General features: G+C 67.4%; 102 protein-coding genes and 3 tRNA genes (1 of these 105 running past the window's edge). 65 read left to right on the forward strand and 40 right to left on the reverse strand.

Annotated elements, in window-relative coordinates:
* Positions 1-123: 123 nt before the first annotated feature.
* A tRNA-Arg gene (locus MHY23_RS01990) sits at positions 124-197 on the reverse strand.
* Positions 198-252: 55 nt separating this feature from the next.
* On the opposite strand from MHY23_RS01990, the gene MHY23_RS01995 reads away from it, so the two are divergent.
* The 5 genes from MHY23_RS01995 (at position 253) to MHY23_RS02015 (ending at position 5,872) form a co-directional block, all read left to right on the forward strand.
* A complete protein-coding gene (locus MHY23_RS01995) occupies positions 253-2,235 on the forward strand; it encodes a cytochrome c oxidase assembly protein (RefSeq protein ID WP_239306198.1) in 1,983 nt (660 codons plus the stop codon).
* A 168-nt stretch (positions 2,236-2,403) separates the two neighbouring features.
* Positions 2,404-3,045 (forward strand): single-stranded DNA-binding protein, encoded by a 642-nt coding sequence (locus MHY23_RS02000; RefSeq protein ID WP_239306199.1) that lies wholly within the window; start codon positions 2,404-2,406, stop codon positions 3,043-3,045.
* A 115-nt stretch (positions 3,046-3,160) separates the two neighbouring features.
* Positions 3,161-4,831, forward strand: a complete 1,671-nt coding sequence (gene ettA, locus MHY23_RS02005) for an energy-dependent translational throttle protein EttA (RefSeq protein ID WP_070844710.1) — start codon at positions 3,161-3,163, stop codon at positions 4,829-4,831.
* A gap of 9 nt (positions 4,832-4,840) precedes the next feature.
* Complete coding sequence (locus tag MHY23_RS02010; protein ID WP_239306200.1) at positions 4,841-5,245, forward strand: acyl-CoA thioesterase; 405 nt, start codon at positions 4,841-4,843, stop codon at positions 5,243-5,245.
* On the forward strand, positions 5,246-5,872 hold the full coding sequence (locus MHY23_RS02015; RefSeq protein WP_239306201.1) for a hypothetical protein: 627 nt from the start codon (positions 5,246-5,248) through the stop codon (positions 5,870-5,872).
* Here MHY23_RS02015 and MHY23_RS02020 read toward each other — a convergent pair.
* Both MHY23_RS02020 and MHY23_RS02025 read right to left on the reverse strand, forming a co-directional pair.
* The gene (locus tag MHY23_RS02020) at positions 5,869-6,282 is read right to left on the reverse strand and encodes a globin (protein ID WP_239306202.1); all 414 of its coding nucleotides are present in this window, start codon (positions 6,280-6,282) and stop codon (positions 5,869-5,871) included. The genes MHY23_RS02015 and MHY23_RS02020 overlap by 4 nt on opposite strands.
* Positions 6,266-7,222, reverse strand: coding sequence for a mechanosensitive ion channel family protein (locus MHY23_RS02025; RefSeq protein WP_181888960.1), 957 nt, complete (start codon positions 7,220-7,222; stop codon positions 6,266-6,268). Before MHY23_RS02025 ends, MHY23_RS02020 begins: the two co-directional genes overlap by 17 nt.
* Before the next feature lie 64 nt (positions 7,223-7,286).
* Here MHY23_RS02025 and MHY23_RS02030 point away from each other — a divergent pair, with 64 nt between their 5' ends.
* Positions 7,287-8,429, forward strand: a complete 1,143-nt coding sequence (locus MHY23_RS02030) for a cystathionine gamma-synthase (RefSeq protein ID WP_239306203.1) — start codon at positions 7,287-7,289, stop codon at positions 8,427-8,429.
* Here MHY23_RS02030 and pepN read toward each other — a convergent pair.
* Positions 8,416-10,809: an aminopeptidase N gene (pepN, locus tag MHY23_RS02035; RefSeq protein ID WP_239306204.1), complete on the reverse strand. Its 2,394-nt coding sequence runs from the start codon at positions 10,807-10,809 to the stop codon at positions 8,416-8,418. The two genes, MHY23_RS02030 and pepN, sit on opposite strands and share 14 nt — an antisense overlap.
* A gap of 33 nt (positions 10,810-10,842) precedes the next feature.
* Here pepN and MHY23_RS02040 point away from each other — a divergent pair, with 33 nt between their 5' ends.
* Both MHY23_RS02040 and MHY23_RS02045 read left to right on the forward strand, forming a co-directional pair.
* Complete coding sequence (locus tag MHY23_RS02040; protein ID WP_239306205.1) at positions 10,843-11,460, forward strand: DsbA family protein; 618 nt, start codon at positions 10,843-10,845, stop codon at positions 11,458-11,460.
* Positions 11,461-11,465: 5 nt separating this feature from the next.
* A complete protein-coding gene (locus tag MHY23_RS02045; RefSeq protein ID WP_239306206.1) occupies positions 11,466-11,933 on the forward strand; it encodes a ribose-5-phosphate isomerase in 468 nt (155 codons plus the stop codon).
* Between the two features lie 6 nt (positions 11,934-11,939).
* Here MHY23_RS02045 and MHY23_RS02050 read toward each other — a convergent pair whose 3' ends face one another.
* From MHY23_RS02050 to MHY23_RS02060, 3 genes are read right to left on the reverse strand one after another with little or no spacing between them, the layout of a single operon-like run.
* Complete coding sequence (locus tag MHY23_RS02050) at positions 11,940-13,025, reverse strand: glycosyltransferase (RefSeq protein WP_239306207.1); 1,086 nt, start codon at positions 13,023-13,025, stop codon at positions 11,940-11,942.
* Positions 13,022-13,885 carry a glycosyltransferase family 1 protein gene (locus tag MHY23_RS02055; RefSeq protein WP_239306208.1) on the reverse strand — a complete coding sequence of 288 codons (864 nt, stop codon included), beginning with the start codon at positions 13,883-13,885 and terminating at the stop codon, positions 13,022-13,024. Before MHY23_RS02055 ends, MHY23_RS02050 begins: the two co-directional genes overlap by 4 nt.
* The gene (locus MHY23_RS02060) at positions 13,882-14,706 is read right to left on the reverse strand and encodes a WcbI family polysaccharide biosynthesis putative acetyltransferase (RefSeq protein WP_239306209.1); all 825 of its coding nucleotides are present in this window, start codon (positions 14,704-14,706) and stop codon (positions 13,882-13,884) included. Before MHY23_RS02060 ends, MHY23_RS02055 begins: the two co-directional genes overlap by 4 nt.
* A gap of 36 nt (positions 14,707-14,742) precedes the next feature.
* On the opposite strand from MHY23_RS02060, the gene MHY23_RS02065 reads away from it, so the two are divergent.
* From MHY23_RS02065 to MHY23_RS02080, 4 genes are read left to right on the forward strand one after another with little or no spacing between them, the layout of a single operon-like run.
* On the forward strand, positions 14,743-15,663 hold the full coding sequence (locus MHY23_RS02065; protein WP_239306210.1) for a glycosyltransferase family 4 protein: 921 nt from the start codon (positions 14,743-14,745) through the stop codon (positions 15,661-15,663).
* On the forward strand, positions 15,660-16,775 hold the full coding sequence (locus MHY23_RS02070; RefSeq protein ID WP_239306211.1) for a glycosyltransferase: 1,116 nt from the start codon (positions 15,660-15,662) through the stop codon (positions 16,773-16,775). Before MHY23_RS02065 ends, MHY23_RS02070 begins: the two co-directional genes overlap by 4 nt.
* The gene (locus MHY23_RS02075) at positions 16,772-18,547 is read left to right on the forward strand and encodes a glycosyltransferase (protein ID WP_239306212.1); all 1,776 of its coding nucleotides are present in this window, start codon (positions 16,772-16,774) and stop codon (positions 18,545-18,547) included. Before MHY23_RS02070 ends, MHY23_RS02075 begins: the two co-directional genes overlap by 4 nt.
* Complete coding sequence (locus tag MHY23_RS02080) at positions 18,516-19,310, forward strand: N-formylglutamate amidohydrolase (RefSeq protein WP_239306213.1); 795 nt, start codon at positions 18,516-18,518, stop codon at positions 19,308-19,310. The genes MHY23_RS02075 and MHY23_RS02080 overlap by 32 nt, the downstream gene beginning before the upstream one ends.
* Positions 19,311-19,316: 6 nt before the next feature.
* On the opposite strand, the gene MHY23_RS02085 is transcribed toward MHY23_RS02080, so the two are convergent.
* From MHY23_RS02085 to MHY23_RS02115, 7 genes are all read right to left on the reverse strand, one after another.
* On the reverse strand, positions 19,317-20,585 hold the full coding sequence (locus tag MHY23_RS02085; RefSeq protein ID WP_239306214.1) for a Dyp-type peroxidase: 1,269 nt from the start codon (positions 20,583-20,585) through the stop codon (positions 19,317-19,319).
* Entirely contained in the window at positions 20,585-21,835 is a 1,251-nt protein-coding gene (gene efeO / locus MHY23_RS02090; protein WP_239306215.1) for an iron uptake system protein EfeO, read from the reverse strand. Before efeO ends, MHY23_RS02085 begins: the two co-directional genes overlap by 1 nt.
* Positions 21,835-22,782 carry an FTR1 family protein gene (locus MHY23_RS02095; protein ID WP_239306216.1) on the reverse strand — a complete coding sequence of 316 codons (948 nt, stop codon included), beginning with the start codon at positions 22,780-22,782 and terminating at the stop codon, positions 21,835-21,837. Before MHY23_RS02095 ends, efeO begins: the two co-directional genes overlap by 1 nt.
* A gap of 85 nt (positions 22,783-22,867) precedes the next feature.
* The gene (locus tag MHY23_RS02100; protein WP_239306217.1) at positions 22,868-24,280 is read right to left on the reverse strand and encodes a cytochrome b/b6 domain-containing protein; all 1,413 of its coding nucleotides are present in this window, start codon (positions 24,278-24,280) and stop codon (positions 22,868-22,870) included.
* The gene (locus MHY23_RS02105) at positions 24,280-25,209 is read right to left on the reverse strand and encodes an electron transfer flavoprotein subunit alpha/FixB family protein (RefSeq protein ID WP_239306218.1); all 930 of its coding nucleotides are present in this window, start codon (positions 25,207-25,209) and stop codon (positions 24,280-24,282) included. The genes MHY23_RS02100 and MHY23_RS02105 overlap by 1 nt, the downstream gene beginning before the upstream one ends.
* A 9-nt stretch (positions 25,210-25,218) precedes the next feature.
* Positions 25,219-25,992, reverse strand: coding sequence for an electron transfer flavoprotein subunit beta/FixA family protein (locus MHY23_RS02110; RefSeq protein WP_239306219.1), 774 nt, complete (start codon positions 25,990-25,992; stop codon positions 25,219-25,221).
* A gap of 60 nt (positions 25,993-26,052) precedes the next feature.
* Positions 26,053-26,865, reverse strand: coding sequence for a DUF1542 domain-containing protein (locus MHY23_RS02115; protein ID WP_239306220.1), 813 nt, complete (start codon positions 26,863-26,865; stop codon positions 26,053-26,055).
* A gap of 85 nt (positions 26,866-26,950) precedes the next feature.
* Here MHY23_RS02115 and MHY23_RS02120 point away from each other — a divergent pair.
* The 5 genes from MHY23_RS02120 to MHY23_RS02140 all read left to right on the forward strand — a co-directional run bounded on the left by MHY23_RS02120 (position 26,951) and on the right by MHY23_RS02140 (position 30,417).
* A tRNA-Gly gene (locus MHY23_RS02120) sits at positions 26,951-27,025 on the forward strand.
* A 138-nt stretch (positions 27,026-27,163) separates the two neighbouring features.
* Positions 27,164-27,240: transfer RNA gene (locus tag MHY23_RS02125), tRNA-Pro, on the forward strand.
* Positions 27,241-27,318: 78 nt separating this feature from the next.
* Positions 27,319-28,695: a trigger factor gene (gene tig / locus MHY23_RS02130; RefSeq protein ID WP_239306221.1), complete on the forward strand. Its 1,377-nt coding sequence runs from the start codon at positions 27,319-27,321 to the stop codon at positions 28,693-28,695.
* 474 nt (positions 28,696-29,169) lie between these two features.
* On the forward strand, positions 29,170-29,766 hold the full coding sequence (locus tag MHY23_RS02135) for an ATP-dependent Clp protease proteolytic subunit (protein ID WP_181888944.1): 597 nt from the start codon (positions 29,170-29,172) through the stop codon (positions 29,764-29,766).
* Between the two features lie 30 nt (positions 29,767-29,796).
* The gene (locus MHY23_RS02140; RefSeq protein ID WP_034998194.1) at positions 29,797-30,417 is read left to right on the forward strand and encodes an ATP-dependent Clp protease proteolytic subunit; all 621 of its coding nucleotides are present in this window, start codon (positions 29,797-29,799) and stop codon (positions 30,415-30,417) included.
* A 64-nt stretch (positions 30,418-30,481) separates the two neighbouring features.
* Here the strand turns inward: MHY23_RS02140 and MHY23_RS02145 are convergent, their stop codons facing one another.
* Positions 30,482-31,117 carry a hypothetical protein gene (locus MHY23_RS02145; RefSeq protein ID WP_239306222.1) on the reverse strand — a complete coding sequence of 212 codons (636 nt, stop codon included), beginning with the start codon at positions 31,115-31,117 and terminating at the stop codon, positions 30,482-30,484.
* Positions 31,118-31,167: 50 nt separating this feature from the next.
* On the reverse strand, positions 31,168-31,929 hold the full coding sequence (locus tag MHY23_RS02150) for an alpha/beta fold hydrolase (RefSeq protein WP_239306223.1): 762 nt from the start codon (positions 31,927-31,929) through the stop codon (positions 31,168-31,170).
* 110 nt (positions 31,930-32,039) lie between these two features.
* Between MHY23_RS02150 and clpX the strand changes: the two genes are divergently transcribed.
* Complete coding sequence (gene clpX, locus MHY23_RS02155; RefSeq protein WP_239306224.1) at positions 32,040-33,320, forward strand: ATP-dependent Clp protease ATP-binding subunit ClpX; 1,281 nt, start codon at positions 32,040-32,042, stop codon at positions 33,318-33,320.
* 10 nt (positions 33,321-33,330) lie between these two features.
* Here clpX and MHY23_RS02160 read toward each other — a convergent pair whose 3' ends face one another.
* Positions 33,331-34,071 carry a TetR/AcrR family transcriptional regulator gene (locus tag MHY23_RS02160; protein WP_239306225.1) on the reverse strand — a complete coding sequence of 247 codons (741 nt, stop codon included), beginning with the start codon at positions 34,069-34,071 and terminating at the stop codon, positions 33,331-33,333.
* 143 nt (positions 34,072-34,214) lie between these two features.
* On the opposite strand from MHY23_RS02160, the gene MHY23_RS02165 reads away from it, so the two are divergent.
* Genes MHY23_RS02165 through MHY23_RS02180 form a run of 4 tightly spaced genes read left to right on the forward strand, consistent with a single transcriptional unit; the run spans position 34,215 to position 39,809 of the window.
* Positions 34,215-35,168 (forward strand): malate dehydrogenase, encoded by a 954-nt coding sequence (locus MHY23_RS02165; protein ID WP_239306226.1) that lies wholly within the window; start codon positions 34,215-34,217, stop codon positions 35,166-35,168.
* A 22-nt stretch (positions 35,169-35,190) separates the two neighbouring features.
* On the forward strand, positions 35,191-37,893 hold the full coding sequence (locus tag MHY23_RS02170) for a valine--tRNA ligase (RefSeq protein ID WP_239306227.1): 2,703 nt from the start codon (positions 35,191-35,193) through the stop codon (positions 37,891-37,893).
* Entirely contained in the window at positions 37,894-39,387 is a 1,494-nt protein-coding gene (locus MHY23_RS02175; RefSeq protein ID WP_370645796.1) for a folylpolyglutamate synthase/dihydrofolate synthase family protein, read from the forward strand.
* A complete protein-coding gene (locus MHY23_RS02180) occupies positions 39,384-39,809 on the forward strand; it encodes a DUF4233 domain-containing protein (RefSeq protein ID WP_239306228.1) in 426 nt (141 codons plus the stop codon). The genes MHY23_RS02175 and MHY23_RS02180 overlap by 4 nt, the downstream gene beginning before the upstream one ends.
* Here the strand turns inward: MHY23_RS02180 and MHY23_RS02185 are convergent.
* Positions 39,806-41,215, reverse strand: coding sequence for an AMP-binding protein (locus tag MHY23_RS02185; RefSeq protein ID WP_239306229.1), 1,410 nt, complete (start codon positions 41,213-41,215; stop codon positions 39,806-39,808). The genes MHY23_RS02180 and MHY23_RS02185 overlap by 4 nt on opposite strands.
* Positions 41,216-41,240: 25 nt before the next feature.
* Here MHY23_RS02185 and MHY23_RS02190 point away from each other — a divergent pair, with 25 nt between their 5' ends.
* The 18 genes from MHY23_RS02190 (at position 41,241) to MHY23_RS02275 (ending at position 57,729) form a co-directional block, all read left to right on the forward strand.
* Positions 41,241-41,546 carry a hypothetical protein gene (locus MHY23_RS02190; RefSeq protein WP_239306230.1) on the forward strand — a complete coding sequence of 102 codons (306 nt, stop codon included), beginning with the start codon at positions 41,241-41,243 and terminating at the stop codon, positions 41,544-41,546.
* 28 nt (positions 41,547-41,574) lie between these two features.
* Positions 41,575-41,985 carry a nucleoside-diphosphate kinase gene (ndk, locus tag MHY23_RS02195; RefSeq protein WP_034998207.1) on the forward strand — a complete coding sequence of 137 codons (411 nt, stop codon included), beginning with the start codon at positions 41,575-41,577 and terminating at the stop codon, positions 41,983-41,985.
* A 137-nt stretch (positions 41,986-42,122) separates the two neighbouring features.
* Positions 42,123-42,680: a TetR family transcriptional regulator gene (locus MHY23_RS02200; protein ID WP_181888934.1), complete on the forward strand. Its 558-nt coding sequence runs from the start codon at positions 42,123-42,125 to the stop codon at positions 42,678-42,680.
* A 172-nt stretch (positions 42,681-42,852) separates the two neighbouring features.
* The gene (locus MHY23_RS02205; RefSeq protein WP_239306231.1) at positions 42,853-45,606 is read left to right on the forward strand and encodes a translation initiation factor IF-2 N-terminal domain-containing protein; all 2,754 of its coding nucleotides are present in this window, start codon (positions 42,853-42,855) and stop codon (positions 45,604-45,606) included.
* A 185-nt stretch (positions 45,607-45,791) separates the two neighbouring features.
* Positions 45,792-46,097 (forward strand): 50S ribosomal protein L21, encoded by a 306-nt coding sequence (rplU, locus tag MHY23_RS02210; protein WP_181888932.1) that lies wholly within the window; start codon positions 45,792-45,794, stop codon positions 46,095-46,097.
* A gap of 21 nt (positions 46,098-46,118) precedes the next feature.
* Positions 46,119-46,463, forward strand: a complete 345-nt coding sequence (gene rpmA, locus MHY23_RS02215; RefSeq protein WP_181888931.1) for a 50S ribosomal protein L27 — start codon at positions 46,119-46,121, stop codon at positions 46,461-46,463.
* Between the two features lie 92 nt (positions 46,464-46,555).
* Positions 46,556-48,061 (forward strand): GTPase ObgE, encoded by a 1,506-nt coding sequence (gene obgE, locus MHY23_RS02220; RefSeq protein WP_239306232.1) that lies wholly within the window; start codon positions 46,556-46,558, stop codon positions 48,059-48,061.
* Between the two features lie 40 nt (positions 48,062-48,101).
* The gene (proB, locus tag MHY23_RS02225; protein WP_239306233.1) at positions 48,102-49,217 is read left to right on the forward strand and encodes a glutamate 5-kinase; all 1,116 of its coding nucleotides are present in this window, start codon (positions 48,102-48,104) and stop codon (positions 49,215-49,217) included.
* An 18-nt stretch (positions 49,218-49,235) separates the two neighbouring features.
* Positions 49,236-50,144 carry a D-isomer specific 2-hydroxyacid dehydrogenase family protein gene (locus MHY23_RS02230; protein ID WP_239306234.1) on the forward strand — a complete coding sequence of 303 codons (909 nt, stop codon included), beginning with the start codon at positions 49,236-49,238 and terminating at the stop codon, positions 50,142-50,144.
* Between the two features lie 15 nt (positions 50,145-50,159).
* Positions 50,160-51,446, forward strand: coding sequence for a glutamate-5-semialdehyde dehydrogenase (locus MHY23_RS02235; protein ID WP_239306235.1), 1,287 nt, complete (start codon positions 50,160-50,162; stop codon positions 51,444-51,446).
* A 9-nt stretch (positions 51,447-51,455) separates the two neighbouring features.
* Complete coding sequence (locus tag MHY23_RS02240) at positions 51,456-52,394, forward strand: cutinase family protein (RefSeq protein ID WP_239306236.1); 939 nt, start codon at positions 51,456-51,458, stop codon at positions 52,392-52,394.
* Entirely contained in the window at positions 52,394-52,789 is a 396-nt protein-coding gene (locus MHY23_RS02245) for a hypothetical protein (RefSeq protein ID WP_239306237.1), read from the forward strand. The genes MHY23_RS02240 and MHY23_RS02245 overlap by 1 nt, the downstream gene beginning before the upstream one ends.
* Before the next feature lie 6 nt (positions 52,790-52,795).
* Positions 52,796-53,416 carry a nicotinate-nucleotide adenylyltransferase gene (gene nadD, locus MHY23_RS02250; RefSeq protein WP_239306238.1) on the forward strand — a complete coding sequence of 207 codons (621 nt, stop codon included), beginning with the start codon at positions 52,796-52,798 and terminating at the stop codon, positions 53,414-53,416.
* A gap of 66 nt (positions 53,417-53,482) precedes the next feature.
* Entirely contained in the window at positions 53,483-53,956 is a 474-nt protein-coding gene (gene rsfS, locus MHY23_RS02255; protein WP_239306239.1) for a ribosome silencing factor, read from the forward strand.
* Positions 53,957-53,965: 9 nt separating this feature from the next.
* A complete protein-coding gene (locus MHY23_RS02260; RefSeq protein WP_181888917.1) occupies positions 53,966-54,598 on the forward strand; it encodes a histidine phosphatase family protein in 633 nt (210 codons plus the stop codon).
* Positions 54,599-55,399 (forward strand): DegV family protein, encoded by an 801-nt coding sequence (locus MHY23_RS02265; RefSeq protein WP_181888916.1) that lies wholly within the window; start codon positions 54,599-54,601, stop codon positions 55,397-55,399.
* Positions 55,400-55,501: 102 nt separating this feature from the next.
* A complete protein-coding gene (locus tag MHY23_RS02270; protein WP_239306240.1) occupies positions 55,502-56,146 on the forward strand; it encodes a ComEA family DNA-binding protein in 645 nt (214 codons plus the stop codon).
* 2 nt (positions 56,147-56,148) lie between these two features.
* A complete protein-coding gene (locus MHY23_RS02275) occupies positions 56,149-57,729 on the forward strand; it encodes a ComEC/Rec2 family competence protein (protein ID WP_239306241.1) in 1,581 nt (526 codons plus the stop codon).
* Positions 57,730-57,772: 43 nt separating this feature from the next.
* Here the strand turns inward: MHY23_RS02275 and MHY23_RS02280 are convergent, their stop codons facing one another.
* Complete coding sequence (locus MHY23_RS02280; protein ID WP_239306242.1) at positions 57,773-66,799, reverse strand: Rib/alpha-like domain-containing protein; 9,027 nt, start codon at positions 66,797-66,799, stop codon at positions 57,773-57,775.
* A 207-nt stretch (positions 66,800-67,006) separates the two neighbouring features.
* Between MHY23_RS02280 and holA the strand changes: the two genes are divergently transcribed.
* Positions 67,007-67,942 carry a DNA polymerase III subunit delta gene (gene holA / locus MHY23_RS02285; RefSeq protein WP_239306243.1) on the forward strand — a complete coding sequence of 312 codons (936 nt, stop codon included), beginning with the start codon at positions 67,007-67,009 and terminating at the stop codon, positions 67,940-67,942.
* Positions 67,939-68,586 carry a LysE family translocator gene (locus MHY23_RS02290; protein ID WP_239306244.1) on the forward strand — a complete coding sequence of 216 codons (648 nt, stop codon included), beginning with the start codon at positions 67,939-67,941 and terminating at the stop codon, positions 68,584-68,586. The genes holA and MHY23_RS02290 overlap by 4 nt, the downstream gene beginning before the upstream one ends.
* Here the strand turns inward: MHY23_RS02290 and MHY23_RS02295 are convergent.
* The 4 genes from MHY23_RS02295 to MHY23_RS02310 all read right to left on the reverse strand — a co-directional run bounded on the left by MHY23_RS02295 (position 68,583) and on the right by MHY23_RS02310 (position 71,520).
* Complete coding sequence (locus tag MHY23_RS02295) at positions 68,583-69,566, reverse strand: alpha/beta hydrolase-fold protein (RefSeq protein WP_239306245.1); 984 nt, start codon at positions 69,564-69,566, stop codon at positions 68,583-68,585. The genes MHY23_RS02290 and MHY23_RS02295 overlap by 4 nt on opposite strands.
* 90 nt (positions 69,567-69,656) lie before the next feature.
* Entirely contained in the window at positions 69,657-69,920 is a 264-nt protein-coding gene (rpsT, locus tag MHY23_RS02300; protein ID WP_038612735.1) for a 30S ribosomal protein S20, read from the reverse strand.
* A gap of 190 nt (positions 69,921-70,110) precedes the next feature.
* A complete protein-coding gene (locus tag MHY23_RS02305; RefSeq protein WP_239306246.1) occupies positions 70,111-70,617 on the reverse strand; it encodes a type II toxin-antitoxin system PemK/MazF family toxin in 507 nt (168 codons plus the stop codon).
* A 33-nt stretch (positions 70,618-70,650) separates the two neighbouring features.
* Positions 70,651-71,520: a CPBP family intramembrane glutamic endopeptidase gene (locus tag MHY23_RS02310; RefSeq protein ID WP_239306247.1), complete on the reverse strand. Its 870-nt coding sequence runs from the start codon at positions 71,518-71,520 to the stop codon at positions 70,651-70,653.
* 45 nt (positions 71,521-71,565) lie between these two features.
* On the opposite strand from MHY23_RS02310, the gene lepA reads away from it, so the two are divergent.
* Positions 71,566-73,440 carry a translation elongation factor 4 gene (gene lepA / locus MHY23_RS02315; protein ID WP_239306248.1) on the forward strand — a complete coding sequence of 625 codons (1,875 nt, stop codon included), beginning with the start codon at positions 71,566-71,568 and terminating at the stop codon, positions 73,438-73,440.
* A gap of 102 nt (positions 73,441-73,542) precedes the next feature.
* Here lepA and MHY23_RS02320 read toward each other — a convergent pair whose 3' ends face one another.
* Positions 73,543-74,502: a hypothetical protein gene (locus MHY23_RS02320; protein ID WP_181888907.1), complete on the reverse strand. Its 960-nt coding sequence runs from the start codon at positions 74,500-74,502 to the stop codon at positions 73,543-73,545.
* A gap of 58 nt (positions 74,503-74,560) precedes the next feature.
* On the opposite strand from MHY23_RS02320, the gene MHY23_RS02325 reads away from it, so the two are divergent.
* Entirely contained in the window at positions 74,561-75,739 is a 1,179-nt protein-coding gene (locus MHY23_RS02325) for an alpha/beta fold hydrolase (protein WP_239306249.1), read from the forward strand.
* Positions 75,740-75,745: 6 nt separating this feature from the next.
* Here the strand turns inward: MHY23_RS02325 and MHY23_RS02330 are convergent, their stop codons facing one another.
* The 11 genes from MHY23_RS02330 to MHY23_RS02380 all read right to left on the reverse strand — a co-directional run bounded on the left by MHY23_RS02330 (position 75,746) and on the right by MHY23_RS02380 (position 89,991).
* Positions 75,746-76,642, reverse strand: coding sequence for a ribokinase (locus MHY23_RS02330; protein ID WP_239306250.1), 897 nt, complete (start codon positions 76,640-76,642; stop codon positions 75,746-75,748).
* A 23-nt stretch (positions 76,643-76,665) separates the two neighbouring features.
* Positions 76,666-77,997 (reverse strand): ABC transporter ATP-binding protein, encoded by a 1,332-nt coding sequence (locus tag MHY23_RS02335; protein ID WP_239306251.1) that lies wholly within the window; start codon positions 77,995-77,997, stop codon positions 76,666-76,668.
* A complete protein-coding gene (locus MHY23_RS02340; protein WP_239306252.1) occupies positions 77,984-78,763 on the reverse strand; it encodes an ABC transporter permease in 780 nt (259 codons plus the stop codon). Before MHY23_RS02340 ends, MHY23_RS02335 begins: the two co-directional genes overlap by 14 nt.
* Positions 78,760-79,683: an ABC transporter permease gene (locus tag MHY23_RS02345; RefSeq protein WP_239306253.1), complete on the reverse strand. Its 924-nt coding sequence runs from the start codon at positions 79,681-79,683 to the stop codon at positions 78,760-78,762. Before MHY23_RS02345 ends, MHY23_RS02340 begins: the two co-directional genes overlap by 4 nt.
* Entirely contained in the window at positions 79,680-81,107 is a 1,428-nt protein-coding gene (locus MHY23_RS02350; protein ID WP_239306254.1) for an ABC transporter substrate-binding protein, read from the reverse strand. Before MHY23_RS02350 ends, MHY23_RS02345 begins: the two co-directional genes overlap by 4 nt.
* Before the next feature lie 10 nt (positions 81,108-81,117).
* Positions 81,118-81,897, reverse strand: a complete 780-nt coding sequence (locus MHY23_RS02355; RefSeq protein WP_239306255.1) for a GntR family transcriptional regulator — start codon at positions 81,895-81,897, stop codon at positions 81,118-81,120.
* 98 nt (positions 81,898-81,995) lie between these two features.
* On the reverse strand, positions 81,996-82,979 hold the full coding sequence (locus MHY23_RS02360) for an LLM class flavin-dependent oxidoreductase (RefSeq protein ID WP_239306256.1): 984 nt from the start codon (positions 82,977-82,979) through the stop codon (positions 81,996-81,998).
* 13 nt (positions 82,980-82,992) lie between these two features.
* Positions 82,993-84,423, reverse strand: a complete 1,431-nt coding sequence (brnQ, locus tag MHY23_RS02365; protein ID WP_239306257.1) for a branched-chain amino acid transport system II carrier protein — start codon at positions 84,421-84,423, stop codon at positions 82,993-82,995.
* An 87-nt stretch (positions 84,424-84,510) separates the two neighbouring features.
* On the reverse strand, positions 84,511-85,632 hold the full coding sequence (locus MHY23_RS02370; protein WP_239306258.1) for a MalY/PatB family protein: 1,122 nt from the start codon (positions 85,630-85,632) through the stop codon (positions 84,511-84,513).
* Positions 85,565-88,081: a glycosyltransferase 87 family protein gene (locus MHY23_RS02375; protein ID WP_239306259.1), complete on the reverse strand. Its 2,517-nt coding sequence runs from the start codon at positions 88,079-88,081 to the stop codon at positions 85,565-85,567. The genes MHY23_RS02370 and MHY23_RS02375 overlap by 68 nt, the downstream gene beginning before the upstream one ends.
* Before the next feature lie 11 nt (positions 88,082-88,092).
* Positions 88,093-89,991, reverse strand: a complete 1,899-nt coding sequence (locus MHY23_RS02380; protein ID WP_239306260.1) for an ABC transporter ATP-binding protein — start codon at positions 89,989-89,991, stop codon at positions 88,093-88,095.
* A gap of 74 nt (positions 89,992-90,065) precedes the next feature.
* Between MHY23_RS02380 and MHY23_RS02385 the strand changes: the two genes are divergently transcribed.
* Positions 90,066-90,662: a hypothetical protein gene (locus MHY23_RS02385; protein WP_239306261.1), complete on the forward strand. Its 597-nt coding sequence runs from the start codon at positions 90,066-90,068 to the stop codon at positions 90,660-90,662.
* Here MHY23_RS02385 and MHY23_RS02390 read toward each other — a convergent pair.
* Positions 90,659-91,432, reverse strand: coding sequence for a carboxylesterase family protein (locus MHY23_RS02390; RefSeq protein ID WP_239306262.1), 774 nt, complete (start codon positions 91,430-91,432; stop codon positions 90,659-90,661). The two genes, MHY23_RS02385 and MHY23_RS02390, sit on opposite strands and share 4 nt — an antisense overlap.
* 32 nt (positions 91,433-91,464) lie before the next feature.
* On the opposite strand from MHY23_RS02390, the gene MHY23_RS02395 reads away from it, so the two are divergent.
* From MHY23_RS02395 to MHY23_RS02410, 4 genes are all read left to right on the forward strand, one after another.
* Complete coding sequence (locus MHY23_RS02395; RefSeq protein ID WP_239306263.1) at positions 91,465-93,420, forward strand: M3 family metallopeptidase; 1,956 nt, start codon at positions 91,465-91,467, stop codon at positions 93,418-93,420.
* 64 nt (positions 93,421-93,484) lie between these two features.
* The gene (locus MHY23_RS02400; RefSeq protein WP_239306264.1) at positions 93,485-94,711 is read left to right on the forward strand and encodes a hypothetical protein; all 1,227 of its coding nucleotides are present in this window, start codon (positions 93,485-93,487) and stop codon (positions 94,709-94,711) included.
* Entirely contained in the window at positions 94,711-94,875 is a 165-nt protein-coding gene (locus MHY23_RS02405) for a hypothetical protein (RefSeq protein ID WP_239306265.1), read from the forward strand. Before MHY23_RS02400 ends, MHY23_RS02405 begins: the two co-directional genes overlap by 1 nt.
* A 24-nt stretch (positions 94,876-94,899) precedes the next feature.
* A complete protein-coding gene (locus tag MHY23_RS02410) occupies positions 94,900-95,040 on the forward strand; it encodes a hypothetical protein (RefSeq protein ID WP_168684988.1) in 141 nt (46 codons plus the stop codon).
* Here MHY23_RS02410 and malQ read toward each other — a convergent pair.
* Complete coding sequence (malQ, locus tag MHY23_RS02415) at positions 95,037-97,181, reverse strand: 4-alpha-glucanotransferase (RefSeq protein WP_239306266.1); 2,145 nt, start codon at positions 97,179-97,181, stop codon at positions 95,037-95,039. The genes MHY23_RS02410 and malQ overlap by 4 nt on opposite strands.
* 53 nt (positions 97,182-97,234) lie before the next feature.
* Between malQ and MHY23_RS02420 the strand changes: the two genes are divergently transcribed.
* From MHY23_RS02420 to pdxY, 11 genes are all read left to right on the forward strand, one after another.
* Positions 97,235-99,073 carry a long-chain fatty acid--CoA ligase gene (locus tag MHY23_RS02420; RefSeq protein WP_239306267.1) on the forward strand — a complete coding sequence of 613 codons (1,839 nt, stop codon included), beginning with the start codon at positions 97,235-97,237 and terminating at the stop codon, positions 99,071-99,073.
* An 88-nt stretch (positions 99,074-99,161) separates the two neighbouring features.
* Positions 99,162-99,830, forward strand: a complete 669-nt coding sequence (locus tag MHY23_RS02425; RefSeq protein ID WP_239306268.1) for a hypothetical protein — start codon at positions 99,162-99,164, stop codon at positions 99,828-99,830.
* A gap of 10 nt (positions 99,831-99,840) precedes the next feature.
* Positions 99,841-100,959 carry a radical SAM family heme chaperone HemW gene (gene hemW / locus MHY23_RS02430; RefSeq protein WP_239306269.1) on the forward strand — a complete coding sequence of 373 codons (1,119 nt, stop codon included), beginning with the start codon at positions 99,841-99,843 and terminating at the stop codon, positions 100,957-100,959.
* Positions 100,960-100,968: 9 nt separating this feature from the next.
* Entirely contained in the window at positions 100,969-101,982 is a 1,014-nt protein-coding gene (hrcA, locus tag MHY23_RS02435) for a heat-inducible transcriptional repressor HrcA (protein ID WP_239306270.1), read from the forward strand.
* Positions 101,983-101,992: 10 nt separating this feature from the next.
* Positions 101,993-103,126, forward strand: a complete 1,134-nt coding sequence (dnaJ, locus tag MHY23_RS02440) for a molecular chaperone DnaJ (protein WP_239306271.1) — start codon at positions 101,993-101,995, stop codon at positions 103,124-103,126.
* On the forward strand, positions 103,123-103,821 hold the full coding sequence (locus MHY23_RS02445; RefSeq protein ID WP_239306272.1) for a 16S rRNA (uracil(1498)-N(3))-methyltransferase: 699 nt from the start codon (positions 103,123-103,125) through the stop codon (positions 103,819-103,821). The genes dnaJ and MHY23_RS02445 overlap by 4 nt, the downstream gene beginning before the upstream one ends.
* Positions 103,822-103,832: 11 nt before the next feature.
* Positions 103,833-104,855: a PhoH family protein gene (locus tag MHY23_RS02450; RefSeq protein WP_239306273.1), complete on the forward strand. Its 1,023-nt coding sequence runs from the start codon at positions 103,833-103,835 to the stop codon at positions 104,853-104,855.
* A complete protein-coding gene (gene ybeY / locus MHY23_RS02455; protein WP_126857873.1) occupies positions 104,852-105,430 on the forward strand; it encodes an rRNA maturation RNase YbeY in 579 nt (192 codons plus the stop codon). Before MHY23_RS02450 ends, ybeY begins: the two co-directional genes overlap by 4 nt.
* Positions 105,427-106,743, forward strand: coding sequence for a hemolysin family protein (locus MHY23_RS02460; protein WP_239306274.1), 1,317 nt, complete (start codon positions 105,427-105,429; stop codon positions 106,741-106,743). Before ybeY ends, MHY23_RS02460 begins: the two co-directional genes overlap by 4 nt.
* Positions 106,744-106,800: 57 nt before the next feature.
* Positions 106,801-107,865, forward strand: a complete 1,065-nt coding sequence (locus MHY23_RS02465; protein ID WP_181888879.1) for a 2,3-butanediol dehydrogenase — start codon at positions 106,801-106,803, stop codon at positions 107,863-107,865.
* 9 nt (positions 107,866-107,874) lie between these two features.
* Complete coding sequence (gene pdxY / locus MHY23_RS02470; RefSeq protein WP_239306275.1) at positions 107,875-108,726, forward strand: pyridoxal kinase PdxY; 852 nt, start codon at positions 107,875-107,877, stop codon at positions 108,724-108,726.
* A 56-nt stretch (positions 108,727-108,782) separates the two neighbouring features.
* Here pdxY and MHY23_RS02475 read toward each other — a convergent pair whose 3' ends face one another.
* Entirely contained in the window at positions 108,783-109,820 is a 1,038-nt protein-coding gene (locus MHY23_RS02475) for an HNH endonuclease signature motif containing protein (protein WP_239306276.1), read from the reverse strand.
* 139 nt (positions 109,821-109,959) lie between these two features.
* On the opposite strand from MHY23_RS02475, the gene era reads away from it, so the two are divergent.
* The 3 genes from era to MHY23_RS02490 are packed head-to-tail and all read left to right on the forward strand — an operon-like array spanning position 109,960 to position 112,393.
* Positions 109,960-110,943, forward strand: a complete 984-nt coding sequence (gene era / locus MHY23_RS02480) for a GTPase Era (protein WP_239306277.1) — start codon at positions 109,960-109,962, stop codon at positions 110,941-110,943.
* Positions 110,933-111,658, forward strand: coding sequence for a DNA repair protein RecO (gene recO / locus MHY23_RS02485; protein ID WP_239306278.1), 726 nt, complete (start codon positions 110,933-110,935; stop codon positions 111,656-111,658). Before era ends, recO begins: the two co-directional genes overlap by 11 nt.
* A 9-nt stretch (positions 111,659-111,667) precedes the next feature.
* A complete protein-coding gene (locus tag MHY23_RS02490) occupies positions 111,668-112,393 on the forward strand; it encodes an isoprenyl transferase (protein ID WP_239306279.1) in 726 nt (241 codons plus the stop codon).
* On the opposite strand, the gene MHY23_RS02495 is transcribed toward MHY23_RS02490, so the two are convergent.
* Both MHY23_RS02495 and MHY23_RS02500 read right to left on the reverse strand, forming a co-directional pair.
* Positions 112,390-112,827 (reverse strand): Fur family transcriptional regulator, encoded by a 438-nt coding sequence (locus MHY23_RS02495; protein WP_239306280.1) that lies wholly within the window; start codon positions 112,825-112,827, stop codon positions 112,390-112,392. The two genes, MHY23_RS02490 and MHY23_RS02495, sit on opposite strands and share 4 nt — an antisense overlap.
* Positions 112,828-112,842: 15 nt before the next feature.
* Complete coding sequence (locus MHY23_RS02500) at positions 112,843-113,322, reverse strand: metalloregulator ArsR/SmtB family transcription factor (RefSeq protein ID WP_239306281.1); 480 nt, start codon at positions 113,320-113,322, stop codon at positions 112,843-112,845.
* Between the two features lie 169 nt (positions 113,323-113,491).
* On the opposite strand from MHY23_RS02500, the gene MHY23_RS02505 reads away from it, so the two are divergent.
* Together MHY23_RS02505 and MHY23_RS02510 are read left to right on the forward strand one after the other, a co-directional pair.
* On the forward strand, positions 113,492-114,874 hold the full coding sequence (locus MHY23_RS02505; RefSeq protein WP_239306282.1) for a glycine--tRNA ligase: 1,383 nt from the start codon (positions 113,492-113,494) through the stop codon (positions 114,872-114,874).
* A gap of 10 nt (positions 114,875-114,884) precedes the next feature.
* Positions 114,885-114,959, forward strand: partial view of a hypothetical protein gene (locus MHY23_RS02510; RefSeq protein WP_239306283.1) — the start only. It continues 432 nt past the right edge of the window; 75 of the gene's 507 nt are visible here — the first part of the coding sequence; the start codon lies at positions 114,885-114,887; the stop codon falls past the right edge of the window.

Below are 114,959 nucleotides of genomic sequence, written 5' to 3' on the forward strand. Positions count from 1 at the left end.
CGGCGACCCACCACTTCACCCCAAATGAACAGAACCGGCACCCCAGAACAAAAACAACTGGGATGCCGGTCCGTCCAGCATGTCGCGACTCATGCGTCAAGCATGACGCGACTCATGACAAAGCGCCCCCAGCAGGATTCGAACCCGCGACCAGCCGGGTAGAAACCGGATGCTCTAATCCACTGAGCTATGGAGGCAATGCCCGCTCATTGTAGTTATGGCTCGGCCAAGCGCGAAAGTAGGGTAAGTGGCATGACTGCACCTGCCAGCAAACGCACCGTTTCCCCCGCGTGGCCGCTGTATCTGGCCGCGCTAGCCGTCGCGGCCCTGGTGGCTGGCGCGGTGGGGGAGGCGTTCTCGGGCGGCTCGCTCGCGGAACTGGGCATCCCGGATCCGGGCGCGGCCACCACGGTCGGGCTGCCGGCGCTGCGTGGCGTCGCGTGGCTGCTCATGGCGCTGGCCACGGGCTCGTTTTTGCTCTCTGCCTTCCTCATCCCGCCGAAGCAGACCCAAGAAGACCTCAACGGCGCCCGCCTGACCGTCGACGGCCACCTCGCCTCGCGCACCGGCGCCCACGCCAGCGCGGGCATCGCGCTGATCGGGCTCGCCATGATCCCGCTGGTGCTTTCGGACGTCTCCGGCCAGCCGCTCAAAACCGTCCTGTTCGAGGCAGCCGCATGGTCGCAGGCGCTGGACCAGGTGGCGGACGCGCGCGTGTGGCTCATCGTCGCCGTCTTCGCCGCCGTCGTCGCGGCGTTTGCCTACACCGCGACCAGCTGGTGGTCCCAGGTCTGGCTGTTCGTCGGCGCGATCGTGGTGGTCATGCCGATCGCGCTGACGGGCCACTCGGCCACCGGCGGCGCGCACGACTTCGGCACCAACTCGCTGATCTGGCACCTGGTAGCCATGCTGCTCTGGGTCGGCGGGCTGATGGCGCTTGTCGCACATGCTTTACGACGAGGCCCCGGCCTCACCGCCGCCACCCAGCGTTACTCCCGCATCGCGCTGTTTTCCATCCTGGCCATGGCTATCTCCGGTGTGGTCAACGCGCTGGTGCGGGTGCGCCTGGAGGACCTGACGCAGTACAGCTACGGCTGGGTGCTGATCATCAAGACTGTCGGCATTGTCGTCCTCGGCATGATCGGCTACGTGCACCGCGAGCGGACCATCCCACAGCTCGACACCCAGCCCAGGGCGTTCACCCGACTTGCCGCGGGCGAGGTGCTCATCATGGCGGCGATTGCCGGCCTGGCCGTCACGCTCGGGCGCACCCCGCCCCCGCCGCCGCTGGACCCGAATCTGACACGCATGCAGATCCAGATGGGCTACAACCTCACCGAGCCGTTGACCTGGACGAACTGGCTGACTACCTGGCGCCCGGAGCTGCTGTTCAGCGTCATTGCGATCCTGCTGGCGGCGTACTACCTCCACCTTGTCCGCCGGGTGGATGGCTGGCCGGTCGCGCGCACGCTGTGGTGGCTGGCCGGCTGCGCGATGGTCGTCGTCACGCTGAGCTCCGGCATGGGCATGCACATGCCCGCCTCCTACTCCGCGCACATGACGGTGCACATGATCCTGTCCATGGGCGTGCCGGTGTTCCTGGTGCTCGGCGCGCCGCTCACACTGGTGCGCGAGGCGTACCCGGCCGGCGAGTTCAATCCGCGCCTGTGGGCGGAAAGCTTCCAGCGCTCGAAGTTCCTGCGCGCGGTGACGTTCTCACCGGTGTCCACCATCCAGTTCTTGGTGGTCTTCTACGCCATGTACGTCATCCAGCCGTTCTACGAACTCATGATTTCCGAGCACGCCGGCCACGTGATCATGAACGCCGCGTTCCTTATCTCCGGCTACCTCTACTTCTGGGAGCTCATCGGCCCCGACGAAATCGAGGGCCGCCCCACCGCGAAGGTGCGCCTGTTGTGGCTGTGGGTGTCCATGCCGTTCCACCTGTTCATGGGCGTCTACCTCATGCAGCTCGGCTCCGTGATGGGCGAGGAGTTCTACCGCTCGCTGGAGCTGCCGTGGAACCCGGACCTTTTGGCCGTGCAGAAGGATGGCGGCGGCATCGCGTGGGCGTCCGGCTCCTTCCCGCTGGTGATCGTCTTCGGCGAGCTGTTTATGCGTTGGTGGCGCGAGGATAAGGCGGAAACGGCCGAGTCGGACCGTCGCGCGGAGGAGTCCGACGACGAGGAGTGGCGCCGCTACAACGAGATGCTTTCTCAAATTCATGGCCGCTAGCTGCGGATTGTGAATTTCTCAGGTTAAGTTATCCACAATTTCGCCGACCCCTTTTTCCGGCTTGCGTTTCGTGCGACTCTGCTCGCGCAGGGGGCAATTGCTTATCGACGGCAAGCTCCGCCCCCTCCAGCTCACACCATCCGCACGCAAGCAGAAAGGGGCCTTGAAATGGCCAACATTGACTACACGCTGCTCGGCAACCTGATCGCCGAGCCGTACTTCAAAACCTTCAACTCGGGCAACGCCGTGCTGCGCTTCCGCGTGGCCACCTCGGACGTGAAGAAAGAAAAGAACGACAACGGCGACGACGTCTGGCAGGACTACAACCAGTTCTACGTCGACGTCGAGTGCTGGGGCCAGCTCGCGGTCAACGCTGGCGCGTCGCTGCGCAAGGGCTTCCCGGTGATTGTCATCGGCAAGCTGGTCCACGAGTACTGGGAAGGCAAGGACGACAAGGGCGAGGTGGCCCTGCGCTCCAAGACCACGCTCAAGGCGCGCCACGTCGCGTTCGACCTCGCGCGCTACCAGGTCAACTCGGTGCGCACGTCCGCTTCCGGAAACACGCTCGAAGGCCACGACATGCCCAAGCCGATGGACGCCAAGGCCCTGAACCGGAAGCTCAACGGCGAGGAGGCAGACGACACCGAGCCCAAGGGCGGCTGGGGCAGCTTCTCGGACACACCGGAGGTGGAGGAGCGCCGCGTCAGCGCCGAAGACGTCGACGGGGTCACCCGCACCGACGCCGACACCGACACCGACACAGACAGAGCAGGGGAGGAGCTCGCCGCCACCGGCGGCGCGCCCTTCTAGTTTTCGCAGCCTTCGCCCCGCCGCTTCAGGTGCGCCTTGGAAGCGGTGGGGCACGCGTGTGCGTCATGTACCCTAAGTGCGGTATTTACCTCCGCACTAACAAAGGGGATTCGTAGTGGCTGAGTTCATCTACACGATGAAAAACGTCCGCCGAGCCATCGGCGAGAAGGTCATCCTGGACAACGTCACCATGGCGTTTTACCCGGGCGCCAAGATCGGCGTCGTGGGCCCGAACGGCGCCGGTAAGTCGTCGCTGCTGAAGATCATGGCCGGCATCGACCAGCCGAACAACGGCGAGGCGTTCCTCCAGCCGGGCGCGTCCGTGGGCATCCTGCTGCAGGAGCCGCCGCTGAACGAGGAAAAGACCGTGCGCGGCAACGTCGAGGAGGGCCTCGGCGAACTGTTTGAGAAGAAGCAGCGCTTCGAGGAGATCGCCGAGGAGATGGCGACGAACTACTCCGACGAGCTCATGGAAGAAATGGGCAAGCTGCAGGAAGAGCTCGACGCGGCCGACGCGTGGGAGATCGACTCCAAGATCGAGCAGGCCATGGAGGCCCTTCGCTGCCCGCCTTCCGACGCACCGGTGACCAACCTGTCCGGTGGCGAGCGCCGTCGAGTAGCACTTGCGAAACTGCTGCTGAGCGAGCCGGACCTTTTGCTCCTCGACGAGCCGACCAACCACCTCGACGCCGAATCCGTCCTGTGGCTGGAGAAGCACCTGCAGACCTACCCGGGTGCAGTGCTGGCGATTACCCACGACCGCTACTTCCTGGACAACGTCGCCGAGTGGATCTGCGAGGTCGACCGCGGCAAGCTCTACCCCTACGAGGGCAACTACTCCACCTACCTGGAGAAGAAGGCCGAGCGCCTCGAAGTCGCCGGCAAGAAGGACCAGAAGCTGCAGAAGCGCTTGAAGAAGGAGCTGGACTGGGTCCGCTCGTCGCCGAAGGCCCGCCAGGCCAAGAACAAGGCGCGACTCGAGCGCTACGAGGAGATGGCGGCAGAGGCCGAGCAGTACCGCAAACTCGACTTCGAAGAAATCCAGATCCCCACCCCGCCGCGCCTGGGCAACAAGGTCGTCGAGGTGGAGGACCTGAACAAGGGCTTCGACGGCCGCGTGCTGATCAAGGACCTGTCGTTCACCCTGCCGCGCAACGGCATCGTCGGCGTCATCGGCCCCAACGGTGTGGGTAAGTCCACGCTGTTCAAGACCATCGTTGGCCTGGAGGAGGCCGATTCCGGCTCCGTGGAGGTCGGCGACACCGTCAAGATCTCGTACGTGGACCAGAACCGCGAGAACATCGACCCCGAGCAGACCGTCTGGGAGGTCGTCTCCGACGGCCTGGACTACATCCACGTCGGCCAAAACGAGATGCCGTCGCGCGCCTACCTGTCCGCCTTCGGCTTCAAGGGCCCGGACCAGCAGAAGCCGTCCAAGGTGCTCTCCGGCGGCGAGCGTAACCGCCTGAACCTGGCGCTGACGCTGAAACAGGGCGGCAACTTGATCCTGCTGGACGAGCCGACCAACGACCTCGACGTCGAAACGCTCGGCTCGCTGGAAAACGCGCTGCAGGCCTTCCCGGGCTGCGCCGTGGTGATCTCGCACGACCGCTGGTTCCTGGACCGCACCTGCACCCACATCCTGGCCTGGGAGGGCAACGTGGAAGAGGGCAAGTGGTTCTGGTTCGAGGGCAACTTCGGCGACTACGAGGCCAACAAGGTCGAGCGCCTCGGCGAAGAGGCCGCGAAGCCGTCGCGCGTCACCCACCGCAAGCTCACCCGCTAGGAGCACACCATGGCTGAGATCCACGTCCACACAATCCCGGTGCGCTGGAGCGACTTCGACCGCTACGGGCACGTGACCAACTCCGCCTACATCGAGCTCGCCCAGGAGGCGCGCCTGGCGTTCGCGCAGGAGTTCTTCTACTCCCAGGGCCACGAGTTCGTGGTGTTCGTGCGCCGCCTCGAGGTGGATTACGTCCGTCCGATCCTGCCCAACACCACCGAGGTGACGGTGGAGACGCAGGTGTCCAACGTGGGCAACACGTCCTTCACCACCCGCCAGGAAATCAAGGATGCGCAGGGCAAGGTCTGCTGCGTGATCGACTGCGTGCAGGTCACGGTGGACACCACCACGACCTCGCCGCGCGAGATCACGCAGAAGGAGATCGGCATCCTGTCCAAGACGGCCGGAGCCTAAATGGTCGAGCTGCACATCGAGCGCGGCGCGCGTGGGCTCAGCGCGCTGCTTTCGCGTGCGCTCGCGCTGGACGCCCAGGCGTCCGCGCGCATTCAGGAGGTGGGCGAGGGCCAGCTCGACGTGTTTGTGACCACGCCGTTTGATGCCATTGCTTCTCGACGCACCTCCGGCACCACCACCGACCCCGGCGCCACCGTCAGCGCTCGCGATTTGCTCGACGCGCTGCAGTCCGGCGCGACCGAGGTAGGCCCCGCCCGCGACGCCGCCTGGCCCGGGGCCCTGCCGCCGGCGAGCGGCTTCATCGCCCGCGAGGAAGTGCCCATCGGCGTCGCCCGCCGCCTGGCGGACGAGGGCCGCAACCTGGCGCGCCAGTTCTCCGGCCCGGCCGGCCCGCCGCGCTCGCTTCTCGACGGGGTAGTGCTCACCGCCGACGCCGACAGCGACACCCCCGTGGAGATCCCCATGCGGATGATCTTCGCCTGCACCTCGCTCGGGCTGATCCCCGGCTTCGAGGCCCCCGCCGAAATCCCGCGCCACCTGCGCGTTGCCACCTCCGGCAGCTGGGTGCGCCTTGACGCGCCGTTCGGCTCCGTCTACCGCAGCACCCGGCCGAACCTGCTGTTTTAGTATGCGCGCGGGCCCTGGTTGATCATCATGTAGGCCACGCGCTGCATGTGGTTCCACATTTGGGCGCGGTAGGCGGGCGGCAGCTCGTCGTCAGTAAACTGCTCCATGGACTTGCCCATGAGCTCCAACCACCGGTCCGCCTCCGCCTCACCGATGGCGAAGGGCAAGTGGCGCTTGCGCAGCATCGGGTTGCCGCGCTTTTCCTGGAAGGTGCGCGGGCCGCCCCAGTACTGCACCAAAAACCAGCGCAGGCGGTCCTGTGCGCCGTCCCAATCCTGGTCCGGGTACATCGGGCCGATGAGGTCGTCCTCTTTGACCTGCGTGTAAAAGCCCTCGACGAGGCGGTGGAAGAACGCGTCGCCACCGACGGCGTCGTAAAGCGTCTGCTCCTGCTTAGGACCGATCTCCATTGCTCTCCTTCATCTCTACAAGCACAGAATCCATCGCCGTGAGCACCACGTCCTGCTCGTGCAGCGCCGCCAGGATGCGGTGGTTCAGGTGGCGGGCCACGCCCCACTGCTCGCCCGGCATCGTGGTCACGCTCAGGCGGAACGACACGTAGGTCGGGTTGAACTCGCTGGGACCCAGCATCGTCGGCGTGCCCATGACCAGATCGCGGATCTCCGGGTCCTCGCACGCCGCGACTGCGGTTTCCTCGATGACGCGCGAGACCTTGTCCGGGTTGGCCATGACCGACACCGGGATCTGCAGACGCGCCGTGGAGAAACGCGCAGAGTGGTTGCCCACCTGCTCGATATCGCCGTTGCGGATGTGCCACAGGGCGCCGTCGATGTCGCGCAGCGTAGTGATGCGCAGCGACATCTCCTCCACCTCGCCGACAATGTCGCCGACCTGGATGGTGTCGCCCACGCCGAACTGGTTCTCAATGAGGATGAACATGCCGGAGAAGAAATCCTTCACCAGCGACTGCGCGCCAAAACCGATGGCCACGCCGACCACGCCGGCGGACGCGATCAACGGCGCGACGTTCACGCCAAGCTGGTCCAGCACGGCGAGCGCCGCCCACGTCCAAATCACAATCGCGGCGACGGACCGGCCCACGTTGCCCAGCGTCTTCATGCGCTGCTGGCGGCGGGCCTCCTGCGCCCGGTACTGCGGGGTGTCCTCCACGGTGGGGGCGATGAACGGGGTGCGCTCGATGCCGTGGCGGGTGGCGCGGTTGATCACCTTGCGCGCCAGCCAGCTCAGCACCAGCGCGACCACGATGATCAGCAGGATCTTCACGGGGCGTTCCACCACGAGTTCGTGGGTGGCTGGGTCGTTCCACCAGTTGGTGACGCCGTCGACGGCCTCGTCGACCTTTTCTGCAGTATCTGTTTGCGCTTTCATCGGGAGCGAGTCTAGTGCATAAAAATGCCCGCGGAATGAACCGCTTGGTCTACTGTCTGTGGGCATGACTGGATTTGCTACCGACGCCATTCACGCCGGATACGAACCCGACAGCCTGTACGGGCCGATCAACACGCCGATCTACGCCTCCACCACGTTCGCCCAGGACGGGCTGGCGGAGCTGCGCGGCGGCTATGAGTACACCCGCGTGGGCAACCCCACCGTCACCGCGCTGGAGAAGGCCGTCGCCGCGCTGGAGGGCGCCGAGTACGCCGTGGCCTACTCCTCGGGCATGGCGGCCATCGACGTCATCCTGCGCATCCTGCTCAAACCCGGCGACCACATCGTCGTGTCCAACGACGCCTACGGCGGCACCTACCGCCTGATCCAGCAAGTGTTCACGCAGTGGGGCGTGGAAAACACCGTGGTGGACATGACCAACCCGGCAGAAGTCGCCGCGGCGGTTAAGGACAACACCAAGGCCATCTGGGTGGAAACGCCGACGAACCCGATGCTGGACATCGTGGACATCGAAGCCATCGCTGCCGTGAAAAAGCAGGCCGCGCTGGTGGTGGACAACACGTTCGCCTCGCCGTACCTGCAAAAACCGTTCGACCTCGGCGCGGACGTGGTGGTGCACTCCACCACGAAGTACATCGGCGGCCACTCTGACGTGGTCGGCGGCATCGTCTGCGGCGACGATTCCCGCGTCCCCGGCTTCCACGAGCAGCTGCGCTTCTTCTTCGGCTGGGTCGGCGCGAACCCGTCCCCGTTCGACACGTACCTCACCGGCCGCGGCCTGAAGACGCTTTCCGTGCGCATGGACAAGCACTGCGACAATGCGGAAGCCGTCGCAAAGTTCTTGGATGCCCAGCCCCAGGTCGCGCGCGTGTGCTACCCGGGCCTGGAGACCCACCCGGGCCACGAAACCGCGAAAAAGCAGATGAACCGCTTCGGCGGCATGGTCTCCGTGCTGTTCCAGACCACCGAGCAGGCGAAGACGTTCTGCAAGTCCACCAAGCTGTTCTGCCTGGCGGAGTCCCTCGGCGGCGTGGAGAGCCTGCTCGAGCACCCCGCCACCATGACGCACGTGTCCGTCGCCGGTTCCGCGCTGGAGGTGCCGGGCGAGCTCGTGCGCATCTCGGTGGGCATCGAGGAGGAGGCCGACCTCATCGCCGACCTCGAGCAGGCGCTTACGAAGCTGTAGCGTCGACCTCGCGGTTTCGCACCGCCCGTGCGATGCGGTCCTGGCCCTCGGCGATGACGCGCTTCAGCCCGGCCGGGGCGTCGCCGCCCAGCAGCGCGTTCGCCTTGTCCACGGCGCCGGCGGTGACGTCCCAGCGCGGGTACATGCCCTCGAGGGTGCGCTGCGCCATCTCGTTGGTCAGCCGCTCCCACAGCGCGGGCGCGGCGCGGAAGTACTCGTCGGTCAGCCCCTCGAGCCCGTCGTAGGTGAACGTCAGCCCGTCCATGAGGTAGCGGGCTTCGAGGTTGGTCAGGTCGTCTTCGACGAGTTTGTTCCAAGCCCATCGCTTATCGACGACAGCTCTCGCCCGCAGACGCGAAATCGCGCCCTCCGACGTGTTGTCCTGCTCCTGCTCCGCCGCCTCCAGCGGCAGGGCGCCTGCGGCGATGAGGTTGGTGATGGCCAGCCAGCGCACCTCCTGGTTGTCGGAGCGCTCCAGCAGCTGCTTGAAGTAGGAGACGGTCTCCTCGGTGGGGGTCAGGCGGGCCAGTGCGCGGTCGAAGATGGCGGCCGGCTCCGCGCCGCGGAAGGCGGCGTTGAGCAGGTCCATGCCCTCGCCCTCCCAGGCGGGGTCGACGTACTGGCGCACTGCCTGGGTCGCCTGGGCGAGCAGGCGCTCCTGCACGCTCGGGTGCGTCTCGGCGGCGGCGTGGGCGGCGACCAGCTTCACAAACTCGCGGGCGGCCAGCTCGCCGTCGCGCACCGACTCCCACAGCGACGACCAGATCAGGGTGCGCGCCAGCGAATCCTCGATCTCGCCGATGTGCTCGAGCGCGAACTTCTGGTGCTCCGGGGTCAGGCGCATCTTGGCGTAGGTCAGATCGTCGTCGTTGACAATCGCCAGGTCGTGCTCGATGCCGGCGAGCTCGGGGATTTCGGTGCGCTCGTCGTCGATGTCGGTTTCGATCTGCTTGACGCGGGTAACGGAGCCGTCGACAAGCTTGTAGAGCCCCACGCGCACACGGTGCGGGCGCGGATCCTCCTGCAGCACCGCGAAGCTCTCGCCGATCTCCGGGCGCAGCGTCGACGGGCCCGTGGTGCGCAGCCACTTTTCGGCCCAGCCCGAAAGGTCACGACCCGACGCCTCCTCGAGCGCGCCGAGCAGGTCGTCGAAGGTGGCGTTGGAGTAGGCGTGGTTGTCGAAGTGCTTGCGCACGCCCGCGAAGAACTCCTCGTAGCCCACGTAGGCCTGCAGCTGCTTCAACACGGACGCGCCCTTGGCGTAGGTGATGCCGTCGAAGTTCTGCTCCGCGGTCTCGATGTCCGGCGCGTCCGCGGCGATCGGGTGCGTCGACGGCAGCTGGTCCTGCTGGTAGGCCCACGCCTTCTCCACGGACGCGAACGTGGTCCACGCGTCCGCGTACTCGCCGATTGCCGTCTGCGCGGTGGCCGCGGACCAGGTGGCGAAGGACTCGTTGAGCCACAGGTCGTCCCACCACTGCATCGTGACCAAATCGCCGAACCACATGTGCGCCATCTCGTGCAGGATGGTGTCGTTGCGGCGCTCCAGGCGGTACGGGGTGGGCTCGGAGGTGAAGATGTACTCGTCGCGGTACGTCACACACCCGACGTGCTCCATCGCGCCCATGTTGTACTCCGGGCAGAACACCTGGTCGTATTTGTCGCCGAACGGGTAGGTGCGGCCGAAGTTGGCGTGGTAGAAGTCGAAGCCCTCCTTGGTCTGGCGGAAGATGCGCTCCGAATCCATGTGGGGGATCAGCGATGCGCGGGCGTACAGGCCGAGCTCGATGGTGCGGCCGTCGCCGGCGTCGTAGGTGTCGGTGACCTTTTCAAACTCGCCGGCGCAGATCGCGATGAGGTAGGTCGACAGCGGGTAGTCGATCTCGGTGGTCCACGTCGCGGTGCCGTCGCCGTTGTCCATGCGGGTGACCGCCTCGTTGAGGACCACGGTGTAGCGCTCCGGCGCTTTCACGCTGACGGTGTAGGTGGCCTTCAGGTCCGGCTGGTCGAAGCCGGCGAACACCTTCATCGCCATCGCCGGCTCGAACTGGGTGTACAGGTAGTCCTTGCCGTCCACAGGGTCGGTGAACTTGTGCAGGCCCTCGCCGGTGCGGTTGTAGGCGTCGTGGGAGGTGACGGTCAGCGTGTGGGCGCCGTCGCTAAGCGAAAGCTCCCGGCCCGTCTCATCGCCGTCGAGGGTGGCCTCGAAGCCTGCCGCCACCAGGTCGAAGTGGGTGGCGCCCGCCTTCGAATCGAAATGGACGGTGCTCACCGTGGTGAACTCGTCCGCGTCCGTGATGTCCACGGCGATGTCGTAGCGGACGTTGGAAATCAGTTCAGCGCGCTCCCGCGCGTCCTTGCGAGTCAAATTCGTCTTCATCTGCCGCAGCCTACACGCGCTATCGTGGGCGCCATGACGGAACAAGTGAAATTTTGGTTTGACGTATCCTGCCCGTTCGCATGGCAGACCTCCCGCTGGATCAAAGAGGTGGAGAAGGTCCGCGACATCGAGGTCGAGTGGGTGCCCATGTCGCTCGCAGTGCTTAACGACGGCCGCGACATCCCCGAAGACTACGCCGCCATGATGGAAGCGAACTGGGGTCCGGCGCGCGTGTTCGCGAAGGTCAAGGAGGAGCAGCCCGAGAAGGTCGACGAGCTGTACACCACGATGGGCACGATGATCCACGCCGGCGGCGAAGGCGGCAAGAAGGGCGACGGCGCCTACGACGAGATCATCGCGAAGGCGCTGGCGGAGGTGGGCCTGCCGGAAAATTTCGCTGAGGTGGCCAACACGTCCGACTGCGACGATTTGCTGCGCGGCTTCCACGCCACCGCCATGGACGCCGTCGGCGACGACGTGGGCACCCCAGTGGTCAAGCTCGGCGACAACGCGTTCTTCGGCCCCGTGATCACCCGCGTGCCGGAAGGTGAAGAGGCCGGCAAGCTGTTCGACCACGCGGTTGGGTTGGCCGAGTTCCCGTACTTCTTCGAACTCAAGCGCACCCGCACGGAGATGCCCCAGGTACGCTAAACGCCATGCGTATTTACCTTGGAGCAGACCACGCCGGATTCGAGCGCAAGAACCAGATCAAGGCCCACCTTGAGGCCCAGGGTCACGAGGTGACCGACTGCGGCGCCCACGAGTACGACGCTTTGGACGACTACCCGGCGTTCTGCATCGCCGCGGCTGAGGCCGTGGTGGCTGACCCGGGTTCGCTGGGCATCGTGCTCGGCGGCTCCGGCAACGGCGAGCAGATCGCCGCGAACAAGGTCAAGGGTGCGCGCTGCGCCCTGGCGTGGTCGGAAGAGACCGCGAAGCTCGCCCGCGAGCACAACAACGCGCAGCTCATCGGCATCGGCGGCCGCATGCACACCGAGGAAGAGGCGCTCGCAATTGTCGACGCCTTCGTGTCCCAGCCGTGGAGTGAAGAGGAACGCCACCAGCGCCGCATCGACATCCTCGCCGAGTACGAGCGCACCGGCGTCGCGCCCGAGCTTCCGTAAGCTGCGTCACCAGCCCGCGAAGTAGCGCTCCAGCTGCAGCGGGCCTGCCACCGGCGTGAGCCCGAAGTCTTCGGGGTGCGCGGTGGCCGGCTCCAGCTCCAGCGCGGCGGCGCGCTTCGTGCGCACCACCGTGCCGTCGGGGGAGAGCACGTAGTCCACCGCCAAAAGCGCGCCTAAGTCCTGCGGCGCCCAGCCCGCGCCGACGGCGATGCTCACCCGTGCGTCGACTTCCGCCGTGCCCACCCGCGGGTCGTGCGCGAACAGCGCCGGCACCTCCGCGACGCGCACGTACGCGCCGACTTTCAGCCACTCCGCAATGACGAAGTCGCGCACCCCCTCGCCGTCCAGCTCCGGGACCTCCACCTGCATGTCGAAGGTGTCAAAGATGACCCCGTCCGGCCGCGCCAGCGGGTGCGTGACGCGCCGGGCCAGGGCGAGCGACTCGGCGTTCTTGACGGCGGTGGCGGCGGCGGGGTCGTCGTAACGCTGCCCGAAGTCCTCCTCGGCGTGGTGCGCGACGGCCGCCGGCTCGTGCACGAAGCTGGCACCGGCGTTCCAGGCGCGGAAGCCGAACTCCCAGTCCTCGCCGCCGTAGCCGACGAGCGTGCCGTCGAAGCCGCCGACCTCGTCGAAGAACTCGCGCGAGCACGTCAGCACCGCCGAGATGATGTAGCGCCATGAGCTGTGGTCGGCGTTGCGGAGGTTGGCGGTGGCGGACCAGGCGTCGATAAGCCATTGCGGCTCTTTGTCCTCGGCGCCGGTGCGGCGCGCGCCGACGACTACCGCCCGCGCGTCCCCCACGACGTGCGGCACGACCGCGGAGAGGTAGCCGGGCTCGGGCACGGTGTCGGCGTCGAGAAACGCCAGCACCTCGCCGCGCGCCGCATCCGCGCCGAGGTTGCGCGCCGCGGCCGCGCGGAAGCCCTTGTCCTCCTGCCGCACCACGCGCACGCCGTCGACCGCGGGCGGTTCGGCGGAGCCGTCGTCGGCCACGACGATCTCCACTTCGCCCGCGTAGTCCTGCGCGCGCACCGCCGCGACGACCCGCTCGAGCGCTTCCGCGTCGTTGTAATGCGGGATGACAACGCTCACAAAAGGCCAGCTAAACGCCATGTTTCCTCCCACAATTGCGCGACCTCGGCCCACCCGTAGCGCGGCGGGTCGAGCTGCTCAGGCACATGCTTTGCGACGGCCTCCCGCCACCCGCCGTCAGCCACCAGCGTCACGCGCCCGGGCAGCCACGCGTCGATCTCGCGGGCGTAGGCGGAGTCGCGCACTAGCACGGTGCGGCCCGCGCCGAGCCACGCCATGAGCGAGCCGGAGGCGGAGAAGTGGCGGTGCGGGCACACCGGCACGGCGATGCGGCCCATTTCGTGGGCGAGTTGGGCGTCGGAAAGCCAGCCCGTGATTTCGGCGTCGAGGTTTTCGGCCCATTTTTCGTGGCCGTCCGATACCGCGCCGAGGAAGCGCAGGCGTCGGTCGGGGAGCGCTGCGATGAGGTCCTCGTGGCCCTTGCCTGGATAGAGGAACCCCAGCACGCCGACGCTGCCCGGCTCGGGGTCGAAGGGCGAGTCGATGACCGGGATGGGCAAGCGGATCACGGTTGTCGCGGCGTCGAAAAAGGAGGCCTCGTGGTTGGAGTTGACCACCGCGACGTCCGCCTTCTCGACGAGCTCGCGGTAGACCCCGGCGCGGCGGGCGTAGCGCTCGGCGCCCTCCTCGGGCTGGGGGATGTCGTGCAGGCTCACGGACAGCGGGCCGTCGATGCGCGCCAAAAGGCGCTCGGCCGTGTCGCCGAAAAGGTGGTCGGTGAACGTGACGTGGACGGGGCCGGCGAGCGGGGTATCGCCGAACGTCTCCTCCCGGACGACCTCGGCGCCGGTGGCGCGGGCGAGCCCGAGGGCGTACTCGGTCACCCCGTGGCCCGCGGGGCCGACGATGAGATGTTTCATTGCACCAACCCTAGATTCGCCAAGCGCTCCGCGTGGCGCTGCAACCCGTGGGCGACCAGCGCCGGGCGCTCACGGTAGAACTCCAGCTGCGCGGCGCGGATCTCGTCGGCGTCGATGTCCCCGGCGCCGCGCTCGCGCCACTCCTCGCGGCCTGCAATGGAAACGCCGAGGGCGTCGGCGGCCGAGGCGTCGATAGGCGCATCCAGCCCGCCGAGCATTTCGTAGTCGGGGGCGAGCGGCTCGTCGGAAAGCCCCAGCTCCTCCAGCACGCGCGACGCCATGAACGCCAGCGTCGCGTTGTCGGGGTGGTTGACGGTGTGCCACACCGGGGTGGTCTCCAGGTAGTCCGAGACGACAACCGCGCCGTGGGCGCGCTCGCGCACCCGCATCTGCTCGACGGACATCGCGGCTGCGCGGCGCAACGCATCCGGCGGAGGCGGCGCGGCCGGGGCATACCCCGCGGCCACGGCTAAGGTGCGCAGGTCGTGGTACGGCACCACCGGCGGGTTCAACGACGGGTCATCCGGGTCGCGGATGATGGCCTGGTGGGGCATGAGCCCGTCGAAACGCAGCACCGGCACGACCACGCGCCGCGCCGACGTACGAAGTTGCCGGGTGCCCACGGGCAGGCCGCGGTAGTTGTCGCGGATCGGCTGGGTCACCAGCACGTCGGCGCGGGCCACGAGGTCCAAAAACCACCCCATGTCCGCCGCTTCAAGCTCGTGGACAGGGGCGATGCGCTCGCCGGTGAAGTGCCCGGTGGACATCAAAAGCTTTCGGGTGGACTCCGCTTGGCAGTTACCGACGACAACAAGCAGCATGCCAACACAGTATGCGAAAACGTTTATATTAGTGGGGTGCGCGTTCTGTCTATCCCCTCCGGCCACCCGTACACGCAGGCTATCCGCCCTGCCGGCGTGGAGTTTTTGCCGGACCCGGACATCGGCGGCAACTGGTGGCCGCACCCCGCCTTCGAGGCGGAGTTTTGGCGCGACCCGCCCGCCGTGGACCTGGTGCACATCCACTTCGGCTTCGAGCACCGCACGCCCGCGCAGATCGCCGAGCTGTGCCGCGCGCTGCCGGTGCCGCTGGTGCTCACGGTCCACGACCTGGACAACCCGCACCTTGAGGACCAGACCGAGCATCACGAGCGATTGCAATTGCTTATCGACGAAGCATCCGCCCTGATCACCCTCACCGACCAAGCCGCCGAGATTCTCGCCCGCGACTTCGGCGCGGGCGACGTGCGGGTGGTGCCGCACCCGCGGATCGTTCAGGAGCCGGTGGCGGTGGAGCCGGGCGATCGCGCGGCGGTGTTTTTGAAGTCGGTGCGCTCTAACGTGGTTTCGGACGCGCAGTTCTACCGCGATATCGCGGCGCGGGTGCCGTTGGATGTGTATGTGCATGGGGGAGCGGAGCTTGCGTCGATAGGCACTGTGGTGCACGAGCCCATGACTGACGACGAGCTGCACGCAGCCGTCGGCCGTGCCGGGGTGTGCATTTTGCCGTACACGCGCGGGACGCACTCGGGGTGGCTGGAAATGTGCCGCGACCTGGGCGTGCCAGTGGCGGTGCCGGACTGCGGCTGCTATGCCGGGCAAGCAGACACCCCAGACGCGGTGGAGGTGTACCGCACCGGCGACGGGCGCGCGGCCGGTGAGGCGGCGGCGCGGCTGCTTGCGCGCGGACCGGTGCCGTATGCCGGCGACAGGGCGAAGCAGCTGGACGAGGTGCGCTGGGCGCACGAGGAGATCTACAGGAAAGTGGTGAGCGAGTGACCGTTGCCGCGAAACCCGCGCCGCGCGCCCCGCGCACCGGCAAGCTCCGCATCGCGCTGGTCGGGCCCGCGCGCTACCCGGTGCGTGAGCCGTACGCCGGCGGGCTGGAGGCGTTCTGCCACACCATGGTGGCCGCGCTGCGCGAGCTCGGTCACGACGTGGACTTCTTCGCCGCCGAAGGCTCCGACGGCAACGACAAAACACTCGAACTGCCCGGGGTGGACTGGGGCTCCCACGCCGCCGAGGCCACCGACACCACCTACCCGGAAGGCGGGCGCGAGCGGGAAAACGCCGCGTTTGTGCAGCTGCGCCGACTGCTGGTCGCCCGCGGCTACGACGTGGTGCACAACAACAGCCTCAACCCGTACATCTTCCCGTCGGCTGCGTCGCAGGAGCCACTGCCGATGCTGACCACGCTGCACACGCCGATGGTCGAGGAGATCCAGGCCGCCATCACCGCCGCCGGCCTGCGCGCCGGGCGTTTCGCCGCCGTCAGCCGCACCACCGCGCGCGACTGGCGCCTGCCCAGTGAGCCGGTGATCATCCCCAACGGCGTCAACGTGGACCTCTGGCGCCCGGGCAGCGGCGGCGGGACCGCGGTGTGGTTCGGCCGCCTCGTGCCGGAAAAGGGCGCGCATTTGGCTATCGACGCCTGCCGCACCGCCGGCATCCCCCTCGTCCTGGCAGGTCGCAACGGCGACCACCACTACTTCCGCGACGAAATCGAGCCGCGGCTCGGGCACGACGCGCAGTGGATCGGCGAGCTCTCCCACGCCGAGCTGCGGCGCCTGGTCGCCGGGTGCGGCGTCGCGGTGGTCAGCCCGCGGTGGGAGGAACCGTTCGGCCTCGTCGCGTTCGAGGCGATGGCGTGCGGAACCCCCGTTGCGGCGTTTCGCCGCGGCGGCATGGGCGAGCTGCTTCGCGACGCCCCCGCCGCCCTCGCCCCCGCCGACGACGTCGACGCGCTCGCCGCCGCGATCACCCAGGCGCGGGGGATTGAGAGGGACGTGGTGCGCCGTTGGGTCGTCGAGAGGCATTCGCTTTCCCAAACCGCGAAGCATTACACCGACATCTTCCGCCAGGTGGCGGCGTTTGGAAAGGTAGGACAATGATCGGGATCTACGCCCACCACCACGGCTCCGGGCACCTGCACCGCTGCCGCGCCATCCAGCGCGAACTGCGCGCGATGGGGCATGAGGCGCAGATTTTGTCCACGACGGGCGGGGACGTTGCGCTTCTCGACGACGCCAGCGCCGGCCCACGCGAACTGCGCAGCGGGCGTGCGATGACCGCCGGCGGCACGTTGCACTACGCGCCGTACGGGGCGCCGCAGATCGCATCAAGGTTCGCGCAGATCGCCGACTGGGTGGCCGAGAACCAGCCGGAGGCGTTTTACGTGGACGTGTCCAACGAGGTCGCCGCGTTCGTGCGGCTGATGGGTATCCCGGTGGTGGTGCACGCGATGCCCGGCTACCGCGGCGACGCCCCGCACCAGCTCGCCTATTCGCAGGCCGACGCGATCGTCGCGGCGTGGCCGGACTGGGTCGAGGTGCCCGATCACCTGCGCGCGCACGCCGACCGTCTGCACGCTGTCGGCGGGATCTCGCGGCTGACCCCGCGCGAGGGTGTCGAGCGCGACCCGAACCACGTGGTGGTGATGGCGGGCCTGGGCGGTTCGACGTGGTCGCCTGCCGACTGGGAAGCGGTGCAGGCCGCCTGCCCCGAGTACCGTTTCACGTTTTTGGGCGGCGACAACCACGTCGACGACCCGACGGAGCTGCTGCAGTCCGCGGGCATCGCCGTCACCGCCGGCGGGCAGAACTCCGTGGCGGACCTCGCCGCCACTTACACCCCGGCGGTGATCCTGCCGCAGCCGCGCCCCTTCACCGAGCAAAAGGCGGGCGCGAAAGCGCTCGAAAGCTTGGCGACGGTACGAAACGCCTTCCCCGCCCCCGAAGAATGGCCCGAACTGCTGCGCCGCCGCGACACCGACTGGGCCCGCTGGCAGACAGACGGCGCGGCGCGCCGGGCCGCCGAAGTCATCGCTGGTGTGGCGGAGAACCCCGGCCAGCCCGCGACCTGCGTGATCACGCTCGCCGACGTCAACCGGCGCGACCACCTGACTCACCAGGTCAACCTCATGCCGATGGGCGTCGACCACGTCACCGTCGCACTGAATGATGTGGACGAGTTGGCCAAAGCGGTGCCGAAAAGCTGCGTGGTTCCAGGACCGCGCAACCTCGCCGCCGCCCGCAACCTGGGCGCGAAGGTGGCCATCGAACGCGGCGCCGAGGTGCTCGTGTTCCTGGACGCGGACTGCCTCGCATCCGACGCGCTGGTCCCGCGCTACGTCGCGGCGTTGCGTGAGCGCCCCTTTGCTGTCGCCGCCGGCCCGGTGACCTACATGGACGAGGGCCAAATCCGCGTCACCGACCCCGACCCGCACCCCGCCCGCCCCAACCCGGCCGACGGCGAGCTCGTCGACGCCGACAACTACAACCTGTTCTGGTCCCTCTCCTTCGCCCTGACCGCGAAGACGTGGGCGCGCATCGAGCGCGACTTCGGCGGCTTCGACGCCGGCTACCAGGGTTACGGCGGGGAAGACACCGACTTCGCCCGCGAGCTCGAGCGCCACCGCATCCCGCTGATCTGGGTCGGCGGGGCGCACGCCTACCACCAGTGGCACGCCGTGTCCTCGCCGCCGTGGGAGCACATCGAGGACATCGTCGCCAACGCCAACCGGTTCCACGACAAATGGGGGACCTTCCCCATGGAAGGTTGGTTGGAGGCGTTCGAGGCCGAAGGTGCCGTCGAGAAGCAAGATGCCCCGAAGCGCTATATCCTGCGGAAGTATGAACTTCACCATCCACGAAGGAAGCACTGACTGCCCAGTGATCGTGCACGTGCCGCACGCGTCGCGCGAGATCCCGGCCGAGGTTGCTGCCGATTTCATCGCCACCGACGACCAGATTGCGCGCGAGCTCGACCGCGTCACCGACGACCACACCGACACCCTCGCCGCGGCCGCCGCCGAGCAATCCGGCTGCGCGCCGTGGATGATCGTGAACAACCTCTCCCGCCTAGTCGCCGACCCGGGGCGGTTTTCCAACGAACGCGAATCCATGGACTCGACCGGGCGCGGCGCCATCTTCCTCAAGCTTGGCGACGGCAACCCGCTGCGGCCGCTGAACATGGACGTCGCCGACCTGAAGGCCGAGTACTACTTCCCGTACGCCGACGCGGTGTCCAAGCTGGTCTCCGGCCGCATCCAGGACTGCGGCTGCGCCGTGATCGTGGACGTGCACTCCTACAACAACCAACCCGACGAGTACCGCATCCACCCCGGCAAACTCCTGCCGGATGTGTGCATCGGCACCCACTCCGTGCACACGCCAGCCGTGCTTGCCGACGAAGCCGACCGCACCTTCACCGCAGCTGGCTTCAACGTGGAGCGCAACACCCCCTTCGCCGGGGCGTACGTGCCGGTGGACTACGACAAGAACACCGCCGTGCTGGCCGTCATGTTCGAGGTGCGCAAGGACCTGCTCGAATCCGACGAGTCGCGGGTGCGCGTCGAGGCCGCGCTGGCCGAGGTGATCCGTAAAGCCGTGGAGATTTCGCGCACCGACATGGGCCGCCCGCTGTAGACGTCGTTAAGCAAACATGCCTTCGCCGATGTAGCCCTCGTCTCCCACGCCCGGCACGATGAGGTAGGTGCCGGTGTTGGTGGTTTTCAGGTACTCGGTGAACATCTCGTCGCGCGACATCGACTTGTGCACGCGCGCGAAACGCTCCGGCGTCTGCGTGAACGCGATGAAGAACAGACCCGCGTTCATGCGGCCCTGCTCGTTCGTGCCGTCGACGTAGTTGAAGGGGCGGCGCAGCATGCGGATGCCGTCGTTTTGCGCCGGGTGCACGTTGAACAGGTGGGACGCGCGGTCGATCTTCGGGTTGCCGCGCTCGTTGACCGCATCGAAATCGGGCTCGGTGAACTCGTCGCCGCCGGACAGCGGCGCGCCGACCGGCTTGTCGCGGCCGGTCACGCGCTCCTGCTCGCGCAGCTGCAGCGTGTCCCACACCTCGATGTTCATGGCGATGCGGCGCACCGTCATGTACGTCCCGCCCGCGGCCCACGGCTGCGAGCTGTCGGCGGGAATCCACACGTGCTTCGCCAACTCCGCGTCCTCGTCGGCGCGGATGTTGGCGGTGCCGTCCTTCTGGCCGAACAGGTTGCGCGGTGTCGGCTGCTCCGTCCCGGTTGCGCCCGCGCGCCCGAAGCCGAGCTGGGTCCAGCGCAGTGTCGCGGTGGGCACGGCGAGGCGGGTGAGGTTGCGAATCGCGTGGCTTGCCACCTGCGGGTCGTTCGCGCACGCCTGGATGCAGATGTCGCCCTCGGAGAACTCGGGGCGTAAAAAGTCGTTGGTCATCGTGGGCATCTCGGTGAACTCGGCGGGGAGTTTGCCGGCGGTGCCCAGCTGTTCGCGGAAGAAGGAGCGGCCGAAGCCGAAGGTCAGCGTGAGCCCGGAGGGGCCGTGGTCGACCGCCTCGCCCGAGTCGTCCGGCGGGAAGCTATCGCCGGTGCCGAACGCGCCCTTGGCCGAGACGTCGCCGCCGAGCGTGAGCCGGCGCGCCGCCGCGGTCCAGCGCTCGAGCAGGTCGATCACGTCCTCCCGATCCGCCTTCTCCGAAATGTCGAACGCCGCGAAGTGCAGGTTGTTCTGCATGGGCGTGATAATCCCGGCTTGGTGCTCGCCGGCAAAGTCCACGATGAGCTCTTCGCTTGACGACGAACCCCCGGCCCCACCCGCCGCATCATTGTTCTTCGCCCCGTCCTCGTTCGCGCACCCGGCGAGGGCGGCCGCGCTGGCCGCGCCCAGGGTGCCCAGGCCGCCGAGGGTGAGAAGCTGTCGCCGGCTGACCATTAGCCCAGCCCCAGTACGGTGCCGGTGAGCTGGGACAGCGGCTCGCGCAGCGCGTCGAGCGCCCGGGTCAGCTCCGCCTGCGCGGCCGCGTCGACGGTGTCGTAGGAGACGAACCCGGTCTCCAGCGAGCCGTACTCCTTGAGCATCTCCTCGACGTCGTCGTAGCGGTCGTTGATATCTTGGACCAGCTTGGCGCCGTTTTCCCCGCGGTCCGCGGCGATGGGGGCGACCAGGTCGAACGCGATGCGTGAGCCCTGGATGTTCGCCGCGAAGTCGTAGAGGTCGGTGTGGCTCCACCAGTCTTCCTCGCCGGTGACCTTGGTGGTGGCCACCTCCTCCAGAAGCGAGATCGCGCCGTTGGACACCGAGTCGATGGTCAGCTGTTGGTCCTCGGCGAAGTTTGGGTCGTTAACCGTGTCAAGCAGCTGGTTGACGTCGGCGACGAACAGCTCCGCGACCTGTGTGCGCTGGGCCGGGGTGGAGGGTTCCCAGTCCTGCCAGGCGTCGGCGCCGTCGGCATTCTTGGCGTCCTTTTCTGGCACCCACAGATCCTTTTCCATGCGGTGGAAGCCGCGCCACTGGTCGAAGGCGGGGTCTTCCGCCTTCAGCTCATCGGCTTCTGCGATGTAGTCCACCTCGCGGTAGTCAATCTTCGGGTCGAGGATGCCCAGCGCCTCCGCGATCGGCTCGATGCGCTCGTAGTGCACGCGCGTGGTGGGGTAGAGCTCGCGCGCCTTCTCGTCGTCGCCGGAGGCGTAGGCGGCGGCGAACTCCTCGGCGAGGGGGACGAACTCGGCCACTTCGTTCTTAGCAAAGTTGACGTAGGAGGCGACGGCGTCGTCGAAACGCTGCTGGTCCGACTCGTCGACGGCCACGGCCTCGCCGGTAACCGTGAACGCGCTTTGGCCGACGTTCGGCCCGCGCAGGCCCGGCTTGCAGGCGGTGAAGTAGTCGCCCGGCATGAGCGAGACCGTCAGGTCGGCCGTTTCGCCGGGGGCGATGTTCTCGCGCTCGGCGATGACGCGCAGGCCGTCGTTGGCGAGCAGGTAAAACTCCGTCACCTGGTTGCCGGTGTTGTTGATCTTGAACGTGCGCGCGCCGGATTCGGTGCTGTCGGTGCTCACGGCGCAGGTGTCGGCGTCGGAGGTGACCTCGATGCTGTCGGCGTTGGCGGCGTTTTCCACGCACGACGTGAGCGTCAGTGCCAGCGGCAGCGCGGCCACGGCGGCGAGGGTTCGGTGGTGTGACATTAGACTTCCTTTCCTACGAGAGCAGGGTGCGTATCGACGACCTCCGGCCGCCCCACCCCCTGATCCCGGCGAACGTGGTTGACAAAAATTGGGACAATGACCGCGATGTAGATGGCCCAGCCGATGACCTGCAGCCAACTCATCTTCGGCTCGAACCCGGTGAGCGCGTTGACCAAGGTGGCGATCGGCCCCGTGGGGTCGATGGCGTGCTCGAAATCGAATGCCCAACCGAAGGGGAACGACGCCATCCAGAACGGGTACGTCGCAAACCCCACGAGCACCTCCCCGGTGCGCGGGTGTGTCGGGGCGATCGGCGCGCCGGAGAACGGCCCCGGCAAGAACTGCGCCTCTTGAAGGTCGTGGATGGCGTAGGCGAGGATGCCCGCGGCCACGACGATGAGCAACGCCGAGGACACTTGCATGAACGTGCGCATGTTCATCTGCAGCGCACCCTTGTAGATGGCGTAGCCCATCACCAGCGCCACGCCGATACCGAGGAACGCCCCGATGACCGCCGCCGGCTGCACCACCCACCCCCACATGAGCAGCGTCAGCTCGAGACCCTCGCGCGCGACGGTGATGAACGCGAGCCAGAACATCGCCCTCGCGCCGGCTGCGACGGCGTCGCCCGTCTTGGCGTCGAGGACTTTGCGCACCATGCCGTCTTTGTTGGATATGGACAGCACCATGCCGGTGATCATGGCCACCGCAACCAGCGACAGTGTGCCGCCGATGGCCTCCTGGGCGCGGAAGCTTAAGCCGTAGCGGCCGAAGGTGAACAGGGCGCCGAGGACGACGCAGATGACCACCGCGAGCCCGACACCCCACCAGAGGCTGCGCCGGGCCCCGGCGGCATCGCGCCGGTCCAGGCCGGCGAGCAGGATGCCGACGATCAGCGAGGCCTCGAGGCCTTCACGCAGGCCGACCAGGAATGCGGCGAGGAACATAGACTTACGCTAAACCGCCGCGCGTGATTCAGGCAAGTCTTACCTAACTTAGGCTAGGCTGGCTACCCCGAAAAGGTGTGCCAGCCTAGCGGCGCGTCACCTTGCCCGTGGCCTGCGCCACCGGCGTGACCACAGAGGGTCGGGCCGCCCACCAGCCGGCGGCCGTCACCGCGACGGCGAGAAGGAAGAGGATGAGGCCGAGCCATCCGGAGGCGTCGTCACGCGCGGCAAACATGGCGTTGAGGTTGCCGCGCAACCCGGTTGCGGCGACCAAGAATACGTGCACGGCGACGAAGATGAGGAAGTAAACCATGGTGGGGAAGTGCACCGCCCGCGCCCACGACACCGGGACGGCCTTCCAGGAGGCGGGCCACATTCCGCTCATGCGGAAACCGGACGCGATGGCCAGCGGCGCCGCCACAAACACGGTGACAAAGTACGACAGCTCCTGCAGGGCGTTGTAGTACACCCACCCGTTCTCATCTGGCCAGTCCAGCGAGAGGTACTGCAACCCCGCGGACACCGCGTTGGGGAACACGTCCCAGCTGGTGGGCACGATGCGCATCCACTGCCCGGTGGCGAACAGCAGCACGAAGAACACGACGCCGAGCACGACCCAGGCGACGTCCAGCACCTGGTGCAGCCACAGTGTCACGGAGATCTTCTTGCCGCCCTTCTTGGGCTGCCAGTAGGCGTCGGGGCGTTTTTCGCGGCGAACGTCAAGGCCCGTTTTCACAATGAGGGCCATGAGGAACATGTTGAAGAAGTGGGCCCAGTTCAGCCACGCAGGGAAGCCCACGGGGGCATTATCCGGCAGCGGCTGGATGCCGTCGTAGCGCTCGATGAAACCGGCGCCGGTCTCGGTGCCGACAAACCAGCGAGCGCCGAAGACCGCCGCGGCGAGCAGCAGTAGCGCACCGATCGCCCATGGGAGCCATTGCCTTGCGACGCCCTCCGGTTTCCCCGCCGTCGCCGACGCGGGTGCCGGCTGCTGGGCCGGTTTCGGAACCGGTTTCGGGGCTGGCTCGGGGGCCGTCTTGGCGACAGCGTCGTCCACCACCGTCGCCGCCACAGGCGCAGCGGGTTCTGTTTCGGTTTCCGGATGCGGTTCGGGCTCAGCTTCCGGTGCCGGGGCGGCGACGCGCACGGTCCCGGCGGGCGGCCACGGGTCGCCGCCCTCGACGCGGGGCAGGCCGCGGCGCAGCGGCACCTCGACCGTGTGCGCCGACTCCGCGTCGTCAACGGCGGCGGGTTCTGCGGCGGCACCGGCGGGCACGGCAACCTTCACGGTGCCTGCGGGCGGCCAAGGCTCGCCGCCCGGCACGCGCGGCAGGCCGCGGCGCAGCGGCACCTCGACGGTGTCGTCGGAGACCGGCGCCGGCGCGGCCTCAACCTGCGCCGCCTCAACCGGCGCGTCGGCAACGTCGACGGTGCCGGCCGGCGGCCACGGCTCGCCGCCTGGAACGCGCGGCAGTCCTCGGCGGAGTTCTACCTGCATTACTTGCGCGCCTCAATCTCGGAGATGATGTCCGGCACCAGGTCGAACAGGTCGCCGATGATGCCGAAGTCGGCGATGTCGAAGATCGGGGCGTCCTCGTCGGAGTTGATCGCCACGATGGTGTCGGCGGTCTGCATACCCACCAGGTGCTGCACGGCGCCGGAGATGCCGACGCCGATGTAGAGCTTCGGACTGACCATCACGCCGGTCTGGCCGATCTGCGCCTCGTACGGCACCTGGCCTTCGTCGACGGCGGAGCGGGTGGCGCCGATGGCGGCACCCAACGCGTCGGCAAGTCCGCCGACGAGGTCTTCGAACATGTCCTCGTCGCCCAAGGACACGCCGCCTGCGACCACCTTGTCGGCGGTGAGCAGGTCGGGGCGGTCGGAGGTGCGCTCCACAGGAGTCACGGAGAGCACTTCTGCCTCTCGACGTCCCGACGGCGCCACCTCCAACTCGCGCACCTCAGGCGTGGCCGCCTCGGTACGCGTTTCCACCGCACCCTTGCGCAGAGTAATCACCGGCGCGGAGTGCGTCGCAGCGGCAGAAGCGGTGTAGACCCCGCCGAAGTTCTGGTGCTCGGTGACGATGCCCTGGTCGTCGCGGCTCACAGACACCGCGTCGGTGAGCAGCGCCTTGCCTGTGCGTGCGGCGAACCGGCCGGCGGCTTCGCGCCCGCGCACGGTGTGGGCGAACAGGACGGCGGCAGGGAAGAGGTCGTCGAACGCGGCGGCAGCTGCGTCGATAAGCGGGGCGTTGGACACCAGCACCACCGCGGCGCCGAGCGCACCCAGCTCCTCTGCGTGCGCGGTGTCCTGCGCCAGCACCACCGGGGTGCCGATGGCGGACGCGGCGCCGATGAGCTCGGCCGCAACGGGGCTGACCGAGCCGTCGAAGGAGCGGTCCGGGACAACAAGAATCTGGGTCATGGCTGCTCCTTAAATGAGGTTCTTGGATTCGAGGAAGTCCACCAGGCGGGCCGCGGCGGTGGAGCTCGCGTCGATGATCTCGCCGCGCTCGCGCTCCGGGCGGCGCTCGATGCTGGTCATGATGGCGCGCGGGTGCGTGAAGTCCGCCGGGTCCACGCCGAGCTCGGCGAGGGTGACGGTGCGCAGTTCCTTCTTCTTCGCGGCCATCAGACCCTTAAAGTTGGGGTAGCGCGGGTCCGCGAATTCGTCGGCGACGGACACCACGGCCGGCAGCTGCGCTTCGAGCTGGGCGGTGGCGGCGTCGGAGGCCTGGGTGGCGCGCACGGTCTCGCCCTCGAGCGTGAGCTCGGTGAGGTTGGTCAGCACCGGCCAGTCCAACAGCTCGGCCATGAAGGGGGCGATGACACCGGTGCCGCCGTCGGACGATTCGGCGCCCGCGATGACGAGGTCGTAGCCCTGCTTCTCGACGAGCTTCGCCAACACCTCACCAGTCAACGTCGCATCCGCGCCAGTGAGCGCGTCGTCCGAGACGATGTAGGCCTCGCTCGCGCCCATGGCGATGCCGCGGCGCACCGAATCAGCGGAGGATTCCGGGCCGGCGCTTAAGATCTCGACCTCGACGTTTTCGCCCGCCTCGGCGATGCGCAGCGCGGCCTCGACGGCGCGCTCGCTGACCTCGTCGGCGACGACGTCGCCGGAGCGGTCCGTCAAACCCGTCTCCAGGTTCATTTCGCGGTCACTGTACGTGTCCGGCACTTCTTTCAGCAGCACAGCAATGCGCACGGCCACTCCTTGCTCTTGAGCTTTCTGGGGTTCGCGATCGCTGTGCAGTGTAACGCACGGCTAAAAGTCGAATCCCCCGAAGTCGAAGCCGCCGCCGTCGCCGAACCCGCCGAAGCCCCCGAAGTCGCCGCCGGCATCGCCCATGTCACCCATGTCGCCGGCGCCGTCCATGCCTTCCATACCGGCGCCGTCCATGCCGTCGCCAAGCCCGCCGGCCTCAAACGCCTCCGCCGAGGCCACACCGGCCATCCCGGCGAACATGGTGGAGTAGAACATCATGGAGCTTGCGGCCCACACGCCGGTCATCATCGCCGGGCCCCACCACGCGGTGGAGTACCAGCCGGCCGGCACCGGGCGGCCCGCGACGGCGCCGCCGGGGTAGTAGTGCGGCGTCTGGGCGGTCGCGTGCGGCGACGCCATGACCTGCGTGCCGTCCTCCTGAGTGACGGTGCGCTGCTCGGTCACGCGCCCTGCCTGGCGCTGGCCCTCCAGCTCCGGCAGCTGCGGGCCGGCGGGCAGCCCCATGATCTCGCGGGCGGCGTTGACGTAGTGCAGGCCCTCCAGTGCGGATTCGCGGGCCAGCATCGCCTGCTTGACGGAACGTGCATCGCTAAGCCCTGCGGATGCCGCGTTGAAGCGCTCGGAGGCATCCGCCATCGCCTGCTGTGAAGCGGTGTCGTTGCCGGAGAGGTTCAGCACCTGCGAGCCCAAACGGTCGGTCCACCGTTTGGCGTCGGCGTACGCGTCGTCGAAAGACAGCTGCTGCTGCCTTGCCACCTGGCGCCGCGACTGGGGCATCTGCCGCTGCCCGCTCATGCTCGGCAACATCACCAACGCGCCGACCATCAAGAAAATGAGCAACAGGGTGAACATGACTCCTCCTAAAATTTCGTTCGTGTTTGGTTCAACGCATACGCCTGCGCTAAAGTTCCGCACAGCGCTGCAGATTTCGGCGCTTGGGAATGTCGTATAGTGGCTAATACCTCAGCCTTCCAAGCTGAAGACGCGGGTTCGATTCCCGTCATTCCCTCCACACATGACACCGGTTCCGGTTGCGGGGCCGGTGTTTTTGTGCCCTCAATGCGGACGGTGATTGAAGCACCGCTACAATGACTGTCCTGAACTACACACGTTCAACGAATGTGGTTCATACCGTGCGGTTTTACCGCAACGGGGCGTGGCGCAGCTTGGTAGCGCACCTGCTTTGGGAGCAGGGGGTCGCAGGTTCAAATCCTGTCGCCCCGACCAAGGCGGGCCCGTGTTTCGCGGGCCCGCCGCATATAAACATCTGACAAACGTTGTTTCGATCTAGTACAGGAGAAATCCGTGAAGACTTCCGTCGACAAGCTCAGCGACACCCGCGTGAAGCTCAACGTCAGCGTGCCGTTCGACGAGCTGGGCAAGGAAATTGACCAGGCCTACAAGGCCATCGCCCAGCAGGTCAACATCCCGGGCTTCCGTCGTGGCAAGGCTCCGCGCCAGCTCATCGACGCTCGCTTCGGCCGCGGCCCGATCCTGGAGCAGGTCGTCAACGACATGCTGCCGACCCGCTACGAGCAGGCACTTGCGGAAAACGAGATTAACCCGCTGGGCCAGCCGGAGATCGAGGTCACCAAGATCGAGGACAATGACGTCGTCGAGTTCACCGCCGAGGTCGACGTGCGCCCGGAGATCGAGGTGCCGGACTTCTCCAAGATTTCCGTGAAGGTCCCGGAGCTAAAGCTTGACGACGAAGCAGTCGACGCCGAGCTGGACACCCTCCGCGAGCGCTTTGGTGAGCTGAAGGACACCAAGCGCAAGCTGAAGACCGACGACTACGCCATCATCGACCTCGAGGCCACCGTCGACGGCGAAAAGATCGACGAAGCTTCCGCCGAGGGCCTGACCTACCGCGTCGGCGCCGACGACCTGATGAAGGGCCTGGACACCGCGCTGCGCGGTCTGAAAACCGGCGAGGACGCAGAGTTTGAGTCCGAGATCAAGTACGGCGAGCACAAGGGCGAGAAGGCGACCGTGAAGGTCCACGTCCAGCAGACCAAGGAGCGCAAGCTTCCGGAGCTTGACGACGACTTCGTGCAGATGGCGTCCGAGTTCGACACCGTCGAGGAGCTGCGCAACTCCACCCGCGAGCAGGTTGAGGAGAACGCCAAGGCCAAGCAGGCCGCGGACATCCGCGACGAGGTGCTCAAGGTCGCCCTGGCAGAGTCCACGTTTGCCCTGCCGGAGTCCGTGGTGGACGAGCAGGTGCACAACCAGCTCCACCAGCTGCTGGGCCAGATGGCGCACGACGAGAACGCGTTCGCCCAGCTGCTCGAGGCGCAGGGCACGACCCGCGAGGAGTTTGACAAGCAGTCCCGCGAGCAGGCCGAAGAGTCCGTGCGCACCCAGCTGTTCCTCGACGCTGTGGCAGAGCAGGAGCAGCCGGAGGTCTCCCAGCAGGAGCTGACCGACCACATCCTGTTCACCGCGCAGTCCTACGGCATGGACCCGAACCAGTTCGTGGCCCAGCTGCAGCAGTCCGGCCAGATTGCCAACCTGTTCTCCGACGTGCGCCGCGGCAAGGCCCTGGCCATCGCCATCTCCCGCACCCAGGTCGAGGACGAGGCCGGCAACAAGGTCGACCCGAACGAGTATTTCGGCGAGATCGAAGAGGACGAGGCTGAGACCACCGAGGCCGAGACCACCGAGGCCGAGGAGAACTAAAACTCCACTCATGAGCGGCCGGGGCGTGTTTGCCCCGGCCGCTTTTTCGTGCCCGTTGCAGGATCGTTCACTGCCTCGGAATCGCGCGATGAATTAGTTCCCACTTGGACGGATGGATAGTTCACTATCCCCAGGTCGCCGGACACTCCGATGCAGGATCGTTCATCGTCTAGTGAACTATCTTGCGGTCCACCCCAAACCGCCCCAACCCCACAACCCATCACGATCTAACACCCAAACCGTTCACAACCACTTGACACAAAGCGAATCTGTCAGGCGGGCCTCAAACGCCCAGGTCGGCGCAAACGGCTGCCGTGATTTGTCAGGAACCGGCCACCCCACGCCGGCCCCGAATCCACCTCGAACCCGCCCAAACCTCCGACCCGTACGCCGGTAGCGAACAGGCTCGGAGTTACAGAATCACCCGAGTAGGGTAGTGGCGTTACCGGATGAACTAGCAAAGGAGCGTCTGTTATGACTTCCCCGACCCAAGGCATGAACCTGGGAGACTCCGTTTATGAGCGTCTCCTCCGGGAGCGCATTATTTTCCTGGGCCAGCAGGTGGACGACGAGATCGCCAATAAGCTCTGCGCCCAGATTCTGCTGTTGTCGGCGGAGGATCCGACGCGCGACATCAACCTCTACATCAACTCGCCGGGCGGCTCCGTCACCGCCGGTATGGCGATTTACGACACGATGAAGTACTCCCCGTGCGACATCGCCACCTACGGCATGGGCCTGGCGGCGTCGATGGGCCAGTTCCTGCTCTCGGGCGGCACGAAGGGCAAGCGTTACGCCCTGCCGCACGCGCGCATTATGATGCACCAGCCGTCCGCAGGCGTCGGCGGCACGGCAGCCGACATCGCTATTCAGGCGGAGCAGTTCGCGGAGACGAAGCGCGAGATGGCGCAGCTCATCGCGGAGCACACCGGCCAGACCTTCGAGCAGATCACGAAGGATTCAGACCGCGACCGCTGGTTCAACGCTATGCAGGCGAAGGAGTACGGCATCGTGGACCACGTCATTGAGAATGCGGCCCAGGCCGGCGAGCACTCCATCGGCGAGAACTAAGGCACACGAGGAACTAAGGAGACACCCACTATGACTTTCCAGATGCCCAACTCCCGCTACGTGCTGCCGCAGTTCCTGGAGGAAACGAGCTTCGGCACGAAGCAGATCGACCCGTACGGCAAGCTGTTCGAGGAGCGCATTGTCTTCCTGGGCACCCAGGTGGATGACACGTCGGCGAACGACATCATGGCGCAGCTTCTAGTGCTGGAGTCCCAGGACCCGGACCGCGACATCACCATGTACATCAACTCCCCGGGCGGTTCCTTTACCGCGCTGATGGCTATCTACGACACGATGCAGTACGTCCGCCCGGACGTGCAGACTGTCTGCCTCGGTCAGGCTGCGTCGGCAGCCGCGGTGATCCTCGCCGCGGGTGCGCCGGGCAAGCGCGCCGCGCTGCCGAACTCGCGCGTGCTGATCCACCAGCCGGCGACCCAGGGCACCCAAGGTCAGGTGTCTGACCTGGAGATTCAGGCCGCGGAGATCGAGCGCATGCGCCGCCTCATGGAGGACACGCTCGCGCACCACACGGGCCGCACGTCGGAGCAGGTCCGCATTGACACGGACCGCGACAAGATCCTCACCGCCTCCGAGGCTGTGGATTACGGGATCATCGACCAGGTCTTCGATTACCGCAAGCTCAACGGCTAAGAGCCCACAAAAAATGCGCCCGGTTCACTTCCGGGCGCATTTTGCTTTGCGACGAAACCTCCGGCTACTCCTCAGCCTCCCCGGACGCCGGATCGCAGAATGCCACGGCGTTGCGGATGGCCTCCGGCGCGGTTTCGAAGTCCTCGCGAGCCCAGCAGATGCCGCCCTCGTCCGTGGTGACTGGGTCGACGGAGACCCAGCCCTGACCCTTGGCGGCCCAGTAGTAGTCCTGGCCGTCGGAGGTGACGGTGCGGGCCCATTCGCGGTCGCAGAAGGTGCTGTACTCCTGGTTGCCGGAAGACGCGCCCTGGGTCGGCCAGGCGCAGGTGGCGCCGGGGCGGTCGTCCACGATGGTCTCGCGCACCGGCTCCGGCTCGCGCGCTGCGTTGTCGGAGCCTGAGTTGCTGGAGCTGCGGGACTCCGAGCGCTTCGAGCTTGACTTTGTGGAAGTGCGCGTGGACGACTTGGACGACGAGCTCGACGAGGACTTCGTCGTGGTGGACGAGGAGGTGGTGGTCTCCTCTTCATCGTCGGCCTCAGTGGTCGTCGGGGTCGGGGTGGCGGTGGTGCTGGTCTGCGGGAAGTCCAGCATGGGTTCCGCCAGGGGCTCTACGTCCGCGCCGGAGTCCGAGCAACCGGCCAGCAGCGACGCGGCGAGGGCGGCTGCGGCGAAGGCAGAAAGTGTGCGGCTGCGATTCACGGATCGGTTCCTTTCGGGGCGCGGTGCTTTAACGTGTACAGGCTAGCGGATTAGTTTCCGAGGAACCGCGTTAGTGCGGAGTTGAATTCTTCCGGGTTCTCAATGGCTACTTGGTGGGCAGCCGGGTCCACCACCACTGACTGGGACGGGCCCGCCACACCCGCGGCGATCTCGGCCAGCTTTTCCGGCGGGCAGGTCGGGTCGGAGGCACCCGCGATGGTGAGCACCGGGCAGGTGATCTGGCCCAGCTCGTCGGCGAAATCCCAGGTGGCAAGCGCGGCGCCGTTGTGGGCGTAGCCCTCGTCGTCGACGGAGTCGATCATGTCTGCCACGCGCTGCACCACCTCCGGGTGCTCCGCGCGGAAAGATTCTGTGAACCAGTTGCCCATCAGTGTGGGGGTCAGGCCGGAGGTGCCGTCGTGAAGCGCGGTGTTTATCTTTTGCTCCCATGCCTCCTCACCGCCGAGGAAGGTGGCGGTGGCGGCGAAGACGGCCTTGTCCACGCGGCCGCTGTTCGCGGCGAGCCACTGCGCGATCGCGCCGCCGAGGGAGACGCCGACGACGCTGAAGCGATCCACGCCGAGCTCGTCGAGTGCGGCGAGGACGTCGCGGCCGAGCGTGCCCACCTCCGTTGGGCGCTCGGCGGGCACGCCAGAGCCGCCGTGGCCGCGGTGGTCGACGGTGATCACGCGGTAGCCGGACAGCGCCGGGATCACCTCGGACCACGCGTCAGAGGTGGTGGCGATGGAGCTGAGCAGCACCACCGCTTCGCCGTTGGGGGTGCCGAATTCTTGCGTGTGAAGAAACGTCATGGGCCCCATTTTCGCACGCGCGCGACAGTTGTGTCGGCGCGGCGGGTACGGTTTGACGCAAGCATTACACTCGGTGGGGATTGACCGAAGACGGGAGTAGATAGGCGCATATGGCAACTACGCACGACAGCGCGAACCTGCTCAAGTGCTCTTTCTGTGGGAAGAGCCAGCAGCAGGTGCGCAAGCTCATCGCCGGCGGCGGCGTCTACATCTGCGACGAGTGCATCGAGCTGTGCAACGAGATCATCGAGGAAGAGCTCGCCGGTGCGCAGAACACGAAGGACGCGGACGACCCGGACCGCCTGCCGCGCCCGAGCGAGATCACGGCGTTTTTGGACGAGTACGTCATCGGACAGGACACCGCGAAGAAGACCCTGGCTGTGGCGGTGTACAACCACTACAAGCGCATCAAGGCCGAGACGTCCAACGTGTCCAGCCGCAAGCGCGACGAGGACGTGGAGATCGCCAAGTCCAACATCCTCCTGCTCGGCCCCACCGGCTCCGGCAAGACCTACCTGGCGCAGACGCTGGCGCGCATGCTGAACGTGCCGTTCGCCATCGCGGACGCCACCAGCCTCACCGAGGCCGGCTACGTGGGCGAGGACGTGGAGAACATCCTGCTGAAGCTGCTTCAGGCGGCGGATTTCGACGTCAACCGCGCGCAGCAGGGCATCATCTACGTCGATGAGGTGGACAAGATTTCGCGCAAGTCCGAGAACCCGTCGATCACCCGCGACGTCTCCGGCGAGGGCGTGCAGCAGGCCCTGTTGAAGATCTTGGAGGGCACCACCGCGTCGGTGCCGCCGCAGGGCGGGCGCAAGCACCCGAACCAGGAGTTCATCCAGGTGGACACCACGAACATCCTGTTCATCGTCGCCGGTGCGTTCGCCGGGCTGGACAAGGTGGTCGCGGAGCGCGTGGGCAAGAAGGGCATCGGCTTCGGCGCGGAGATCGACTCGAAGGAGCAGCGCGACGAGGCGGACCTGCTCGCCCAGGTGCAGCCGGGCGATTTGGTCAAGTTCGGCCTGATCCCCGAGTTCATCGGCCGCCTGCCCATCCTCGCGCACGTGAACGACCTGGACCGTGATTCGATGAAGCGCGTGCTTACGGAGCCGAAGAACTCGCTGGTCAAGCAGTACCAGCGCCTGTTCGCCATGGACGGCGCGGAGCTGACCGTCACCGACGGGGCGCTCGGCGTGATCGCCGATAAGGCGGCGGAGCGCAAGACCGGCGCCCGCGGCCTGCGCGCGATCATGGAGGAGCTGCTCGTGCCCATCATGTACGAGCTGCCGGACCGCGAGAACGTCGCCGAGGTCGTTGTCGACGAGGCCGTGGCGCTCGGCACGGAGGAGCCGAAGTACATCGAGGCCGAAGAAAAGCAGTCTGCTTAGCGACGGGCCGTTAGACGATCCAGCCTTCGTCGCCGTAGATATCGAATAGCTCGTCCGGTTCCGCGTCCTCGGCGGGTGCCGGGGCGGCCTCCAGGTAGGACTCGTAGCCGGAGTACGAGATGTTGGAGGTCAAAAACGCCAGCACGGCGTCGATGACCATGCGGCGCATGCCGTCGACGTTGCGGCGGCTTTCCGCATCCACGCCGAAGACGTGCTTGGCGGTGGCGGCGTTGCCGACACGGTAGAAGCACAGCGAAGAAATCAGGGCGAGCAGGTCAACTGCGGTGATGCCGGGGCGGAAGGCGCCGGCGTCCTGGCCGGCGAGGAGGAGCCGTTCGGCGTGCAGGCTCACCTCGCGCACGCCGGCGAGCATTGACGCGTCCTCCGCCTTAACTTCTGGGTCCAGGTTTTCGCGCAGCACCAGGCGCACGGCATCGGGGTTGTGCAAAAACGCGTGGTAGAGCGCGTCGACGAAGCGGCGCATGCCTTCCACCGGCACGGCGTGCGAGCGGTTGAGGATGTTCTCCGGCGGCGCCAGCTGCTCGAGCGCGAGGCGCAGCGCCGCGGTGTAGAGGCCGCGCTTGTCGCCGAAGTGGTAGTGGATCATGCGCTTGGTCATGCCGGTCTTCTTGGCCAGCGTTTCCACCTTCGCACCGGAGTACCCCTTGCGGGCGAACGCGACCAGCGCTGCTCGGACCACCGTGTCGGGGGAGGGCGCGCCGGAAGTCGCGTCGTCGACAACGTCGGTCACGTCCGTCCCCTTTCTGCTCGAAATACCCCTCAATCGTGCACTAGATGTCCGCTCTCGGACGTATAGCGCTGAAATTCTGCCCCGGCTGGGGGTAGGTTACTGTGAGGCAACACACAAACGTTTCGATCGAAGGAGCGAGACATATGACAAAGATTGTGGTCACCGGCGCCGCCGGCAACATCGCCTACTCCCTGCTGTGGCGCATCGCCGCCGGCGACGTGTTCGGCGACGAACCGGTGGACCTGACCCTGCTGGAGATCCCGGACGCAGTGCGCGCCGCCGAGGGCACCGCCATGGAGCTCGCCGATTCCGCCCTGCCGCTGGTCAACTCCATCGAGGTCACCGACGACGCCACGAAGGCCTTCGACGGTGCCGAGGCCGCCTTCCTGGTCGGCGCGAAGCCGCGCGGCAAGGGCGAGTCGCGGGCGGACATGCTCGCCGCCAACGGCAAGATCTTCATCGGCCAGGGCGAGGCCATCAATAACGGTGCGGCGGACAACGTCCGCGTGCTGGTGGTGGGCAACCCCGCCAACACCAACGCCTACATCGCCTCCAAGGCAGCGCCCGACGTGCCCAAGGACCGCTTCAACGCGCTGATGCGCCTGGACCACAACCGGGCGCAGTCGATGTTGGCGGACCGCATGGGGTGCCCGTCGAGAAGCATTGAGCGCCTCGTGGTGTGGGGAAACCACTCCGACACCCAGTTCCCGGACATCACCTACGCCACGGCGGACGGTAAGCCGGTGGAGGTGGACCACGAGTGGTACACCGGCGAGTTCATCCCGCGCGTGGCCAAGCGCGGCGCCGAGATCATCAACGTGCGCGGCAAGTCCTCGGCCGCGTCCGCGGCGTCGGCGGCCGTGGACCACATGCGCGATTGGGTCCAGGGCACCGGGGAGCGGTGGGCGACGGTGGCGTTGCCGTCGACAGGCGAATACGGCGTCGACGTTGGCCTCGTCTTCGGCTTCCCGGCCGTAAGCGACGGCAGCTGGCGTCTCGTCGAGGGGCTCGAGCTTTCCGACGACCAAAGGACCCGCATCGACGCCAACATCGAGGCCCTGCGGGAGGAAGCCGCCATCGCCGACAAGCTGTTTTAGGGCGCTGGTTAAGATAGGGCGCGTGACTCAGAACGATCTTGCGAATGACCTGCCCAAGTCGTGGGAACCCAGCGCCCACGAACGCGACCTGTACGAAGGTTGGGTAGACGCCGGTTACTTCACGGCGGACCCGGCCTCGGACAAGCCCGCGTACTCGATCGTGCTGCCGCCGCCGAACGTGACCGGCCAGCTGCACATGGGCCACGCCCTCGACCACACCCTGATGGATTCCCTGGTGCGCCGCAAGCGCATGCAGGGCTACGAGGTGCTGTGGCTGCCGGGCATGGACCACGCCGGCATCGCCACCCAAACCAAGGTGGAAGCCAAGCTCAAGGCAGAGGAAGGCAAGGACCGCTACGACTACGGGCGCGAGGAGTTCATCGAGCGCGTGTGGGAGTGGAAGGAGCAGTACGGCGGCACGATCACCACGCAGATGCGCGCCATCGGCGACTCGGTGGACTGGTCGCGGGAGCGCTTCACGCTTGACGACGGCCTGTCGCGCGCCGTGCAGACCATCTTCAAGCAGCTCTACGATCGCGGCCTGGTCTACCGCGACTACCGCCTGGTCAACTGGTCGCCGGTGCTGGAAACCGCCGTCTCCGACATCGAGGTGGTGTACAAGGACGTCGAGGGCGAGTTCGTCTCCATCCGCTACGGCTCGCTGAACGACGACGAGCCGCACCTGGTCGTGGCCACCACCCGTGTGGAAACAATGCTTGGCGACGTCGCGATCGCCGTCCACCCCGACGACGAGCGCTACGCCGACCTGATCGGCCAGGTGTTCCCGCACCCGCTGCGCGAGGACCTGCAAATTGAGGTCATCGCCGACGACTACGTGGACATGGAACTGGGCACGGGTGCCGTGAAGATCACCCCGGCGCACGACCCGAACGACTACGAGATGGGCCTGCGCCACAACCTGGACATGCCGATCATCATGGACGAGAAGGGCCGCATCGCCGATACCGGCACCCGCTTCGACGGCATGACGCGCGAGGACGCCCGCGTGGCCGTGCGCGAGGCGCTGGCGGAGCAGGGCCGCATTGTCAAGGAGGTGCGCCCGTACGTGCACTCCGTGGGCCACTCGGAGCGCTCCGGCGAGCCGATTGAGCCGCGGTTGTCCCTGCAGTGGTTTGTCAAGGTCGACGAGTTGGCGAAGATGTCCGGCGACGCGGTGCGCGAAGGCGACACCAAGATCCACCCGGAATCCATGGAGAAGCGCTACTTCGACTGGGTGGACAACATGCACGACTGGACGATCTCGCGCCAGCTGTGGTGGGGCCACCGCATCCCGATCTGGTACGGCCCGGAGGACGAAAATGGCAACCGCGACGTCGTCTGCGTCGGCCCAGACGAGGAGCCGCCGGCAGGCTACGAGCAGGACCCGGACGTGCTGGACACCTGGTTCTCGTCCGCCCTGTGGCCGTTTTCCACCATGGGCTGGCCGGAGAAGACCCCGGAGCTGGAGAAGTTCTTCCCCACCACGGTGCTGGTCACCGCGTACGACATCCTGTTCTTCTGGGTGGCGCGCATGATGATGTTCGGCACCTTCGCTGGCCAGGAAACCCCGGAGATCCTGGGGGAGGGCGTAGACGGCCGCCCGCAGATCCCATTCGAGCACCTGTACCTGCACGGCCTGGTGCGCGACGAAAAGGGCCGCAAGATGTCCAAGTCCCTGGGCAACGGCATCGACCCGATGGACTGGGTGGAGCAGTACGGCGCGGACGCGCTGCGCTTCGCCCTGGCCCGCGGTGCGAACCCTGGCGTGGACCTGCCGATCGGCGACGACCACGCCACCGCCGCCCGCAACTTCGCTACCAAGCTGTTCAACGCCACCAAGTTCGCGCTGATGAACGGCGCGCACGTCGGCGAGTTGCCGGCCCGCGAGACGCTCACGGACGCGGACCGCTGGATCCTGGACCGCGCTGAGGAAGTCCGCGCCAAGGTGGACGCCTACCTGGACGACTACCAGTTTGCCAAGGCCAACGAGCTGCTCTACCACTTCGCGTGGGACGAGTTGTGCGACTGGTACCTGGAGATCGCCAAGACCCAGATTCCACGGGACGGCGAGAGCGAGCAGGGGGAAACCACCAAGGTCGTGCTCGGCCGCGTCCTCGACGTCGTGCTGCGCCTTTTGCACCCCACCATGCCGTTTGTCACCGAGGTGCTGTGGAAGGCGCTCACCGGCGAGGAGACCGTCACCATCGCGCCGTGGCCGACCGCGGACGACACCAACAGCGGCGCCGAGACCGACACGAAGGCCCGCACCCGCGTCGAGGACGCGATCAAGCTCATCACCGAGCTGCGCCGCTTCCGCTCCGACCAGGGCGTCAAGCCCTCGCAGAAGGTGCCGGCGCGCGTGGACTTCGCGTCCGCGGACCTGGCGGAGCTCGAAGACGTGGTCCGCCAGATTGCCAGGGTGGAGGAGCCGGGGGAGGACTTTAGTGCGTCGGCAAGCATTGAAATGCGCCTGAGCCAAGCCAACCTCGACGTCGCGCTGGACACCTCCGGCACCGTGGATGTCGCCGCGGAGCGCAAGCGCCTGGAAAAGGAGCTCGCCGCGGCGCAGAAGGAGCTGGACACCACAGGCGGCAAGCTCGCCAACGAGCAGTTCCTGGCCAACGCGCCGGAGCAGGTCGTGGAAAAGATCAAGGTGCGCCAGCAGGTCGCGCAGGAAGAATTCGAGCGCGTCACCGCACGCCTGGAACAGCTGCCGGAGGCCTAAGTGGCAGACAACGATTTCGAGCTGCCCGAACTTCCGGAGCAGTACGACATCCAACAGACCGACGCCGGCCTCACACTCAACCTCGGCGCGCCGGGGGAGGGGCGCGAGGACGACGCGCTCGCCCCGCGCGGCGTGAGCGAGGAAGACCTCGTCGCGCTCGCGCAGGTGGAGCACGAGCTCACCGCCCGCTGGCCGGAGACGGACATCGACCCGTCGCTGGAGCGCATCGAGCTGCTCATGGACTTTCTCGGCGAGCCGCAGAAGTCCTTCAAGGTCATCCACGTCGCCGGCACCAACGGCAAAACGTCCACGGTGCGGATGGTGGAGTCGCTGCTGCGCTCGTTCGGCAATCGCGTGGGCCGCACGACCAGCCCGCACCTGCAGTCCGTCACCGAGCGCATCGGCATCGACGGCGAGCCGATCCACCCGGCGGATTTCGTGCGCATCTACCGCGAGATCGAGCCGTACATCCAGATGGTGGACGAGCGCACCGGCGTGCCCATGAGCTACTTCGAGGTCATGGTGGGCCTCGCGTTCGCCGCCTTTGCGGATGCGCCTGTCGACGTCGCCGTGGTCGAAGTCGGCATGGGCGGCACCTGGGACGCCACCAATGTGGTCGACGCGGACGTGGACGTGATCATGCCCGTCGGCCTGGACCACACCGCTTACCTGGGCGACACCATCGCCGAAATCGCCGGCGAGAAGGCCGGGATTATCCGCAGCGCGGACGCTGTGGCCGTGATCGGCCAGCAGGAGCCGGACGCGATGCGCGTGATCCTGGAGCGCACCGTGGAAATCGGCGCGCCGGTGGCCCGCTTCGGCCAGGAGTTCGGCGTGGCCGCCTCCGAGGTGGCCGTGGGCGGGCAGACGCTCACGCTCAAGGGACTTTCCGGCGAGTACCCGGAGGTGTTCCTCCCGCTGTCCGGGCCGCACCAGGCCCACAACGCCTCGGTGGCGCTGGCGGCGGTGGAGGCGTTCCTCGGCGCGTCGTCGGAGCGCACGCTTGACGCGGACACCGTGCGCGAAGGTTTCGCCGCCACCACCTCGCCAGGGCGTCTGGAGCGCGTGCGCGCTACCCCGACCACGTTCATCGACGCCACACACAACCCGCACGGGGCGAAGGCGCTCGCGGCGGCGCTGGAGCGCGACTTCGACTTCACGCGCCTCATCGGCGTGCTCGGCATCTTGGGCGACAAGGACGCCCGGGGCATCTTGGAGGCGCTCGAGCCCGTGCTCACCGAGGTGGTGATCACGCAGAACAGCTCCCCGCGCGCCACGGACGCCTACGAGCTGGCGGAAACCGCCCGCGAGGTCTTCGGCGACGAGCGCGTGCACGTCGAGGAGCACCTGCCGTCCGCCTACGAGCTCGCCGTTGAGCTGGCGGAGGAAGCGCTCGCCGAGGTGGGCGTGCAGTCCGGCTCCGGCGTGATCATCACCGGCTCGGTGGTCACCGCCGGCGAGGCCCGCGCCATGTTTGGAAAGGACCCGCAATGACACCCAAAAAGCAGCAGATGGGCCCGCTCGGCCCCGGCAAGGCGCCGGTCAAGGACCCGATGTCGGGGCTGACCGGCGTGCTCGCCGGCACGCTGATCATGGAGGCCATCACGGTCCTGCTTATCCTCACCGTCATCCTGAAGGTCGACGGCGGCGAGCACTGGACCACCTTCAACTGGGTCTACATCACCGTTATCGGCCTGGCGCATGTGGTGATGGCGTTCTTCCAGAAGAAGCCGGCCGCGCTGTGGATCGACCTGGCGCTGCAGATCCCGCTGATCTTCGGCTTCTTCATCCACTGGTCCGTCACGGCTGTGGGCATCATCTTCGGCATCGTCTGGTACTTCGTCATCCGCATGCGCTCCGAAATTGTCCAGCGCATGCGCGGCGGCTACCTCACCACCCAGCACTTGGGCACTTAAAGGTCCTTGCGCAAAATTTTGCCGGCGGCGTTGCGGGGGATCGCCTCCACAAACGCCACGGCGCGCACCTTTTTGTAGGCGGTCACGCGCGCCGCAACCCACTCCATCACTTGCGCCTCATCTAAAAGCCCTTGCTTTACGACGAAAGCCTTCGGCACGCCGCCGCGCTCGGCCACAGCCACATCATCGATCTGCGGGTGCGTGAGCATCAGCGCCTCGAGTTCGGCCGGGGCGATCTGGAAGCCGTGGTACTTGAACACGTCTTTGGCGCGGTCCACGACCGTGACCGTGGCGTCCGGGTTCACCCGCGCGATGTCGCCGGTGCGCAGCCAGCCGCCGATGATCGCGTTGCGGGTGGCCTCCGGGTTGCCCAGGTAGCCGCGCATGATCTGCGGGCCGCGGATCTGCAGCTCGCCGTTTGCGCCGTCGGGAAGCTCCGCGCCGGTGCCTAAGTTCACCACGCGGAATTCGGTGTTGGGGATGGCGAAGCCGATGGTGCCCGGGTTGGATCTGCCGGCGATGCCGACGTGGGTCACCGGCGAAGACTCCGTGGTGCCGTAGCCCTGCAGCATGACCGTGCCCAGGCGGTCCTCCACGCGACGCGCCAGCGCCTCGTCCAAGGGGGCGGCGCCGCAGACCATGTGGGCGCACGCGGCGAAATCGGCTGGGTCGACGGCAGGCGAGTTCGCCAGCGCCAGCGCGATCGGCGGGGCGATGAAGCTCAGCTCGATGGCGTACTCGCGGTGGGCGCAGGCGAACTCGGCGAGGTCGAAGCGCGCGGCGGTGAACACGTGGCGGCCCGCGGCAAGCGAGGACAACAGCAGCGTGTTCAGCCCGTAGATGTGGGAAAACGGCAGCGGCGCGGCCACGCGGGTGCCCTTGCCGATGCCGCTGGCGGCCAGTGCCGCGTTGAACTGCACGGCGTTGGCGGTGATGGAGCGGTGGGTCAGCTCCACGCCCTTGGGCAGGCCGGTGGTGCCGGAGGAAAACGGGATTGCGGCAACCGAGTCCGGGTCCGCCGGCGCGAAGTCGTCGGCGGGGCCGGGGGCGAGATCGTCCGGCTCGACACAGTGGGTGACGCCGGCGAGGGCAGACAACCGGGACGCTTCGGCGTCGATAAGCGAATGCCCGACAAGGCACGCCGCCGCACCCGTGCGCGAAACGGCGAGCAAGGCGACCGCGAAGTCGATCGAGTTGGGCAGGCGCAGCTCAACGACGCTTCGCGGGCCCACGCCGCGGCGACGCAGGCGGGTGGCGGCGGCGTCCGCGAGCGCGCCCAGCTCGGCGTAGGTGACGGTGCGGCCGGTGCCGTACTCGGTGATGGCGGGCAGGCTGCTGCGCGGTACCAGGCGATCGAGCGCAACATCAGGCAGCGCGACATCCGGCAGGGGAGAGCTGTGCACCATGGGCAACAAGGCTACGGTATGGCCCATGCGCATCGTGAGTTTTGCCCTGGCCGCCGTGTTCTCCATCGTCGCGGTGGTGGCCGTCTACACCTCTCTGCCCGGATGGGTGGGGACAGTGGCGATCATCGCCGCCGGGCTGTTTCTGGTGCTCGGGTTCTACGAGCAGTACACGCGCCGCGAGGTTGTCGCGCCCGAGCTTGACGACGAGCAGCGCGCCACCGTCAACCGCATGAAGGCGGAGGGCAACTTCCAGCTAGCGGTGCAGCAGGTGCAGCTGTGGTTCCGCAACACCACGCCGGAAGACGCGGCGCGCATCGTGCGCGAGGCTTAACCACGACTTTGGGGTAAGATTTCGGGCTATGACTGAACGCACTCTGATCCTGATCAAGCCCGACGGTGTTGCAAACGGCCACGTCGGCGACATCATCTCCCGCATCGAGCGCAAGGGCCTGAAGCTGGTGGAGCTGGACCTGCGCACCGCAGACCGCGAGACCGCTGAGAAGCACTACGCAGAGCACAAGGACAAGCCGTTCTTCGGCGAGCTGGTGGACTTCATCACCTCCGCTCCGCTGGTCGCCGGCATCGTCGAGGGCGAGCGCGCCATCGAGGCGTGGCGCCAGCTGGCCGGCGGCACCGACCCGGTTGCGAAGGCCACCCCGGGCACCATCCGCGGCGACTTCGCCCTGTCCGTGGCGGAGAACGTCGTTCACGGTTCGGACTCGCCGGAGTCCGCCGAGCGCGAGATCGGCATTTGGTTCCCGAACCTCTAAGTGCACGTAGCCAACACCGCAGCCACCCGGCTGCGGTGTTTTTCACGCCTTGGGCGGGGGGAATTAGAATCACGCGGGATCAATTGTTGTATAAATAGAGTCGCATGTAATCCGCATAGTGAGAAAGGGAGATGGTGGTGGCATCTCGCAGCGAACAGGCACGAGCGGTGGAGAAGCGCTCTGCGATCCTGGATGCGGCGATCGGTCTGCTGCTTTCCGAGGGACTCAAAGGGGTGACGCACCGCCAGGTCGCTGCGGCGGCGTCGGTGCCGGTGGGATCCATCGGCTACTACTACTCCACGCGCGACAAACTTGTGGCTACCTGCTTCGAACGGCTGGAGCAGGGCCGCCGTGACGCGTTCGAACGCGCAACCGCCGAGGGTGAGGCGTTGACAGACCCGGTGAACCTGGCGGAGGCGGCCGTCGCGGTGGTGACGTGTGGCCAGCCGGAGCGGGCGCGCGCCGTGATCTCCGCGTTTGTGGAGGCGCAGCGCGAAACCGGCGAGGTCGGCGACTTTGTCGGCCGCACCCTCAGCGAACTGAAGGAGCTCATCTCCCAGCTGCTGCAGCGCGCCGGCGTGGATTTCAACGCCGCGCGTGTGCTGCAAATCGTGGTGGGCACCGCGCTGACTGAATCCCACGAGAACGCCCCCGTGGCCGCGGTGGCCGACCTTCTGCGACTGGCCGAGAAGTAAACACTGTCCCGCTGTGCCACAATGGGGAGCGCAAGCGCCGCCACGCGACGCTAGGAAACTTTCACATGTACCGCACCGTGGGGTTCGCCGCGCGGCCGCTTCGGCACCGTTTTGCCAGCGCCCGGCCCACCCCGACGGGTTGTGGCTGAGCAAAATTGGAGAGTGACGCACATTGGCTGGTCACAAGAATATTTATGCCGAATTCGACCGCTCCCAGCTCGCGGAGAAAACCCGCGTGTTCACCCTGGCCAAGGCCCTCGGCGTGCCGTCGAAGGAGCTCGTGGTGGCGCTGTCGGAGCTCGGGGTGGTCAAGGTCGCGCAGTCCACGCTGACGCGCGCTGAGAGCGAGCAGCTTCTCGACGCGCTCGCCGACGCCGCCGCCTCAGACACCACCGGCGACGAGACCGCCGACGACGCCGCTGACGAGAAGATCCGCCAGCGCGTGCGCAAGGACGTGGAAAACGAGATCCACCAGATCGAGGAAAAAGTCGAGGCGGACCTGCGCGAGGGCCCGCTGACCGACGTCGAGCCGGAGATCACCCCCGTGCCGGAGGAGACCACCAACCGCGCGCCCGTCTTCAAGGCCCCGGAGCGCAAGCGTCGCCGCGCCACCCGCCAGGCTGCCCCGAGCGAGGAGAAGGAGCCTAAGACTGACGACGAGGCTTCGCCGGAGGACGTCGATAAGCAAGAGCCCGAAGTCATCGAAGAGCCGAAGGCGATCAAGGGCTCCTCGCGCCTGGAGGCGCAGCGCCGCCGCCGCACCGAGAAGCGTGAGGAGCAGCGCAAACGCTCCCGCATTGTCAGCCAGGCGGAGTTTTTGGCGCGCCGCGAGTCCGTGGAGCGTCACATGGTGGTGCGCGAGCGCGACCGCCACGACGGCCACGGCAAGATCACCCAGGTCGGCGTGCTCGAAGACGGGCTGCTGGTGGAGCACTTTGTCACCGCCGAAAGCCAGTCCTCCATGATCGGCAACATCTACCTCGGCCGCGTGCAGAACGTGCTGTCCAGCATGGAGGCCGCGTTCATCGACATTGGGCAGGGCCGCAACGGCGTGCTCTACGCGTCCGAAGTGGACTGGAAATCCGCCGGGCTGGGCGGGCGTTCGCGCCGCATCGAGCAGGCGCTGAAATCCGGCGACCAGGTGCTGGTGCAGGTGACCAAGGACCCAGTCGGCCACAAGGGCGCGCGCCTGACCACCCAGATCTCGCTGGCCGGCCGCTACCTGGTGTACGTGCCGGGCGGGCGCAGCGCGGGCATCTCCCGCAAACTGCCGGCGCCGGAGCGCAAGCGCCTGAAGGAGATCCTGAACAACGTCGTGCCCGGCAAGGGCGGGGCGATCATCCGCACTGCAGCCGAGAACGTGCCGGAAGAGGCCATCGCGGCTGACGTGAATCGCCTGCACAACCAGTGGACCGCCATCCAGAACCAGGCGGAAAAGGAGAAAAGCTCCAAGGGCGCGAAGCCGGTCACCCTCTACGAGGAGCCGAACATCCTGGTCAAGGTCGTGCGCGACCTGTTCAACGAGGACTTTACGTCGCTCATCGTCGACGGGCGCAAGCCGTGGAACACCGTCCACGCCTACGTGCAGTCCGTCGCCCCGGACCTGCTGGACCGCCTGGAGAAGTTCGACCGCTCGAAGCACGACGGCAAGGACGCCTTCGAGGTCCACCGCATCGACGAGCAGCTGCAGAAGGCGCTGTCGCGCACCGTGTGGCTGCCGTCCGGCGGCACCCTGGTTATCGACCGCACCGAAGCCATGACCGTCATCGACGTCAACACCGGCAAATTCACCGGCTCCGGCGGCTCGCTGGAGGAGACGGTCACCTCCAACAACCTGGAGGCCGCCGAGGAGATCGTGCGCCAGATCCGCCTGCGCGACATCGGCGGCATGATCATCATCGACTTCATCGACATGATCCTGCCCGAAAACCAGGAGCTCGTGCTGCGCCGCCTGAACGAGGCGCTCGGCCGCGACCGCACCCGCCACCAGGTCTCCGAGGTCACCTCCCTGGGCCTGGTGCAGATGACACGCAAGCGCCTGGGCAACGGCCTGCTGGAGACCTTCTCCACCGAGTGCGAGTGCTGCGGCGGCCGCGGCATCATCGTCTCCGACGACCCCGTCGAGCACGACCCCTACTCCGAGCGCGGGCGCGAAGAACGCTCCAAGCGCCGTTCGCGTGACGACGAGCACCGCTCCTCCCGCGGCCGCAACAAGCCCGCCGAGGCGGAGCACGACACCGAGCACGACACCGGGCGAGACTCGGGCCGCGACGAGCAGCCGTCGCGCGGTTCGCGCCGCTCCAAGCGCAAGCACCTCAACGAAGACGAGATGGACAACCTGCTCAACTCGATCTTCAGCGACGACAGCGACACCGCTGACGCTGCGGACTCCGGCGCCGACGACGACAGCTCCGAGCCGCGCCGCCGTTCCTCGCGCCGCCGTGGCCGCCGCGGGGGCAACCGTGGGCGCGGCCCGCAGACGGACCGGACGGACCAGACGGACGCGCAGGAGCAGCGCGACGAGCGCCCGGCACGCGAGGAGGACGCCCCGCAGCAGAGCTTCGAGGAGGCGGTGGACGAGTTCGACAACTCGCCGCGCCGCAAGCGCCGCACCCGCGGCAACTCCCGCTCGGATCACCGCCCGCGCCGCGAGGACTACCCGGATGCCGCCGAGGAGACCACCGCAGCAGCAGCCGACTCGGATGCCAAGAAGGTTGAGCCGGCAGAAAAGAAGAAGCCGACGGCGGGCCGCCGGGGCCGCCGACGCGCAGTGCGCAAGTCCAACGCCACGTCCGCCGCAGCCGCCAACGCCCGCGCGGCCGAGAAGGAAAGGCCGAAGAAGGAAGAGGGGCAGGCGGAGCCCCCTCGAGAAGCAAAGGCATCCCCGCGGCGCGGACGCAGGCGCGCCACACGCCGCAGCAGCTAACGCGGTTTGGTAAAGCGCAAGGTGCCGGTGTAGTCTTGCCGAGTCGCTGTTTCGGGGCGTGCCGCCTCGTTGCCTACGCATGCGGGCACGGCAGGCTCACCATCGGCCCCGAAACGCTCAAACTGTTCCATTTCCGCCTCCGAGCATGCAGGGGGCGGGCGAGTAGAGATAAGGGGTAACCCTCTATGTACGCGATCGTCAAGACCGGCGGCAAGCAGTACAAGGTTGCCGAGGGCGACCTCGTCAAGGTCGAGAAGCTTGAGGGTGAAGCAGGCGACAAGGTCGAACTCACCCCGATCCTTCTCGTAGATGGCGCAGACGTCACCTCCGGCGCAGACGCACTGTCCAAGGTCAACGTGACCGCAGAGATCGTCGAGCACGGCAAGGGCAAGAAGGTCGACATTCTGAAGTACAAGAACAAGACCGGCTACAAGGTCCGCCAGGGCCACCGCCAGCAGCAGACCACCGTCAAGATCACCGGCATCAAGTAAACACATAGGAGAATTTGAACAATGGCACACAAGAAGGGTGCATCCAGCTCCTCGAACGGTCGTGACTCTGAGTCCAAGCGCCTCGGTGTGAAGCGCTTCGGTGGCCAGCAGGTCAAGGCCGGCGAGATCCTCGTCCGTCAGCGCGGCACCAAGTTCCACCCGGGCGACAACGTCGGCCGCGGCGGCGACGACACGCTGTTCGCACTGACCGCAGGCTCCGTCCAGTTCGGCATCAAGCGTAAGCGCCGCATCGTCAACATCGTCCCGGCCGACGGCCAGGGCGTCGCTTCCGAGGTCCTCGAGCAGGCCGAGGCAGCAGGCGTTGTCGACGAAGGCACCGCCGAAGAGGCAACCGCCACCGCGTAACCGCGAAGCGTAGGCGCCGCCGGTCCATTCGGGCCGACGGCGCTTTTTGCATATCATCGTCCGTGTCCTAAAGAAAGGCGGGAAAACCCACCATGGCCCAATTCGTTGATCGCGCAACCCTGCACCTGCAAGCAGGCGACGGCGGCCACGGCTGCGCGTCCGTCCACCGCGAGAAGTTCAAACCGCTCGGCGGCCCGGACGGCGGCAACGGCGGGCACGGCGGCGACATCGTGCTTGAGGTGTCCACCCAGGTCCACACCCTGCTGGACTTCCAGTACCGCCCGCACATCAAGTCGCAGCGCGGCGCGAACGGCGCCGGCGACTGGCGCAACGGCGCCCGCGGCGAAGACCTCGTGCTGGAGGTGCCGGTGGGCACGGTGGTGCGCAGCGAGGACGGCGAGGTGCTCGCGGACCTCACCGTCCCGGGCACCCGCTTCATCGCGGCCGAGGGCGGCTTCGGCGGCTTGGGCAACGCCGCCTTGGCGACGGCGAAGCGCAAAGCCCCCGGTTTCGCGCTGAAAGGCGAGCCGGGGGAGGTGCACGACCTGATCCTGGAGCTGAAGTCGATGGCGGATGTGGGCCTGGTCGGGTTCCCGTCGGCAGGCAAGTCGTCCCTCATTTCCGTGGTTTCTGCCGCGAAGCCGAAGATCGCGGACTACCCGTTCACCACGCTTGCGCCGAACCTGGGCGTGGTCAACGTCGGCCACGACACGTTCACCATCGCGGATGTGCCCGGCCTGATCCCGGGCGCGAGCGAAGGCAAGGGCCTCGGCCTGGATTTCCTGCGCCACATTGAGCGCACCGCGGTGCTCGCGCACATCGTGGACGTGGCCACGATGGAGCCGGGCCGCGACCCGATCTCCGACATCGAGGCGCTCGAGCACGAGCTGGACACCTACGCCGACGCCCTCGACATGGACTCCGGCCTGGGCGACCTGCGCGAGCGTCCCCGTCTGGTGGTGCTGAACAAGATGGACATCCCGGAGGCGAAGGAGCTCGCTGAGTTCCTGCGCGCGGACATCGAGGAGAAGTTCGGCTGGCCGGTGTACATGATCTCCACCGCCACCCGCGAAGGCCTGGACGAGCTGAAGTGGGCGCTGTGGGACATCGTCAAACGCACTCGCAAGCAGCGGCGCACGATGCCTATCGACGAGCCACAGGTCATCCGCCCCAAACTCATCGGCCGCCGCCACGACGATGGGGGCGTGGAGGTCGTGCGCGACCCCATGTACCCGGAAGGGTGGCTGGTCACCGGCGAGAAGGTGGAGCGTTGGGTGCGCCAGACGGACTTCGAAAACGACGAGGCCGTCGGCTACCTGTCGGACCGCCTGAACAAGGCAGGCGTGGAAGACATGCTTCGCAAGGCCGGCGCCCACGAGGGCGACACGGTGACCATCGGCGAGATCTCGTTCGACTGGGAACCGTCCATCGGCGGCGACCCGACGCTTGCCGGCCGCGGCCAGGACGCGCGCCTGGGCGGCACGGACCGCACCTCCGCGGCGGAGCGCAAGCGTGCGTCGCAGGCCCGCCGTGGGCTTATCGACGAGTACGACTACGGCACGGGCGAAGAGGCCGACCGCGAGCGCTGGCAGGGCTAGGGCCCTGAGCGGGTTAGCCACAGGCGTAGACTTCACACGCATGACTACGCTTCGCAACCAGATCGCCGCCGCCCGCCGCATTGTGGTCAAGCTGGGTACAAGTTCCCTGGTCAACGCTTCAGGCGAGCTGGATCCGGCGAAGATCGACCGCATCGTGGACGCGATCGAACACCGCATCGCGCGCGGTTCCGAAGTGGTTGTGGTGTCCTCGGGCGCGATCGCGGCGGGCATGGGGCCGCTGGGGCTGAAGGCCCGCCCGCGCGACCTGGCCACAAAGCAGGCGGCCGCGTCGGTGGGGCAGATCCACCTCGCGCAGGTGTGGGGCGCCTCGTTCGCGCGCTACGGCCGCACCATCGGCCAGGTGCTGCTCACACAAAGCGACGCCGGGTCCCGCGAGCGCGCCCGCAACGCGCAGCGCACCATCGACCGGCTGCGGCAGATGGGGGCGGTGCCGATTGTCAACGAGAACGACACCGTGGCCACCTCCGAGATGCGCTTCGGCGACAACGACCGCCTCTCCGCCATCGTGGCCACCCTTGTGTCGGCGGATGCGCTGGTGCTGCTGTCGGATGTGGACGGCCTCTACGACAAAAACCCGTCCGATCCAGGGGCGAAGCTTCTCGACGAAGTCCGCTCCGGCAACGACCTCACCGACGTCGAAGCCGGCGACGGGGGCGTGTTCGGCACCGGCGGCATGGCGGCGAAGGTCTCGGCCGCGCGCCTAGCCACCCGCGGCGGCGTGCCGGTGCTGCTCACTGCCACGGAGAAGATCAAGGAGGCGCTTGGCGCAGCGTCGGTGGGAACCGTCTTCCACACCCGCCCGGAGAGCAAGCTCAATGCCTGGAAGTTCTGGGCCCTCTACGCAGCGGACGCGGAGGGCGTGCTGCGCCTGGACGAAGGTGCGGTCGAGGCGGTCACTCGCGGAGGCACCAGCCTGCTCGCGGTGGGCATCACCGGCATCGAGGGGGAGTTCCACGCCGGCGACATCGTGGAGATCCTTGGGCCGGACTCCGAAGCTATTGGTCGCGGGGAAGTGGCGTACGACGCCTCCGAACTCGCAGAGATGCTGGGACGCCATTCCGACGAGTTGCCTGAACACCAACGCCGCCCAGTCGTCCACGCCGACTACCTGAGCAACTACGCCTCGCGCCTGTAGTAGCTAGTCTGGGCGGGCATGAAGTTCACGTTTTTGCCCAAGCCCAAGGACGAGCCGATCGCAGCCTTGGAGGCGCAGGGCCACCAGCATGTGGCGCTGGAGGACAACCCGGACATGGTCCTCTTCGGCGGCGGCCCGAAGGATTTCCCGGACGAGCTGCCCGAGTCGGTCAAGGTCGTGCAGATCCAGTACGCCGGGGTGGAGAATCTGCAGGACATCTTTGCCAAGCACGCGGCGAACGGCGTGCGTTTCGCCAACGCCGGCGGGCTTTACGACGACACCGTCGCCGAGTCCACCCTCGCCCTGCTTCTCGCCGTGGAGCACCGCATGAAGGCCGTGGACCGCGAGTGGAACAACACACAGCTGTTCAAGGAGAAGCAGTACCTCTTCGACAACAAGAAGCTCGCGATCATCGGCGCCGGCGGCATCGGCAAAACGCTGATCCGTTTCCTTGAGCCGTTCGGTATGGAGATCACCGCCGTGAACCGCTCCGGCAACCCCGTCGAGGGCGCGGATCACACCGTGACACTTTCCGACGACGTCTGGGCAAACCACGACTACTTCGTCCTGCTTGCCCCGCTCACCGAGGAAACCCGCCACATGGTCAACGCGGAGACCATTGGGAAGATGCGGGACAGCGCCGTGATTGTGAATGTGGGGCGCGGGCCGCTCGTGGATACGCAGGCGCTCACGCAGGCACTTGCCGACGGCCACCTGCGCGGCGCCGGCCTGGATGTCACCGATCCTGAGCCGCTGCCCGCCGACCACGAGCTGTGGGGCCTGGACAACTGCGTGATCACCCCGCACGTGGCCAACATCCCGCGCTTTATGGAGCGCCGCATCGGCGGGTTGGCAGCGAAGAACTGGGAGCTTTACGCCGCGGGCGAGAAGATGGCCACAGAGGTCGACGTCGACGCCGGGTACTAGCGCTAGGATTGCCGCATGAGTGCGCAGCAGACTGACCAGCAAAGACAGGCCGAGCGCGAGGAGGTGCTCGCGAAGGCGCGCCGCGCGAAAGAGGTGGCGCCCGAGCTCGCGGCGCTGCCGACCCCGGCGAAGGACGCGGTGCTGCTTGCGGCCACGGCTGCGCTGACGGAGCGCGCCGGGGAGATCCTCGAGGCCAACGCCCGCGACCTGGAGTTAGGTCGCCAAAACGGCCTGGCGGAGTCGGTGCTGGACCGGCTTGCGCTTGATCAAGACCGCATCGAGAGCATCGCCGGCGGCCTGCGCCAGGTGGCGGGCCTGCAGGATCCGGTGGGGGAGGTGCTCACCGGCCGCACGCTGCCCAACGGCATCCAGATGAAGAAGGTGCGCGTCCCACTCGGCGTGATGGGCATGGTCTACGAGGCCCGCCCGAACGTCACCGTCGACGCGTTCGGCCTGGCGCTGAAATCCGGCAACGTGGCGCTGCTGCGTGGCTCGAAGACGGCGCGGTGCTCCAACGAAAAACTGGTCGAGGTGCTGCAGGAGACCCTCGCAGCACACGACCTGCCTCGCGAGGCGGTGCAGCTGCTGCCCTGCGAGTCCCACGATTCGGTCCAGGACCTCATCACCGCGCGCGGGCTTGTCGACGTGGTCATCCCACGCGGCAGCGCCCGCCTCATCGAGGCGGTGGTCACCGGCGCGACCGTGCCCACCATCGAGACGGGCACCGGCAACTGCCACTTCTACATCGACGCCTCCGCCGACGTGGAGAAGGCGGTTGCGATGCTGCTCAACGGCAAGACGCGCCGGGTCAGCGTGTGCAACGCCACCGAAACGGTGCTCATTGACGCCGCTCTCGCGGACGAGGACAAGCGCGCGGTCATCTCGGCGTTGCAGGATGCGGGGGTGGAGGTGCACGGAGACGTCGAGAAGCATCATGCGTTCGGTGCGGACGTTTCGCCTGCAACCGAGGCCGATTTCGCCGAGGAGTACCTCAGCATGGACATCGCGAGCGCCGTCGTGGATGGTGTCGAGGGGGCGATCGCCCACATCGCGCGCTACTCCAGCGGCCACACCGAGGCGATCGCGGCCCAGGACGCACATGCTTTACGACGATTCGCTGACGCCGTGGACGCCGCCGCCGTCGTACTCAACGCATCGACCGCCTTCACGGACGGGGAGCAATACGGCATGGGCGCCGAAATCGGCATCTCCACCCAGAAACTGCACGCCCGCGGACCGATGGCGCTGCCGGAGCTGACCACCACTAAATGGATCCTGGAAGGTACCGGCCAGGTGCGCTAGTCTATCCGCGTGAAAAAATCCCGTTCCTCCTGGCGCGCCCGCTTCGGCCTGTTCGCCACCGCTGTCGCCACCGCCGTGACAGCCACCGTTTCCCCCGTCGCGCCCGTGCAGGAAGCCGACGCGCAAACCCGCTGCCCGGCCGTCGCGGTCATCGCCGCCCGCGGCTCCGGCCAAAACACCCAGATCTACCCCACGCGCTACTCGGGCGGGGCGGCCTGGACCTCCAACGGCTGGGAGGCGGAGACCATCCGCGCCTTCCTCCAGCACGCGGAGCGCCGCTACACCGCCACCCACGGCGGCAACTCGCTGATGAAGGACGTCGAGGTCATCGGCTTGGAGCCGCGCTACTACCCGGCGACGTTCCCGGAGTACGACGTGCCCGAGGTCGCCGTGCCGTCGACGCTGCTGCAGGCGCTCGGCCTTGCCATCCAGTGGGCCAACCCGATGTTCATGATGGCGCGCAGGGCCTCGAACCAGTTCCTGGACTCGGTGAAAATCGGCCGGGGCGGCGTGATGCAGATGATCAACGACTACCAGGGCGCCACCGGCTGCCGCCCGAAGTACATCCTGTCCGGCTACTCCCAGGGCGCGATGATTCTGCTGGAGCACGAGCGTGAACTGGCGCGGCGCGGCCAGCTCGCCGGTGTGGTCTACTTTGGCAACCCGAACACCGCCCCGGGTGACTGGTCCACCGTGGGCGTGCGCGGCGGCGGCGCGGGTGGCATCCTCGGCGCGCTGCCGTTCAACACCAAGACCGCCGCGGCGACCCGCAACCGCGTCAACTACTGCCTGCCGCTGGACGCCGTGTGCGACTTGTCCGTGCAGACGCTGGAGGCCTCCCGCGCCACCGGCGGCAACCACGCCCGCTACTTCCGCTGGAGCTCCCGCTGGGACAACCAAGTCTCCGACGCGTTCGGGCGCTTCGTGGATCAGGTACGGTACGGCTAATGAGGCAGCTAATCCGAACCACCGCCGCCGCGACCGCTTGCGCCGTCGCGCTTTCAGTTGCGCCTGCGGGCGCGGAGACCATCACGCGCGACACCACGCAGCGCGTGACGGTGGAAAAGACCTGCGAGTGGGAAGTGGACGCCAAGGGCAACCCGATCCTGGACGCCAAGGGCAACCCGATCCCGGTGGAGGTGGACGGCAAGCAGGTGTGCAAGGAGCGTGAGGTTGCCGCCGGCTCCTCGAGCAGCGCCAACAAGTGGGCGGACGACACACGCGACGAGCTCGGCATCGGTGCTGTCGTCGGCGTGGTCGGCGCACTGCTCGCGCTGGTGCTCGGCGCCGGACTGCTGTTCATCGAGTCCGTGGACATCCGCATGCTTCCCCCGGCGAGGTAACGGCGCATGACGGAGCACTACGCAGCTTCCTTGGAGCAGGCGCGGCGCATCGGGGTCATGGGCGGCACGTTCGACCCGATCCACCACGGCCACCTGGTCGCCGCCAGCGAGGTGGCGGACCGGTTCAACCTGGACGAGGTCATCTTCGTGCCCACCGGCCAGCCGTGGCAGAAGGCGGGCAAGACCATCAGCCCGGCGGAAGACCGCTACCTGATGACGGTGATCGCCACCGCCTCCAACCCGCGCTTTTCCGTCTCCCGCGTCGACATCGACCGCGACGGGCCGACGTACACCATCGATACGCTGCGGGACTTGCGCGAACAGTTCCCGGACGAGGAGCTGTACTTCATCACCGGCGCCGACGCGCTGGCCTCCATCATGTCCTGGCACGACTGGGAGGAGATGTTCCAGCTCGCCGAGTTCGTCGGCGTGACCCGCCCCGGCTACGAGCTGCGCGAGGACATGCTGCCGGCCGACATCCAGGAGCGCGTGCACCTGGTGGAAATCCCGGCGATGGCCATCTCGTCTACCGACTGCCGCGAGCGTGCCGCCGAGGGCCGGCCCGTGTGGTACCTCGTGCCGGACGGGGTGGTGCAGTACATCACCAAAAACGCTCTCTATGCCTAAGTAGCACTCTTAGGCCGTGTCGTGGGACAATGGCGGGGTCTGTCCAACCAACGAAGGGTTTGCCACTTGACCGCTCCGCAGATCTCCATCGACCGGGCCAAGATTGCCGCCAAAGCGGCAGATGAAAAGCTTGGCAAGAACATCGCTGTTATCGACGTTTCCAACGTCATGGCCATCACGGACGTGTTCGTGATCGTCTCCGCCGACAACGAGCGCCAGGTCGCCGCCATCGTCCAGGAGGTCGAAGACGACCTGACGGATGAGGGAGTGGAGCCGAAGCGCCGCGAGGGCAACCGCGAAAACCGCTGGGTGCTGCTGGATTACGGCAACTTCGTCGTGCATATCCAGCGCGAGGCAGAGCGCGAGTTCTACGGCCTGGACCGCCTGTACGCGGACTGCCCGGCCATTGAGGTCGAGGGCCTGGAGCCCTACGAGCGCCCCGCCACCTTCGGCAACGAGGCCGAGCTGCGCGAGGCGCAGAACATCGAGGACCTGCCGCTGGCCGGCGACGGCCCGGCCGCCGCAGACGACGAGTTCTAGGCGTCGCGCATGCAACGACGTTTGATCCTGCTGCGCCACGGCGAAACGGAGTACAACGCCACCTCCCGCATGCAGGGGCAGCTGGACACCGTGCTCTCCGAACGCGGTGTGAACCAGGCCCACGCCGCCGCCAAAGAGCTGCGTGACCTGGGTATTTCCAAGATTATCTCCTCCGACCTCGTGCGCGCGAAAAACACTGCTGACGTGGTGGCGGCGGATTTGGGGTTGACTGTAGACGTCGATAAGCGGCTGCGCGAAACACACCTCGGCGACTGGCAGGGCAAAACCCACACCGAGGTGGACACGGAGCACGAAGGTGCGCGGGCGGTGTGGCGCACCGACGCGACGTGGGCGCCGCCGCGCGGGGAAAGCCGTCTCGAGGTGGCGGCGCGCGCGCAGGCCGTGGTGGACGAGTTGATGCGCGACTACGACGAGTGGGACAACTCCGCCGTGCTTTTGGTCTCCCACGGCGGCACCATCGCCGCGCTGACCGCGTCGCTGCTGGGCTTCGTGGTGACGCAGTACCCCGCGATCAAGGGGCTGGGCAACGCGAACACGGCGCGGCTGGTGGCGATGCCGCGCCTGGACGAACCGGCGAAGATCCGCTGGTTCCTCGAAGCCTGGAACCGGGGGCTGAACTAAATGGCAGTGCGCGTGGTGGTGGATTCCTCGGCGGGGCTGCCGCCCGAGGTCGTCCGCGAGCTGGACATCACCGTCGCCGACATGCACGTCATGGGCAGCGGCGAGGACAGGGGCACCTCCGGGTTGTCCTCGCTGGAGCTTGCGGCCTGCTACGCGCGCCAGCTGGAGCGCGGCGGCGACGACGGGGTGATCGCGCTGCACCTGTCCAAGGCGCTGTCGTCGACGTGGTCCGCGGCCGTGGCGGCGTCCGCGGTGTTTCCCGGCACGGTGAAAGTGGTGGAGACGGACGCGGCCGGCATGACCATCGGCGCGGCCGCCATGGCCGCCGCCACCGTGGCCCAGGAAGGCGGGGACTTGGCGGCGTGCGAGGCGATGGCGAAATCGACGCTCGCCCGCTCCGAGACGTGGGTGTACCTGCACCAGCTCGACGACCTGCGCAAATCCGGGCGCCTGCCTACCGGCACCGCGGTGCTCTCCGCGGCGCTTCTGGCTAACAAGCCGATTTTGCGCATCCACGACGGCAAGCTGGAGCTTGCCGGCAAGACCCGCACCCAGTCGAAGGCGTTTGCCAAGCTCACGGAGCTGGTGGTGGAGCGCGCCGAGGGGCAGCCGGTGTTCGCGGCGATCCAGCACGCGGACGCCGAGGAAGCGGCCGAGCAGCTGGCATCTTCGCTTGAGGCGGAGTTGCCGGAGGGCTCGCGGGTGATGTGCGAGCCGCTTGTCGACGTCCTCGCGGTCCACACCGGCCCCGGCGCCATTGGGCTGTCGGTTGTCTTTTCTTCTCGGGAATCTGCCCAGTAGGTGTGGATAACCCGCCCTGATTGGTGACGCCGCAACAACGTTATCCACAGGTTTGCGGGTGGGGGCTTCCGGTGCGGGGGTTCTCGGCTTAGCGTGCCGGGCATGAACGCCATCGACCGTCTCCAGGAGCTCACCCGGCCCACCGGGGAAGAGGACCTCCTGGCCGTGCGCTATCCCGCGCCGCGTGTGTCCGTGCCGGTGAAGCCGGCCGCCGCGGCGGTGGTCGCGCTGCTGGTTGTAGTGGGTGCGTGGGCGCTGCTGCGTGGCGGCGGCGGGTCGGATGAGGACGTTTCGTGGGAGCAGGTGGCCTCGCCGACGGAGGTCAGGGGGGTGGTAGTCGTGGCCGTGGTGGGGGAGGTGGCCAACCCGGGGCTGATGACGCTGAACCAGGGCTCCCGTATCGCCGACGCCCTGCAGATCGCGCAGCCGCTGCCGCACGCGGATTTGTTGGCGCACAACCAGGCGCAGCTGCTTGTGGACGGCCAGCAGATCCACGTCCAGGCCGTCGGCGCCGCGCCCCCGGCAGGCGGCGGAGGAGCGGCCGCGCCTGACGCTGGAACGGTGTCGCTGAATAACGCGTCTGCCTCCGAGCTGACCGCGCTGCCCGGGGTGGGGGAGGCGACCGCGGCGGCGATCGTGGCCCACCGCGAGGCCAACGGGCCGTTTACCGCGGTGGAGCAGCTCATGGACGTCCGCGGCATCGGACCCGCGAAGTTCGAGGCCATGCGTGACATGGTGGGGCTGTAGCGGTGTCGGAGCTGCGGCTGGTGCCGGCGGCGCTGGCGGTGTGGGCCGCGGCGGCGTGCTGCGTCCTGTTCGGGGTGTGGGCGGCGCTTTTTGTTGTCGGGGTCCTCGCCGCCGGCTGCCTGCTCGCGCGCGAGTATGGCCAGGGGGTGCTGACCGCGGGCCTCGGCGCGGCGGCGACGCTCACGGCGGCGGTGCGCAAACACGCAAGCGTCTCCGCCTCCGAGATCGTGGGCACCGTCAGCGGCACCCCGAAGCAGACCGAGTCCGGCGCCTACCTGGTGCGGGTGAAGGTGCCCGGCCAGCCGTCGACGACGCCGGTGTTCGCAGACGACCTGCCCGACGGTGCGGTCGCCGGCGCGCACGTGGTGGGCCGCGGCGTGTCCAAGGAATCTGGCGTGCCGGGTGTCAACCCGTTCGTGCTCAACGGCGACATCGAGGTCCTTGGCCCGCCTCGCGGATTAGCGGCGTTCGCCCACCACGTGCGCACGACTTTCGCCGCGGCGGTGGAGGCGCAGGTGGGCGAGAGTGCGCGCGGGCTCATTCCGGGCATGGTGCTTGGCGACGTTTCCCTGCAACCGCCAGCCGAACAACAGATGTACATCGACACAGGCCTGTCACATTTGTCCGCCGTGTCCGGGGCGAACATCGCGATCGTGGCCACCTTCGCCACCGTGGCGGCGGCCGCAATTGGGGCGGGGCTGCGCGGCAGGATCGCCGCCTCGGCGGTCGCGCTTTTGATCTACGCCGCGCTGGTGGGCCCGGAGCCGAGCGTGCTGCGCGCCTCGGTGTCCGGCCTGGTGGGGCTTGTGGCGGTGCTCGCCTCCCGTCAGGCAGAGCCCGTCCACGCGCTGTGCCTGTCGGTCATTGGGTTGGTGCTGGTGGATTCGGACCTTTCGGTGCACTACGGGTTCGCCCTGTCGGTGGCGGCGACGGCGGGCATCGTGGCGCTCTACCCGCTGTTGTACCGCGCGCTGGCGGTGACTGGCTGGCCGGACATCCTCGTCCGCGCCCTTGCTGTGGCGGTGGCGGCGGACCTGGCCACCATGCCCATCGTGGCGATGATGGCCGGCAAAGTCTCGCTGGTCTCGGTCGGTGCCAACGTGCTGGTCGCACCCGTGGTGGGCCCGGTGACGGTGCTGGGGCTCATCGCGGCGGTGGCGTCGCTTTTGCCCGGCGGGCTGGAGGTGCCGGTGCTGTGGTGCGTCGAGCCGTTGGCGTGGTGGGTGCACACGGTCGCGAGAATCGGCGCGGGGCTGCCCAGCGCGACGGTGGCGGCCGCCCCCTTGACTGCACTGGTGGTCTATGGGTGGGTGCTCGCCGGATTTCTGGCGGGCCGGCCGCGCGCCACGGTTTGCGCTGCTGTCGTCGGGCTGGCGCTGTTTGTCGCGCCGGGCGAGCCCGCGCCCGTCGACCCGACGGGGCTTCGCGCCCACGTCGTGGAGACCATCGAAAATGCGGAGCCGGTGCCGGAGTGGGCGCAGATCGTCGTCGTGCTGGAGGGCGGCCCACCGCGAGGCCGACCTGTGGCCACGCGCGAGGGGATCCCCGTCATCTTCCCCAACGAAAACGCAGAAGACGCCTGACCCGCGACGCATCGTCGCGAGTCAGGCGTCCTGACCCCGAGTACTACTTACTGCTGGACTCGGAGCTCAGCTGCTCGCCCGGGGTGCAGTTTTCCCACAGGAGTGCGGAAGCGAGCACGACCACCGCGACAGCGCCGGCGCCGCCGATGACGGTGCCGTATTCGCGGCCGAACTCCTGCAGCTGGCGGTTGATGCTCTCAACCTGGTCGACAACGTCCTGGTTGTACACGCCCACCTTTTGCTGCAGCTGGGTGTTAGCGTCGCGCAGCGCGGCGCTGACCTGCTGCGACATCTCGTCGACCCACGGTAGGTGCACCTGCGAGCCGAGCGCGATCGGGATCAGCGCCAGCAGCGGCAGGCCGAAGCCGACGCCCGTGGCGATGCAGCGCCCGCGCTCCTCCTCCGTCAGCTCGGAAGAGCCGGACGGTGCGGGAGTCTCAGTGGTGCCGCCAGTGCCGTCTGTGACCGTGACCTCGATGGTGGCCTTTGTCGGCTCTTTGTCGGGGCGGGTGATTTCCACCTCGACCGGGTAGGTGCCCGGGGTGGTGTCTTCCGGCGGGGTGATCACGACGGTGCCGTCGGGTTTGACCTCGACCCAGTCCGGCGTTTCCGGTGCCGGGGTGACGGTGGTGCCGTCCGGCAGCGTCGGCGTCGGGACCTCGGTGGTGTCGCCCGGGGTGACGGTGACCTCCGGCGGGTAGCCGCTGTTCGGCTGCTCCGGCTCGGCGGTGTTGTCTGTCACCGTGACCTCGATGGTGGCCTTGGTCGGCTCCTTGTCGGGGCGGGTGACTTCGACTTCGACCGGGTAGGTGCCCGGGGTGGTGTCTTCCGGCGGGGTGATCACGACGGTGCCGTCGGGTTTGACCTCGACCCAGTCCGGGGTTTCCGGTGCCGGGGTGACGGTGGTGCCGTCCGGCAGCGTCGGTGCGGGGACCTCGGTGGAGCCGCCCGGGGTGACGGTGACCTCCGGCGGGTAGCCGCTGTTCGGCTGCTCCGGCTCGGCGGTGTTGTCTGTCACCGTGACCTTGATGGTGGCCTTTGTCGGCTCTTTGTCGGGGCGGGTGACTTCGACTTCGACCGGGTAGGTGCCCGGGGTGGTGTCTTCCGGTGGGGTGATCACGACGGTGCCGTCGGGTTTGACCTCGACCCAGTCGGGCGTTTCCGGTGCCGGGGTGACGGTGGTGTCGTCAGGCAGCGTCGGTGCGGGGACCTCGGTGGAGCCGCCCGGGGTGACGGTGACTTCCGGCGGGTAGCCGCCGTTCGGCTGCTCCGGCTCCGTGTCGGTGCCGGCCGGCACGGATGCCGGGTCGAACGGGTTCGAGCCCTTGGCTACTTCGTCCTCGTTGGACACGCCGTCGCCGTCCCAGTCGGAAACCTGGGACATCGGCGTGCCGTCGACAGCCACGAGCGTGAACCGTGCGGTGACATCCTCGTCGGCGGGGACGCCCGGGCGGTAGGTGACGGTGACGTCGGCGGAGGCGTCGAAAAGCGATGCGAGCTCCGCGATCGACTCCTTGCCGGTGTACATCTTCGCCAGCGTCTCCAGCGTCGGCCCGACTGCGGTGATGTTGCCGTGCGCGTCCGGGTCGGAGATGTGCCACAGCCCGTTGTGGTCGTGGGCCGCGGTGATGTGGGCCTCGGACACGTCCGGGACAACCTCGAAGGTCAGCAGCGCGGTGCCGGAGCCGCCGAGTGCCGCGGCGACAGGATCGCCGTAGCTCGGGTTGTAGGCCATCCCCGCCGTGACACGGATTTCCTCCGTCTCGTAGGAGCCGTCCGGGTAGCGGATGGTCGCGGTGGTCGTGAACACGTCGCCGGGCTTCGCGTCCGCAGGCACGGTGAAGTACACAGTGCCGTCGTCGGCGATGACGAACTCCGGGTTGTCCACGGTGAACGTGGTGCCGGCCGGCAAGGAGCGGTCGCCGACCTGCGGCAGGGTCACACGCGCGCCCGGCTGGGCGTGGGTCTGGTCCCAGAACGGCGTGTGCGTGGTGGCCAGGGACTGGCCCACGGTGAGGGTGGTCTCAACGACGTCCTTCGTGCCGTCCGGGTACGTCACGGTGACGGACACGGTTTGCTCGCCGGGCACGGAGGTGTCCGGTTCAGCGGTCCACTCGATGTGGGTGCCCGGCGGGAAGGCGTCGGCGTTGACGACGGCGGTGGCGGCCGCAGGGGCCTCCACAAACTGCTTCGTGAACACCGGGCGGGTGTCGGGCTGGTAGGACTCGTTCATCGGCGTCGCAGGAGCCTCCACGACGGTGACCTCGACCGACACGCGGTCCTCGGTTGTGTCCGGGTAGGTCACCACCACCGTCGCGGGGACGGTGCCCGGCTTGGAGGTGTCGGGCTCTTCATCCCAGGTGATGGTGGTGCCGGCCGGCAGGTCGGAGGCGTTTTTGATTGCGGTGGCGGCGTTCGGCGCGGGTTTGTCCACCACGGCCTGGATGCCCTGCCCCTGCGGGTCCTGCTGCTCGGCCTGGCTTGCAACGTCGATGGTGACATCGACGGTGTCCGTGGAGCCGTCCGGGTAGGTCACCACCACGGTGGCGTCCTTCGCGCCCGGGGTGGAGGTGTCCGGCGCGGACTTCCAACCCGTAGTGGTGCCGGCCGGCAGGTCGGAGGCGTTGGCCACGGAGTTGCCGGCCTGCGGCACGTCGCCGCTATTGACGGTCTGGTCCTGGCCCACCGGGTCGTGCTGGTCCGCCATGGAGCCGACGGCAACGTGGACGTTGACCTTGTCGGTGGTGCCGTCCGGGTAGGTCACCACCACCGTCGCGTCCTTCGTGCCCGGGGTAGAGGTGTCCGGCGCGTCCTCCCAAGTGATCGTGGTGCCCTCGGGGAGCAGCTCCGGGTTGGCAATAGACGCGGACGCCTCAGGGGCCTCGCCCTCCTTCACGGACTGGTCCTTACCGACCGGGTTGAACTGCTGCGATTGCTCGCGGACCTCAACCTTGACCTTGATGGTCTCGGTGGAGCCGTCCGGGTAGGTCACCAGCACCTCGGCGTCCTTGGTGCCCGGCGCGGACACGTCCGGCTCGGTCTTCCAGGTCACCGTGGTGCCGGCGGGCAGCTCGGCAGCGTTGACGATCGAGCCGGTGGCCGCCGGCACCTGCCCGTGGTTGGTGCTCTGCGGCTGGCCCTCTGGGGTGAACTGGTCGGCCTGGGAGCGCACGACGACGGTGACGTCGACCTTGTCGGTGGTGCCGTCGGGGTAGGTCACCACCACCGTGGCGTCCTTGGAACCCGGGGTGGAGGTGTCCACCGGCTGCTCGAACTCGTAGTGGGTGCCGGCCGGCAGGTCGGAGACGTTGTCAACGGAAGCGCGCGGCACGACACCGTCGCCGACGTTGACCGTCTGTTCGGCGGGTTTCGGCTCGTACTGCTCGTTCATCGGGGTTTTCGGTGCCGCGACGACGTGGACGGTGACCGGGACGCGGTCGACCGTGCCGTCGGGGTAGGTCACCAGCACCACTGCCGGGACGTCGCCCGTGGCGGAGGTGTCGGGGGCCACCGACCAGGTGTAGGTGGCGTCGGCGGGCAGGTCCGCCACGTTGGCGATGGCGGTGCGGGCCGGCGGCGCGTCCACGCCTTCGACGGCGGTGATGTCCTGGCCGGTCGCGTCGTGCTGGTCGGTGTGGGTGCGCACGATGACCTTCGCCGGCACGCGGTCCACGGAGCCGTCCGGGTAGGTCACCACCACTACGGCGTCCTTCACACCGGAGGTGGAGGTGTCCACCGGCTGTTCCCAGCTGAGGTTCGTGCCCTCCGGCAAGTCGCCGGTGAGGGAGTTGCGCGGGTCGGCGGAGTCGCCCTGGTTAACCACCTGATCGGTAGAGGTGGGCTCGTGCATCGCGGCGTCGTCGCGCACCCGCACCACGACCGGGAGGGTCTCGGAGGTGCCGTCGGGGTAGGTCACCAGGACCTCGCCGGTCTTCTGGCCGGGCGAGGAAGTGACGGGCGCGGTCACCCAGGTGATCTCGGTGCCCTCGGGAAGATCGCCGGCGTTGTCGACGGAGTCGGCAGCGGCCGGTTCTGCGCCCTTGTCCACCACCTGCAACCCCGCGTGCGGGGTGTACTGCTGCTCGTTGGAGCGGACGTTCACGCTGACGCTGACGGTCTCGGAGGTCCCGTCCGGGTATTCCACGCGCACGACGGCGTCTTTCACGCCGGCGCTCGAGGTGTCCGGCGCTGTCTCCCAGGTCAGCTTGGTGCCCACCGGCAGCGAATCCGGGTGGACGATGGAGGCGGCGGGCGCCGGCTCGTCGCCGATGTTGACGGTCTGGGTCCTGCCGGCCGGTGCGTAGTACTGCTCGTCGGTGCGCACGCTGACCTTGACGGCAACGCGGTCGACGGAGCCGTCCGGGTAGGTCACCAGCACCACCGCGTCCTTGGTGCCGGACGTCGAGGTGTCCACGGGGGATTCGAAGGTGAAGGTGGTGCCTTCCGGCAGGTCGCCTGCGTTGCTTATCGACGCCTCCGGGTCCACCGCAGCATCCCTGTTCACCGTCTGCGGCTGGGCCTTCGGCTCGTTCGCGTCCGCAAGCGAGCTGACCACAATCTGGGTTGTGACCACCTCGGAGGAGCCGTCCGGGTAGGTGACGGTGACAGCGACGTCTTGGACGCCGGGCTTGGTGGTGTCCGGCTGCGTCTCCCAGGTGTAGGTCGCGCCGGGCAGGTCGCCGGCGTTCGCGATGGAGTCCTCCGGGCGCAGGTCCTTGGCGCCGTTTTCCACAGTGCGCACCTTGGGTGCGGGGGCGAGGGTGTCGGCCTGCGGGCGCACGGTGACGGTGACGTCGACGGTGTCGGTGGAGCCGTCCGGGTAGGTCACCTTCACCGTGCCGGGCTTGTCGCCGGGGGTGGAGGTGTCGGGGGCGCTGTCCCACTCGACCTTGGTGCCTGCCGGCAGGTCGGCAAGGTTGCCGATGGACGCGGCCGCGTCCGGGGTGGCGCCGTTGTCCACGGTCTGTTCCGCGGCGGTGGGGGCGTAGTCGTCGGCAAGCGGGGTGACCGTGACGGTCACGGTGATGGTGTCGACCGTGTCGTCCGGGTACACCACCCGCACCTCGACGTTGTCGAACGTGCCGGGTTTGTCCGTCGACGGCGGGTTGACGAACTCGAAGTGCGTGCCGGCCGGCAGCGAGTCCGCATTCGCCACGGCAGTGCGGGCGTCGAGCGCATTCTTCGCCTTGACCGTGACGTCTTGGCCGTTGGGGTCGTTGGTCGTGTTCATCGGCGCTGCTGGCTTCGGCGTCACGTTGACCTGCACCGGCACGTCCTCGGTGGAGCCGTCCGGGTAAGTCACGCGCACCACCGCGTCCTGGGTGCCGGACGACGAGGTGTCAGGTTCGGTGGCCCAGGCGAACGTGGTGCCGGCGGGCAGGTTGCCGATGTTGGTGATCGCCGACTCGGGGTACGCCTTCGCACCTTCGACCACGTCGATGGTCTGGCCCTCAGGCGTGTTGGTGTCCGACTGCGGGCGCACCGTCACGGTCTTGGTGACCTTTTCGGTGGAGCCGTCCGGGTACGTCACCACCACGGTGACCTGCTGCTGCCCCGGCTTCGAGGTGTCCACGGGGTTTTCCAGCGCCAGGGTGGTGCCTTCCGGCAGGTCGGCCTCGTTAGTCAGCACGTCTTCCGGGGTGACTGCTTGGCCGTTGTCGACGGTGATGTCGGCGCCCTTCGGGTCGGTCGTGTCCGAAAGCGGGCGCACGGTGACCTTCACCGGCACTGTGTCCACGCTGCCGTCGGGATAGGTGACGATGACGTTGGTGGTGTACGTGCCGGGTTTGTCGGTCGACGGTTGCGTTTCAAAGGCGAACTTGGTGCCCTCCGGCAGGTCGCCGGCGTTGGTGATGGAGTCCTTCGGGTCCAACGTGCTGCCGTTGTCCACGGTCCGCTCCTGGCCCTCGGGGTTAAGCGCGTCGGCCTGCGTGCGCACGACCACGTTCACCGGGACCTTTTCGGTGGACCCGTCAGGGTAGGTGACCACCACGACGGCGTCCTTCGAACCCGGGGAGGAGGTGTCGGGTGCGCTCTCCCAGGCAATCTTGGTGCCCTCCGGCAGCGACCCTGCGTCCGCGATGGAGTCTTCCGCCTTCGGGGTGGCGCCGTTGTCGACGGTTTGCGTCTTCGCCGCCGGGGCGTACTGGTCCGCCTGGGTGCGGACCTCCACCTGCACCTTGACTTCGTCGGTCGTGCCGTCGGGGTAGGTCACGCGCACCACGCCGTCCTTGGTGCCCGGCGTGGAGGTGTCCGGGGTGGTGGCCCATTCGATGCGGGTGCCGTCGGGAAGCTGCTGGTTCGGCAGCAGGGACAGCGCCGGGTCGAGTTCCGTGTTCTGGTCCACCACCTGCACCGCGGGCTGCGGGTCGTACTGCTCGTTTTGCGCCGTCACCGTGACCTTCACGGGGACCTTGTCCACGCTGCCGTCCGGGTAGGTCACCACCACGACGGCGTCCTTAGTGCCCGGCGTGGAGGTGTCCGGCGCCTTCTCAAAGGCGAAGGAGGTGCCTTCCGGGAGGTCGCCTGCGTTGCTTATCGACGCCTCCGGGTCCACCTCAGCCCCATTGTCCACCGTCTGCTGCGTTCCGGACGGGTCGAACTGCTCCGCCTGGGAGCGCACGTGCACCGTCACCGGCACGCGGTCCACGGTGTCGTCGGGGTAGGTGACAATAACGTAGGCCTGCTTGTCGCCGGACGTGGAGGTGTCCACCGGCGACTCGAAGCGGTAGAACGTGCCGGTCGGCATGTCGTCGGCGTTGGCGATGGAAGCGCGCGCGACCGGAGTGTCGCCCAGGTTCACCGTCTGGTCCTGGCCGGCCGGGTCGTTGGTCTGGTTCAGCGGCTTCGTAGGCGCCGGGGTGATGCGCACTGTCACCGGCACGCGGTCCACGGAGCCGTCGGGGTAGGTCACAACCACCACGGCTGGGACGTCGCCGACGTTGTCGGTGGAGGGAGCCTTCTCCCAGGTGTACGTCGCATCGCCGGGCAGGTCCACCACGTTCGAGATGGCGGAGCGGGCCTCCGGCGCGGACGTGCCCACGACAGCCTCGGTGGTCTGGCCCTGCGGGGTGAACGTGTCCGCCTGCGCGGTCGGATTGACCGTGACGGCGGCGTAGACCGTCTCCTGGGAGCCGTCCGGGTAGACCACCTGCACGGGGATCTTGTACTCGCCCGGTTTGGTGCCCGCGGGCGGGGTGGCGGTGAACCCGCCGGTTCCCGCGTCCGACGCGGGCTGCGTGGTCCAGCCGGAAACGGGGTTTCCGGAGGCATCGACAGGCGTGCCGTACGTGAACTTCGTGCCGGCCGGCACGGACGTGTCCGTCTGGTTGAGGGTGACCGCGCTGCCGGGGAAAGTTTCCTTGGCGGGGTAGGCCGGCTGGCTCACCGCGTTTTGGCCCTTGGCCACAAGGAAGGAGTCGGAGGCGAGCAGGTCGCCGACGCCGCTGTACAGCGTTGCGGAGTACACGGTGCCGGCGGCCGCAGACGGGTCCGAGGACACCTGGAAGGTGCACGCGTTTGCGTCGGCGAGGGAGGACACCGGGCATTCCTTGACCACCTTGCCGGTGGTTTCATTGCGCCAGACAATGCGGTTGCCCTGCACCGGCGGGAGGGTGCCGGTGACGTTGAGCTGCGCGGTGCCGCCCAGCGGCGCAGGGTTGAGCAACTGGTCGTAGTTGGTGATGTCCAGCTTCACCGGGCCGTAGGGCAGGACCGCGAAACCGAAGTTGTAGAAGTTGTCCGGCGCCGGGTTCATGCCCGGCACAATTGCCGCGGCCGGGCGGGGCGCTTCGCCTGCGTTGTCGTTGTACTTCTGGAACACGGGGGTGGGGAACGGCGAGTAAGCGTTGACCTGCTGGCCGTTCGGGTCCGTGACCCACATGTACATGCGCGAGTTGCCGGTGAGGTCCTTGTAGCCGGTGCGCAGGGTGTACTGTCCGTTCGCGTCGGTTTTGCCGGTGACGGTCACCGCGATCGGCTCTTTGCCAGCTGCCCGCATGTCCTTGAGCATGGCCTGGATCGCGCCGGCGCGCTGCGCCAGCGTGATCTTGGAGTCGTTTTCGATCGCCTCGACACGTTTCTGAGCCTCCGGAGTCAGCACCGAAGCGAAGACGTTGTAGCCCTCGAGGTTGGTGTCGCCGTCGCCTGTGTTGCGGGTGGGCGGACCGACCGTGCGGTCGCCCTTGAGCGTGTCCATCCACACAAAGCCGGAGATAGTGTCCGTCACCGACAAGGTGACGGCCGGGTTGGACAGTGGGCCGAGCGGGTCCACCTTGACGTTGGGGGCGGACATGTAGTTCTTGGCGGGGTCCACCGCCTCTGTGAGGAAGATGCCGGTGCGCTGCATGTTGGTGCCGACCAGCTGGAACATGCCGGACGCGTCCGCCGGGTACTGGCCGGAGCCCGGGGCAACTCCAACCCAGGAGTTGGGCACGATGCCGCCGGATTGGCGGGTGTAGACGTACGGGTTTCCGGTCTCCGGGTTGACCAGGTCTTTCTCCGCCACCCACAGGCGGTAGGCCTGCTGGCCGTTGCCCACGCCGGAGGCGTCGAATAGGTGGGGATTGCCGTTGGCGTCGTAGAAGGAGACGTAGTTGCCCTTTTTGTCCTTGACCAGGTTGCCCTTGGCGTCGCGCATGCGGAGGTCGAAGGCATACGCGCCGGCATCCTGCCCTGCCAGGCGCTGGGACTGGGCCGCGTAGACGGGCGAAAGCGTGCCGTCCTTGTCGCGGAACTGCATGAACACCGTCACGCCGTTGAGACCCATGGTGTCGGAGATGCTCGACGGCGCGGTCGTTTCCATCACGCCGACGCGCCCCGATAGCAGGTTTGCGGCATTGGTGAGGTCGATGGCGCTGTTGACATAGCCGTTTTTGATCGCGTCTGCGTCAATCGTTCCGGCCGGGGCAGCCCACTTCGGGTCGGCAGGGTTGCTGTTAGTGACGGCTTCGGCGTCGGGGGTGGACTCCGGGGAGACCACCGCGTGGGTGAGTGGGGCAACGGTGGCGATGGCGAGTGCGGCGGCCGCGATGGACGTGCCGCGGTGGCGGGAAGTGACGTGCGTGCTCAAAAGAGGGGGTCCTTTTCCGTTTGATGGTGTCAGTCCGGTGCGAAGCAGCAGGTGCGCTACCGGGCAGTGACGCCCGGCAGAGACTCCTATAAAAGTATGAAGCCTTCGTGATCAATTTGCCAGGGTTATCCGAAAGAAAATCGCTGAAATCATTCGGCGGTTCACGCGAGGTGCAGGACTCGGTGCGGCACGGGAGCAGGACGTAAGATGGCGCGCATGCTCAACCCCGTGCACCTGGTGCTCGGCGAGGACGATTTCCTCGCAGAGCGCGCAACCAAAGCCATCGTCGCCCAGGCCGGCGAGGGCGTGGAGGTGACCACCCTGCGCGCCGGCGACGTCTCCGAAGGCGAAATCGCGATGGCGACCAGCCCGTCGCTGTTCGCGGAGGACCGCGTCGTGGTGGTCAAGCACGCCGAGCTCGCCGGCAAAGAACCCACCGAGATCCTGCTGCAGGCCTGCGTGAACCCCGCGCCGGGCATCACGCTGATCGTCGAGCACACCGGCGGCGGACGCCAGAAGGCGATGGTGAAGAAGTTCGCCAAGGTCGCCGAGGTGCACAAGGCCGATCCGCTGAAAGACAACGAACGCCGCTCGTGGCTCATGGAGGAGTTCCGCAGCCACGGCGTGCGCCCCACCCCGGACGTGGCCGCCGCGGTGCTGGAGTCGGTCGGCTCGGACCTGCGCGAGCTTGCCTCCGCGGTGAGCCAGCTGGTCAGCGACACCGAGGGCGAGCTCACCGTCGAGGCCGTGCGCGCTTACTACGTGGGCGTGGCTGAGGTCGCCGGCTTCGACATCGCGGATCAGGCGGTGGCGGGGCGCGCGGACCGGGCGCTCGCGTCGACGCGCCGCGCCCTGCAGCTGGGCACCAGCCCGGTGTCCATCGCGGCGGCGCTCGCGCGCAAGGTCGGCGACATCGCCAAGCTGCACGGCGTGCGCGGCAACCCGGACCAGCTGGCGCGCACCGTCGGCATGCACCCGTACGTGGCGAAGAAGACCATGCAGGTCGCGCGCCAGTGGAGCGGGGACGCGGTCTCGCACGCGGTGATCATCGTCTCCGACCTCGACGCCGAGGTGAAGGGCCAGGGCGGCGACCCGGAGTTCGCCCTCGAAAACGCGGTGCGCCGCATCGCGGAGCTGGCATGATCGCGCCGGGCGATCTCGCGGTCATCGTCGGGCTCAACCTGGTCGGCGCCGCCGCTCCGGGCCCGGACATGGTGCTGCTCATGCGCACCGCGACCCGCTCGCGCAAGCACGCCTGGGCGACCAACCTAGGCATCCACACCGGCGCGGCGCTGTGGTTCACGCTCACCGTCGTGGGCGCGGCTGCGCTGCTGCACGCGGTGCCGCAAGCGGTCTCCGTGATCCAAGTCGTCGGCGGCGCGGCGCTGATCTGGATGGGCCAGCACAACCTGCGCGGCGGGCTGCGCGACAGGCACGACCCGCCGGCGGACCTGGACGAAGCCGTCCACCGGTTGGGCTCGGTGCATGCTGCCTATCGACGGGGCCTGGTCACCAACCTGGCCAACCCCAAAATCGTGGTCGCGCTTACCGCAATGATCGCGCCGCTTCTGCCCGCGAACCCCTCGCTGGCCACCGCGGTGATCGTCATCGCCTCGCTCTGGCTCAGCTCGTTCGCCCTGTTCGGGGTGATCGCGCAGGTCACTTCCGCCGAGCGTGTGCGCCGGAAGTTCCTGCGCGCCGGGCCCTATATAGACATCGCCGCGGGCGCGTTTTTCATGGTGGTCGGCGCGGTGCTCATCGCCCGCGGGCTTGTCAGCGTGTTCTAGAGGTAGCGGCGCAAGAACTGCGCCGTTTGGCGCGTCGCGTCGGGCGAGTCGAACCAGGTGTGGCCGCCGCCCTCGACGCGCTCGATGCGCACCGGCGCGGAGCAGTTTTCGAAGTCGAAGGTGGTAATGGAACCGGAGCGTGACTGCGACGCCACCATGGAGCAATCGTTCTTGCGGGCGAAGGTGCGCGCCACCGATTCGACGGACTCGAAAGGCGCGCCGTGGCGGAAACCGCCGTTGTAGCCCACCACGCCGTCGTTGGTGCCGTGCATGATCATCGTCGGCACCTCGCCGGAAGTGCAGCCCGTGACGGTGGGGGAGTAGAAAGCGCCCGCCACCGACGCGATACCGCGCACCGTCTCCGGGGCGTGGCAGGCCAGCGCGGCGACCATGCCGCCGCCGTTGGACAGGCCTACGGCGACGGTGCGGGAGGTGTCGGCGTTGTAGCGCGAAGCGACGTCGTCAAGCACGGCTTTTGTGTACGCGACATCCTCATCGATGCTGGTGGCCGCGTACGGCGCGCCGCCCCACGCGTTGTCCACGCCCTGGCCGTAGACCACGATCGCGTCCGTGAACTGGCTCTCCAAGTTGGAGTAGTCGTGCATGTTGGCAGAGGTGTGGTGCCAGCCGCCGAAGCCCAGCACCACCGGGTAGGACTTCTCCGCGTCGAAGCCGCGCGGCAGCACCACGTCGTAGGTGCGGCTGCGCCCGTCCACCGTCAGCGAGTGGGTGTGCTCGCGCGACGGGGAGGTGACCTTGCCGTTTTTCACCATCGGAATCGCAATCGCGATGCTGGCCAGAAGTGCGGCCAGCACCCCGAGCGCACGCACCTGCTCCGGGTCCACGCCCGGGGCGTAGCGGGCCAGAAGCTCCTCAAATTCGGGCGAGGAGCTCAGCTGCTGCGCCTCGGCCGGCGCCGGCAACGACAGAGACAGGGAAGTGGCAAGCGCGGCAGCCAGCGCGCGGCGGGAGTGTTTCACGGCAGTATTCTTTTCTCTTCAAAGGGGGTCTTGACACACGAAACGCCCCGTGCACCGGTTCAACGATGCACGGGGCGAAACACGATGGAATTAGTCCATCTTGTTCAGGGCGCGGGCCATGTTGGACTTCTTGTTCGCCGCGGAGTTGCGGTGGAACACGCCCTTGGTCACAGCCTTGTCCAGCTTGCGGGAAGCCACGCGCAGCTGCGCCTCAGCGGCAGCCTTGTCGCCGGACTCCACAGCCTCGCGGAACTTGCGGATCTCCGTGCGGGTGGCGGAGCGGACGGACTTGTTGCGCATGCGGCGCTTCTCGTTGGTGAGGACGCGCTTCTTCTGCTGCTTGATGTTAGCCATCTGTGTGAAATACCTCTTGGTTTCTCAATCGAACGTGGATGTCGTCGTCCCAGCCGGGGTATCTTGCGCACAGCTTTGGCTATGAACGCGAACCCAAGGTCCTGCCCGCGTAGCAGTGCGCACCCGAAGGTGGCCGGTAACGGTCAACTCGAGCAGGATAACAGCACCGGCGGTGCGGGCCAAACTGCCCTTACAACCACTGGAAGCGCTCACGCAGCGTGTTTGCCACCCGCTCGAAGCGGCGCTGCGGCACGGTGGTGCCGCGCCGGTGCACGTCCGCCTCCGGCACCACGAGTGTTTTGTCCAGGCGCACCCAGCACGGATGGCCCGAGGCGTCCCAGTCGCCGGGGCCGATTTCAAACCAGCGGTCGTCCTCCGCGTGCTCTTCTTCCGGGGAGATGAGCAGGCCCAGGATGTCGCTGTGTTCGCGGCCCACCACCAGCATGGAGCGCTCTTTCGGCGGGTGCGACGGCACGGTCACCCACACCACCTCGCCGGGTTCGGCGCCGCCGTCCATGTCGGGGGCGTAGTAGACGTTGCGGGGCACCGAGCCGGTGGGGCGCACGTCCACGCGCGAGGCGCGCTTGCGGCGCATCTCAATCTGGTTGGTCACCCGGTCGTGCAGCAGGGCCAGGCCTTGGTCGAGCGATGCCGTGCGGGGTCGCGCGCCTTTGCGCTTAAATCGCTCGAACGCCACGTTGGCACCTCCACATTGCAGTTATCTGCAACCTTAAGCTTTCGTGTCTGCCGGGACAAGGGGTTTCTGCCGATCGGCTGAAATTCCCCGCAGCGCCCACAGCAGGAGGGCGGTGCACACGACGGTCATCAGCGAGGCACCCAGCATCTGCTGCCAACCGATCTCCGTCGCGTTCGGGTCCACCATGTCCAGCGCCCCGTAGCCGAAGAAGATCGAGTTGCTCACGGCGTGCAGCGCAATCGACGCCTCGAGCCCGCCCGTGCGCCAGGTCAGCACCGCGGTGCACACGGCGAAAATGGCGATGTCGATGAGCCCGACCCAGTTGTAGGCGTGGCCCGCCACAAAGGCGATGCCCGGCAGCAGGTAGGCCAGCCACGCGGGCGCCCGCCACTGCCCGAGGATCTGCGGCAGCGCGCCGCGGAAGAGGAACTCCTCGGCGGCGGACTGCAGCGGCACGGCGATCAGCAGGGCCGCGAGGAGGGTCAGCCGGAACGGGTTGACGGTGGCTTCGGCGGGGGCGCCCCGGAAGGCGTCGATAAGCACTTGCGCCCCGTAGACCGCGCCGACGACTGCAAGCGCGCGCCCGAACACACCCCACCGCATGCGGAGCGCGGTGCTGAACAGCGCGGACGGGCGGCGGCCCGCGATGCGCGCGGCGAGAAACGGCGCCGGCAGGATCGCAGCGATGATCAGCACCTGGACAAGCGGGCTGAGCGGGTCCGCCCCGCCCTCGACGAGCATTTCGAAGTCGCGGCCGGAGATCCCCGCGGCCAGCCCGAGGGCGATCACCGACGCAACCGCAAACAGGGCCACGAACGCGACCAGCACCACGAGCTCAATCAGCGCCCGCCACCACGTGGCGGGCCGGTGGCGGGCAACGAGTCCTAAACGGTGGTAAGGCATGGTGCATACCGTAGCGCGGGGTGCGCAAAGTAGGATGTGGCAACTATGGCCGCCAAATCGAAAAACTTTGCAGAGGAAACGTTCACGGACCCCGCCCGGATCCGCAACTTCTGCATCATCGCGCACATCGACCACGGCAAGTCCACGCTGGCAGACCGCATTTTGCAGCTGTCCAACGTCGTCGACGAGCGCGAGATGCGCGACCAATACCTCGACAACATGGACATCGAGCGCGAACGCGGCATCACCATCAAGGCGCAGAACGTGCGCCTGCCGTGGGTGCCCAAGACCGGCGATCACGTCGGCGAGCAGATGGTGCTGCAGATGATCGACACCCCAGGCCACGTGGACTTCTCCTACGAGGTCGCCCGCAGTTTGGACGCGTGCGAGGGGGCAATTTTGCTTGTCGACGCAGCGCAGGGCATCGAGGCGCAAACCCTGGCCAACCTCTACATGGCCATCGACAACGACCTCGAGATCATCCCGGTGCTGAACAAAATCGACCTGCCGGCGGCGGACCCGGAGAAGTACGCCCTGGAGATCGCCAACATCATCGGCTGCGAGCCGGAGGACGTGCTGCGCGTTTCCGGCAAGACGGGCGAGGGCGTGCCGGAGCTGCTGGACCGCGTGGTGGACCTGATTCCTTCGCCTTCCTCCCCGTCGGGCGCGGCAGCGACCGACGCCGACGCACCGGCCCGCGCGCTGATCTTCGACTCGGTGTACGACACCTACCGCGGCGTGGTCACCTACATCCGCATGATGGACGGCAAGCTCGAGCCGAACCAGAAGGTGCAGATGATGAACACCGGCAAGACGCTGGAGATCCTCGAGATCGGCGTCGTCTCGCCCACCATGAAAAAGACGAAGGGCTTGGGCCCCGGCGAGGTGGGCTACCTCATCACCGGCGTGAAAGACGTCCGCGACACCCGCGTCGGCGACACCGTCACCTGGGCCTCCAAGGGCGCCGAGGAGCCGTTGGAGGGCTTCGAAGACGTCAAGCCGATGGTCTACTCGGGCCTGTTCCCGGTGAGCCAGGAGGACTTCCCCACGCTGCGCGAAAGCTTGGAGAAGCTGCAGCTTAACGACGCTTCCTTGACCTGGGAGCCGGAAACCTCCGTCGCGCTGGGCTTCGGCTTCCGTTGCGGATTCTTGGGCCTGTTGCACATGGAGATCACGCGCACCCGCCTGGAGCGCGAGTTCGACCTGGACCTGATCTCCACCGCACCGTCCGTGACCTACCGCGTGGTGGCCGAGGACGGCACCGAGCAGATCGTGCACAACCCGTCGGACTGGCCCAGCGGCAAGATCCCCGAGGTCTACGAGCCGATCGTGAACATGACCATCATCGTGCCCCAGGAGTTCGTGGGCTCCACGATGGAGCTGTGCCAGTCCAAGCGCGGCCAGATGAAGAACATGGAGTACCTCTCCGAGGACCGCGTGGAGCTGCGCTACATCATGCCGCTCGGCGAGATCATCTTCGACTTCTTCGACATGCTGAAATCCCGCACCAAGGGCTACGCCTCGCTGAACTACGAGGAGGCCGGCGAGCAGCTGGCCGACCTGGTCAAGGTGGACATCCTGCTCCAGGGCGAGCCGGTGGACGCCTTCTCCGCCATCGTGCACAAGGATTCCGCGCAGTGGTACGGCAACAAGATGACCAAGAAGCTCAAGGAGCTCATCCCGCGCCAGCAGTTCGAGGTGCCGGTCCAGGCCGCCATCGGCTCGAAGATCATCGCCCGCGAAAACATCCGTGCGCTGCGCAAGGACGTGCTGTCCAAGTGCTACGGCGGCGACATCTCCCGTAAGCGCAAGCTTTTGGAGAAGCAGAAGGCCGGTAAGAAGCGCATGAAGAACATCGGCTCTGTCACCGTGCCGCAGGAGGCGTTCGTGGCGGCGCTGTCCACCGACGGCGAGGAGTAGCGGCCAGCGCCCACCCCACCCGCCGCCGGTGCCACATGTGACAGAACGAATGTCACATTTGGCACTCTTCCCGGGTCGCGCAAGAAGCCGATGGCACATCCGTCACCGGACCCCGAGCTTCTGCTTCAGCACCGCCTCCACCACCTCGACGCACTGACGCATGCTCCTGGAGGCAGTGCGTGGCACCGTCCAGCCGTGCATTATCGATGTCAGATTGATCGACGAGTCCAATTGCCGCTGTTCGTAGGTCCAGTGGTGGCTGCCGTCGTACATGATCCCCAATTTCAGCTCGGGGATGGCGAAGTCGAAGGTGGTGACCACCCTGCCGCCGACTACCAGCGGGTATTGCTCCACCAGCATCAGGTTGTATTTTTCCACCACTGGCTGCAGGAGCAGGCGCAGCTCCGTTTCTTTCGGCGAATCGGCGGTGTCGCGGGAGAGATTGAGTACCTTCGAGAGCCACCGCTTGCTCAGTTGGCCCGCGGCGGCCTGCTGCAGCTCCGGGACCTGCAGCCCCAGGTGGCGCCGGACGCAGTCCACGAGCTGCACCGCCCGGACCACCTCCGCTGCAACGCCCGGGACCGGCTCCGTCTGCCACGAATGTTCGCCGGCTCGAATCTGCTGCAAGGCCTGGATGGTTGCCCGGGCCGGCGTGGCGGTGCGGATAGGCATGCCGCGGTGGGTGAGTGTCCAGGTTTCGGTGTGGGGCGCTCGCAGCCGAGCAACCGCGGGTCGGAAGGTGGAGGCAGGCAGTGTCGCCCGGACGGCCGCCCGTAGCGTCGTGTCCGCCCCTTCCACCAGGTACGGCAGTCGGTACAGCGCCAGCGCCGAGAAGCCGCAGACCACGCTGCCGGGCCGTTCGGAGGCGTGCACCACCGCGCGCACGGCTGCGGCGACGTCGTAGCGTTCCCGGCGCGGGTGGTGTCGCGCGGCCAGTTGCGTTGTCCACTCGTCGTGCCCAAACCGTTCGTGAACGAATAGTCGCTTGCTCACGCGCAGGTAGTACTGCTTGGGTTGCATCTGGTCGGCGCGCAGGATCACCGGGTCGAATTCAATTTCCATGCCGTCGTGCATAGGTATATGACGCTCCGAGCTGCGCCTCGGTTCCTACAATCGCCGTATGCGCGAAATCGAAATCACCCGCGGCGGGTTCACCGTCTTCGCCCGCGTTGTCGGCGACCCCAAGGCCCCGGCGCTGCTGTACCTGCAGGGCGGGCCGGGGTTTCCGGCGCCGCGCCAGCGCTTCGCGTGGATCACCCACGCGCTTGAGCGTGGCTACCAGGTGGTGCTCTTAGACCAGCGCGGCACCGGCCGCTCCACCCGCATCGACGCCGCTACACCTTCGCTTATCGACGCTAAAGTGCTCACGCAGCTGCGCGCCGACGAGATTGTCGCCGACGCCGAAGCGCTTCGCGAGGAGATGGGGCTGAAACGGTGGGACGTGCTGGGGCAGTCCTTCGGCGGGTTCTGCCTCATGCACTACCTGGCCGCGCGCCCGGAGGGTGTGGGCAGGGCGTTGTTTACCGGAGGCGTGCCGTCGATAAGCAAGGGCGCGGACGAGGTGTACCGCGCGACGTTTGCCAAGCTGAAGCACCGCCACCTGCAGTTCAACGAGGCCTACCCGGCTGCCGAGGCGATGGTGCGCGAGGTGTGCCGCCACCTGGAGGCGCAGGAGGAGCTGCTGCCGACGGGGGAGCGCCTCAGCGCGCGCCGGCTACGCACTGTGGGTATCGAGCTGGGCCGCGAGGGTGGCTTCGAATCCTTGGCGCGGCTGTTCGAGGCGCCGTTCCACCAAAACGGGCGCCTGCGCACCGATTTCCTGGCGGAGGTGGGCGAGCGCGTCAGCTTTGCCAAAGGCCCGCTGTACGCCGCGGTGCACGAAAGCATCTACGGCGGGACGGTGCCGGGTGCGACCAACTGGGCGGCCGAGCGGGTATCGGCCGAGTTGGACGGGTTCAGCCCGCACGCACACCCGGACGATGCGGAGTTCTACCTCACCGGCGAGCACATCTTCCCGTTCCAATTCGATGAGGATCCGGCGCTGCGCCCGTTCGCACAAGTCGCCCACGACCTGGCGGAAAAGGACGACTGGCCCAACCTGTACGCGGGATTGGGCAGCGACTACGACGCGTATGCGGCGGTGTACACCGACGACATCTTCGTCCCGCGCGAGCTGTCGCTCGAGACCGCGTCGGCGATCGGCGCGCAGGTGTTCGAAACCGACCAGTTCCAGCATGACGGGCTGCGCCGCCACGGCGAGGCGGTGCTGGGCCGCCTGCTGGACATGGCCGGGGTGTAAAGGGGCCTAGAGCTCCGGCAGATCGTCGCCCACGGATGGGTAGGACGGCTGCGCGCCGGGCCGGGTGACGGAAAACGCGCCGACGCGAGAGGCGAACGCCGCGGCGTCGGCCATGCTGTCGCCTTCGAGGATGCGGTGGCAGAACGCGCCCGCGAACGAGTCGCCGGCGCCGACGGTGTCCACCGCCTCCACCTTGGGCGAGTCGATGTGGGTCAGCTCCTCGGCGGTGGCGACGAGCGCGCCGGCGGAGCCGAGGGTGAGCACCACGGAGGCGAACCCGGCTTCGAGCAGGCGGCGGGCGAGGTCCTCCGGGGTGCCCGCGTCGTCGAGGCCCAGCTGCTCCAAGATCAGGCCAGCTTCGTGCTCGTTGGCCATCAGGGGATCGGCGGCAAGCAGGGACTTACGCGGCACGTCGACGACGGGGGCGAGGTTGATCACCACGCGCCCGCGCGCCAGCTCCACGGCGCGCGCGAAGCCGTCGGCCGGGATCTCGCCCTGCAGCAGCACCAGCTCGGCGGTCTCCACGGCTTCGACGTGCCTGTCCACGAACTCCGCGCCCACCAGCGCGTTCGCCCCCGGCACCACGAGCACGGTGTTCTCGCCGTTGGCGGCCACGGTGATCACGGCCAAGCCGGTGACCTCCTCGACTTCTTCGACGTGGCGCATGTCCACCCCGGCCTCGCGAAGGATCGCGGTGGCAGTATCCGCGTTGGCGTCGGTGCCGGTCGCGCCGACGAGCACCACCGGGGTGCCCAGCTTCGCCGCGGCGACGGCCTGGTTCGCGCCCTTGCCGCCGGCGGTGATCCCGCCGCCGGAGCCCAGCAAAGTTTCGCCGGGGGTGGGGTGGCGCTCCACGTTGACGGTCAGGTCGGCGTTGATGGATCCGACGACGCACATACTCATGTGCGCTAACTTACAGCACCCGGTTACAGCACAGCGTCGAGCAGCTCGCGCGTGTACGGGTGCTGCGGCGCCGCCCAGATCTCTTCGGTCGCGCCCTGCTCCACGATGCGCCCGTGCCGCATCACCGCCACGGTGGGGCACAGCTCGCGCGCGACCCTCAGGTCGTGGGTGACAAAAATGAGCGTGTGCTTGCCGACGGTATCGCGCAGCAGCTCCAGCACATGGTCTTGGATGGTGGCGTCGAGGGCGGAGACGGGCTCGTCGGCAAGCAAAATGCTCGGGCGTGGGGCCGCGGCGCGCGCAATGGAGATGCGCTGGCGCTGCCCGCCGGAAAATTGCCGTGGCGTGCGGTCGCCGGTGCCCTCGAGCCCAACGCGCGCGAGCACTTCGTCGGCGCGGGCGGCATCGACGCCTGCCTCGCGTATCGACGTCCTCACGGCCATCCGCGGATCCAGCGAGGAGTACGGGTCCTGGAAGACCATCTGCACGTCGCCCGCCACGCCTACGGTGCCGGCGGTCGGCTCGCGCAGGCCGGCGATGAGGTGCAACAGCGACGTTTTGCCGGAGCCGGAGCCACCGACGATGGCGAGGCGCTCGCCGGCGCGCACGGTCAGGTAAACGTCGTCGACGGCCAGGGTGTGCCCGCGCCGCAGCGAGACCCCGTCGAGCGTCACCACCGGATCGCCGAGTGCTGTCGGTGCTGCGGGCGGGCCGGGCACCGCGGCCGCGGCGAGCGCCTTGGCGTAGTCGGAGTCCGGCGCCATCATGCGCCCACCCTTGAATACGAGCACCCGGTCGGTCATGCGGCGCACCACGGCGAGGTCGTGGGAGATGAACAGCAGCGCCATGCCGCGTTCGCGCACGAGGCGGTCGAGAAGCTCCAGGATCTCCGCCTGCACGATGGCATCGAGGGCGGTGGTGGGCTCGTCGCAAATCAGCACGTCCGGGTTCTGCGACAGGGCCAGCGCGATGAGCACGCGCTGGCGCTGCCCGCCGGACAGCTCGTGCGGGTAGGCGCCCGGCCGGTCCACGCCGACCTCGCACAGAAGCTCGCGGGAGACGAGTTTGCCGATTTTCTTCAGCGGGTCCAGCGCCGTCATCGGCTCCTGGAACACCATCGCGACTTTCCTGCCGCGCACGCGCCGGCGCACGCGGTCCGGGGTGCCCACCATCTCGGTGCCGTCGACGGTGATGGAGCCGGTCGCGGGCAGGTCGCTCAACCCCATGATGGAAAGCGCGGTGACGGACTTGCCGGAGCCGGATTCGCCGATGATGCCCACGCGTTCGCCCGGCGCGACGGAAAAGGTGATGTCGTCGAGGATGCCGGGGATGGATAAGTGCTTAACGTCGATCATCAGCGTGTCCCAGAAGGTTGAAGCCCAGCACGGTCAGCGCGATTGCGGCACCCGGCCACAGCGCCAGGTGCGGGGAGGTGGCCAGGTACGGCTGGGAGGCCTGCAGCATGCGGCCCCAGGAGGCGTAGGGCGCGGGCGCGCCGAGCCCCAGAAACGACAGGCCGGCTTCTGCCAGGATGGCCAGCGCGACTGCGACGGAGACTTGGGTGAGCACGAGCGGCCAGATGTTCGGCAGGACGTGCCGCCACGCGATCGCAGGCCCGGACACCTTGGCGATGCGCGCGGCCAGGATGTAGTCGCGCTGCATCACCTGCATGGTCCCGGCGCGCGCCACGCGCACGAAGGCGGGGATGCCTGCGATGCCGATTGCCAGCACCACAATCCAGATGGATGCGCCGAACACGGCGGTGAACACGATCGCCAAAAGCAGCGCGGGGAAGGCGAGCAGCAGGTCGGCGCCGGCCATGACCACCCGCGAGGCGCCGCGGCGCATGCCAGCCCAGATCCCCAGCGGCACGCCAACCAAGCCCGACAGCGCAACCGCACCCACAGCCACGGTCAGCGTCAGCCGCGCGCCGTCCATGACGCGCGAGAGAATGTCGCGGCCGAACTGGTCGGTGCCCATCCAGTGCGTCGCGGAACTACCTTGCAAGCGCGCGGCGACCTCGGTCTGTAGCGGGTCGTAGGGCGTCCACACGAGCGACAGCAGCGCCGCGAAGGCCACCAGCGCGACGATCGCCGCGCCAACTTTGCGCTGCCAGCTCATGCCTGCCTCCGAATCCGCGGGTCCACCACCGTGTAGGTCAGGTCCACGATCAGGTTCACCACCAGGGTGAACGCCACGATTACCATCATCACGGTTTGGACGGTGGCCAGGTCGCGGTTGCCTACTGCGTCGAGAAGCATGGTGCCCAAACCGGGGATGGTGAACACCCGCTCGATCACCACGGCGCCCACCACCAGCGACGCGAGCTGCACGCCGACGACCGTGATCACCGGCAGCGCGGCGTTTCGAAGCGCCGAGGTGAACAGCACATTGCCTATCGACGCACCAAGGGCCCTGCCCGTCCTCACATAATCCTTGCCCATCTCCTCGCGCACCGCGGCTGCGACGTAGCGCGTGAGGATCGAAGCCTGCACCAGTGCGAGCGAGGCCACCGGCAGCACCGCGTGCGCCGGCGTGCCCCAGCCGTTGGCCGGCAACCAGCCCAGGCGCACCGAAAACAGCGCCACCAGCGCGATGCCCACCAGAAACGACGGCACGATGATGCCCACCTGCGACAGCGCCCCGACGAACGCGCCGTCGGGGGAGTGGGTGCGCCGCGCCAGGTACACGCCCACCGGTACCGCAACGGCGAGCGAGACCGCCATCGCCACAAGGGTGAGGGTGAGCGACACCCCGGCGCGCTCGACCACCGTGTCGGTGATGTCTTTGCCGGAGGACATGGAGATACCGAAGTCGCCGGTGAGCAGCCCCGAAACCCAGTCGACGTACTGCACCGGCAGCGGCTGATCCAGCCCGAGGCGCGCCGACAGCTCCGCGACGGCTTCCTCGGTGGCCGAGACGCCCAGCGCCACGCGCGCCGGGTCGCCGGGCACGGCGCGCAGCAGGGTGAAGATGACCACGCTGGCCGCCGCGAGCAGCAGCACGAAGCGGAGGATGTGTTTTGCCAGCGTGCGGATCATTTCTCCACCTCGTTCAGCGGCAGCGAGTCGGTGACCACGTTCGGGTCCAGGCCGGAAACACCGGGGGCGTAGAGCACGATGTTCGGGGCGTTGGCCAGGGTCAGCGCCGCGGCGTCGTCCATGATCTGCTCGACCGCGCCGGCCATGTCGCCGGCGGCGATGCGCTCGCGTACCACCGCGTTGTCGTAGCCCAGGTAGTAGTCCGGGTTGCCAAAGAGCATGGGCACGTCGCGCGGCTCCACGTGGGCCACCAGCGAGGCCTGGTAGTCGTGGCCCTTGAGCACTTGGTTCAGCCAGACGGCGGGGAACTCGACGGTTTCGAGGCGCACGCGGAAGCCGACGGCGCGAAGCTGCGAGTAGATCAGCTCGCTCGCTTCTTGTGCGTACGGCCGGTTTGGCACGGTGATGGTGATCTCCGGGGTTCGCCCGGCGAGCAGCTCGCGGGCCTTGTCCGGGTCGAAGGGGTAGAAGTCGCGGCCCGGGTACCAGGGGTCCGTCGGGGGCACGGGCGCGCCGCCGGTGTCGGTGGCCAGGCCGTTGTAGACCACCTCGTTGACCGCCGTCCGGTCCACCGCGTACGCCACAGCGCGGCGCACGTTCGGGTCGTCGAAAGGCGCGCGGGTGTTGTTCATGGAAAGCAGCACCTCGCCGTTGGTGGTGCCCACCTCGACGCGGATGTCCTCCGGCAGCGTGTCGATCAGCTGCGGCGCCTGCATGCCCCACACCACGTCCGCGTCGCCCACGCGCAAGGCGTTGACGGCGGAGACCGGGTCGTCGAAGTAGCGGATCATCCCGTCGCGCGCGACGTCGCCGCCCCAATAGTCCTCCCGCGCGTCGAACTCGATGGCCTCGCCCACATCGAAGCGGGCCACGGTGTACGGCCCGGTGCCCAGGGGAGCGGTCGCAAGCCTATCGACGCCTGCCGGTGTCATCATCGCCCCCGTCAGGGTGCCCATGGACCACAGCCACGCGTCCTCGGCAGCGGTCCCGCCCTCGACGGTCACGCGCAGCGTCCGCTCGTTAACCACCTCGACGTCTGTGACCGGGTCCATCTGGGCCTTCAGCCCGTTGGTCCACTCGTTTTGCACGTAGTGGATGGAAAACGCGGCATCGTCCGCAGTAAACGGTTTGCCGTTGGCGAAGGTGACGCCGTCGCGCAGGTGGAACGTGAAGGTGCCGCCGTCGCGCTCCACACGTTCGGCGAGGTGGGGCACGGGGGCACCGGAGGCGTCGATACGCACGAGCGTTTCGTAGACGTTGCCCACCAGGGCCTGGGGTGCGGCGGCGCCGCCGGTGGTGGTGAAGTCCAGCCCGGCCGGTGCGCCGGAGGCGGCCACGACCACGTTGTCGCGCGGGGCGGAATCACCGCACGCGGCCAGAGGGAGGGCCAAGGCGGCCGCGGCCGCCAGAGTCCTTACATGCATGCGGGAAAGACTAGTGGATCTCGGATTCAGCCTGGAACCAGAGTGGGGAAGAGTGCCCGCGCACGTTGTTCAGGCCGAAGGAGAGCTTGTCCACGCGGAAGGTATGCACCGCGGCCTCGAGCACGTCGCCGTTGTGGGTCAGCGCCTTGATCTTCACGCGCAGCACCGGGGCGCCTTCGGCGATGCCCAGCTTGCCCGCGACGTCGGCATCCGCCTGCTCGATAGTGAAGGCGCGGGAGATGTTGTTGAAGTCCGCGCCCGCGCGGATGAGCTCGCGGTGGATGGACTGCTCGGAGGTGTCCACGGATTCGATGACCTCCGAGAGCACCGGCAGAAACGCCATCTGCTCAATCACCATGGGCTCGCCGTCGGCGCTGCGCACGCGGCGCACAACGAAGACCTCGTCGCCGGGGGTGATGCGCATGCACTCCGCCAGCTCCTCGCTGGCGGTGTCCAGGCCGAACTGCTCCATGTCCTCGCTCGGGTCCTTGCCCATGCGGAAGATCCAGGAGGTGTTGGACAGGATCTCCTCGAACGTCTCGGTGCGCGTGTTCGACAGCACCAGGGAGCGGCGGCCGCGGCCGGAGGACAGCAGGCCCTCGGCGCGCAGGGTGGCCACGGCCTGGCGCACCGGCCCGCGGGAGGTGTTGAACTGCTCGCACAGCTCCACCTCGCTGGGCAGCGACTCGCCGGCCGGAATGTGGCCCGCGAAGATCTCGTCGCGCAGGTAGTCCGCGATCTCCTCGTGCTGCTGCGGGCGGCGGAGTGGGCCGGTAGGCAGTTGCGCCATGTGCAGGATCACGTCCTTTTTCGACAACCGGGTATGTAACGACACCCGATACTAAACCAGCCGACGAATAACTCCTATTAGTTGGAGGCCTGTCCCGATTAACCCCAGGCTTCGGCGAGGATTTCCATGGACCGGCTCACCTCGTCGTGGCTGCCGGCCTGCAGCGAGATCATCAGCTCGTCGGCCTGGGCAGTCTTGCGGAACGCCTCCAAGTACTCGGCGACCTGCTCGCCGGTGCCCTCGGCGGTGTAGCGCAGCATGTCGATGATCTGGCGGCCCTGGTACGAGTTGACCACGGTGTCCAGCTGGTCGTCGGAAAGCTGCTTGCCCTGGCGCCCCATAAACGCGCGCACGCGGTTGCGGTGCACCACCTTCGTCTGGCGCTTCGCGTCCTCCTCGGTGTCGGCGGCGGTGACGTTGACCGCGGCGATACAGTACGGCTCCGGGTGGCGCTCGGACGGCTGGTAGTTGTCGCGGTAGTAGGCGGTGGCCTGCTCCAGGTGCTGCGGGGCGAAGTGGGAGGCGAACGCGTACGGCAGGCCCAGCTGCGCGGCCAAAGACGCGCCGAACATGGACGAGCCCAGGATGATCAGCGGCACGTTGGTGTTGAAGCCCGGCATGGCGGTCACGCCCGGCAGCGGCGAGGTGTTGGACAGCCACGCCTGCAGCTCCTGGACGTCCTGCGGGAAGTTCTCGGCGGCGCGCGGGTCGCGGCGCAGCGCCCGGCCCAGGGTCTGCTGGTCGGTGCCGGGCGCGCGGCCCAGGCCCAGGTCGATGCGGCCGGGGTAGAGCTCCTCCAGCATGCCGAACTGCTCGGCGATGACGTACGGGGAGTGGTTCGGCAGCATCACGCCGCCGGCGCCGAGGCGGATGCGGCTGGTCTTCGCACCGATGTGGCTGATCAGCACCGCCGGCGACGAGGAGACGATGCTGGACATGTTGTGGTGCTCCGCGTACCAGATGCGCGAATAACCTAAGGCCTCCGCCTGTTGGGCGAAGGCCACGGAGCGCTGCGTCGCCTCGCCGACGGATTCGCCGGGGTAGCGGGTGCAGAAATCGATGAGCGAAAGTGGGGCGTTCATGCGCCCCACCGTACTAGTCCCTGGTTTGCAGGACGGGGACAGCGTCGCCCTCCGCCGAGAGGTCTTCGCCCTCGACGGATTCCATCGTGCCCGGGATCATGGCGGGCTTGGGGCGGACAAAGTCCACGACCAGGCCGATGACGAAGGCGATGACCACCGGCACGACCCAGCCGAGCCCGGCGTCGAACATCGGCGCCCACTGCACAATCGGGGTCAAGGCATCCGCGCCCCACTCCAGCGAGATCAACGTCTCGATCGCGGACCACACCACGGCCGTCCACAGCGGCAGGAAGAACGCCCAGCTGAAGCGGGTGCGGGCGCGGAAGGCCGGCTCGATCAGGGTCAGGGCGATCAGGGTGATCGCCGGCGGGTAGAGGAAGCCGATGACCGGGGCGGCGATCGTCATGACGAACTCGAGGCCCTGGGTGGCGATGATCATGGAGGTCACGGCGAAGATGACGGCCCAGACGTGGTAGGAGCCGGGGAACTGCTCGGAGAAGTACTCGCCGGTCGCGGTGATCAGGCCCACCGCGGTGGTCAGGCAGGCCAGCAGCACGATGGCGGAGAACACCGCCTGGCCGGCACCGCCCATGGTCAGGTTCGCGGCCTCGGCCAAAAGGCCGGCGCCGTTGTCGAAGTCGCCGGCGTTCGGCATGACACGGCCGATCAGGCCCAAGCCGATGTAGACCAGGCCCAGCATGATGCCGGCGCCGACACCCGCGGCGATGGTGCCGCCGACCAGCTCCTTGCCCTCGTTGAAGCCGCGGTGGCGCAGGGTGGAGATGACCACGATGGAAAACGCCAGCGCGGCGATGGAGTCCATGGTGAGGTAGCCCTCGAGCAGGCCGGCGGTCAGCGGGCCGTCGTTGTAGGGCTCGTTCGGCGCGGCCGGTTCGGCGCTCCAGCGGAACGCGGCCACGGAAATCATCACGACCAGCAGCACCAGAAGCGCCGGGGTGAGGAACTTGCCCAGCTTCTCCATGATGGTGGTGGGGTTCCAGGACAGCGCCAGCGCGATGCCGAAGAACACCACGTTGAACACGGCGGACGAGGCAAAGGATTCGAGGCCGAACAGCGGGGTGATCGCCGTTTCGAAGGAGACGGCGCCGGTGCGCGGCAGGGCGTAGAACGCGCCGATGGACAAGTACGCCAGCACCGGGAAGACCACACCGAAGATGGAGCCGGCGCGCTGCGCCAGGTCGCGGAGGTTCGAGCCGGACAGCGCAATGGCGATCACGGCCAGCACCGGCAAAAGCGATGCGGTGGTGAGGAAGCCGAACAGCGCCGGCCAGAAGTTGTCGCCCGCCTCCACGGCCAGCATGGGCGGGAAGATGAGGTTGCCCGCGCCGAAGAACATCGAAAACAGCGCCAGCCCGGTGACGACGATCGCGCTGGTGGAGCGCTTCGAGCCGCCTTCGGGCTGTGATGCCACTGTGGAACCCATGGTCGTTCCTCTCTAGTTGGGTTGAGGTTCCCTAGAGTTTAAACCACCCGACCGCCAGATGGGAATAAGGTTCCATAAAGTGAAACGCTAAAGCTTTGCGACGGCTCCGCCAATCCGCCGCACCGCTTCCTCCAGGATCTCCGGCGACGTGGCAAAATTCAGCCGCGCGCGGTGCTCGCCTCCGGGTCCGAAGTCCACGCCCTCGTTCATGGCCACCTTCGCGTGGCGGCGCAGCCACGCGGCGGGTTTTTCGTCGACAAGCTTGGTGTTCTTGAAGTTTAAAAACATCAGGTAGGTCGCGGCCGGCACCTCAATCTCGATGCCCGGCACCGCCTTCGGCAGGTTTTCCACCAGCCAGTCTCGGTTGGCCTTGAGCTGGGCGATCTCATCGTCCAAGAACTCGCGGCCGTGGTCGTAGCAGGCCTCCGCCGCAACGATGCCGAGGGTGCCAACGCCGTCCTTGGCCACGCCCGACATCGCGTTCCAAGTCTGCACGTCCTCGTCGTTGGAGAAGATCATCTGCGCGCACTTCAGGCCCGCGACGTTCCACGCCTTGGACGTCGCGGTGACCGTGATGCACACGTCCGGGTTGTTCGCCGCAGCGCAGACGTGGGTGCCGTCGTAGACCAGCGGGGCGTGGATCTCGTCCACGATCACCCGGGCGTTGTACTTGCGCGCCAGCGCGCAGATCTCGTCGAGCTGCGCTTCGGTGAACACGTAGCCGCCCGGGTTGAACGGGTTGGTCACGATGATGCTGCCCGCGCCGTTTTGGAACGCGGTTTCCACTTCCGCCAGATCGAGGCCCCCAGCGGAGCTGACGTCGATACGCTTGCGTCCCGCGACCTCCGCCACATCCAGGAAGGGGAAGTAGGCGGGGACCGGGACCACCACATCGCCCTCGGTGAAGTACTGGATGGCCAGCATCACGCCGCGCACCACGTCCGCGACCGGGAAGATCCGCTCCGCGTCCGGGCGCCAGCCGTAGCGCTCCGCGTAGAAGTCGGAGACGGCCTCGCCGAGGCGGTGCGCGTGCGGGGCGGGGGTGTAGCCGAACATCTCGCGCTCGGCGGCGTCCACGATCGCCTGCTTCACAGCGGGCGCGGTGGGAAAATCGCTCTCCGCGATAAACAGCGGCAGCACGTCAAGGTTGAACTGCGTCCACTTCCTCGTGCCGCGGGCTTGCAGGGTGCTTAGGTCGGGGAATTGCATGGGGCCTACGGTAGCCATCATCTTCTCTGCGTTGGGTCAGCGCCCACGCGGCGAACACCGCGGCGGCGAGCAGCGTCCACCACACCACGGACGACATGACCCAGTCACCGAGCACCCGGTCGCGCCCGGCGATGGTGTCCATGTTCTTGAACTGCGAGTGCGGCACGAACACGGTGGAAAGGCCCAGGTAGGTGAGCATGGTCAGCAGCGCGGCAACGTCGCGGCGGCGCCAGGCGAACTCGCCGATGATGAACACGCCCGGCAGCATCCACGCCCACGCGAACGGCGGCGCCCAGGAGGACACTGTCAGTGCCGCGAGCGCAAGGCTGACCGCGCCCATCGGGGCCTCGTCGCGCTGAATAAAAACGCGGGCGGCGTAGATCAGCGCGCCGCCGACGACGAGCACCGCGAGCACCCACAGTGCGCTCGCGCCGTCTGCGCCGGTAAACCGCTGTGCGGCGCCGAACAGCGTGAGGTTCTGCGCCTGGGAGAGGTCGTAGCGCTCGCCGATGTTCAGCAGGTAGTCCGTGAAGTACGCGGCGGTCATGCCCGGGCGCGCCACCGCACCCAGCGCGGTGAGGGAGGCGAACGCGCCGCCCATCCAGCCGAGCGCCCGGTAGTCCTTGCGGAACAGGAAATACAGCGCGAACACCGCAGGCCGCAGGGTGAACGCCGCGGCGATGCCGGTGAGCAGGCCCTTGGGTGCCCAGCGTCGGGCCTGCTCGGGGCGGGTCCACCACAGGTCCGTGACCACGAATGCCACGGCGAAAATGGCCAGCTCACCGTAGTAGAAGTTGAACCGCACCGGGTCCAGCCACAGCACCGCCGGCAGCAGCACCGTCGCGCACGCGACCGGCGACGGCCACCGGAACCGCCTGAACAGCAGGTAGATGATCCACCACACCGCCAGCGTGCCCGCGATGGTGTGCAGCGCCTCCCACGTGCCCATCTCGCCCGCGCCGAGCAACCTGCCAAACAGCATGGTCACCGGCGGGTGCAGGAAGTAGTCCTGCCGCCCGTCGGGGTAGCTGAACGCCACCGAGTAAATGTCTGGCTCGGCGAAGAAGCCGTCGCCCGCCCCGCGCAGCATCTGCAGGTGCTCCAGCGGGTGAAAGATGCCTTCGTACGCCGACAGCATCGGCGATTCCATCTTGCGCCACCACGCGGTGGCAAACGTGCACAGCACCGCGTAGGCCACCAGCGGCGGGAAGGCCACGAACTGGGTGAACCGCAGGGGCTTTTGCCTATCGACGAGCACGAATCCCCGCGCCTGCACCCACATCACAAACACCACCAGAATCGCCCACACCACCAGGCTTGACTGTGCCAAGTCGCGCACGGTGTATGCGTCCGGCGTGGTGGACATCGGGTTCATGATCTGCTTGTGCGGGATGAAGATCGTCGAAATGGTCAAATACACCGCCACCAGAAACGGCGGCCACGGGTTGGCGTTGCGGATGCCGCCGACGACCATGATGATGCACAACGGCACCACCCACACGTAATGGTGCTGCCAGGTGATCGGAGCGACGAGCAGCGACAGCAGCGCGACGCACATCACCGCTGCCTCGTTGGCGCGGGCGGCTAGCAGGCGTCGCAAGGCCAGCAGCGCGAGCGCGATGATGCCGGCGAACATGATCGCGGTGAAGTAGGTCTGCGCCGCTTCCGGCACGTAGCGGGCCACCAGGCCGCGTGCGGACTGGTTGTGCGAGCGGTTCAGCCCCAGCACGCCGGACATCTGCCCGATCTGGGTGGTGAAGTAGTACGCCAGCGCCTCCGGTTTTAGCGCACCCGCAACACCCAGCGACATCACGCCGGTGAGAAACGCCGCGGCCAGCGCCTTCCAGTTGCGCGTGAAGATGAAGTACAGCCCGAACAGCGCCGGCGTCATCTTCACCGCGGCCGCGATACCGGTGAGCACTCCCGTGGGCAGGTACTTGCGCTTCGGCGAATCCCACCACAGATCCGTGAGCACCAGGGCCATGAGCACAATGTTGACCTGGCCGTGGTGGAACGTGTTGTGGACCGGGTCGACCCAAAACGCCAGCGGCAGGCCCACCAGCGCCCACTTGCCGGCGTCTTCAATGCGGCACTTGCGCAGCGTAAGCGTGATCACCCACCACAGGGCTGCCAGCGACACCAGCGAAAACACCACCAGGCCCACCGTCTCCCCGAACAGCGTCAGCGGCGAGAAAAACAGCAGCGACGACGGCGGGTACGAGTACGGCAAATCGCCCGCCGTACCCGTGTTGATCAGGGACTCGTAGACGTTCGGGCTCGCCCAGAACGCCTTCGCGCCACGGTAGTAGACCAAAAAGTCCTCCACCTCGCGCCGGTCCGTGCTGTAGAAGGGCACGTAGCTGTGCTGGTACCAGCCGATCAGCAAACTCAGCAGGCACAGTACGAGCGCCACCGCCATCATCGGCACAGAGAGGATTACTTTTCGCACAAATGGGCATATTAGGGGGTGAGCGCGCCGCCCGCGCCGTCCGCGTCGCTCTCGTCCTCGTCGTCGGCGCCGTCGACGTGGAACCCGAACGCCTTGAGCCGCTCCCGGTCCGCGGCCGACGACGACGCGGTCAGGCGCAACAGCTCGGAGTAGATGCCGCCGGAAACGGCAAGCTCGGCAGGTGAGCCGATCTCGTCGACGTGGCCGTCGCGAAGTGTGATGATTGTGTCCACACCCGCGATGGTGGACAACCGGTGCGCGATCATGATGGTGGTGCGTCCCTCCATCAGCTGGTCCAGGCCGGCCTGCACGGCGCGCTCGGCCTTGGTGTCCAGGGCGGAGGTGGCCTCGTCGAGGATCAGGATCGGCGCGTCCTTGAGCATAGCGCGCGCCACGGCCACGCGCTGGCGCTGCCCGCCGGAAAGGCGCAGGCCGCGCTCACCGATGACGGTGTCGTAGCCGTCGGTGAACTTCATGATGAACTCGTGCGCGTTCGCCCGCTTCGCCACCTCCACGACTTCCTCCAGCGTGGCGTCGGTCTTGCCGTAGGCGATGTTTTCAAACACCGACCCGGAGAACAGCGCCGCCTCCTGGAACACCACACCGGTGGTGGCGCGCAGCTTTTCCACGTCCAGCTCCGAGATCTCCTCGCCGCACACGCGCAGCCGGCCGCGGGTGATGGGGTACAGGCCCAAAAGCAGGTTCACGATCGTGGACTTGCCGCCGCCGGATTCGCCGACAAGCGCGATGGTTTCGCCTTCGTGGGCGGCGAAGTTGACGCTGTGAAGCACAGGCTCGCCCTCCAAATACTCGAAGGTGACGTCCTCGAACGCGATCACCGGCTCGCGCACCTGCAAAGGAGCCTGCTGCTTGACGACGACCTCCGGCATGCCCGACGCCTTCGTCGCCTCGACCAGCTGCCGGTTCGCGGTCGGCTCGACCGGCTCGTCCATCACCTTGAAGTAGTCGCGCGAGCCGGCGATGGCGCGCTGGGCGGAATCCACGATCCAGCTCATCATCGTCACCGGCTGGCGTGCCATGGTGACCATCTGGATGAGCATGACCATCTCGCCGACCGTGAAGTGCCCGTGCAGGGTGCGGGTGAACAGGATCAGGTAGATGCCCAAGAAGATCAGGTTCATGGCCACGCCGCGCAGGGTGTCCATGGAGTGCCACCAGCGCGACTGGGGGCGGGTGATGTCCACAGTGTTGGTGTAGTGGCGGCCGAACTTCTCCAGCTCGCGCACCTCGGCGCCGTAGGACTTGGTTACCTTCACTTGTCCCACGACCTCGGCGAAGCGGCCGTTGCCTTCATCGATGTTGGCGTTTTTCTCCTTCTCAAAGACCTGCCAGCGCTTCGACGTCAGCGCGGTGAGCCAGGTGTAGAGCGGGAACAGCAGCGCCAGCAGCACTGTCAGCGGCCAGTAGTAAAAGGCGGTGATGCCCAAAATCGCCACCACCTGCATCAGCATGGGCAGGAAGTTGTTGGTGAAGGATTGGATGAACTGCGTGACGTTGGCGATCGAGCGGTCCAGCCGGGCGATGATCGTGCCGGTGACCTGGTTGTCGTAGTAGCGCTGCGGTAGCGCCAGCAGCTTGGCGAAGTACCGTGTGGACAAAATCTGGCGGATCCGCGCGACCATCACGTCGCCTAAGTACCCGGAGACGTTGCGCAGCACCGAGGCCAACGCTTCGGCGGCGAACAGGGCAAGCGCGAGCCAGATGACGGTGCGGGTGGGGTCGGGCAGGGAGGCGTCGCCAAGCTTTGCGACGATGGTGTCCGTCGCCTCCCGCAGCAGAAACGGCGTGACCAACCCAAGAGCCGCCACCAGCGTGGAGACCGCAACCACGGCGATATAAAACGGCCAGAGGGCGGAGGCACTGCGGATCACGCGCATCAAAGACTGCATAATTTCGACACCCTACTAGGGCTGTAAAGTGGGGCAGAACCGTCAAAACCACCGCGACACAAGAAGAGGCGCACATGTCCCACCGCACCCGCCGCCCCAAGGCCGCACTGGCCGCCGCAGCCCTGGCAGCCGCCTTTGCGCTTTCTGCCTGCGCGGACGCCGAGATGGGGGAGGACACCATCAGCTCCACCCAGGTCACCGCCGCTGAGGACGCCCCGCAGGGCCAGGCCGACGACCGCATCGGTGTGCAGCGCAAGCCCTTCGAGGTCAACGAGGCGGACCCGCTGGTCAGCGACGAAATCAACGGCGAACGGGTGAAGGACCCGGCGATGGAGCTGTCGTACAAGTGGCAGGGCTCCTCCTACGCGCCGAACGGCGGCTCGGTCGTGGTGGTGGCGATCACCAACGAGTCGGACGCGCCGCTGCCGGAGGACGCGCTCGAGCCGAAGCTGCGCTACAACGTCAACTCCACCTCCAACCCGGACATGAAGGACGCGAAGTTCATGCCCATCGCGGAGGAGGCCGGCGTGGACATCGTGGGCCTGGACCGCCCGCTGGGCCCGGGTGCGACGGTGAACGCGAAGTTCCCCTTCGACGTGTCCACCGGCAACCTGTGGGACGCGGAGTTCACCATCGGCAACGTCACCTTCAAGGGCAACCTGAACAACTAGCGGGCAAATTCCGCGATCGCGCCGAGGTCCAGCGCGTCCTCTGTGCGCACCACCGCGAGCTCGGCGAGCTCGGAGGCGTCGTAAGGCTGCGGGCCCATGGGCCCAAAGAACTTTGCGTATCGACGGTAGCTCCGCCCCACCCTGCCAGGCCGATTTTCCGCCAACTCGTTGAGCTTGGCGCGCGTCAGTGGCGCGGACAGCAAGTAGCGCACGATCCACTTGCGCTTCTCGTACGGCGCGCGCGGGAAGACCGGGTCCGTGGCCCACACGCGACGGAACTCGCCGGCGTAGTGATCGCGCCGGCACAGCCACAGCGCCACAGCCGCCTCCTCCCCGGCGCCGACGACGGTGACGTTGGTGGGATCACCGCCGAACGCTTCGATGTTGCGCTGGATCCAGCGCAACGCGAGTTTGACGTCCGCGACGCCGCGGAAGTGCCCGATGGCGTCGGCGGCAAAGGGGAGGAACCCTTCGAAGCCGTCGCGGTGGGGCACGTGCACGTGGACGAATCCGTCGCCGAGCTCGGCCGGCGCTGACAGCCACACCACCACCGGACAGTCCGTCCCCGGGCGGGCGCTAAGCGGGGCACTCACGGAGAGGGCGTTGGGGTGGGGCGTGGTGGCGTCGAGAAGCAATCCCTGCTTGAGCGCCACCGGGTCGTCGAAGGGGTGCGCAATTTCCAGGAACGGAATGGCGTCGAAAAGCCTCGCGCCCCCGCGCACCTCGCCCACGATGGTGCCGGCCGCGCATGTGATCTCCGTTTCGCCCATGCGGCAGATCGTATCCGCATACACTGACCGCCATGACAAACCCGCTTCTGACCCCCTCGACCCTGCCGTACAACCTGCCGGACTTCGCCGCGATCCGGCTGGAGCACGTGGAGCCCGCGTTCGAAGAGGCGCTGAAGCGCCACGCCGCGGAGATCGCCGAGATCACCACCGCCGAGGCGCCGACGTGGTCCAACACCGTCGAAGCCTTCGAGCTGGCGGGCCAGGACCTGGACCGGGTGATGTCGTGGTTTTTCAACCTGCAGGGCACCGACGCCACCGAGGAGTTCGACGCGCTGGCCGACCGCATCGTGCCGAAGCTGTCGGCGCACGTGGACTCGATCTACCAGAACGACGCCCTCTACCAGCGCATCAAGGGCGTCGAGGTGCCGGGCGATGCGGAGTCGCAGAGGCTTCACAGCGAGCTGCTGCGCCGCTTCACCCGCCGCGGCGCGGACCTGGACGCCGCCGGGAAGTCGCGCCTGCAGGAGATCAACCAGCGTTTGTCTGAGTTGTCGGAGCGCTTCGGCCGCAACCTGCTCGCTGACACGAAGAAGCTCGCGGTGGAGTTTTCGCGCGAGGAGCTCGCCGGGCTTTCCGACGACCAGCTCGCCGCCTACGAAGACGGCGGCCACTACGTCGTGCCGATTGAGCTGCCCACCACCCAGGCGCTGCAGTCGGAGCTCGAGGAATCTTCCGCGCGCCACAAGCTTTTCGACGCCTCCCGCGCCCGCGGCCGCGACACCAACCCGGACATCGTGCTGGAGTCGGTGACACTGCGCCAGGAGCGCGCGAAGCTGCTCGGCTTTGACACACACGCCGACTACGTCATCGCTGAGGAGACCGCCGGCACCGCCGCGGCAGCGCGCCAGCTCATCGCGGACCTGGCGCCGGCGGCCGCCGCGAACGCCGAGGCCGAGCGCAAACTCGCCGGGGAACTGGCCGGCGAGGAGCTCGGCGGGGCGGACTGGCCGTACTGGCAGGCCAAGCGCCGCGAGGAGGAACTCGGCATCGACGAAGCGGAGCTGCGCAAATACTTCCCGCTCGAGCAGGTGCTCACCGACGGCGTTTTTTACGCCGCGAACCTGCTCTACGGCATCACGGTGCAAAAGCGCTCCGACCTCGCCGGCTACCGCAACGACGTGGACGTGTGGGAGGTCAAGGAGGAAGACGGCACCGGCATCGGGCTGCTGCTGACGGACTACAACGCCCGCCCGTCGAAACGCGGCGGCGCGTGGATGAGCTCGTTTGTGGACCAGTCCCACCTCGCCGGCACGAAGCCGGTGGTGGTCAACGTCATGTCGATCAGCTCCAACCTGCTCACCATCGACGAGGTGACCACCCTGTTCCACGAGTTCGGCCACGCCCTGCACGGCCTGCTCTCGGATGTGCGCTACCCCTCGCACTCCGGCACCAACGTCCCGCGCGACTGGGTGGAGTTCCCCTCCCAGATCAACGAGAACTACGCGTTTGCCCCCGAAATCGCCCGCAACTACGCCCGCCACGTGGACACCGGCGAGGTCATCCCGGCGCCGCTTCTGCAGGCGATGGAGGCCTCGCGCCAATTCGGCCAGGGCTTCACCACCGCCGAATACCTCGCGGCCAGCGCGATCGACCTTGCGTGGCACTCGCTTGCGGACGACGTCCCGTCGGACATCAACGCCTTCGAAGACAACGTCCTACGCGAGTACGGCCTGAACGTCGAAGGGCTGGAGCCGCGCTACCGCTCCACCTGGTTCAACCACATCTTCGCCGGCGGCTACTCCGCGGGCTACTACTCCTACCTGTGGGCCGAAGCGCTCGACGCCGACGGCTACGAACTCGTCGCCGAGGAGGGAATCAACCGGCAGACCGGCGCGAAGTTCCGCGAGGCGATCCTGTCCAAGGGCTCCTCGCGCGACTACGCCGAGGCCTACCGCGCCTTCCGCGGCCGCGACAAGGACACCCGCCCGCTGCTTCAGCGCCGCGGGCTCGCTGGCTCCGACCTGTAGTTGCACAGGTTCGTGCTGTACAGTTCCGGGGGAAACCTTTAAAAGACAAGACAAGGACAGCTGTATGGCGGACGCAACTGTGCAACGCCCCCGCGTGGGCGCACGTATTGCCGCGTCGGCCGCGACTGCTGCGCTGGCAGCTTCTGGTCTCGTCGGTGGGGTGGAGGCGCCGGCGGCGGAGCGGCTCGTCGTCAAGCAAGGTGCCCGCATGTTCGTGGACAACCTCGGCAACGACAACCTCACCGCCTGCACCATCGGCTACAACGACTCGAAGCAGCGCCGCAGCTACACCGCCGGACACTGCGCCGACAACGGCAACTACGGGTGGCAAACCGGCTCGCTGGTCTACCTCGCCGACAGCAAGGGCCGCGAAATGACCACCCCTGCCGGCATGATCTACCCGGCCGCCGCCTACTACGGCGCCTCCAACGCCAACGACTGGGCGGTGATCTACTGGTTCAACGGCGTCGAGGTGGAGGCCAACCCCTTCGGCGGCGAGTACGTGCCCATCGAAGACATCGAGCCCGGCGAGACGCTGTGCTACCACGGCTACGCCTCGCACGGCGGCACAAACCGCGCCACCTGTGGGCCGTTCGTGGGCATGATCGAGAAAACCATCTACTTCGACGCCCCCGGCATGCCGGACTACGGCGACTCCGGCGGGCCGGTCTACGCGCCGGGCCGCGGGCTCGTCGGCGTGATGTCCGGGGCGAACGCGCTTGTGGACGAGCGCGGCGAGGAGGTCGTGGGCTTCGAGCGCGCCAGTTCGCTTCAAAGCGGCGCGCTTTACGACGACTCCGCCATCGACACGTTCCTCCGCTCCCACTACGGCGCGTCGGCAAAGCCGGCCTCGCCGAGCAAGAAAACGTCCACACCGGCGGTGCCTACTCCGGTGCGCAGCACCGTGGTGAACCCCGTTGCGGAGGTCACGCGCGAGCCCGCGCCTGCCTCTGAGGCGCCAGGGGCGTCGCCGCAGACTCCCCGCGAGCCGGCGCCGGCCGTGACGTCGGTGTCCGGCAACACCATCCACATCTCTGGGCCGACGAAGAAAACCGTGGTGGTCCCAGCCGCGACGTTGCAGCCGGCCATCCCGGTCGGCGCGGCGACGCCGTCGAGTGTGCCGAGCGAGGCGCCCGTCGTCACGCCTGAGGCTCAGGAGCAAAGCAGCGAGGACGCCGCGGAGGAGCCCCGCGACAACAACATCGCCAAAGCGCTGCTGATCACCCTCGGCGTCGTGGCCGCTGTGGCGGCGCTCGTGCCAGCGGTCGGCTACGCGATGGGCCTGATCTGATGAGCAGCGCGCTGCTCGGCTGGGTGATGGGCCTGAGCCCCTGGCTGCAAGTCCCCGCGATCCTCGCCGCCGCCGCGCCCGTGTGCGCCGCGGCCGGCTACGCGCTGCTGCGCATCGTCGACGGTGTCGCCCGGGTTGCCGCGTGCCTGATTTCCCGCCGCTAGCCCGCGGCGCTAGGCTTACACACCATGGCCAACCCGGAAGAGCTGCGCAAGCAGGACCAGAAGCTGCCCAAGCCGCAGCGCAAGTACCCGCAGTCGCGGGTGACCCAGGTGATGTGGGTACTCATCGCGCTCGTCGTCGTCGCTGCGGTTGTTGGTGCCCTCTAGCGCTCGCTCCGCGCGCTGGCTTTGGCGATGCGCGTGAACAGCGCGACGTCGGGGAGGTCTTCGATGAGGACGGGGGTACCGGAGGCGTCGCAAAGCGGAATGCACCAGTTGGAGTACATCTCGCGGTTGGTGCCCGGCTGGTTTTGAATGCGGGTGTCGCCCACCATGTCCACCAGGTTCGTGCACGTCATCGCGGACGGGGTGGAGGCGATAAACCGCGTCAGCCCCTCGACGAGGGCGTCCACGTTGTCGTACTCGCCCAGGTCCCGGTCGAGGAAGTCTACGTCAGCGAGCGGGGAGTTGTCGAACGCCCCCTCCGCTTGCGCGGCGGCGAGCACCTGCGAGATCCACACGGCGTCGGTGGCGTTGAGCTCATCCAGCGACTCCTTGACCAACCCGAGCTTGTGGCGCAGCGCGTTGTGCGCGCCCTCCAAATACCCGGCGGTGGGCGGCAGGTCGTGGGTGCCCACCGCGGTCAGCGCGAGGTTGCGGTACTGCTGCGACGGGCGCGGCGCTTCCGGCGGCACGGACTCGAACCACAGCACGGAGGTGCCGAGGATGCCCTTGTCGCGAAGCACGTCCTGGACCCACGGCTCGAATGTGCCCAGGTCTTCGCCCACCACCACGGCGCCCGCGCGCTGCGCCTCCAGCACTAACACGCCGACCATGGCCTCGAAGTCGTAGTTCATGTACGCGCCGTGTGCCGGAGAGTCCATGCGCGGCAGCCAGAACAGGCGGAACAGGCCCAAAACGTGGTCCACCCTGATTCCACCCGAGTGGCGCAGCACCGTGCGCAGCAAATCGCGCCACGGCCCGTAGCCGGCCTCCGCCAGCTGCTGCGGGTTCCACGGCGGCTGCGACCAGTCCTGGCCCTGCTGCGAGTACTGGTCCGGCGGCGCGCCCACCGAGGCATCGGGCACCAGCACCTCGTGCAACGTCGCCGCGTCGGCGCCGCCGGGGTGGATGCCCACCGCCAGGTCCGTCATGATGCCCAGCCGCATCCCGGCCGCCACCGCCCGCTCCTGCGCCACGCGGCGTTGCTCGTCGGCGATGAACTGCAGCCACATGTAGAACCGCACCAGCTCCTGCGGGTCCTCGCCCGCGTGCTTCGGCGCGCCGTGGTGTTCCGACTCGCTTGCCTGCGCCGCGCACCACTCGGCGAACTGGCGCAGCCCCTCGCCCTCAACCTCGCAGAACAGCTCGAAGTCCCGCGTGCGCGCCTCGTCCGCCGCCGAAAGGTAAAACAGCGTGCGCAGCGCCGCCAGCTTCGCGGCGAAAATCCGGTCGCGCTCCAAGGGGTCTGCGGTGTGGTTCATCGCCTTCAACTCCGCAGCAAGCTTCTCGACGTCCTCCCGGTCCCCCTCGTCCAACAGCCCATACTCCGGCACCTGCTCCACCGCGATGTAGATCGGGTTGACAAACCGGCGGGAGGTGGGAAGGTACGGCGAGTCCTCGATCGGCGGGACGGGTTCGGCGGCGTGTACCGGGTTGATCAAAAGGTAGTCCGCGCCTTCCGCGGCCACCGCTTCGGCGATCGCGCCGAGGTCGTGGAAGTCGCCGATGCCCCAGGACTCCAGCGAGCGCACCGAGTACAGCTGCGCCATCACGCCCCACACCGGTTCTTGCACCACCTCGGCGTTGGTGGACAAGGACGCCGGCACTACGATCAGCGGGCAGACCTCATCCAAGTTGTCGGATTCCAAGTGCAGCTCGTGGTAGCCGGCCGGGAGGTCGCCCGGCACGTGGAACGTGGCCTCGCCCCACACCACACCATCGGCCGCGGTGAACGGCGGGGCCCAGTTCTCGTCCTGGTACGCGTCGCGCGACGAGCCGTCCTCCAGCCGGATCCAGCAGTGCGCGTAGTGCCCGTCGTGCACGTGCACGTTGAAGTGTTTCTCCGCGCCCTCGGTGGCCACCACACACGGCGGCATGGGCCTGGTCGCCCAAAATTCGCGGCGGGCATCGAGGTGGAATTGGAGCTCTTCGTCCGACGGATCGTCGTTAAGCGAAAGCCCCAAGGCCCGCAGCAGCTTGATAAACGACTCGGCGGGCGGCTCGGTGACCAGCCCGTTCGAGGCGCGGTAGGACGTGCCGAAGCCATAGGACTCGGCGAGGGCGTGAAGCAGGGCAACGTTGGTCACGCCACGCATTGTGCCAAAGCTGGGGCAAGCACGCTGGGGTAGTGTTGGGCACCATGCCTTCAAACGCGCACACCACGGAACTTGGATTCACGCTCACAGACACGGACACGTGCCTCAGCCGGCTGATTCGCACCTGCGAGCAGAGCCCCCACCTGGTGCTGTACTACCGGCCGCGCAACTACGAGTGGGTCTCGGTCACGGCGGCGGAATTCTTGGAGGAGGTCTACGAGGTCGCCAAGGGGCTCGTCGCCGCGGGCGTTGAGCCGGGGGACCGCGTGGCCATTTTGTCGTCGACGCGCTACGAGTGGTCGCTGGTGGACTTCGCCATCTGGGCCGCCGGCGCCGCCTCGGTGCCGATTTACCCGTCGAGTTCGATGCACCAGATCCAGTGGATCCTGGAGGACTCCGGCGCGAAAACCGCGTTCACCGAAACGCGCGACCACACCCAGCTGATGAGCCCATTTCTGCTGGACGAGACGGGCAAGCCGAAGTTCGCGGACTCCCCATCAAAGCTCGAGCGCATCTACGAGTTCAATGCCGCAGGCGTGGAGACGTTGAAGTTTGAGGGGCGCGACGTCGAGCAATCGCTTATCGACGAACGCGTGGCCGTCACCCGCCACGAAACGCTGGGCTCCATCGTGTACACCTCCGGCACCACCGGCCGGCCGAAGGGCGTGGAGATTTCCCACGGCAACTGGGCGTACCAGTGCTGGGCGCTGCTGGAAAACGAGATCGGTTCGGTGTCTTTCCCCGGCCAGCGCATGGTGACGTTTTTGCCGCTGGCACACGTGCTGGCGCGCGCGGTGTCGCTGGCGTGGACGATCTCGGGCGCGACGCAGTCGCACTGGTCCGACACCTCGACGCTGACAGTGGAGCTGCAGCGCGTGCGCCCGAACCTGGTCGTGGGCGTGCCTCGCGTGTTTGAGAAGGTGCGCGAGGGCGCCTACAACAAGGCCGCCGACGGCTCCGCGATTGGCAAGCGCATGTTCTTGGAGGCAGAGAAGGCCGCCATCGAGTACTCGAAGGCGCTGGAGACCGACGAAGGCCCGTCGCGGGTGCAGAAGGCGAAGCGGGCGGTCTACGACAAGGTCGTCTACGGCAAGATCAAGGAGGCCATGGGCGACTCCGTCTGGTACGGCATCACCGGTGGGTCCGCAATGAGCGCGGATTTGTCGCACTTCTTCCGCGGCATGGGCGTGCCCATCTACGAGGGCTACGGCCTGACCGAGACCTGCGCGGCGGCGTGTGTGAACAACGCCCACGCCAACAAGATCGGCACCGTGGGCCGGCCGGTCAACGGCTACTCGGTGCGCATCAACGACGACGGCGAGATCGAGTTCAAGGGCCCCGGCGTGTTTGAGAAGTACTGGGGCAACCCGTCCGCCACCGAGGAGGCGCTCACGGACGGCTGGTTCAACACCGGCGATCTCGGCGAGGTGGACGACGACGGCTACGTCTCCATCACCGGCCGCAAGAAGGACCTGATCGTCACCGCCGGCGGCAAGAACATCTCCCCGGGCCCGATGGAGGAGATCATCCGCCAGGACCCGCTGATCTCCAACGCGCTGGTGGTCGGCGACGGCAAACCCTTCGTCGGCGTGCTGGTCACCCTGGACGAGGAGGAGCTCAAGCGCTGGAAGGCCAACCACAACATCCCGGCGAACAAGAAAGTTGCCGAGCTCGCCCAGGACCCGGCGCTGCGCGCGGAGGTCCAGGACGCGGTGAACCTGGCCAACGCCACCGTCTCGCGCGCCGAGGCGATCAAGAAGTTCCGCATCCTGGACCGCGACCTGTCCGAGCAGCACGACGAGATGACCCCGACGATGAAGGTCAAGCGCAACGTGGTGTTCCAGCGGTTCCAGGAGGACATCGACAAGCTGTATCAGCGCTAAGTCCGGCGCGCCTTCCTTTAACGCGCGTGGCTGTGGCATAGCATGCCAATTTGTCACTTCCCACAGGCGTTTCCAAGGAGGGCTCGCGATGCACAAGACTGCCGCCGTGCTGCGTCACCGCGAGCTCACGCAGGAGATTTACAACATCGGCGACGAGGTGGCGGAGTACACCGAGCACCTCGCCGAGGCGATCGCGGACTACGACGGGGAGCTCACTGAGGACTGTCTCGCCGAGTTCGTCGAGATCGTCGACGACGCCCGCCAGGACGCCCGCCGCGTCGTCGCTGAGCTGATCGGCCTGCGCCAGGCGCTGACCTCCGGCCGCGCCGCCGGCCACCTGTCCGCTGGCGCGAAACCGGAGGAGCGCATTCCGGAGCCCGAGCTTCTCGACGCCTCCGGCCTGAACGACCTCTTCCCCCTCCAAGCACCGTTCTCGGTGCAGACCATGCAGGACGCGCTGACCGGCCGCACCGACCTGGTGGTGCAGCACCTGGGCGAGATCGTGTCCTACTGCCTGGAGCAGACCGACATGGTCGCCCGCGAGCTCGGCGTGGTGTCGCTGCCGCAGATGTACGCGCGCGTCGGCGAGATCGTCGAGGAGGCCGTGATGGGCTGGGTGGAAACCGTCTGCGTGGACCACCCGGCGTTCGTGCGCACCATGCGCGGGTCCAACCCGCCGGAGTTTTTGGAGGAGCGCGCCCGCATCGACAGGATCGTGGCCAAGGTCGCCGCGAAGCGTTCCCGCCGCGGTGCCTAGCCTGAGGGCCATGGATTCTTTCGGCGTTTACGTCCACGTCCCGTTTTGCGCCACGCGCTGCGGGTACTGCGACTTCAACACCTACACACCCACCGAGGTGGATTCCTCCCACGCCCAGTACTTGGACGCGCTCGAGAAAGAACTGGAGCTCGCCGCCGCCCGCGGCCTGCCCGAAGCCGACACGGTGTTCATCGGCGGCGGCACCCCGTCGCTGCTCGGCGCAGACGGCCTGACCCGCATCCTCACCGCCGTCCGCAACACCTTCGGCCTGAACCCCGGCGCGGAGGTGACCACCGAGTCCAACCCGGAATCCACCAGCCCCGACTACTTCGCGGGCCTGCTGGACGCCGGCTTCACGCGCGTCTCACTCGGCATGCAGTCCGCCTCCACGCCGGTGCTGAAGGTGCTGGACCGCCAGCACACCCCGGGCCGCGCCGTCGCCGCCGCCCGCGAGGCCCTCGCCACCGGCTTCGCGCATGTGAACCTGGACATGATCTACGGCACGCCCACCGAAACCGACGACGACGTCCGCCGCACCCTCGACGCCATCCTGGAAACGGACGTCGACCACGTCAGCGCGTATTCGCTCATCGTCGAGGACGGCACCGCCATGGCCCGCAAGATCCGCCGCGGCGAGCTGCCCGCACCAAAGGAGGACGTCTACGCCGACCGCTACGAGATCATCGCCGACGCCCTCGCCGCCCACGGCTACCACTGGTACGAGGTCTCCAACTGGGCCAAACCGGGAGGCGAGTGCCGCCACAACCTCATCTACTGGCGCAACCAGCAGTGGTGGGGCGCAGGCCCGGGCGCGCACAGCTTCATCGCTTCCGAGCGTTTCTTCAACGTCAAGCGCCCCGAAAAGTATGCACAGTTGCTTGCCGACGGCGCGCTGCCCATCCAAGACACCGAACCCATCACGGAAACAGAGGCCCACACCGAGGCAGTCATGCTCGGCCTGCGGCTGAAGGAAGGCATCCCGGCAGTTTGGATCGGGGCGGGGGCACGGGAGGTCGTCGATAGGCATGTGCGCGCGGGGCTGCTCGAGCAAAGCGACAGGCTGCGGCTGACAGACAGCGGCCGGCTGCTTGCAGACGGCATCATCACCGATATCCTGGCAGCCGAGTAAGGAGGCGTAATGGGTACTGCGGACCAGCGGCGCCAAGCGGTGCTGCGCGCGATCGTGGCGGACTACATTGCAAGCCAGGAGCCGGTGGGGTCGAAATCCCTGGTGGAGCGGCACAAAATGGGGGTGTCCTCGGCGACGATCCGCAACGACATGGCGGTGCTGGAGCAGCAGGGCTACATCTCGCAGACCCACGCCTCGTCCGGCCGCATCCCCACCGAGGCGGGCTACCGCGCGTTCGTGGACGCGCTGCACGACGTCAAGCCGTTGAGCGCCGCCGAGCGCCACGCCATTTTGGACTTTTTGGAAAACGGCGTGGACATGGAGGACGTGCTGCGCCGCTCCGTGCAGCTGCTCGCGCAGCTGACCAACCAAGCGGCGGTGGTGCAGCTGCCAACGCTGGCCGTTTCTCGCGTGAAGCACTGCGAGGTGGTGGAGCTGACCCCGACGCGGCTTTTGCTCGTGCTGATCACGGACGCCGGGCGCGTGGACCAGCGCAACGTCGAGCTTGCCGCACCGATCGGGCCGGACGGGGTGCGGCTTTTGCGCGACCTTTTGAACGAGGCCCTGGTGGGCCAAACCATGCGCGACGCCTCGGAGGCGCTTTCTCGCCTATCGACGAAAGCTCCGCCCCACCTCGCCGATCCCACCTCACGCGCGGCAGAAGTGCTGATCACCACGCTTGTGGACGCAGCGCCGGACCGGCTGATCATTGCGGGCTCGTCGAACCTGGTCGTGCCGTCGGGAGGCTTGCAGGGCGTCATCGACGCGCTCGAGCAGCAGGTGGTGGTACTAAAACTGCTCGCCGGCGCGCAGGAGCTCGAGCGGGTGAGCGTGCGCATCGGGCGCGAGAACGAGGACGAGGAATTTTCGCGCGCCTCGATTGTTACAACAGCGTACGGCTCGGGCGACGAGGCACTCGGCGGCCTCGGGGTAGTGGGTCCGACCCACATGGACTACCCCGGTACCATGCAGAAGGTTGCCACCGTGGCCCGCTACATCAGCCGCATTCTGCGGGGCGAATAGAAGGGAAGTTATGGCTCGCGATTACTACGGCATCCTCGGCGTGGACCGGGAAGCCACCGAGCAGGAGATTAAGAAGGCGTACCGCAAGCTGGCGCGCAAGTACCACCCGGACGTGAACCCGTCCGAGGAGGCCGCCGAGAAGTTCGCGGAGATCGCGGCGGCGCAGGAGGTGCTGCTGGATCCGCAGAAGCGCGCGATCGTGGACCGCGGCGGCGACCCGATGGAGGCCGGCGGCGGCATGGGTGGCGCCGGCGGCTTCGGCGGCGGGGGACTCGGCGACATCTTCGAGGCGTTCTTCGGCGGCGGCGGTGCCCGCCAGCCCCGCTCGCGCGTGCAGCCGGGCAACGACGCGCTGCTGCGCACTGCCATCACCCTGGAGGAGGCGTTCGCCGGCACGAAGAAGGACGTCACCGTGGATACCGCCGTGCTGTGCGACAAATGCCACGGCACCGGGTCGAAGACCGAGGCGAAGCCGGTGCCCTGCGGCACCTGCGGCGGCGCCGGCCAGGTCCAGGAGATGCAGCAGTCGTTCTTGGGCAACGTCATGACCACCCGCGAGTGCCCCACCTGCCACGGCTACGGCGAGGTGATCAAGGACCCGTGCACCCAGTGCGCCAGCGACGGCCGCGTGCGCGCCACCCGCGATCTGACCGTGAACATCCCCGCCGGCATCAACTCCGGCATGCGCATCCGCATGGCGGACCAGGGCGAGGTCGGCCACGGCGGCGGCCCCGCCGGCGACCTCTACGTGGAGGTGCAGGTCAAACCGCACCCGGTGTTCGTGCGCGAGAACAACGATCTGCACGTGCGCCTGACCGTGCCGATGTACGACGCAGCGCTCGGCACCGAGCTGGCCGTGGACAACCTGGCGGGTGAGCGCACCACCATTGAGGTGCCCGGCGGCACCCAGCCCGGCGACACGATCCACCTGCCCGGCGAGGGCATGCCGCGGCTGCGCGCCGAGGGCGCCGGCGACATGATCGCCCACGTCCAGGTCACCGTGCCCACCGCCCTGACCAACGACGAGCGCGCCGCCTTGACCGACCTGCGCGACGGCCACCCGGACAACCCGGAAATCCACGTCGAGTCCGACGAGCACGGCGAGGGCTTCTTCTCCCGCATGCGCGACCGCTTCCGCCGATGAGCCTGCCGTACTTCCTCACCGACGACCCCGCCGCCGGGGCGCTCACCGGCGCGGAGGCCAAGCACGCCCACGTCAAGCGCATTGCACCCGGCGAGCGCATCATGCTTATCGACGGCCAAGGGACCACCGCCGTCACCCGCGTCACGTCGGTGGAGGCTGGTCGGGTTGACGGAGTCGTCGAGAAGCAGGAGTTTGTGCCGCAACCCACGCCGCGCGTGACGGTGGTGCAGGCGGTGCCGAAAGGCGAGCGCGCGGAGCTCGCGGTGGACTTGGCGGTGCAGGCCGGGGCCGACGCGATTGTGCCGTGGATTTCGCACCGCACCATCGCGCGGTGGCCGGCGAACAAGCAGGCCAAGCAGGTGGAGAAGTGGCGCGCGCAGGCTTTGGCCAGTGCGAAGCAGGCGCGGCGGGCGTGGGTGCCGGAGGTGCGCGACCCGGTGAGGACGAACCAGCTGTCCGCGCTGCTGCGTGAGTGCCACGCTCTGGTTCTGCACGAGGACGCCACCGACTCGATCCGCGACGTCGAATTCGGCGATGACGTGTGGCTGATCGTCGGGCCCGAAGGCGGCATCGGCGAGGACGAACTGGAGATTCTCGGCGCCCGCCCGGTGAAGCTCGGTCCCGAGGTGCTGCGCACCGCCTCGGCGGCGTTCGCGGGGCTTTGCGCCATCGGGGCGTTGACCTCCCGCTGGTAGGGTTGGCCCCCATGGAAGAAATGGTGACGCGCAAGGTCGAACTCGACTCGGCGTACGCACAGTCCGTCCTGGGGATCAACGACGACAACCTGCGGGTTTTGGAGGACCAGCTCGGGGTGGGCTTCCACGCCCGCGGCACCGAGCTGACCGTCAAGGGGCACGCGGAGCAGGCGGCGCACGCGCTGCGCGTCGTCGAGGAGCTTGAGTCCATGGCGCGCCGCGGTGTTCCGCTGGGGGTGGACACGGTGGTCCAGGCGGTGCGCATCATGGAGGCCGAAGCGCCGGGTTCGGTCGCGGACATCCTCGGCGAGGAGATCATCTCGCGCCGCGGCAAGGTCATCCGCCCGAAGACGGCCGGCCAGCGCGCGTACGTCGACGCGATCGACGAGAACACCATCACCTTCGGCATCGGCCCGGCCGGCTCCGGCAAGACGTACCTCGCCGTGGCGAAGGCGGTCCAGGCGCTGCAGAACAAAGAGGTCAAGCGCATCATTTTGACCCGCCCGGCGGTGGAGGCGGGCGAAAAGCTCGGTTTCCTGCCCGGCACGCTCTCGGACAAGATCGACCCGTACCTGCGCCCGTTGTACGACTCGTTGCGCGACATGATGGACCCGGAGGCGATCCCGAAGCTCATCGAGGCCGGCATCATCGAGGTCGCGCCCCTGGCCTACATGCGCGGGCGCACCCTGTCGGACGCGTTTGTCATCCTGGATGAGGCGCAAAACACCACCGGCGCGCAGATGAAGATGTTCCTCACCCGCCTCGGCTTCGGCTCGAAAATGGTGGTCACGGGCGATACGTCCCAGGTGGATCTGCCGCGCGGCACCGTCTCGGGCCTGCGCGTGGCGCGGCGCATCCTCGCGGACATCGACGACATTTCGTTCCAGGAGCTCGGCGCCGGCGACGTGGTGCGCCACCACCTGATTTCGCGCATCGTCGCCGCGTACGACCGCCACGACGCGCAGAACGCCCTGCGCTACGAGAAGCGCCAGCAAGCGATCGAGGCCGAGCGGGAAGCGGAGGCGAACCAGTGAGCATTGAAGTGCTGAATGAGTCCGGCGAGGCGGAGGTCAATGAGCAAATGCTTATCGACGTCGCGTCGTTCGCCATGCGCTCCATGGACGTCCACCCTGAAACCGAAGCCACCATCACGCTCGTGGACGAGGCCACGATGGCAGATCTGCACGTGCGCTGGATGGACCTGGAGGGCCCGACGGACGTGATGAGCTTTCCCATGGACGAGCTGACCCCCGGCGGCGGCCGCCCCGACGCGGACATGCCGGGGCCGGCGATGCTCGGCGACATCATCCTGTGCCCCGCCTACGACCGCAAGCAGGCGGAGATGGCCGGCCACGACCTGGCGCACGAGATGGCGCTGCTCACCGTCCACGGCGTGCTGCACCTTTTGGGCTACGACCACATCGAGCCGAAAGACGAGCGCGAGATGTTCGCGCTGCAGAACGAGATCCTGGCGGACTGGTACGACGACCTTGCCCGCCGCGGCGTGGAGTACCAGCCGAAGCCGACCGGCGCGCACGCCTTCCCATCGGCCGCGGACCGCGACGAGCTGGACAAGCTGATGCAGCGCAATATTGGCGGCGCCGAGTGACGCTGACCTTCGTCTACGCGGCGGTCACCATCGCCGCGCTGCTTTTGTCCGGCCTGCTCGGCTCGATCGAGTCTGCGCTTACGCCGATCTCACGCGCCCGCGTCGAGGGCATGGTCAAAGACGACACCCCGGGCGCCGAGGCGCTTCTGCGGGTGGTGGACCACCGCGCGAACCACGTCAACACGCTCGTGCTGGTCAAGACCGTGCTGGATGTCGTCGCGTCTGTCACCGCCGCGATGCTCGCGATGGATGTGCTGGACTCGGACGGGTGGGCGATCGCGGTGGCGGTGATCGTCGTCACGCTGCTGCAATTTTCCATCGTCGGGGTGTTCGCGCGCACCGCGGGCAAGCGCAACCCCTACACCATTTCGCTCAAGGCGGCCCAAGGCCTGGGGGTGTTCCAGGTGGTGCTCGGGCCCGTCGCAAAGCTATTGATTTGGGTGGGCAACCTGTTCCACCCCGGCGAGGACTTCCGCGACGGCCCCTACGCCACCGAGATCGAGCTGCGCGAGATGGTCGAGGTCGCCCAGGAAAAGGGCGTGGTGGAAACCACCGAGGGCCGCATGATCCAAAACATCTTCGACCTCGCGTCCAGCTACGCGCGACAAGTCATGGTGCCGCGGCCCGAGATGGTGTGGATCGAGGGCGAGAAAACCGCGCGCCAAGCCACCGCGCTCATGGTGCGCTCCGGGCATTCGCGCGTGCCGGTGATCGGGGAGAGCGTCGACGAAATCGTCGGCATCGCGTACCTGAAGGACATGTTCACCGACCGCGGCACCCCCATCGACCCCGCCACGCCGATCACGGAGTTCATGCGCGAGCCGCTGTTCATCCCGGACTCGAAGCCGCTGGACGTGCTGCTCAAAGAGATGCAGCAGTCGAACACGCACATCGCCATGCTTATCGACGAATACGGCACCGTCGCCGGCCTTCTCACCATGGAGGACCTGCTGGAAGAGATCGTCGGCGAAATCACCGACGAGTACGACGAGGACGAGGAAGCCCCGGTGACCGAGGTGGAGCCGCGCGTGTTCCGCGTCCAGGCCCGCCTCCCGTTGGATGATTTGGTGGACTACCTCGCCGACAACCTGGACTACGAGCTGGAGTACGCCGAGGACGTCACCGACAACGTCGATACGGTGGCCGGGCTGTTGTCGTATGAGCTGGGGCGCGTGCCGCTGCCGGGCGCGTCGATTCTGCGCGACGGGGTGCGCTACACCGCCGAGGGCGGCCGCGACCGCCGCGGCCGGGTGAAGACCCGCACCGTGCTCGTCTCGGTGGCGGAGGCCACAGAGCCGCTCCACGGCGATTAGTCCTACTTTTCGGTAGAATTGTGCACGTAAGCAGGTTTCCACCGAGAGGAGCTTCACATGCGCGCTGTACGTTACTACGGCCAGAAGGACATCCGCGTCGAGGACATCGACGCCCCAGAGGCAGGCAAGGGCGAGGTGCTCATCGACATCGCCTGGTGCGGCATCTGCGGTACCGACCTCCACGAGTACCTGGAAGGCCCGATCTTCTGCCCGAAGCCGGGCCACCCGCACCCGATCACCGGCGAGGAGCCGCCGGTCACGCTCGGCCACGAGTTCTCCGGCGTCGTCGCGGCACTGGGCGAGGGCGTGGACGACCTTGAGGTCGGCCAGCATGTCGTCGTCGAGCCGTACGTGCTTCCCGACGATGTCGACCCGAAGGAGCCGGGCCCGTACAACCTCCACCCGGACGTCAACTTCATCGGCCTTGCCGGCGGTGGCGGCGGCCTGTCCGAGAAGATCGCGGTGCAGCGCCGCTGGGTCCACCCGATCAAGAACGACGTGCCGCTGGACGAGGCCGCGCTCATCGAGCCGCTGTCCGTCGCCCACCACGCATTCTCCGCCTCCGAGGCCGGCGAGGGCGACGTGGTTCTGGTCGGCGGTGCTGGCCCGATCGGCGTGCTCACGGCTGCCGTCGCTAAGGCATACGGCTGCACCGTGGTCGTCTCCGAGCTGTCCGAGCTGCGCCGCCAGAAGGCCCTCGACGCTGGTGTCGCCGACCACGCCATCGACCCGTCCAAGCAGGACCTGAAGGAAGAAATCCTGAAGATCACCGACGGCAAGGGCGTCGACGCAGCCTTCGAGGCAACCTCCGTCAACGTCGTGCTCGACCAGCTCGTCGATTGCCTGAAGCTCAAGGGCACCCTGGTTGTGGAGTCCATCTGGTCCAAGAAGGCCGAGCTGGACATCCACGCCGTGGTGATGAAGGAGCTGACCATCCGCGGCATCATCGGCTACGCCCACGACCACGAGCAGACCATCAAGCTCGTCGAGGAGGGCAAGGTCGACCTGAAGCCGTTCATCACCGGCAAGATCGGCTTCGACGGTGTCGTCGACGAGGGCTTCGACACCCTGATCAACCGCAACGAGACCGCCGTGAAGATCCTGGTGTCGCCGGAGCTCTAAAATGCTCGTATGAGCAATATTCTCTCCATCCAGTCCGCTGTCGCGTATGGCCATGTTGGCAACTCGGCAGCGGTCTTTCCTTTGCAGCGCATCGGCCACGAAGTCTGGCCGGTGTACACCGTGAACTACTCCAACCACACCGGCTACGGCGCGTGGGGCGGGCCGATCATCCCCGCCGACGACGTCTCCGCGGTGCTGAGCGGCATCCGCGACCGCGGCGCATTCCCGCTTATCGACGGCATCCTCACCGGCTACCAGGCTTCCCCCGAAATCGCCGACGTGATCGTTGGCACCGTGCGCGACATCAAGGCGGAGAACCCGGACGCGCTCTACACCTGCGACCCGGTGATGGGCTCGGCGACGTCCGGCTGCTTCGTCGCCGACACCATCCCGCCGCTGTTCCGCTCGACGATCGTGCCGGCCGCCGACATCATCACCCCGAACCAGTTCGAGCTGGGGTACCTGACCGAGCGTGACGTGACCGACCTCGATTCCACCCTCGCCGCCGTCGACGCCGCCCGCGAGATGGGCCCGTCCACCGTGCTGGTCACCTCGGTAAAGCGCCCGGAGACGCCTGAGGACGCCATCGAGATGATCGCCGTCGACGATAACGGCAAGTGGATCGTGCGCACCCCGCGCCTGCCGTTTAAACGCAACGGCTCCGGCGACGTCACCGCGGCGCTGTTCACCGGGCACTACCTCCGCGGCCGCGACGCGAAGGACGCGCTGGCCAAGACGGCGTCGTCTGTGTTCGACCTGCTGCGCGTGACCCTCGAGGCAGACTCGCAGGAGCTCAAGCTCGTCGAGGCGCAGGACTACTACGCCAACCCGCAGCTCCAGTTCGAGGTCGAGGCCCTCTAACCGTTTTCAGGCATGCCGATGTGCCCGCCCTTTTGGGGCGGGTTTTCGGTGTGTGGTTAGTCGAAGAGCAGTTCCATCGCGCCCGGGGTGGTCATTGGGACGCGGGTGCCGTTGGGTGCGACCCAGTAGATGCGGGCGTTCGGGTTATCGATGTAGCCGAACGGGCCTTGCCTGTTGTCGGCGTTGACCCCGTTGTGGAAGGGGCACAGTTCGGCGAGGTTGTCCATGTTGGTCATTCCCCCGTAGCGCCAGGCATTGATGTGGTGGGTTTGGGTGGTCTCTGCGGAGTGTTTGCAGTCGGGAAACGCACATCGCGGGCAGAGTAGCTTCGACATGACCTTCTGTTTCGCGTTGGCGCAGCGCTGACCGCAGTACAGGTTGACGGGTCCTTCCTGGGGGTGGAACGCGGCGACTTCGAGTATGTCGCCGAATTCGTGCTCCATGTATTCGGCACCGGTCATGGTGGTGCCGTCGGTGCAGATCAGGGTGACTTCGTCTGCGTGGCCGGATTGGATGCGGGCCCAGTCGGCGATCGGCACGAGGATGATCGGCCGGAAGTTCGCCTTCGCTACGCCTTTGCCGTCGCGCAGGATCCCGATGAGGGTGTGGGCCATTTGGGCGGCGGCGGGGTCGTCGGTGTCGATGAGTTGTCGCAGCAGGTGCTCCAAATCTGCGAGGTCGCGCTCGTTGTAGGTGAGGATCATGGTGCGCATGCCTGCCTTCGAGCGGCTGAACCTGCACGAGGGTGGGGCGGGTTTGACGGGTTGTTTGATCAGCCGTTTGATGCGCTTGGTCAGTGCCCTGTACGAGCCGCGGTGGCGCACCAAATCCAACCTAATGCGCCAGCGTTCGGCTGCCCCTTCGACGGCGAGGAGTTTCTTCTCGATGTGCACGAGCTGGTCGATAGGTAAACCCTCGGCGGCGGCGAGGGCGTCGCGTTGTTTGCGGGTGAACTGGGTCGGGCCAAAGTAGGTGTGGTGCACCCGGGCGAGGTCGCGGACCCGGCCGGTGGACAGGCCGGCGGCCATGGCCACGTCGCGGTCGAAGTCGGCGAGTATGGAGACGCCTGCGGAAACAAAGTCAGTGAAGTTCATGGCCTGAAAGCTATGGCGGCACCGCAACCCCGACAAGACCCAAATGAAAATCTGTGGATAACCCCCGCCAAAAGCCCCCGCCGCAACACAGTTGTCCACAGCGAAACCACTCAGGGGTTGACAGGTAGAATCCCAGGCCATGAACGACTTCCCCGATTTCCCGGACGATCTGCCCCGAGAGGCCAGCGCGAACGACGTCGAGCGCGCCGACGCTGGCGGCTTCACTGACACCCCGGAGGGCTTCAGGTCGGGGTTCGTCAGCTTCGTGGGACGCCCGAACACCGGCAAATCCACGCTGACGAACGCGCTGGTGGGGGAGAAGATTGCGATTATGGCGGATCAGCCGGAGACGACCCGTCACCCGATCCGCGGCGTGATCAACCGCCCCGACGCCCAGGTCATCGTGGTGGACACCCCGGGCATCCACCGCCCGCGCACGCTGCTGGGCGAGCGCCTCAACGACGTGGTCAAGGACACCTTCGCCGACGTGGACGTCATCGGTTTCACGGTGCCTGCGGACGAGAAGATCGGCCCCGGCGACCGCTACATCCTCGAGCAGATTCGCGAAACCAAGCCGAATACGCCGATCGTGGGCATCGTGACCAAGCTGGACAAGACGGGCAAGGACACCGTCGGCGAGCGCCTGCTGGAGCTGCACGAGTTGCTCGGCCAGGACGCGGAGCTGGTGCCGGTGTCGGCAACGCAGCAGATTCAGGTGGATACGCTGCTTGACGTGCTCGTCGATAAGCTCCCGCAAGGCCCGCGTTTCTACCCCGAGGACCACACCACGGACGAGGACATGGAAACGCGCATCGCGGAGCTCATCCGCGAGGAGGCGCTGCGGGGGCTTCGCGACGAGCTGCCGCACTCCGTCGCCGTCCAAATCGACGAGATGATCCAGGAGGACCGCCGCGTCAAAATTTACGCCGTGCTCTACCTGGAGCGCCCGGGCCAAAAACGCATCATTGAGGGCCCGGACGGGCGGCGCCTCAGCGGCATCGTGCACCGCGCCCGCAAGCAGATCATCGAGCTGACCGGGCAAAACGTGTACCTGGACGTGCGCGTGAAGGTGCTGAAGAATTGGCAGCAGGACCCGAAGGCGCTGGGCCGGCTTGGCTTCTAAGGCCCCGCGCCCGAACTGGCGCGACCGCGCGTTTGTCGTGCGCACCTACGACTTCGGGGAGGCGGACCGGGTCGTCGTCCTGCTCACCAAGAACCACGGGCTTATCCGCGGCGTGGCCAAGGGGGTGCGCAAGGCGAAGAGCCGCTTCGGGTCACGGTTGCAGCCGTTCGTGGAGGTCGACGCGCTGATCTACCCGGGCCGAGGCCTCTCGGCGATCGCTTCCGCCGACACCGTTACCTACTACGGCGCCCGCATCATCGACGACTTCGACCGCTACGCCGCCGCCTGCGCCGTGATGGAAACGGCGGAAAAGCTCAGCTTCGACGAAGCCGACCCCGCGCTGTTCGCCCTGGTCCAGGACGCGCTCAAAAACCTGCAGACCAACCAGCACCCCACGATGGTTCTCGACGCGTTCATCCTCCAGGCCACCGAACACGCCGGCTGGGGGCTAAGCCTGTTCAACTGCGCGAATTGCGGCGCACCCGGCCCGCACAAGGCGTTCAACGCCACCGTCGGCGGGGCGGTGTGCAACAACTGCCGCCCGCCGGGCTCCATGGACGTCCACCCCGAAACGTTGCACGAGATGTGGCTGATGGAGCAGGGCAGCGAAGTGCCGTCGATACGCGCGGCGCAGATTCACCGCGCAACCGTGGCGCACCTGCAATTCAACCTGGAAACTGGGCTGAAAAGCTTCAAGATTATGGAGCAGGCATAATTGACGCCCATGGGCGCACCGAGAATTGACACGAAGTTCATCCCGAAGCACATCGCGCTGGTGATGGACGGCAACGGCCGTTGGGCGCAGCAGCGCGGCCTGAAGCGCACCGAGGGGCACAAGGTGGGCGAGGAGAAGCTCATGGAGGCCGTCGACGCGTGCATCGAGCTCGGCGGCGTCGAGTGGCTCTCCGCATACGCGTTTTCCACCGAAAACTGGAAGCGCAGCCCTTCCGAGGTGCACTTTCTGATGAACTTCACGCGCGAGGTGCTGCGCCGCCAGCGCGACGAGCTGCACGCCAAAAACGTGCGTGTGGTGTGGTGCGGGCGCCGCCCGAAGCTGTGGGGCAGCGTCATCGAAGAGCTCGAGGTCGCCGAGGAGCTGACCAAAAACAACACCGGCCTGACGTTGGCTATGTGCGTCAATTACGGCGGGCGCGCGGAGATCGCGGATGCGGTGCAAAAGCTTATCGACGCTCAAGTGTCCACCGTCGACGAAAAAACCATCGCTCGCTATCTGTACCGCGCGGACATGCCGGACGTGGACCTGTTTTTGCGCCCGTCGGGGGAGCAGCGTACGTCGAACTTCCTCATCTGGCAGTCCGCGTACGCGGAGATGGTGTACCAGGACGTGCTGTTCCCGGACTTCACCAAGGAAGATCTGTGGGACGCGGTGCTCGAGTACGCCAAGCGCGACCGCCGCTTCGGCGGCGCGGTGGACAAGTTCGCTAACTAGCGCTTGGCCTGGCAGGCGCGGCACACGCCGTAGATTTCGGCGTCGTGGCCGACCAGCTCGTAGCCGTAGTGCGAGGCGATGACCTCGGCCCACTTCTCCACGGGCCCGCCCTCGATTTCCTCGCTGCGGCCGCACTCGGTGCACACCAGGTGGTGATGGTGGTGGCCAGATAAGCAGTCGCGGTAGAGGGTTTCGCCGTCGGGGGATTGCAGCACGTCCACGGCGTTGACCTCGGCGAGCGATTGCAGGGTGCGGTAGACGGTGGTGAGGCCGACGGACGCGCCGTCGTCAAGCAATTGCTCATGGATGGTTTTCGCGGACGCGAACTTGTCCAGCCCCCGCAACGTCTCCACGACGGCGGCGCGCTGGCGCGTCATGCGCGGGCCCAGCTTGGGCACGGGGCGGGTGTGCGCCCGGCGGTTCGTTTGCGTCATACCATTGCAGTGTACCTAGTCGCGCACGGGCTTTGGCGTCTGCGGGGCGAGGCCGGGATCCACTTCGGGACGCACCGTGGCAGGCGGGTCGACGATCGCCGCGCCGATGGAGCCGCCGGAGCTCCCGCTGTTTTCCCGCCTGCGCTTGCGCAGCTCGGCCAGCTCGTCCTGGGCCTCGGTGAGTTTCTCCAGCGACGCCAGCTCGTGAATGATGCCGATGATGTCCGGCTGGTCCAGCGCGTAGAGCACCTCGCGGCCCTTGCGCGACGACGACACCAGGCCCGCCGAACGCAGCACTCGCAAGTGCTGGGAAATCAGCGGCTGCGACTTCTCCAACTCGGTGACCAGCTGGTGGACGACCTTCTCTTCCTCGGCCAGAAGCAGCAGAATCTCCAGCCGGGTTTTCGAGTCCAGTACTTTCACGAGCGCGGCAGTGCGGTCCACGTCCTCGTCCGCCAGCTTTGGAAGGTCCGCCAAAACGTAACGTTCGCTCACGGCGTCCCCTTTCCTCAGCGCCAATGGGAAACAGATGATTCGTTCAGAATACAAGAATGCCTAAACAGAGTGGGACTTATGTCCAAACTGGGCGGGTGACCGGAGGCGTCGTAAGGCGGGCTATGCTGTTGACCGTAATTTGCACGCACTTTCCCACCAGGAGATGTTGATGCCCGCATCAAAGATTGAGACCGTCGTTAACCTGTGCAAGCGCCGCGGACTGGTGTACCCGGCCGGCGAGATTTACGGCGGAACCCGCTCCGCGTGGGACTACGGCCCGCTCGGCGTTGAGCTGAAAGAAAACCTCAAGCGCCAGTGGTGGAAGCACATGGTGCAATCCCGCCGCGACACAGTCGGCGTGGACACCTCCGTCATCCTGCCCACCCGCGTGTGGGAAGCCTCCGGCCACGTCGAGGTGTTCACCGACCCGCTCGTTGAGTCGCTGTACACCCACAAGCGCTACCGCGCCGACCACCTCCTCGAAGCCTACGAAGAAAAGCACGGCCACCCGCCGGCAAACGGTCTGGCGGACATCAACGACCCGGAAACCGGCCAGCCCGGCAACTGGACCGAGCCGAAGGCGTTCTCCGGTCTGATGAAGACCTACCTGGGCCCCGTGGACGACAAGGAAGGCCTGCACTACCTGCGCCCGGAGACCGCGCAGGGCATCTTCGTGAACTTCAAGAACGTGATGACGTCGTCACGCATGAAGCCCCCGTTCGGCATCGCGAACACCGGCAAGAGCTTCCGCAACGAGATCACCCCGGGCAACTTCATCTTCCGCACCCGAGAGTTCGAGCAGATGGAGATGGAGTTCTTTGTCAAGCCCGGCGAGGACGAGAAGTGGCACGAGTACTGGATTGACAACCGCTACAACTGGTACGTCGACCTGGGCATCAACCCCGACAACCTGCGCCTCTACGAGCACCCGCAGGAGAAGCTCTCCCACTACTCCAAGCGCACCGTGGACATCGAGTACGCCTTCGGCTTCACCGGCTCCAAGTGGGGCGAGCTCGAGGGCGTGGCCAACCGCACCGACTACGACCTGAAGACCCACGCCGAGGCCTCCGGCGAGGACCTGAGCTACTTCGACCAGGAGAACAACGAGCGCTGGATCCCGTACTGCATCGAGCCCGCCGCGGGCCTGGGTCGTGCGATGATGGCGTTCCTCATCGACGCCTACGACGAGGAAGAAGCCCCCAACGCCAAGGGCGGCACCGACACCCGCGTCGTGCTGCGCCTGGACCGCCGCCTCGCCCCGGTGAAGGTAGCGGTGCTGCCGCTGTCGAAGAAGCCGGAGCTGTCCGGCCCGGCCGAGGAGCTCGCCGCGAAGCTGCGCCAGCACTGGAACGTCGACTTCGACACCTCCGGCGCGATCGGCCGCCGCTACCGCCGCCAGGACGAAACCGGCACCCCGTTCTGCGTCACCTACGACTTCGACACCCTGGAAGACCAGGCCGTCACCGTGCGCGAGCGCGACACGATGGAGCAGGAGCGCGTGCCGCTGGCGGAGCTGGAGTCTTACCTGGCCGCCCGCCTGATCGGCTGCTAAATTTTCGCTCATGCATTACGTGAGCTGGGACCGCACGAACCGGGACGCGCCGAAGCTGCTGGCTGAGGACGGCCCGGACGTCCTC

Source organism: Corynebacterium sp. ACRQP (genome assembly GCF_022345915.1).
Taxonomy (GTDB): Bacteria; Actinomycetota; Actinomycetes; order Mycobacteriales; family Mycobacteriaceae; genus Corynebacterium; species Corynebacterium lehmanniae.

Coding starts and splice junctions, on each gene's coding strand:
- MHY23_RS01995 (WP_239306198.1), top strand. CDS start 253: ATGACTGCACCTGCCAGCAAACGCACCGTTTCCCCCGCGTGGCCGCTG.
- MHY23_RS02000 (WP_239306199.1), top strand. CDS start 2,404: ATGGCCAACATTGACTACACGCTGCTCGGCAACCTGATCGCCGAGCCG.
- MHY23_RS02010 (WP_239306200.1), top strand. CDS start 4,841: ATGGCTGAGATCCACGTCCACACAATCCCGGTGCGCTGGAGCGACTTC.
- MHY23_RS02015 (WP_239306201.1), top strand. CDS start 5,246: ATGGTCGAGCTGCACATCGAGCGCGGCGCGCGTGGGCTCAGCGCGCTG.
- MHY23_RS02020 (WP_239306202.1), bottom strand. CDS start 6,282: ATGGAGATCGGTCCTAAGCAGGAGCAGACGCTTTACGACGCCGTCGGT.
- MHY23_RS02025 (WP_181888960.1), bottom strand. CDS start 7,222: ATGAAAGCGCAAACAGATACTGCAGAAAAGGTCGACGAGGCCGTCGAC.
- MHY23_RS02030 (WP_239306203.1), top strand. CDS start 7,287: ATGACTGGATTTGCTACCGACGCCATTCACGCCGGATACGAACCCGAC.
- pepN (WP_239306204.1), bottom strand. CDS start 10,809: ATGAAGACGAATTTGACTCGCAAGGACGCGCGGGAGCGCGCTGAACTG.
- MHY23_RS02040 (WP_239306205.1), top strand. CDS start 10,843: ATGACGGAACAAGTGAAATTTTGGTTTGACGTATCCTGCCCGTTCGCA.
- MHY23_RS02045 (WP_239306206.1), top strand. CDS start 11,466: ATGCGTATTTACCTTGGAGCAGACCACGCCGGATTCGAGCGCAAGAAC.
- MHY23_RS02055 (WP_239306208.1), bottom strand. CDS start 13,885: ATGAAACATCTCATCGTCGGCCCCGCGGGCCACGGGGTGACCGAGTAC.
- MHY23_RS02060 (WP_239306209.1), bottom strand. CDS start 14,706: ATGCTGCTTGTTGTCGTCGGTAACTGCCAAGCGGAGTCCACCCGAAAG.
- MHY23_RS02075 (WP_239306212.1), top strand. CDS start 16,772: ATGATCGGGATCTACGCCCACCACCACGGCTCCGGGCACCTGCACCGC.
- MHY23_RS02080 (WP_239306213.1), top strand. CDS start 18,516: ATGAACTTCACCATCCACGAAGGAAGCACTGACTGCCCAGTGATCGTG.
- MHY23_RS02085 (WP_239306214.1), bottom strand. CDS start 20,585: ATGGTCAGCCGGCGACAGCTTCTCACCCTCGGCGGCCTGGGCACCCTG.
- efeO (WP_239306215.1), bottom strand. CDS start 21,835: ATGTCACACCACCGAACCCTCGCCGCCGTGGCCGCGCTGCCGCTGGCA.
- MHY23_RS02095 (WP_239306216.1), bottom strand. CDS start 22,782: ATGTTCCTCGCCGCATTCCTGGTCGGCCTGCGTGAAGGCCTCGAGGCC.
- MHY23_RS02100 (WP_239306217.1), bottom strand. CDS start 24,280: ATGCAGGTAGAACTCCGCCGAGGACTGCCGCGCGTTCCAGGCGGCGAG.
- MHY23_RS02105 (WP_239306218.1), bottom strand. CDS start 25,209: ATGACCCAGATTCTTGTTGTCCCGGACCGCTCCTTCGACGGCTCGGTC.
- MHY23_RS02115 (WP_239306220.1), bottom strand. CDS start 26,865: ATGTTCACCCTGTTGCTCATTTTCTTGATGGTCGGCGCGTTGGTGATG.
- MHY23_RS02135 (WP_181888944.1), top strand. CDS start 29,170: ATGACTTCCCCGACCCAAGGCATGAACCTGGGAGACTCCGTTTATGAG.
- MHY23_RS02140 (WP_034998194.1), top strand. CDS start 29,797: ATGACTTTCCAGATGCCCAACTCCCGCTACGTGCTGCCGCAGTTCCTG.
- MHY23_RS02150 (WP_239306223.1), bottom strand. CDS start 31,929: ATGACGTTTCTTCACACGCAAGAATTCGGCACCCCCAACGGCGAAGCG.
- clpX (WP_239306224.1), top strand. CDS start 32,040: ATGGCAACTACGCACGACAGCGCGAACCTGCTCAAGTGCTCTTTCTGT.
- MHY23_RS02165 (WP_239306226.1), top strand. CDS start 34,215: ATGACAAAGATTGTGGTCACCGGCGCCGCCGGCAACATCGCCTACTCC.
- MHY23_RS02180 (WP_239306228.1), top strand. CDS start 39,384: ATGACACCCAAAAAGCAGCAGATGGGCCCGCTCGGCCCCGGCAAGGCG.
- MHY23_RS02185 (WP_239306229.1), bottom strand. CDS start 41,215: ATGGTGCACAGCTCTCCCCTGCCGGATGTCGCGCTGCCTGATGTTGCG.
- MHY23_RS02190 (WP_239306230.1), top strand. CDS start 41,241: ATGCGCATCGTGAGTTTTGCCCTGGCCGCCGTGTTCTCCATCGTCGCG.
- ndk (WP_034998207.1), top strand. CDS start 41,575: ATGACTGAACGCACTCTGATCCTGATCAAGCCCGACGGTGTTGCAAAC.
- rplU (WP_181888932.1), top strand. CDS start 45,792: ATGTACGCGATCGTCAAGACCGGCGGCAAGCAGTACAAGGTTGCCGAG.
- rpmA (WP_181888931.1), top strand. CDS start 46,119: ATGGCACACAAGAAGGGTGCATCCAGCTCCTCGAACGGTCGTGACTCT.
- obgE (WP_239306232.1), top strand. CDS start 46,556: ATGGCCCAATTCGTTGATCGCGCAACCCTGCACCTGCAAGCAGGCGAC.
- proB (WP_239306233.1), top strand. CDS start 48,102: ATGACTACGCTTCGCAACCAGATCGCCGCCGCCCGCCGCATTGTGGTC.
- MHY23_RS02230 (WP_239306234.1), top strand. CDS start 49,236: ATGAAGTTCACGTTTTTGCCCAAGCCCAAGGACGAGCCGATCGCAGCC.
- MHY23_RS02235 (WP_239306235.1), top strand. CDS start 50,160: ATGAGTGCGCAGCAGACTGACCAGCAAAGACAGGCCGAGCGCGAGGAG.
- MHY23_RS02245 (WP_239306237.1), top strand. CDS start 52,394: ATGAGGCAGCTAATCCGAACCACCGCCGCCGCGACCGCTTGCGCCGTC.
- nadD (WP_239306238.1), top strand. CDS start 52,796: ATGACGGAGCACTACGCAGCTTCCTTGGAGCAGGCGCGGCGCATCGGG.
- MHY23_RS02260 (WP_181888917.1), top strand. CDS start 53,966: ATGCAACGACGTTTGATCCTGCTGCGCCACGGCGAAACGGAGTACAAC.
- MHY23_RS02265 (WP_181888916.1), top strand. CDS start 54,599: ATGGCAGTGCGCGTGGTGGTGGATTCCTCGGCGGGGCTGCCGCCCGAG.
- MHY23_RS02270 (WP_239306240.1), top strand. CDS start 55,502: ATGAACGCCATCGACCGTCTCCAGGAGCTCACCCGGCCCACCGGGGAA.
- holA (WP_239306243.1), top strand. CDS start 67,007: ATGGCGCGCATGCTCAACCCCGTGCACCTGGTGCTCGGCGAGGACGAT.
- MHY23_RS02290 (WP_239306244.1), top strand. CDS start 67,939: ATGATCGCGCCGGGCGATCTCGCGGTCATCGTCGGGCTCAACCTGGTC.
- rpsT (WP_038612735.1), bottom strand. CDS start 69,920: ATGGCTAACATCAAGCAGCAGAAGAAGCGCGTCCTCACCAACGAGAAG.
- MHY23_RS02310 (WP_239306247.1), bottom strand. CDS start 71,520: ATGCCTTACCACCGTTTAGGACTCGTTGCCCGCCACCGGCCCGCCACG.
- lepA (WP_239306248.1), top strand. CDS start 71,566: ATGGCCGCCAAATCGAAAAACTTTGCAGAGGAAACGTTCACGGACCCC.
- MHY23_RS02320 (WP_181888907.1), bottom strand. CDS start 74,502: ATGGAAATTGAATTCGACCCGGTGATCCTGCGCGCCGACCAGATGCAA.
- MHY23_RS02325 (WP_239306249.1), top strand. CDS start 74,561: ATGCGCGAAATCGAAATCACCCGCGGCGGGTTCACCGTCTTCGCCCGC.
- MHY23_RS02330 (WP_239306250.1), bottom strand. CDS start 76,642: ATGAGTATGTGCGTCGTCGGATCCATCAACGCCGACCTGACCGTCAAC.
- MHY23_RS02335 (WP_239306251.1), bottom strand. CDS start 77,997: ATGATCGACGTTAAGCACTTATCCATCCCCGGCATCCTCGACGACATC.
- MHY23_RS02340 (WP_239306252.1), bottom strand. CDS start 78,763: ATGAGCTGGCAGCGCAAAGTTGGCGCGGCGATCGTCGCGCTGGTGGCC.
- MHY23_RS02345 (WP_239306253.1), bottom strand. CDS start 79,683: ATGATCCGCACGCTGGCAAAACACATCCTCCGCTTCGTGCTGCTGCTC.
- MHY23_RS02350 (WP_239306254.1), bottom strand. CDS start 81,107: ATGCATGTAAGGACTCTGGCGGCCGCGGCCGCCTTGGCCCTCCCTCTG.
- MHY23_RS02355 (WP_239306255.1), bottom strand. CDS start 81,897: ATGGCGCAACTGCCTACCGGCCCACTCCGCCGCCCGCAGCAGCACGAG.
- MHY23_RS02360 (WP_239306256.1), bottom strand. CDS start 82,979: ATGAACGCCCCACTTTCGCTCATCGATTTCTGCACCCGCTACCCCGGC.
- brnQ (WP_239306257.1), bottom strand. CDS start 84,423: ATGGGTTCCACAGTGGCATCACAGCCCGAAGGCGGCTCGAAGCGCTCC.
- MHY23_RS02370 (WP_239306258.1), bottom strand. CDS start 85,632: ATGCAATTCCCCGACCTAAGCACCCTGCAAGCCCGCGGCACGAGGAAG.
- MHY23_RS02380 (WP_239306260.1), bottom strand. CDS start 89,991: ATGCAGTCTTTGATGCGCGTGATCCGCAGTGCCTCCGCCCTCTGGCCG.
- MHY23_RS02385 (WP_239306261.1), top strand. CDS start 90,066: ATGTCCCACCGCACCCGCCGCCCCAAGGCCGCACTGGCCGCCGCAGCC.
- MHY23_RS02390 (WP_239306262.1), bottom strand. CDS start 91,432: ATGGGCGAAACGGAGATCACATGCGCGGCCGGCACCATCGTGGGCGAG.
- MHY23_RS02395 (WP_239306263.1), top strand. CDS start 91,465: ATGACAAACCCGCTTCTGACCCCCTCGACCCTGCCGTACAACCTGCCG.
- MHY23_RS02400 (WP_239306264.1), top strand. CDS start 93,485: ATGGCGGACGCAACTGTGCAACGCCCCCGCGTGGGCGCACGTATTGCC.
- MHY23_RS02405 (WP_239306265.1), top strand. CDS start 94,711: ATGAGCAGCGCGCTGCTCGGCTGGGTGATGGGCCTGAGCCCCTGGCTG.
- MHY23_RS02410 (WP_168684988.1), top strand. CDS start 94,900: ATGGCCAACCCGGAAGAGCTGCGCAAGCAGGACCAGAAGCTGCCCAAG.
- MHY23_RS02420 (WP_239306267.1), top strand. CDS start 97,235: ATGCCTTCAAACGCGCACACCACGGAACTTGGATTCACGCTCACAGAC.
- MHY23_RS02425 (WP_239306268.1), top strand. CDS start 99,162: ATGCACAAGACTGCCGCCGTGCTGCGTCACCGCGAGCTCACGCAGGAG.
- hemW (WP_239306269.1), top strand. CDS start 99,841: ATGGATTCTTTCGGCGTTTACGTCCACGTCCCGTTTTGCGCCACGCGC.
- hrcA (WP_239306270.1), top strand. CDS start 100,969: ATGGGTACTGCGGACCAGCGGCGCCAAGCGGTGCTGCGCGCGATCGTG.
- dnaJ (WP_239306271.1), top strand. CDS start 101,993: ATGGCTCGCGATTACTACGGCATCCTCGGCGTGGACCGGGAAGCCACC.
- MHY23_RS02445 (WP_239306272.1), top strand. CDS start 103,123: ATGAGCCTGCCGTACTTCCTCACCGACGACCCCGCCGCCGGGGCGCTC.
- MHY23_RS02450 (WP_239306273.1), top strand. CDS start 103,833: ATGGAAGAAATGGTGACGCGCAAGGTCGAACTCGACTCGGCGTACGCA.
- MHY23_RS02465 (WP_181888879.1), top strand. CDS start 106,801: ATGCGCGCTGTACGTTACTACGGCCAGAAGGACATCCGCGTCGAGGAC.
- pdxY (WP_239306275.1), top strand. CDS start 107,875: ATGAGCAATATTCTCTCCATCCAGTCCGCTGTCGCGTATGGCCATGTT.
- MHY23_RS02475 (WP_239306276.1), bottom strand. CDS start 109,820: ATGAACTTCACTGACTTTGTTTCCGCAGGCGTCTCCATACTCGCCGAC.
- era (WP_239306277.1), top strand. CDS start 109,960: ATGAACGACTTCCCCGATTTCCCGGACGATCTGCCCCGAGAGGCCAGC.
- MHY23_RS02490 (WP_239306279.1), top strand. CDS start 111,668: ATGGGCGCACCGAGAATTGACACGAAGTTCATCCCGAAGCACATCGCG.
- MHY23_RS02495 (WP_239306280.1), bottom strand. CDS start 112,827: ATGACGCAAACGAACCGCCGGGCGCACACCCGCCCCGTGCCCAAGCTG.
- MHY23_RS02505 (WP_239306282.1), top strand. CDS start 113,492: ATGCCCGCATCAAAGATTGAGACCGTCGTTAACCTGTGCAAGCGCCGC.